The 113307-nt window shown below is 66.6% G+C and carries 101 protein-coding genes (2 of these 101 only partly in view); 47 read left to right on the top strand and 54 right to left on the bottom strand.

Features of this window, described 5'->3' with window-relative positions; all coding sequences use genetic code 11:
- The 6 genes from VSR71_RS06230 to VSR71_RS06205 all read right to left on the bottom strand — a co-directional run.
- Positions 1–801, bottom strand: the 5' portion of a protein-coding gene (locus VSR71_RS06230; protein ID WP_342913037.1) for a LysR substrate-binding domain-containing protein. The gene continues 102 nt to the left of window position 1, outside the view; the window shows 801 of its 903 coding nt (coding positions 1–801); its start codon is at positions 799–801; the stop codon falls past the left edge of the window.
- 261 nt (positions 802–1062) lie between these two features.
- Positions 1063–2307, bottom strand: coding sequence for a CoA transferase (locus VSR71_RS06225; protein ID WP_342913036.1), 1245 nt, complete (start codon positions 2305–2307; stop codon positions 1063–1065).
- 140 nt (positions 2308–2447) lie between these two features.
- Entirely contained in the window at positions 2448–3647 is a 1200-nt protein-coding gene (locus VSR71_RS06220) for a CoA transferase (protein ID WP_342913035.1), read from the bottom strand.
- A 125-nt stretch (positions 3648–3772) separates the two neighbouring features.
- The gene (locus VSR71_RS06215) at positions 3773–4345 is read right to left on the bottom strand and encodes an AraC family transcriptional regulator (protein WP_342913034.1); all 573 of its coding nucleotides are present in this window, start codon (positions 4343–4345) and stop codon (positions 3773–3775) included.
- A 193-nt stretch (positions 4346–4538) separates the two neighbouring features.
- Positions 4539–5369, bottom strand: coding sequence for an enoyl-CoA hydratase/isomerase family protein (locus tag VSR71_RS06210; protein WP_342913033.1), 831 nt, complete (start codon positions 5367–5369; stop codon positions 4539–4541).
- Positions 5370–5444: 75 nt separating this feature from the next.
- On the bottom strand, positions 5445–7385 hold the full coding sequence (locus VSR71_RS06205) for an AMP-binding protein (protein ID WP_342913032.1): 1941 nt from the start codon (positions 7383–7385) through the stop codon (positions 5445–5447).
- A 274-nt stretch (positions 7386–7659) separates the two neighbouring features.
- On the opposite strand from VSR71_RS06205, the gene VSR71_RS06200 reads away from it, so the two are divergent.
- From VSR71_RS06200 to VSR71_RS06190, 3 genes are all read left to right on the top strand, one after another.
- Positions 7660–8748 (top strand): porin, encoded by a 1089-nt coding sequence (locus VSR71_RS06200; RefSeq protein WP_342913031.1) that lies wholly within the window; start codon positions 7660–7662, stop codon positions 8746–8748.
- A 145-nt stretch (positions 8749–8893) separates the two neighbouring features.
- The gene (locus VSR71_RS06195) at positions 8894–9094 is read left to right on the top strand and encodes a hypothetical protein (protein WP_342913030.1); all 201 of its coding nucleotides are present in this window, start codon (positions 8894–8896) and stop codon (positions 9092–9094) included.
- A 134-nt stretch (positions 9095–9228) separates the two neighbouring features.
- Positions 9229–9411 carry a nuclear transport factor 2 family protein gene (locus VSR71_RS06190; RefSeq protein WP_342913029.1) on the top strand — a complete coding sequence of 61 codons (183 nt, stop codon included), beginning with the start codon at positions 9229–9231 and terminating at the stop codon, positions 9409–9411.
- 49 nt (positions 9412–9460) lie between these two features.
- Here the strand turns inward: VSR71_RS06190 and VSR71_RS06185 are convergent, their stop codons facing one another.
- Entirely contained in the window at positions 9461–10114 is a 654-nt protein-coding gene (locus tag VSR71_RS06185) for a hypothetical protein (protein ID WP_342913028.1), read from the bottom strand.
- Positions 10115–10125: 11 nt separating this feature from the next.
- On the bottom strand, positions 10126–11079 hold the full coding sequence (locus VSR71_RS06180) for a 5'/3'-nucleotidase SurE (protein ID WP_342913027.1): 954 nt from the start codon (positions 11077–11079) through the stop codon (positions 10126–10128).
- A gap of 383 nt (positions 11080–11462) precedes the next feature.
- On the opposite strand from VSR71_RS06180, the gene VSR71_RS06175 reads away from it, so the two are divergent.
- Positions 11463–11927 (top strand): NUDIX hydrolase, encoded by a 465-nt coding sequence (locus VSR71_RS06175; protein ID WP_342913026.1) that lies wholly within the window; start codon positions 11463–11465, stop codon positions 11925–11927.
- On the opposite strand, the gene VSR71_RS06170 is transcribed toward VSR71_RS06175, so the two are convergent.
- The 3 genes from VSR71_RS06170 to ilvD form a co-directional block, all read right to left on the bottom strand.
- Entirely contained in the window at positions 11924–12397 is a 474-nt protein-coding gene (locus VSR71_RS06170; RefSeq protein WP_342913025.1) for a DUF3574 domain-containing protein, read from the bottom strand. The two genes, VSR71_RS06175 and VSR71_RS06170, sit on opposite strands and share 4 nt — an antisense overlap.
- A gap of 97 nt (positions 12398–12494) precedes the next feature.
- Positions 12495–13547 carry an alpha/beta hydrolase gene (locus VSR71_RS06165; protein ID WP_342913024.1) on the bottom strand — a complete coding sequence of 351 codons (1053 nt, stop codon included), beginning with the start codon at positions 13545–13547 and terminating at the stop codon, positions 12495–12497.
- A gap of 221 nt (positions 13548–13768) precedes the next feature.
- Positions 13769–15628: a dihydroxy-acid dehydratase gene (gene ilvD, locus VSR71_RS06160; protein ID WP_342913023.1), complete on the bottom strand. Its 1860-nt coding sequence runs from the start codon at positions 15626–15628 to the stop codon at positions 13769–13771.
- A 298-nt stretch (positions 15629–15926) separates the two neighbouring features.
- Between ilvD and ligD the strand changes: the two genes are divergently transcribed.
- From ligD to VSR71_RS06145, 3 genes are read left to right on the top strand one after another with little or no spacing between them, the layout of a single operon-like run.
- The gene (gene ligD, locus VSR71_RS06155) at positions 15927–18452 is read left to right on the top strand and encodes a DNA ligase D (RefSeq protein WP_342913022.1); all 2526 of its coding nucleotides are present in this window, start codon (positions 15927–15929) and stop codon (positions 18450–18452) included.
- 30 nt (positions 18453–18482) lie between these two features.
- Positions 18483–19379, top strand: coding sequence for a Ku protein (locus VSR71_RS06150; protein ID WP_342913021.1), 897 nt, complete (start codon positions 18483–18485; stop codon positions 19377–19379).
- Positions 19376–20194: a tetratricopeptide repeat protein gene (locus tag VSR71_RS06145; RefSeq protein ID WP_342913020.1), complete on the top strand. Its 819-nt coding sequence runs from the start codon at positions 19376–19378 to the stop codon at positions 20192–20194. The genes VSR71_RS06150 and VSR71_RS06145 overlap by 4 nt, the downstream gene beginning before the upstream one ends.
- 65 nt (positions 20195–20259) lie before the next feature.
- Here VSR71_RS06145 and VSR71_RS06140 read toward each other — a convergent pair whose 3' ends face one another.
- Genes VSR71_RS06140 through VSR71_RS06130 form a run of 3 tightly spaced genes read right to left on the bottom strand, consistent with a single transcriptional unit; the run spans position 20260 to position 22938 of the window.
- Positions 20260–20514: an RNA-binding protein gene (locus VSR71_RS06140; RefSeq protein ID WP_342913019.1), complete on the bottom strand. Its 255-nt coding sequence runs from the start codon at positions 20512–20514 to the stop codon at positions 20260–20262.
- Between the two features lie 53 nt (positions 20515–20567).
- Positions 20568–21479, bottom strand: a complete 912-nt coding sequence (locus VSR71_RS06135) for a DUF2950 domain-containing protein (RefSeq protein WP_342913130.1) — start codon at positions 21477–21479, stop codon at positions 20568–20570.
- 16 nt (positions 21480–21495) lie between these two features.
- On the bottom strand, positions 21496–22938 hold the full coding sequence (locus VSR71_RS06130; RefSeq protein ID WP_342913018.1) for a DUF3300 domain-containing protein: 1443 nt from the start codon (positions 22936–22938) through the stop codon (positions 21496–21498).
- 485 nt (positions 22939–23423) lie between these two features.
- Between VSR71_RS06130 and ppk2 the strand changes: the two genes are divergently transcribed.
- Complete coding sequence (gene ppk2, locus VSR71_RS06125) at positions 23424–24191, top strand: polyphosphate kinase 2 (RefSeq protein WP_428979358.1); 768 nt, start codon at positions 23424–23426, stop codon at positions 24189–24191.
- Between the two features lie 24 nt (positions 24192–24215).
- Here the strand turns inward: ppk2 and VSR71_RS06120 are convergent, their stop codons facing one another.
- Positions 24216–24617 (bottom strand): hypothetical protein, encoded by a 402-nt coding sequence (locus VSR71_RS06120; RefSeq protein WP_342913016.1) that lies wholly within the window; start codon positions 24615–24617, stop codon positions 24216–24218.
- A 63-nt stretch (positions 24618–24680) separates the two neighbouring features.
- Positions 24681–26408, bottom strand: a complete 1728-nt coding sequence (locus tag VSR71_RS06115) for a SulP family inorganic anion transporter (protein WP_342913015.1) — start codon at positions 26406–26408, stop codon at positions 24681–24683.
- 278 nt (positions 26409–26686) lie between these two features.
- Here VSR71_RS06115 and VSR71_RS06110 point away from each other — a divergent pair, with 278 nt between their 5' ends.
- The 3 genes from VSR71_RS06110 (at position 26687) to VSR71_RS06100 (ending at position 29865) form a co-directional block, all read left to right on the top strand.
- Positions 26687–28027, top strand: coding sequence for an MFS transporter (locus tag VSR71_RS06110; RefSeq protein ID WP_342913014.1), 1341 nt, complete (start codon positions 26687–26689; stop codon positions 28025–28027).
- Positions 28028–28036: 9 nt separating this feature from the next.
- Complete coding sequence (locus VSR71_RS06105) at positions 28037–28606, top strand: alpha/beta hydrolase (RefSeq protein ID WP_342913013.1); 570 nt, start codon at positions 28037–28039, stop codon at positions 28604–28606.
- 92 nt (positions 28607–28698) lie between these two features.
- Positions 28699–29865, top strand: coding sequence for a porin (locus tag VSR71_RS06100; RefSeq protein WP_342913012.1), 1167 nt, complete (start codon positions 28699–28701; stop codon positions 29863–29865).
- Positions 29866–29999: 134 nt separating this feature from the next.
- On the opposite strand, the gene phaZ is transcribed toward VSR71_RS06100, so the two are convergent.
- From phaZ to VSR71_RS06075, 5 genes are all read right to left on the bottom strand, one after another.
- Positions 30000–30830: a poly(3-hydroxyalkanoate) depolymerase gene (phaZ, locus tag VSR71_RS06095; protein ID WP_342913011.1), complete on the bottom strand. Its 831-nt coding sequence runs from the start codon at positions 30828–30830 to the stop codon at positions 30000–30002.
- A gap of 61 nt (positions 30831–30891) precedes the next feature.
- Positions 30892–31323: a TIGR01841 family phasin gene (phaP, locus tag VSR71_RS06090; RefSeq protein WP_342913010.1), complete on the bottom strand. Its 432-nt coding sequence runs from the start codon at positions 31321–31323 to the stop codon at positions 30892–30894.
- Between the two features lie 86 nt (positions 31324–31409).
- A complete protein-coding gene (locus VSR71_RS06085; protein WP_342913009.1) occupies positions 31410–33080 on the bottom strand; it encodes an alpha/beta fold hydrolase in 1671 nt (556 codons plus the stop codon).
- A gap of 45 nt (positions 33081–33125) precedes the next feature.
- Complete coding sequence (locus VSR71_RS06080) at positions 33126–33590, bottom strand: MaoC family dehydratase (RefSeq protein WP_342913008.1); 465 nt, start codon at positions 33588–33590, stop codon at positions 33126–33128.
- 282 nt (positions 33591–33872) lie between these two features.
- Positions 33873–34751, bottom strand: coding sequence for a LysR substrate-binding domain-containing protein (locus VSR71_RS06075; RefSeq protein WP_342913007.1), 879 nt, complete (start codon positions 34749–34751; stop codon positions 33873–33875).
- A 187-nt stretch (positions 34752–34938) separates the two neighbouring features.
- Between VSR71_RS06075 and VSR71_RS06070 the strand changes: the two genes are divergently transcribed.
- Positions 34939–35781 carry a class II aldolase/adducin family protein gene (locus VSR71_RS06070; RefSeq protein ID WP_342913006.1) on the top strand — a complete coding sequence of 281 codons (843 nt, stop codon included), beginning with the start codon at positions 34939–34941 and terminating at the stop codon, positions 35779–35781.
- 124 nt (positions 35782–35905) lie between these two features.
- Positions 35906–37225, top strand: coding sequence for an MFS transporter (locus tag VSR71_RS06065; RefSeq protein ID WP_342913129.1), 1320 nt, complete (start codon positions 35906–35908; stop codon positions 37223–37225).
- A gap of 18 nt (positions 37226–37243) precedes the next feature.
- Here VSR71_RS06065 and VSR71_RS06060 read toward each other — a convergent pair whose 3' ends face one another.
- Positions 37244–37927, bottom strand: a complete 684-nt coding sequence (locus VSR71_RS06060; protein WP_342913005.1) for a GntR family transcriptional regulator — start codon at positions 37925–37927, stop codon at positions 37244–37246.
- Between the two features lie 177 nt (positions 37928–38104).
- Here VSR71_RS06060 and ilvC point away from each other — a divergent pair, with 177 nt between their 5' ends.
- The 5 genes from ilvC (at position 38105) to VSR71_RS06035 (ending at position 44753) form a co-directional block, all read left to right on the top strand.
- Entirely contained in the window at positions 38105–39121 is a 1017-nt protein-coding gene (gene ilvC / locus VSR71_RS06055) for a ketol-acid reductoisomerase (protein ID WP_342913004.1), read from the top strand.
- Positions 39122–39247: 126 nt separating this feature from the next.
- Positions 39248–40804 (top strand): Rieske 2Fe-2S domain-containing protein, encoded by a 1557-nt coding sequence (locus VSR71_RS06050; RefSeq protein WP_342913003.1) that lies wholly within the window; start codon positions 39248–39250, stop codon positions 40802–40804.
- 73 nt (positions 40805–40877) lie between these two features.
- Positions 40878–41870, top strand: coding sequence for a PDR/VanB family oxidoreductase (locus tag VSR71_RS06045; RefSeq protein WP_342913002.1), 993 nt, complete (start codon positions 40878–40880; stop codon positions 41868–41870).
- Positions 41871–42128: 258 nt separating this feature from the next.
- Positions 42129–43169, top strand: coding sequence for an isocitrate/isopropylmalate dehydrogenase family protein (locus VSR71_RS06040; RefSeq protein ID WP_342913001.1), 1041 nt, complete (start codon positions 42129–42131; stop codon positions 43167–43169).
- Between the two features lie 225 nt (positions 43170–43394).
- Entirely contained in the window at positions 43395–44753 is a 1359-nt protein-coding gene (locus tag VSR71_RS06035) for a CitMHS family transporter (RefSeq protein ID WP_342913000.1), read from the top strand.
- A gap of 77 nt (positions 44754–44830) precedes the next feature.
- On the opposite strand, the gene VSR71_RS06030 is transcribed toward VSR71_RS06035, so the two are convergent.
- The 6 genes from VSR71_RS06030 to VSR71_RS06005 form a co-directional block, all read right to left on the bottom strand.
- Positions 44831–45208: a hypothetical protein gene (locus tag VSR71_RS06030; RefSeq protein ID WP_342912999.1), complete on the bottom strand. Its 378-nt coding sequence runs from the start codon at positions 45206–45208 to the stop codon at positions 44831–44833.
- A 53-nt stretch (positions 45209–45261) separates the two neighbouring features.
- The gene (locus tag VSR71_RS06025; RefSeq protein WP_342912998.1) at positions 45262–48366 is read right to left on the bottom strand and encodes an efflux RND transporter permease subunit; all 3105 of its coding nucleotides are present in this window, start codon (positions 48364–48366) and stop codon (positions 45262–45264) included.
- 12 nt (positions 48367–48378) lie between these two features.
- A complete protein-coding gene (locus VSR71_RS06020) occupies positions 48379–49500 on the bottom strand; it encodes an efflux RND transporter periplasmic adaptor subunit (RefSeq protein WP_342912997.1) in 1122 nt (373 codons plus the stop codon).
- Between the two features lie 8 nt (positions 49501–49508).
- Positions 49509–50063 carry a hypothetical protein gene (locus VSR71_RS06015; RefSeq protein ID WP_342912996.1) on the bottom strand — a complete coding sequence of 185 codons (555 nt, stop codon included), beginning with the start codon at positions 50061–50063 and terminating at the stop codon, positions 49509–49511.
- Positions 50060–51178, bottom strand: a complete 1119-nt coding sequence (locus VSR71_RS06010; RefSeq protein WP_342912995.1) for a TolC family protein — start codon at positions 51176–51178, stop codon at positions 50060–50062. The genes VSR71_RS06015 and VSR71_RS06010 overlap by 4 nt, the downstream gene beginning before the upstream one ends.
- Positions 51179–51361: 183 nt before the next feature.
- Positions 51362–51715: a hypothetical protein gene (locus VSR71_RS06005; protein WP_342912994.1), complete on the bottom strand. Its 354-nt coding sequence runs from the start codon at positions 51713–51715 to the stop codon at positions 51362–51364.
- A gap of 202 nt (positions 51716–51917) precedes the next feature.
- On the opposite strand from VSR71_RS06005, the gene VSR71_RS06000 reads away from it, so the two are divergent.
- From VSR71_RS06000 to VSR71_RS05990, 3 genes are all read left to right on the top strand, one after another.
- Positions 51918–52280: an EF-hand domain-containing protein gene (locus VSR71_RS06000; protein ID WP_342912993.1), complete on the top strand. Its 363-nt coding sequence runs from the start codon at positions 51918–51920 to the stop codon at positions 52278–52280.
- Positions 52281–52534: 254 nt separating this feature from the next.
- Positions 52535–52915, top strand: a complete 381-nt coding sequence (locus VSR71_RS05995) for a hypothetical protein (protein WP_342912992.1) — start codon at positions 52535–52537, stop codon at positions 52913–52915.
- Positions 52916–52924: 9 nt separating this feature from the next.
- Entirely contained in the window at positions 52925–53155 is a 231-nt protein-coding gene (locus tag VSR71_RS05990) for a YMGG-like glycine zipper-containing protein (RefSeq protein ID WP_342912991.1), read from the top strand.
- Between the two features lie 135 nt (positions 53156–53290).
- Here VSR71_RS05990 and VSR71_RS05985 read toward each other — a convergent pair whose 3' ends face one another.
- Complete coding sequence (locus VSR71_RS05985; protein WP_342912990.1) at positions 53291–53509, bottom strand: GDCCVxC domain-containing (seleno)protein; 219 nt, start codon at positions 53507–53509, stop codon at positions 53291–53293.
- Between the two features lie 215 nt (positions 53510–53724).
- Here VSR71_RS05985 and VSR71_RS05980 point away from each other — a divergent pair, with 215 nt between their 5' ends.
- On the top strand, positions 53725–53898 hold the full coding sequence (locus tag VSR71_RS05980) for a hypothetical protein (protein WP_342912989.1): 174 nt from the start codon (positions 53725–53727) through the stop codon (positions 53896–53898).
- Between the two features lie 22 nt (positions 53899–53920).
- Here the strand turns inward: VSR71_RS05980 and VSR71_RS05975 are convergent, their stop codons facing one another.
- On the bottom strand, positions 53921–54919 hold the full coding sequence (locus VSR71_RS05975) for an AraC family transcriptional regulator (RefSeq protein WP_342912988.1): 999 nt from the start codon (positions 54917–54919) through the stop codon (positions 53921–53923).
- Between the two features lie 270 nt (positions 54920–55189).
- Between VSR71_RS05975 and VSR71_RS05970 the strand changes: the two genes are divergently transcribed.
- The 4 genes from VSR71_RS05970 to VSR71_RS05955 all read left to right on the top strand — a co-directional run bounded on the left by VSR71_RS05970 (position 55190) and on the right by VSR71_RS05955 (position 58403).
- Positions 55190–56245 carry a 3-keto-5-aminohexanoate cleavage protein gene (locus VSR71_RS05970; RefSeq protein ID WP_342912987.1) on the top strand — a complete coding sequence of 352 codons (1056 nt, stop codon included), beginning with the start codon at positions 55190–55192 and terminating at the stop codon, positions 56243–56245.
- Positions 56246–56330: 85 nt separating this feature from the next.
- A complete protein-coding gene (locus VSR71_RS05965) occupies positions 56331–56534 on the top strand; it encodes a DUF1289 domain-containing protein (protein ID WP_342912986.1) in 204 nt (67 codons plus the stop codon).
- A gap of 59 nt (positions 56535–56593) precedes the next feature.
- Positions 56594–57292, top strand: a complete 699-nt coding sequence (locus tag VSR71_RS05960) for a DsbA family oxidoreductase (protein WP_342912985.1) — start codon at positions 56594–56596, stop codon at positions 57290–57292.
- 133 nt (positions 57293–57425) lie between these two features.
- On the top strand, positions 57426–58403 hold the full coding sequence (locus tag VSR71_RS05955) for a tripartite tricarboxylate transporter substrate binding protein (protein ID WP_342912984.1): 978 nt from the start codon (positions 57426–57428) through the stop codon (positions 58401–58403).
- A 171-nt stretch (positions 58404–58574) separates the two neighbouring features.
- On the opposite strand, the gene VSR71_RS05950 is transcribed toward VSR71_RS05955, so the two are convergent.
- Positions 58575–59486 carry an NAD(P)-dependent oxidoreductase gene (locus tag VSR71_RS05950; protein ID WP_342912983.1) on the bottom strand — a complete coding sequence of 304 codons (912 nt, stop codon included), beginning with the start codon at positions 59484–59486 and terminating at the stop codon, positions 58575–58577.
- Positions 59487–59674: 188 nt separating this feature from the next.
- A complete protein-coding gene (locus VSR71_RS05945) occupies positions 59675–61090 on the bottom strand; it encodes a PLP-dependent aminotransferase family protein (RefSeq protein WP_342912982.1) in 1416 nt (471 codons plus the stop codon).
- A 101-nt stretch (positions 61091–61191) separates the two neighbouring features.
- Here VSR71_RS05945 and VSR71_RS05940 point away from each other — a divergent pair, with 101 nt between their 5' ends.
- On the top strand, positions 61192–61608 hold the full coding sequence (locus tag VSR71_RS05940; RefSeq protein ID WP_342912981.1) for a cupin domain-containing protein: 417 nt from the start codon (positions 61192–61194) through the stop codon (positions 61606–61608).
- A 9-nt stretch (positions 61609–61617) separates the two neighbouring features.
- Positions 61618–62073 carry a carboxymuconolactone decarboxylase family protein gene (locus tag VSR71_RS05935; RefSeq protein WP_342912980.1) on the top strand — a complete coding sequence of 152 codons (456 nt, stop codon included), beginning with the start codon at positions 61618–61620 and terminating at the stop codon, positions 62071–62073.
- 84 nt (positions 62074–62157) lie between these two features.
- Here the strand turns inward: VSR71_RS05935 and VSR71_RS05930 are convergent, their stop codons facing one another.
- The 3 genes from VSR71_RS05930 to VSR71_RS05920 are packed head-to-tail and all read right to left on the bottom strand — an operon-like array spanning position 62158 to position 65669.
- On the bottom strand, positions 62158–63804 hold the full coding sequence (locus VSR71_RS05930; protein WP_342913128.1) for a fatty acid--CoA ligase: 1647 nt from the start codon (positions 63802–63804) through the stop codon (positions 62158–62160).
- Positions 63805–63827: 23 nt separating this feature from the next.
- A complete protein-coding gene (locus tag VSR71_RS05925) occupies positions 63828–64676 on the bottom strand; it encodes a TauD/TfdA dioxygenase family protein (RefSeq protein WP_342912979.1) in 849 nt (282 codons plus the stop codon).
- Between the two features lie 12 nt (positions 64677–64688).
- Positions 64689–65669: a quinone oxidoreductase gene (locus tag VSR71_RS05920; RefSeq protein ID WP_342912978.1), complete on the bottom strand. Its 981-nt coding sequence runs from the start codon at positions 65667–65669 to the stop codon at positions 64689–64691.
- Between the two features lie 192 nt (positions 65670–65861).
- Between VSR71_RS05920 and VSR71_RS05915 the strand changes: the two genes are divergently transcribed.
- Together VSR71_RS05915 and VSR71_RS05910 are read left to right on the top strand one after the other, a co-directional pair.
- Positions 65862–66908: an AraC family transcriptional regulator gene (locus tag VSR71_RS05915; RefSeq protein WP_342912977.1), complete on the top strand. Its 1047-nt coding sequence runs from the start codon at positions 65862–65864 to the stop codon at positions 66906–66908.
- A gap of 54 nt (positions 66909–66962) precedes the next feature.
- Positions 66963–67970: an AraC family transcriptional regulator gene (locus VSR71_RS05910; RefSeq protein ID WP_342912976.1), complete on the top strand. Its 1008-nt coding sequence runs from the start codon at positions 66963–66965 to the stop codon at positions 67968–67970.
- A 23-nt stretch (positions 67971–67993) separates the two neighbouring features.
- Here the strand turns inward: VSR71_RS05910 and VSR71_RS05905 are convergent, their stop codons facing one another.
- The gene (locus VSR71_RS05905) at positions 67994–68476 is read right to left on the bottom strand and encodes a VOC family protein (RefSeq protein WP_342912975.1); all 483 of its coding nucleotides are present in this window, start codon (positions 68474–68476) and stop codon (positions 67994–67996) included.
- Positions 68477–68630: 154 nt separating this feature from the next.
- Positions 68631–70043, bottom strand: a complete 1413-nt coding sequence (gene mdtD, locus VSR71_RS05900; protein WP_342912974.1) for a multidrug transporter subunit MdtD — start codon at positions 70041–70043, stop codon at positions 68631–68633.
- 127 nt (positions 70044–70170) lie between these two features.
- On the opposite strand from mdtD, the gene VSR71_RS05895 reads away from it, so the two are divergent.
- On the top strand, positions 70171–71028 hold the full coding sequence (locus VSR71_RS05895) for a LysR family transcriptional regulator (protein WP_342913127.1): 858 nt from the start codon (positions 70171–70173) through the stop codon (positions 71026–71028).
- 12 nt (positions 71029–71040) lie between these two features.
- On the opposite strand, the gene VSR71_RS05890 is transcribed toward VSR71_RS05895, so the two are convergent.
- Genes VSR71_RS05890 through VSR71_RS05880 form a run of 3 tightly spaced genes read right to left on the bottom strand, consistent with a single transcriptional unit; the run spans position 71041 to position 74611 of the window.
- The gene (locus tag VSR71_RS05890; RefSeq protein WP_428979353.1) at positions 71041–72489 is read right to left on the bottom strand and encodes an N-acyl-D-amino-acid deacylase family protein; all 1449 of its coding nucleotides are present in this window, start codon (positions 72487–72489) and stop codon (positions 71041–71043) included.
- Positions 72490–72515: 26 nt separating this feature from the next.
- A complete protein-coding gene (locus tag VSR71_RS05885; RefSeq protein WP_342912972.1) occupies positions 72516–73598 on the bottom strand; it encodes an asparaginase in 1083 nt (360 codons plus the stop codon).
- A gap of 29 nt (positions 73599–73627) precedes the next feature.
- Entirely contained in the window at positions 73628–74611 is a 984-nt protein-coding gene (locus VSR71_RS05880; protein ID WP_342912971.1) for a tripartite tricarboxylate transporter substrate binding protein, read from the bottom strand.
- Between the two features lie 177 nt (positions 74612–74788).
- Between VSR71_RS05880 and VSR71_RS05875 the strand changes: the two genes are divergently transcribed.
- From VSR71_RS05875 to VSR71_RS05855, 5 genes are all read left to right on the top strand, one after another.
- A complete protein-coding gene (locus VSR71_RS05875) occupies positions 74789–75688 on the top strand; it encodes a LysR substrate-binding domain-containing protein (protein ID WP_342912970.1) in 900 nt (299 codons plus the stop codon).
- Positions 75689–76098: 410 nt separating this feature from the next.
- Positions 76099–77496 carry a hypothetical protein gene (locus tag VSR71_RS05870; RefSeq protein ID WP_342912969.1) on the top strand — a complete coding sequence of 466 codons (1398 nt, stop codon included), beginning with the start codon at positions 76099–76101 and terminating at the stop codon, positions 77494–77496.
- 24 nt (positions 77497–77520) lie between these two features.
- The gene (locus VSR71_RS05865) at positions 77521–78105 is read left to right on the top strand and encodes a hydrolase (RefSeq protein WP_342912968.1); all 585 of its coding nucleotides are present in this window, start codon (positions 77521–77523) and stop codon (positions 78103–78105) included.
- A 91-nt stretch (positions 78106–78196) separates the two neighbouring features.
- Positions 78197–81652 carry an adenylate/guanylate cyclase domain-containing protein gene (locus VSR71_RS05860; protein WP_342912967.1) on the top strand — a complete coding sequence of 1152 codons (3456 nt, stop codon included), beginning with the start codon at positions 78197–78199 and terminating at the stop codon, positions 81650–81652.
- Between the two features lie 4 nt (positions 81653–81656).
- Positions 81657–82895, top strand: coding sequence for a polysaccharide pyruvyl transferase family protein (locus VSR71_RS05855; RefSeq protein ID WP_342912966.1), 1239 nt, complete (start codon positions 81657–81659; stop codon positions 82893–82895).
- Between the two features lie 75 nt (positions 82896–82970).
- Here the strand turns inward: VSR71_RS05855 and VSR71_RS05850 are convergent, their stop codons facing one another.
- Positions 82971–83681 (bottom strand): SDR family oxidoreductase, encoded by a 711-nt coding sequence (locus tag VSR71_RS05850; protein ID WP_342912965.1) that lies wholly within the window; start codon positions 83679–83681, stop codon positions 82971–82973.
- A 287-nt stretch (positions 83682–83968) separates the two neighbouring features.
- On the opposite strand from VSR71_RS05850, the gene VSR71_RS05845 reads away from it, so the two are divergent.
- The gene (locus VSR71_RS05845) at positions 83969–84880 is read left to right on the top strand and encodes a LysR family transcriptional regulator (protein WP_135702739.1); all 912 of its coding nucleotides are present in this window, start codon (positions 83969–83971) and stop codon (positions 84878–84880) included.
- 27 nt (positions 84881–84907) lie between these two features.
- Here the strand turns inward: VSR71_RS05845 and VSR71_RS05840 are convergent, their stop codons facing one another.
- Together VSR71_RS05840 and VSR71_RS05835 are read right to left on the bottom strand one after the other, a co-directional pair.
- A complete protein-coding gene (locus VSR71_RS05840) occupies positions 84908–85372 on the bottom strand; it encodes a RidA family protein (RefSeq protein WP_342912964.1) in 465 nt (154 codons plus the stop codon).
- A 292-nt stretch (positions 85373–85664) separates the two neighbouring features.
- Positions 85665–87692 (bottom strand): kelch motif-containing protein, encoded by a 2028-nt coding sequence (locus VSR71_RS05835; protein ID WP_342912963.1) that lies wholly within the window; start codon positions 87690–87692, stop codon positions 85665–85667.
- A 706-nt stretch (positions 87693–88398) separates the two neighbouring features.
- Between VSR71_RS05835 and VSR71_RS05830 the strand changes: the two genes are divergently transcribed.
- The gene (locus VSR71_RS05830) at positions 88399–89031 is read left to right on the top strand and encodes a TVP38/TMEM64 family protein (RefSeq protein ID WP_342912962.1); all 633 of its coding nucleotides are present in this window, start codon (positions 88399–88401) and stop codon (positions 89029–89031) included.
- Positions 89032–89111: 80 nt separating this feature from the next.
- Here VSR71_RS05830 and VSR71_RS05825 read toward each other — a convergent pair whose 3' ends face one another.
- The 4 genes from VSR71_RS05825 to VSR71_RS05810 all read right to left on the bottom strand — a co-directional run bounded on the left by VSR71_RS05825 (position 89112) and on the right by VSR71_RS05810 (position 92679).
- Positions 89112–89828 (bottom strand): DUF899 family protein, encoded by a 717-nt coding sequence (locus VSR71_RS05825; protein ID WP_342912961.1) that lies wholly within the window; start codon positions 89826–89828, stop codon positions 89112–89114.
- Positions 89829–89927: 99 nt separating this feature from the next.
- Positions 89928–90488, bottom strand: a complete 561-nt coding sequence (locus VSR71_RS05820; protein WP_342912960.1) for a TetR/AcrR family transcriptional regulator — start codon at positions 90486–90488, stop codon at positions 89928–89930.
- On the bottom strand, positions 90485–91036 hold the full coding sequence (locus VSR71_RS05815) for a dihydrofolate reductase family protein (protein ID WP_342912959.1): 552 nt from the start codon (positions 91034–91036) through the stop codon (positions 90485–90487). The genes VSR71_RS05820 and VSR71_RS05815 overlap by 4 nt, the downstream gene beginning before the upstream one ends.
- A 158-nt stretch (positions 91037–91194) precedes the next feature.
- Positions 91195–92679: a PLP-dependent aminotransferase family protein gene (locus tag VSR71_RS05810; protein WP_342912958.1), complete on the bottom strand. Its 1485-nt coding sequence runs from the start codon at positions 92677–92679 to the stop codon at positions 91195–91197.
- A gap of 80 nt (positions 92680–92759) precedes the next feature.
- Here VSR71_RS05810 and VSR71_RS05805 point away from each other — a divergent pair, with 80 nt between their 5' ends.
- Complete coding sequence (locus VSR71_RS05805; RefSeq protein WP_342912957.1) at positions 92760–93383, top strand: FMN-binding negative transcriptional regulator; 624 nt, start codon at positions 92760–92762, stop codon at positions 93381–93383.
- Between the two features lie 48 nt (positions 93384–93431).
- Here VSR71_RS05805 and VSR71_RS05800 read toward each other — a convergent pair whose 3' ends face one another.
- Complete coding sequence (locus VSR71_RS05800; protein ID WP_342912956.1) at positions 93432–94454, bottom strand: class I fructose-bisphosphate aldolase; 1023 nt, start codon at positions 94452–94454, stop codon at positions 93432–93434.
- A 460-nt stretch (positions 94455–94914) separates the two neighbouring features.
- Between VSR71_RS05800 and VSR71_RS05795 the strand changes: the two genes are divergently transcribed.
- From VSR71_RS05795 to VSR71_RS05770, 6 genes are all read left to right on the top strand, one after another.
- A complete protein-coding gene (locus VSR71_RS05795) occupies positions 94915–95406 on the top strand; it encodes a DNA-binding response regulator (protein WP_342912955.1) in 492 nt (163 codons plus the stop codon).
- Positions 95407–95677: 271 nt separating this feature from the next.
- On the top strand, positions 95678–96631 hold the full coding sequence (locus tag VSR71_RS05790; RefSeq protein WP_342912954.1) for a hypothetical protein: 954 nt from the start codon (positions 95678–95680) through the stop codon (positions 96629–96631).
- Positions 96628–97512, top strand: a complete 885-nt coding sequence (locus tag VSR71_RS05785) for a ThiF family adenylyltransferase (protein ID WP_342912953.1) — start codon at positions 96628–96630, stop codon at positions 97510–97512. Before VSR71_RS05790 ends, VSR71_RS05785 begins: the two co-directional genes overlap by 4 nt.
- Entirely contained in the window at positions 97505–98740 is a 1236-nt protein-coding gene (locus VSR71_RS05780) for a hypothetical protein (RefSeq protein WP_342912952.1), read from the top strand. The genes VSR71_RS05785 and VSR71_RS05780 overlap by 8 nt, the downstream gene beginning before the upstream one ends.
- On the top strand, positions 98737–99900 hold the full coding sequence (locus VSR71_RS05775; RefSeq protein WP_342912951.1) for a GNAT family N-acetyltransferase: 1164 nt from the start codon (positions 98737–98739) through the stop codon (positions 99898–99900). Before VSR71_RS05780 ends, VSR71_RS05775 begins: the two co-directional genes overlap by 4 nt.
- 2 nt (positions 99901–99902) lie before the next feature.
- Complete coding sequence (locus VSR71_RS05770) at positions 99903–100919, top strand: hypothetical protein (RefSeq protein ID WP_342912950.1); 1017 nt, start codon at positions 99903–99905, stop codon at positions 100917–100919.
- Here VSR71_RS05770 and VSR71_RS05765 read toward each other — a convergent pair.
- The 6 genes from VSR71_RS05765 to pgaA form a co-directional block, all read right to left on the bottom strand.
- Complete coding sequence (locus tag VSR71_RS05765; RefSeq protein WP_342912949.1) at positions 100916–102559, bottom strand: hypothetical protein; 1644 nt, start codon at positions 102557–102559, stop codon at positions 100916–100918. The genes VSR71_RS05770 and VSR71_RS05765 overlap by 4 nt on opposite strands.
- 118 nt (positions 102560–102677) lie before the next feature.
- The gene (oxlT, locus tag VSR71_RS05760; protein WP_342912948.1) at positions 102678–103997 is read right to left on the bottom strand and encodes an oxalate/formate MFS antiporter; all 1320 of its coding nucleotides are present in this window, start codon (positions 103995–103997) and stop codon (positions 102678–102680) included.
- Between the two features lie 829 nt (positions 103998–104826).
- Positions 104827–105321 (bottom strand): poly-beta-1,6-N-acetyl-D-glucosamine biosynthesis protein PgaD, encoded by a 495-nt coding sequence (gene pgaD, locus VSR71_RS05755; protein WP_342912947.1) that lies wholly within the window; start codon positions 105319–105321, stop codon positions 104827–104829.
- Positions 105318–106655 (bottom strand): poly-beta-1,6-N-acetyl-D-glucosamine synthase, encoded by a 1338-nt coding sequence (gene pgaC / locus VSR71_RS05750; protein ID WP_342912946.1) that lies wholly within the window; start codon positions 106653–106655, stop codon positions 105318–105320. Before pgaC ends, pgaD begins: the two co-directional genes overlap by 4 nt.
- Positions 106652–108670 carry a poly-beta-1,6-N-acetyl-D-glucosamine N-deacetylase PgaB gene (gene pgaB, locus VSR71_RS05745; protein ID WP_342912945.1) on the bottom strand — a complete coding sequence of 673 codons (2019 nt, stop codon included), beginning with the start codon at positions 108668–108670 and terminating at the stop codon, positions 106652–106654. Before pgaB ends, pgaC begins: the two co-directional genes overlap by 4 nt.
- A gap of 23 nt (positions 108671–108693) precedes the next feature.
- The gene (pgaA, locus tag VSR71_RS05740) at positions 108694–111246 is read right to left on the bottom strand and encodes a poly-beta-1,6 N-acetyl-D-glucosamine export porin PgaA (RefSeq protein WP_342912944.1); all 2553 of its coding nucleotides are present in this window, start codon (positions 111244–111246) and stop codon (positions 108694–108696) included.
- A 912-nt stretch (positions 111247–112158) separates the two neighbouring features.
- Between pgaA and VSR71_RS05735 the strand changes: the two genes are divergently transcribed.
- Both VSR71_RS05735 and VSR71_RS05730 read left to right on the top strand, forming a co-directional pair.
- Positions 112159–112851: a cytochrome c biogenesis CcdA family protein gene (locus VSR71_RS05735; protein ID WP_342912943.1), complete on the top strand. Its 693-nt coding sequence runs from the start codon at positions 112159–112161 to the stop codon at positions 112849–112851.
- A gap of 60 nt (positions 112852–112911) precedes the next feature.
- Positions 112912–113307 carry the 5' portion of a thioredoxin family protein gene (locus tag VSR71_RS05730; RefSeq protein ID WP_342912942.1) on the top strand. Its footprint extends 135 nt past the window's final position, so the window shows 396 of its 531 coding nt (coding positions 1–396); it begins with the start codon at positions 112912–112914; the stop codon falls past the right edge of the window.

The following is a 113307-nucleotide window of genomic DNA, read 5'->3' as shown; positions in this document are numbered from 1 at the left end:
CTCGGCCCATTCGTCGTTGAGCTGGACGATGCGCAGCGCCATCGTGCCGGCGTGCCGCGCGGCCGTGCTCTCGGGCAGCACGCCGACGCCGACATTGGCCTCGATCATGCGGCAGGCAGTCTCGAAATTGCTGACCTGGACGCGCCAGCGCAGCTCGCGCTGCAGGTCGGCGGCGGCGCGCTTGAGGAAGTTGTGGATGGCGCTGGCTTCCGGCAGGCCGATGAAGTCGTAGTCGAGCGTGTCGATGAAATCCACGCTGTCGCGCTCGGCCAGCGGGTGGCTCAGCGCGATCGCAAGCACCAGACGGTCGCGCCGGTAGGGCATGACCTCCAGACCTTCGGTGCGCACATTGCCGGCGATGATGCCGATATCGACCATCCCCTCCTGCACGGCGCGCACGATGTCCGGGCTGAGCCGCTCCTGCATGTCGATGGTCACGTCGGGATTGTTGACGAGGTAGGTGCGCAGCACCGCGGGCAGGAACTCGCTCATCGCCGTGGTGTTGGCAAAGACGCGCACATGGCCCTTCACGCCGGCCACGTATTCCTGCAGATCGCCGCTGAGCTGCTCCAGCTGCCGGATCACGCGGCGCGCATGAGCCAGCAAGGTCTCGCCGGCACCAGTGACCTTCACGCCCTGGCTGCTGCGGCTCAGCAGCTTGACGCCGACATACTCCTCCAGGTTCTTGATGCGGGTACTGGCCGCGGCCAGCGACAGGTGGGAACGCTGCGCGCCGCCGGTCAGGCTCTGGGCCTCGGCAATATGCGTAAACAGTTTCAGATCGACCAGATCAAAGCGCATTACATCGTTCCCTAGCGTGGTACGGGATTATCGCGCAAAGGTGGCGCCCGTACACGATGCCGGTGCGAATGGCGCATCGCCGGGGCGAATATCGCCCAGCGTTGGCGGGGCCGGCAAACATTAGCCAGGAATCCGGGAAGGCGCGGGGAGAGGGCAGGCGCTGCCACAAAGTGCCGCGCTTCGCCACGAGACACGCTGGCCCTCTCCCCCGGCCCCTCTCCCATAAATGGGAGAGGGGAGCAACCAATCGACCGACAGGCGTCAAACCACGCCCTCTTCCCGCAACGCATCGATCTCGTCCTGGCTCAGCTTCAGCAAGCCGCCATAGACCTCTTCGTTGGCCCCGCCCAGCGCCATCGCCGGCTTGTCGAACTGCGACGGCGTGGCCGAGAACCGGATCGGCAGCCCCATGCCGACCGCATCCACCTGCCCGAGTTCGGGATGCGCCAGGCGCATCAGCGCGCCGCTGTCGTGCAGCCGCTGGTCATGCAGCACTTCATCCGGCTTGCGCACCGGCGCGCACGGCACGCCGCGCTTGTCCAGCAGCTCGGACACCACCTCGGCCGTGCTGCGCTGGCGCGTCCATGCCGCGATCGCCTCGTTCAAGGCCGATGCATTGCGCATGCGCGGTCCACGGCTGCTGAAGCGCGGGTCGTCCAGCAGCGCGGCCTGGTCCATGGCTTCGAGCAGGCCGCGCATCCAGTCGGGCTGGAACGCCACCACCGCCACATGACCGTCGCGGGTCGGATAGACGCCGAACGGCGCCAGCCGGTCATGGTAATTGCCGGTGCGGGAGGGATAGCCCGCGCGCCCCATCACGTCGAAATGCTCTTCCGCGACCCACGACGCCAGGCAATCGAGCATCGACACCTGCACGCGCTGTCCCTCGCCGGTGCGGCCGCGGTGCAGCAGCGCGGCGAGGATGCCGTTGACGGCGTACATCGGTGCCACCAGGTCGGCGATCGGCAGGCCGCAGCGCGTCGGCGGCCCGTCGGCGTAGCCGGTCACCTCCATCAGCCCGCTCAGCGCCTGAACGATGATGTCCATGCCCTTCAGCCCGGGAAACGCGCTGGGCTCCCCCATGGCCTTGATCGACGCATAGACGATGCGCGGGTTGCGCTGCCTGACCTGCTCGTAGTCGATGCCGAGCTTGGCCGTGGTGCCTTCGCTGAAGTTCTCCAGCACCACGTCGCAGGTCTCGGCCAGCCGCATGAACAGCTCGCGGCCGTGCCCGGACTTCAGGTCCAGCGTGATGCTCTTCTTGTTGCGCGCCCGGTTCAGCACCGTCAGCGAGACCTCGTGGTCTTCGCGCTGGCCAAAATGGATGCCGCTGCCGCCGACGAACGGCGGGTTGGTGCGGGCGATATCGCCGCCGCCCGGCGCTTCCACGCGGATCACCTCGGCACCCATGCCGCCGAGCAACAGCGAGCCGTACGGCCCGGCCAGTGCCACGGTCAGGTCGAGGACCCGGATGCCTTCGAGGGGCCGCGATTGATTTGCTGCCACGACTGTCTCCTGTTCGCGCCTGACCGCGTGGCCGGCGCCATGTGTGTGGATTCGATGCTAGTGGAGCGGCCCGCTTGCGCTCAAGTCATCACTGGCGAACCGCCGATTCGCATTGCGCGAATCGCCTGGCGCGGCTGCGCTCAGACGATGCCGGCCGCGCGCAAAGCCTGCACCTGCGCGCGGTCATAGCCGACCTCGGCCAGCACTTCTTCGGTGTGTTCGCCAACCGTAGGCGGCCGCCGCGCCACATCCGGGGGCGTGCGCGACAGCATGGCCGGGGGCGCCACGATGGGCGCCTTGCGCGGCAGCCCGGGATAGTCGAGCCAGACATAGGCACCCGAGTCCTGGATCGAGGCGTCGTCCAGCGCCTCGCGCGGGGAATAGACCGGGGCGGCAGGGATCCTGGCCTGCTCCAGCGCCTGCAGCGCTTCGGCGCGGGTGCGGCTGGCGCACCACTTTCCCATCAGCCCGCTGAGGAACTCGCCATGCTCGCCGCGCCCCAGGTCATCGCTGAAGCGCGGATCGTCGGCCAGCTCCGGCATGCCGACCAGGCTGGTCCAGCGCCGGAACAGCGGCTGCCCGATCACCTGGGCGATGATCCAGCCATCGCGCACGCGGAAGATGTCCGAGGGCCCGTACGACGGGCTGCGGTTGCCGATCGGGCGCCGGTCGATGGCCAGCGCCGCTTCCTCGATCAGCGCGCCACTGGACAGGTTCAGCGCGGTCTGCAGCAGCGAGGCCTCGACGCATTGCCCGCGCCCGCTCATGCGGCGTTCGTACAGCGCCATCACCGTGCCGAGCGCGCACGACAGCGCCGTCGAGAAATCGACCACCGGCACCATCGCCTTGGTCGGGCTGTCGGGCGTGCCCGACATGTAGACCGCGCCGCTCATCGCCTGGCCGACGCCGTCGAAGCCAACGCGGTGGCCCGCGCCTTCATGGGAGCCGAAGGCGGTGGAAGCCGTCAGGATGATGCCGGGATGGATCGCGCTGAGCGTGGCATAGTCCAGCCCCAGGTTTGCCAGCGTCCTGGGCGGCATGTTGGCCACCACCACGTCGGCGGTCTCGACCAGCCGGCGCACCACCTCGCGCCCTGCGTCGCTGTCGATGTCGAGCGTGATCGAGCGCTTGTTGCGGTTGCACTGCAGGAACAGCGCGCCCTCGCCCGATTCCGTGACGGGCACGATAAAACGGTCTTCGCTGCCGCCGACCCGGTCGATGCGGATCACGTCGGCGCCATAGTCGGCCAGCAATGCCGCGCAGAACGGCCCGGCGATAAAGCGTCCGAAATCGAGGACGCGGATTCCTTCAAGCACCTTGGACATCTTGTTCGTTTCCATGTTGACTTCACTGCCATGCTGGAAACGATCGTGGCGGGCGCACGCCTGCCAGTCAACGCAGGCGCCCGCGGTGTTCCGTGCTTCGAAAATGGCTCCACGCCAGCCGCGAAAACGCGCCGCGCGGCTCAGGCGACCGAACGCTGCCGTTCTGGGGCGCGATGCAACGCGAGACGGCGCGCCGCATCCATGGACAGGCCAAAGCGGTCATAGAAGGCACAGTGGAGGTCGCTGTTGGCGGGCCAGCCGGCAAAGCGCGCCAGGTCGGCCGTCGCCACATGCCCCGACATGGCTTCGAACAGCACGCGCATCAGCCGCTGCGTGCGGCACAGGTCGGTCAACGCGGTGCCTTGCGCGAACAGCGTGCGGCGCACCTGCGCCGTGGACATGCCGAGCCGTTCGGCAATGAATGCGGCGCTCCAGGCGTATTGCGGCTGCAGGAATACCCGCTTGCAGATGCGGTGATGCAGCGCTGCCTGCGCTGCCGCGGGCATCACGCCGTGCAGTTCGAGACAGCACGCCGCGGGTTGCGCGCCGCTGCCATCGAGATGCAGGTCGGTGGCTTCGAAGGCCGCCACCGCGATCTCCTGGCCCGGCAGCAGCACGCGCTCGTAGCCGCGCCGCCTGACCACCACCCGCCCCTGCGTGGCAGCGACCGACAGCGGGAACGCCAGCAGCAGCCGCTGCAGGCTGAGATGCATGGGGGACTGCAGATGGACGCGCATGATGGCTCGGAAAGCGGTCTGTGACGATGGCTATCATCGCCGCCCGCGGGAATTCCTGCCTCTGCAATTTCCGAACACCGCATTCGCCGCCACCACATGGGTCCGTTCGCGGGAATGCTAATGCGCTCCGCTGCGAGACTCGCCGCGGAGCGCCCGGCGGCACAAGCACTCAGGACGAGGTCGTGGCCGGGAACACCGGCGCGCGCTTTTCGCGGAACGACGCCACGCCCTCTTTGACCTCCGGGCCACCGAACCCGAACATCTCCAGCGCCAGGGACGCATCGAAGGTCGGACCCGCCTGGCGCAGCCAGTTGTTCAGCGAATACTTGGTCCAGCGGATCGCCGAGGGTGCGCCGTTGGCCAGGCGCGTGGCGATCGAGACGGCGGTGTCCTGCAGTTCCGCCTCGTCCACGGCCAGCGACACCAGCCCCATCTGCTCCGCCTTCTCGCCGCTCACCGGCTCGCACAGCAGCAGGTGGTACTTGGCCTTGGCCATGCCGCACAGCAGCGGCCACACGATCGCGGCGTGGTCGCCGGCGGCAACGCCCAGTCGCGTATGGCCGTCGACCAGCCGCGCGCTGCGCGCCGCCACCGAGATATCGGCCAGCAGCGCGGCAACCAGCCCCGCGCCGACGGCGGAACCGTGGATGGCCGAGACGATCGGCTTGGCGCAGTTGATGATGTTGTAGACCAGGTCCTTCGACTCGCGCCAGACGCGCGCGCGGGCCTCGAAGGAATCGATCATCTCCTCGACCATGTCGAAGTCGCCGCCGGCGGAGAAGGCCTTGCCGGCGCCGCACAGCACCACCGCGCGCACGCTCGGATCGGCGTCGATATCACGCCAGACGCGGGCGATTTCGTCATGGCCGCGCGCATCCAGCGCATTGAGCCGCTCGGGACGGTTCAGCGTGATGCGCAGCACGCCATCGCCGGGCCGGTCGAACGCCAGGCTGGAATAGTGCTCGTAGGCCGCGCCCGGCGCGGAGTTGCTCTTCGACATGGAATCTCCTCGAAAAAAATGCGGGACTTGTGCAGCGAACAAGGAAATGCACACGCCCCGCGAGTCGGTACGCGCTCAATGTGCCGCGGCGGCGCGGATCTCCTCGAGCGCAGGCGGGTTGTCCAGCGCGGACAGGTCACCGGCGGGCCGGCCGATATAGACGCTGCGGATGACGCGGCGCATGATCTTCGAGCTGCGCGTCTTGGGCAGTTGCGCCACCACGTGAACCACCGACGGGCGGAACGGACGCCCCAGCCGTCCGTCGACATGCGCGCTGACGGCCGCTGCCAGCGCCTCGTGCGACTGCGTCATGGCCGCGGCCGGCACCAGGAATACGACCAGCTTCTGCCCCTTGACCGGATCATCCACGCCGATCGCGGCGGCCTCGGCAATATCGGGCAGCTCGAGCAGCACGTCTTCGATCTCGGCCGGGCCGAGGCGCTTGCCGGCGAGCTTGATGGTGTCGTCGGAGCGGCCCATCATGAACCAGCTGCCGTCGCCGCGGCGCAGCGCCAGGTCGCCATGCACCCAGAGGCCCGCCACGGTGTGCCAGTAGGTGTCGAGATAGCGTTCGTCGTCCTGCCAGAACGACTGCGTCATGCCGACAAAGGGCCGGCGGATCGCCAGCTCGCCTACCGTCTCGTTCAGTGGCCTGCCATCTGCATCCACCACATCGACCGCCACCGAAGGCGACGCGGTATTGAATCCGGCCGGGCTGATCGGCTTGACGATCACGCTGGACAGCAGCGCCCCGGAGACCTCCGTGCCGCCGGTGTAGTTGATGACCGGGCTGCGGCCAGCGCCGAATGCCTGCTGGAACCACAGGAAATGCTCGGGCGCGATGCTCTCGCCGGCGGTGATCAGCAGCCGGACCGTCGACGTATCGCCTTGCGTGGCAACCGCTTCGTTGGCGGCCAGGCCGCGGATCAGCGTCGGCGCCGAGCCGAAATGCGTCACGCCGTGGCGCTCGACGATGCGCGACATGCGCGACCAGTCCGGGTAATCCGGCGCCCCGTCGTAGCAGACCAGCGTGGCGCCGCGCAGCAGCGCGCACGACATCACCAGCGTGCCGGCAACCCAGCCCATGTCCGCGGGCCAGCAGAAAACATCCTTCGGGCTGAGGTTGAAGTGGATCGCCGCGTCATGCGCGATCTTCATCGGAAAGCTGCCGTGCGTATGGACGGTACCCTTGGGCTTGCCGGTGGTGCCCGAGGTATAGATGATCATGAAGGGATCGTCCGGCGACATGGTTGCCGGCGCGGCATCCGGCTGCGCACCGGCGACCTGCTGCCAGTCAGCCACCTTGCCGCCGAATTCGATGGCCTCGCCTGCGTGCTTCCAGACCGTGGTGCCGAGTTCCGGCAGGCGCGACAGCGCCTCGTCGACCAGGCTGCGCGTATCGACCCACTTGCCGCGGCGCGAGAAGCCGGTGGTGGCCACCAGCGCGCTGGCCGAACACGACTCCAGCCGCGACACGATGGCATCGACGCCGAAGCCGCTGAACAGCGGCACCGCCACCGCGCCGATCCACGCGATGGCCAGCGCCGTCACCGTGGCCTCGACGCCGTTTTCCATCAACAGCCCGACGCGGTCGCCGCGCCGGATGCCGAGCGCCTTCAGGCCGCCGGCAAAGCCGGCCACCTTGCGCGCCAGTTCGGCATAGGTCAGCTGCTCGATCGCGCCGCCCTCTTTTTCCGCCACCACGGCGATCCGCTGCGCCATCCCGGGATCGTCGGCCCAGCGCAGCGCCGACTTGACCCAGTTGAGCTTGCCGCCGGGAAACCACCGGGGAAACGGCTGTCCCCTGGAAGCGTCGACATATTGCTCGTAGGGCACGTCCCAGACCATGCCGCAGTAGTCGATGACGGCGTTCCAGTACGCGTCCGGCTTTTCATTCGAGAAGGCCAGCAGTGCGTCGTAGTCCTTCAGGCCCAGGCGCGCGGCCAGCGCCGATACGTTCGCCGTGGCGATATCGTCGCTTGTCGGGACCCAGTCATTGTGCAGAGAATCACTCATCGGAAATCCAGCGGAGGGGTTGCGCGGTTGCCGCGGCGCGAATGCGGCCGGGCCGGTTCGTGCCGCGTCGGCAGCGCCTCGGGACGCTCGCCATCGCATGGATTCAGCGTGCTCGCCGGGCCGGTGGCAGTCAACCGGCGGGGCCCGCTTGTGCCGTACTTTGAAACGGCGCCGGCGGGATTTTCATTGCACGGAACAGTTGCGGTGTGCGCTTTGACGCGCCCGCATGGCATCTCCAGACTCCGCCCACACAAGACCACAACGGAGGAGATGCATGAAGACCCGGATCTACGCAGCCATGCTGTTATCGGCGGCCGCGCCACTGGCCGCCGCGCAGTCATCCGTCACGCTGTACGGCGTGGCGGATATCGGGCTGGAATACCTGAGCCACGCCAACGCGGCCGGCGACAAGCTGTTCCGCATGACCTCGGGCAACGTATCGGGGTCGCGCTGGGGCCTGCGTGGCGTCGAGGACCTGGGCAGCGGCATGAAGGCGGTGTATGCGCTGGAAAGCGGCTTCGACCTCGACAACGGCGTATCGAGCCAGGGCGGCCGGCTGTTCGGCCGCCAGGCCTTCGTGGGGCTGGACCACAAGTGGGGCCGGCTGACGCTGGGCCGGCAGCAGAATGCGTTGTTCGACCTGCTGATCAACTACGAGCCGATGGTGCTGGCGGCCCGCTACTCGTCGCTTGCGATCGATCCCGTGCTGACGGGCCGTTATGACAACACCGCCAAGTACACCGGCAAGTTCGGTCCCGTCACCGCCACCGCGCTGTACAGCTTTGCCCGCGGCACCAGCATCACCAGCGGCGGCACCACGACGCTGGGCACCGAAGTGCCGGGCGATGTGAAGAGCGACCGTGCCTTCGGTGGCGGGCTCGAATATGCCGGTGGCAATTTCGGCGCCACCGTCATCTACGACCAGCAGCAAGGCACGCGCGGCATCACCGGCCAGAACTCGGGACAGACCGACCGGCGCATCGCTGCCGCGGCAAACTTCAGCTTCGGCAGTTCGACGGTGCTGGCCGGCTATCGCTGGTTCAATGGCGATATCGGCGTCGCGCCCGGTTCGCCGCAGCGCCGCAACGACCTGTTCTGGCTGGGCTACCGCTTTCAGGCGACGCCAGCCCTGACGCTGACCGGTGCCGGCTACTACCTGAACAACAAGCGTAACGGGCAGGATCCGTGGATGCTGGTGGCATCGGCGAACTATGCCCTGTCGAAGCGCACCGATGCGTTCCTTAACGTGGGCTACGTGCGCAACAAGGACAACTCCAATCTGGGCCTGAACGGCTTCGGCAGCACCATCACGCCGGGCGAGAACCAGACCGGGGTGATGGTGAATATCCGGCACAAGTTCTGAGGAGCGCGAGGCAGGAAACAAGCAGAAGGTAAAGGGAAGAAGTAAAGAAGCAGTAAAGGGAAGCAGTAAAGGGAACTGGCGCCTGTTCGCGTGTGATAGCGCGTCCAGGCGCATTTTTTTGCATCGGCCCCGCGTCGCGCATCCGATGTACGGAACACCGTCGACGCTGGCGTTGACCCGCCTCCAGCGAGTTTCCGACCATGAAGGCAATAGTGGCCCGCTGCCGCATGCGCGGGGCGTTATGGCCGACGAACAGGCTTCCAGTGTTGTCGAGGCAGTGCTTGACCTGGAGCCGGTCGCCGACATTGCATCGATCCTGGCCGATATGCGACCGGGCACGCATTGACGGATCCAGCGGCACAAAAAAATACCCCGCGGAGAATCGCGGGGCGGAAGCTCGCCTGGAGGCAAGCATGGAGACAACCGATGCCGTTTCCGGCATGCATGTCGTCACTATGCGGCCTCTCTGGGGGACGGCCAATGGTCCTGGCCCTGGTGTCCCGTACATTGAAACGGCGCTTTAACTTCCGCTTTGTGCTGGCGGATGGCCGCGAGACGGCCGCGCGGCTGCGCACCACCTGGGTGCTGGTCAGGCGCGCGGGCGTGTGGCAGATCCTGCAGCACCACTTTTCGCCAACGCCGGACGCGCCACCGATAGGATAGCCGGCGTGCCGCATTGAAATGCGGCACGCCATGCCGCCGGGTTGTGCGGTCAGTCGCGATAGGCCCACAGGTCGACCACGCGGCTGCCGTCATCCGCCAGCAGGCGGAACGCGGCGGGCGCGTAGTCGCTGTCGACTGCCAGCACGCCGGTGGCACTGGCGGGCAGTCCGCTGCAGGCCGAGGTCGACAGCTTCAGGGCCAGCGTATTCGGCATGGCATGCGCGGCCACCGAGCCCGACAGCTGGCACGCCGACGCGCCGGCAACGATCTTGCCTTCCGCCGTGACCGAGAACGCTGCCGAGCCGCCGGCGGGCAAGGCAGCCGTATAGCTGCCAGCCACCGTGCCGGGTTCGACGGCCGCCGCGGGCACCGGATCGTGCCGCAGCAGCGTGAGGCTGGCGCCGGCCTGCGTGCCAGGCGTGGCCACCCAGCCAGCGCTCTTGTCGCGGCGGTAGATCGCGGTGGCCTTGTCGTCCGTGTCGGCGAGCGCAAGGAAGCGGCTGCCGTCGGCGGCGGCATAGTACTTGCCGACCGTGGGATTGTCGGCATCGCCAACGCTGACCACGTAAGCGCCGGGCTCCAGGTCCGTGACCGACAGGCTGGCGGAGGTGCCCGGGCTGGTCGTGCCCGGCGCATCGTCGCCGCCGCATGCGGCAAGCGCCAGCAGCGCCAGCAGGGGGAAAGCTGAAATATGGCGTTTCATCGCGGCACGCCTCACTGGCCGAACAGTTCGCCGAGACGCAGGCGCAGCCATTGCTGGCCCGCCGTGCGCTGGTCGAAGCCGACCTGCATGGCGGTCACGGCCACCTTGGTCTTGTAGACCACCGATTCGTCCTCGGCCTGTGCGGCCGTCGGCGTACCGCCGCCGGCGCCGATGCCGAGCCCGTACGGCGCGGTGCCGTTGAACTTCAGCGCATAGGCGTCGTAGGTGCCATGCCGCGAGAAGGCGAACGGCGTGGCCGCGGTCGGGGCGTTCGGGAAATTCACGTTCAGCGCCAGGCCCGTCGGCAGCAGCGGGCCGCCGCTTGCCTTCGCGCGCAGCGTGTTGACGAGCTTGATGGTCAGCTGCGCCACCACGCCCGAGACCGGGCTCGCCAGGCCGGCGTTATCGACCGAATCCGTGCCGGCGCTCAGCGCAATGGAGGGGATGCCGCGCGACGCCGCGAACTGCGCATTGCTGACGGTACCCGAGCTGTTCACGATGCGGCCGACGTTCTGCCCTTCGTTGGGCCCGGACAGCACCAGGTCCGGCGCCTTGCCCCAGCGGGCCGGAGCCAGTACATCGAGGCCGTACATCGTCGCCATGACCGGCGTGCCGTGCGCGTAGTTGTAGTCGCCGTTGGTGTAGCCCGCCTTGGTGAAGGGCCCCACCGCCGGTTCGCCGGTGGCCGCGGCACCGTTGTGGCAGCCGCCCTCGGCGTCGACCTGGGTCTTGTCGTTGTCCGGCACGATGACCGTGGTGCTGTACATCACGATGCCGGCACCGCGGCCGCTCTGGCCGGTGCAGGGAACGCTGACGATGACGTTGTGGCCCGCACCCTTGAGGGCGTCGTACAAGGCCTTCAGGTTGCTGGTCAGGCCGTCGTCGTTGGTCAGCAGGATATTCAGGGCGAAAGCAGGGCTCGCCGTGGCGGCCAGCACGGCCGCGGCGATCAGGCGCGTCTTCATGTTCGTGGATTCGAAGCGTTTCAGGGATGCGGACAGGCGTGCCCGCGGCGCAGCCGGTTGGATCGGATGGGACCGTTGCTTCGGCGCAGCCCGATGAGGCTGGCAGGCGTAGGCGCCGTCGGCGCCCTGTGTGGTGGCGCCGGCCGGGCGAAGCGCCCTTTGGTATCCGGTGACGGACGGACGCTACGTTACCGGTGGCTTATTACACTTGCATGAACAACAATGCCGGTGTCCTGGCCAGCCCGCGCTGTATCGATCGGTCAATCGAACAGTGGCCATCGATCGGCGCTGCGTGATGCGGCAGGCGCGCTGCCCGCCAGGCGCCACTGAAGGCCGGATTCTTCCCATCTCCCCGCGGTCCAACCGGAACAGCGCAACCGCGAGTGCTGCTGCAGTTCGCACGAATTCTCTACAAGGACTACCAGATGAAGCCGACCAAAGCCTGTCCAATTGTTTTGAGACGCACGCAGAACGGGCCTGAGATCCTGGCGTTCGAGCATCCGCTCTCCGGATTCCAGATCGTCAAGGGCACGATCGAGCCGGGTGAGCCTCCGGCAGATGCCGCCGTGCGCGAGCTGCGCGAGGAGTCCGGCATTTCTGGCGTGGTGACGGCCGACCTGGGCTTGTGGGAATCCGGTTACGAACAACAGGTATGGTCGCTGCATCTCTGCGAGGCATCGCAGCCGCTGCCGGACAGCTGGGAGCATCAGACCGCCGATGATGACGGCCACGTATTCCGGTTCTTCTGGCACCCCTTGCGCGAGGCTCCATCCGATCGGTGGCATGCGTTGTACCGGGATGCGCTGTCCACCATCGGGATGCGGCTGGCACGGGCAGGAAAGTCCTAGAACGACATACAGGCGTGGCTGCGCACCCTGAGCACCGCCTCCTGCTGAAAGCGGGCCTTGTACTCGCCGGCGATGGCGCGTGCCGCCGCCTCGCTGCGCTGGTCGGGGGGATGTGCCAGGCTGAGCACGCGCGTGGCCTCGCTGACGGTCTTGCCGTCTGCGCCACGCCACCGGCCGGAAGCCGGCCAGGCCGTAAAGCCGTCAGGGAAGCGCGGGGCCACGGAGCCTTGCAAGAAGGCCTCCCATTCCGCCTCGGACACCGTTCCGCCGGGCTTTTCGATGCCGAAGTAGATCAGTTCGGCGATTGCCGCCTGTTCTCCGGCCGCGCATGCGGGAGCCGTGGGAGCCGCGGGAGCCGGTACGGCAGCGCAACCGGAAAGCGCGAATGCCAGCGCCAGCGCCAGCGCGATGACGATGACGATGGCGATGGCATTCCCGGCACGAGATGAAGGCGAGCAGCGAATCCGCATCCGTGCAGAGTAGTGCAGCGCCCGGCCCGCGTAAACGCCAGGGATGCCGGGGCGTAGGGATGCCGGGGCTCCCAGCCTTCCGGCATCTCCTCGGGCATCAGCGGCTGTCGACGTCCAATACCGCCTGCGCAAACGCCACCGGCGCCTCTTGCGGCGGGTTGTGGCCGATCTTGCCGCTCAGCTGGCGGTGCTCGTAGGGCCCGGTGAACTTGCTCGCATACGAACTGGGCGCCGGGTGCGGCGCGCCGTTCGCGTCGGCTTCGATGGTGATGGTGGGCACGCTGATCGTCGGCGCGGTGGCAAGGCGTTTCTCGAACTCGTCGAAGCGCGACTCGCCGGCGGCAAGGCCTTGTCGCCAGCGGTAGTTATGGATGGTGATCGCCACGTGGTCAGGGTTGTCGAGCGCGACGGCGCTGCGCTGGAAGGTAGCATCGTCGAACTCCCACTTCGGCGACGCCAGTTTCCAGATCAGTTTGGCAAACTGGTGCGTGTACTGCTGGTAGCCGGCCTGGCCACGGTCGGTGGCGAAATAGAACTGGTACCACCATTGCAGTTCTGCCTCGGGCGGCAGCGGCTTCTTGCCGGCGGCCTGGTTGCCGATCAGGTAGCCGCTGACCGAGACCAGTGCCCGGCAACGGTCCGGCCACAGCACGGCCATGATGTCGGCGGTGCGCGCGCCCCAGTCGAAACCGGCGACCACGGCGGTCTGGATGCGCAGTGCATCCATCAGCGCGATCATGTCGGCTGCGATCGCCGATGGCTGCCCGTTGCGCATCGTGCCGGCCGACAGGAAGGTGGTCGAACCGAAGCCGCGCAGATAAGGAATGATGACCCGATAGCCGCGTGCCGCCAGCAACGGCGCCACGTCGGCGAAGCTGTAGATGTCATACGGCCAGCCATGCAGCAGCAGCGCGACGGGCCCGTCGGCCGGGCCGGCTTCGGCATAGCCGACGTTGAGCACGCCGGCATTGACCTGGCGGATCGCCGCGAATTTCGTATGGGTGCCTGGCGTGGTCGACGGCAGCGGCGCGGTCTTGGGCAGGCCGGCCTCGGGACGGGCGGCTTGTGCCAGGCCGGTGTGCGCGGCGGCCAGCGTCAGCGCGGCAGCACCGAGGAAGCCGCGGCGCGGCAGGTCGATGGTGTTTGACATCCTTCTCTCCTATCAGGTGATCGAACCAGGCACGAGTCTAGGAGGCGCTCGCAAGCGCAATGTGTCGGGGACCCCGGCGTCTTGTATCGCCATGTATCCGGAGGCGGATGCCAGATATGCCGATACAAAAACAGGGCGAAAAAAAGCCGCCCCGGAGAGCGGCCCTTCCGGCCTTCTCGGCCTTTTCGGCCCTTCCCGCCGGCGCGAACTCCGCGGCGGCGTCAGTCGTCCAGCAGCGACAGGTCGCGCACGGCGCCCTTGTCGGCCGACATGACCAGCTTGGCATAGGCCTTCAGCGCGGCCGACACCTTGCGCGGACGCGCCTTGGCGGGCTTCCAGCCCCGGGCGTCCTGCTCTGCGCGGCGGCGCGCCAGTTCCTCGTCGGACACCAGCACGTCGATGGTGCGGTTGGGGATGTCGATGCGGATCTTGTCACCGTCGCGCACCAGCCCGATCGCACCGCCGGCTGCCGCCTCGGGCGAGCAGTGGCCGATCGACAGGCCCGAAGTGCCGCCCGAGAAGCGGCCGTCGGTCAGCAGCGCGCATTCCTTGCCCAGGCCCTTGGACTTGATGTAGCTGGTCGGGTACAGCATTTCCTGCATGCCGGGGCCGCCCTTGGGGCCTTCGTAGCGCACGATCACCACGTCGCCGGCCTTGACCTTGTCGTTCAGGATGTTCTCGACCGCCTCGTCCTGCGACTCGGTGACATGCGCCGTGCCTTCGAACACCAGGATGCTCTCGTCCACGCCGGCGGTCTTCACCACGCAGCCGTCGAGCGCGATGTTGCCCCGAAGCACCGCCAGGCCGCCTTCCTTGGAGAAAGCATGCTCATAGGAGCGGATGCAGCCCTCGGCGCGGTCCAGATCCAGGCTGGGCCAGCGGGTGTTCTGGCTGAATGCGACCTGCGTCGGGATGCCGGCGGGGCCGGCCATGTAGAAATGGCGGACCGCTTCGTCCCGCGTGCGGCCGATATCCCACTGCTCCAGCGCATGCCCGAGCGAGGGGGCGTGGACCGTCGGCACGTCGGTATGCAGCTTGCCGGCGCGCTCCAGCTCGCCCAGGATCGCCATGATGCCGCCGGCGCGGTGCACATCTTCGATGTGGTACTTGTTGGTGTTGGGCGCGACCTTGCACAGCTGCGGCACGACGCGCGAGAGGCGGTCGATGTCGTCCATGGTGAAGTCGATGCCGGCTTCCTGCGCGATCGCCAGCAGGTGCAGGATGGTGTTGGTGGAGCCGCCCATGGCGATATCCAGCGTCATGGCGTTCTCGAACGCCTTGAAGCCCACCGAGCGCGGCAGCACGCGCGCGTCTTCCTGCTCGTAGTACTGGCGTGCCAGATCCACGATACGGCTGCCGGCGCGCTTGAACAGTTGCTCGCGGTCGGCGTGGGTCGCCACCACCGTGCCGTTGCCCGGCAGCGACAGGCCCAGCGCCTCGGTCAGGCAGTTCATGGAGTTGGCCGTGAACATGCCCGAGCACGAACCGCAGGTGGGGCATGCGGAGCGCTCCACCTCGGCCACGTCGGCGTCGGAGTAGGCGCTGTCGGCGGCGATCACCATGGCGTCGACCAGGTCGAGCTTCTTGAACTCGACGGCCTTGGTGACCGGGTTGGCCAGGCGCGTCTTGCCGGCTTCCATCGGGCCGCCGGAGACGAAAATCACCGGGATGTTGAGGCGCATCGCGGCCATCAGCATGCCCGGGGTGATCTTGTCGCAGTTGGAGATGCACACCATGGCATCGGCGCAGTGCGCGTTGACCATGTACTCGACCGAGTCGGCAATGATGTCGCGGCTGGGCAGCGAGTACAGCATGCCGTCGTGGCCCATGGCGATGCCGTCATCGACCGCGATGGTGTTGAATTCCTTGGCCACGCCGCCGGCCGCCTCGATCTCGCGCGCGACCAGCTGGCCCAGGTCCTTCAGGTGCACGTGCCCGGGCACGAACTGGGTGAACGAATTGACCACCGCGATGATGGGCTTGTTGAAATCTTCGTCTTTCATGCCGGTGGCACGCCACAGCGAGCGGGCCCCCGCCATGTTGCGGCCGGCGGTGGAGGTTTTGGAACGGTATGTGGGCATTGTTTTGCTAAGGAATGTCGCCAGAAAGGTTGCGGGCCACGGGATGAACGGCCTTGCGCGCGCCCGTGCGGTCAACCTCTTGAGCTGCGCCCTGGGCAAACCGGGGATTATCCCATAACAGGTCGTGTCTCAGGTTCCGGCGCGGCGGCCGGTGCGGGGCGTGGATGGAGATGCCGCTGGAGATGCCGGAAACCGCACTTCATCCCGCGTAAGACACCGCCCGATACACCGCTCCGGGGGCACCCCCTAGACTGGAATCGCGGGCGCCCCTGTGGCGCGGCTGAGGCGCGCAAGTCTTATGGCAACGAACCCAAGGGCGACAACGGCCAGGCGCCGCGCTGCGGAGCGGCCGGGCAGCCTTCAGGATTACCAGGAAAAGCGGAATTTCCACATTACCCCCGAGCCCGCCGGCACACGGCGCAGGGGGAAGGCTCGGCCGTTGCGTTTCGTGGTGCAGAAACACTGGGCCCGACGGCTGCACTACGATTTCCGGCTCGAACTGGACGGCGTGCTGCTGAGCTGGGCGGTGCCCAAGGGGCCCAGCTACGATCCTGCCGAAAAGCGCATCGCCATCCATGTCGAGGACCATCCGCTCGACTATGCGGATTTCGAAGGCGAGATTCCGCCGAAACAGTACGGCGCCGGCTCGGTCATTGTCTGGGACCGCGGCACGTGGGCGCCGGTCGGCGACGCGCGTGACGGCATGGCTGCCGGCAAGCTGGTGTTCGACCTGTTCGGCGAGAAGCTGGCCGGCCGCTGGGAGCTGGTCCGCATCGCCAGGCCGGGCGACCAGTCGGAACAGTGGATCCTCTTCAAGAAGCGCGACGCGTGGGCGCGGCCGTTGTCGGAGTTCGACGTGCTGGCCGCGCTGCCGGACAGCGTCATCGCCAGGCCACTGGGCGCCCTGAACGAATCCGGGCAAGGCCCGGTCGCAGATGCGGCCGAGGCCATCCGCCACGCGCCGCGCGTGCCGCTGCCGGCCAGGCTGACCCCGCAGCTTGCGACGCCTGCGCCCACGCTGCCGGACGGCGCCGGCTGGATCATCGAAACCAAGTTCGACGGCTACCGCATCCTGGCAAGGATCGACGATGCGCGGGTGACGCTCTTCACCCGCAACGGACATGACTGGACCCGCAAGCTCGGCTCGCTGGCCGCCGAGATCGAGAAGCTCGATATCTCGCAAGGCTGGCTCGATGGCGAGATCGTCGTGCTGCGCGACGGCATGCCGGACTTCAATGCGCTGCAGAATGCCATCGACGGGCAACGCCACGACGCCATTGTCTTCTTTGCCTTCGACCTGCCCTACTGGGAAGGCCGCGACCTGCGCGACTTGCCGCTGGCGCAGCGCCGGGAAAAGCTGGCCACGCTGGTCGGCACAGGCAGTGACCGGGTCCGCTTCAGCGAGGCCTTCGAAGCGCCTGCCGCGCAGATGTTCCAGGCGGCGTGCCAGCTCGGGCTGGAAGGCCTGATGTTCAAGCGGGCGGATGCCGCCTACGTTTCCGCGCGCACGCAGAGCTGGCTGAAGATCAAATGCAAGCTGCGCCAGGAGTTCGTCATCGGCGGGTTCTCGGATCGCGAAGGGTCGAAGACTGAAATCGGCAGGCTGCACCTGGGTGTCTATGATGAGCGCAATAAGGGCGACCTGCTTTATGTCGGCGGCGTCGGCACCGGCTGGGACAGCGAGATGGCCGCGAAGCTGCACAAGCGTCTGGCGGCATTGCAGGTCGACGACAGCCCGTTCGCCAACGAGGCGCGTGGCAGCGGGCGCTGGGGCGGTCGCCGTCCCGCCGTGCCGCGATGGGTCAAGCCGACGCTGGTGGCGGAGATCGAGTTTTCCGACTGGACGCCGGACGGCCAGGTCCGCCATGCGTCCTTCAAGGGCTTGCGTACCGACCGGCCCGCCAGGTCGATCCGGCGCGAAGCGGTCCAGACCGCCGTGACGCCGCATGGCATGGCCGCCATCAAGGTCACCAACCCCGAACGCGTCATCGACAGCTCCAGGGGCATCACCAAGGTCGAACTGGTGCGCTACTACGAGAGCGTCGCCAGCATGATGCTGCCGCACCTCGCCGAGCGCCCGCTGTCGCTGGTGCGCGCGCCGGAAGGCATCGACGCGCCGACGTTTTTCCAGAAGCATGCGGAAACGGCAATGCCGGGGCTGACCGAGCGCCCCGCGTCGCTCTGGCCCGGCCACGGCGCGCTGCTGACGGCCGATTCGGCCGAAGCCATCGTCGCAGCGGCCCAGATGAATGTGGTCGAGTTCCATACCTGGAACTCCACCGCGCGCCAGATCGACCGCCCCGACCGGGTCATCTTCGATCTCGATCCCGGCGAAGGCGTGCCGTGGGAGTCGATGCTCGAAGCGGCCATGCTGGTGCGCACGCTGCTCGACGAGCTCGCCCTGCAGTCCTGGCTGAAGACCAGCGGCGGCAAGGGCCTGCACGTGGTCGTGCCGCTGGCGCCGCGCCGCTCGTACGATGAAGTCAAGGCATTCTCCCGGGCGGCCGTGCAACTCCTGGCCGCCACCCTGCCCCGGCGCTTCACCGCCCGCCCGGGCGCGACCAACCGCAAGGGGCGGATTTTTGTCGACTACCTGCGCAACGGCTTTTCCCAGACCACCGCCGCAGCCTTCTCGGCGCGGGCCAGGCCGGGGCTCGGGGTCTCGATGCCGGTGTCGTGGGAGCAACTTGGCAAGCTGAAAAGTGGCGCACAGTGGACCATCCGCGATGCGCGCGAGTACCTCAGCTTCCAGGTCGCGGACCCGTGGCAGTCCTATTGGGACACACGCCAGACTTTGACCGCCGCCATCGAGCGCTTAAGCTGATTCCAGCCGTACTGCATTGCGGAGACTTCCATGCCTGCCCGTTCCCTCGCCTCGCTGTCCCTCTCCTTCGGCCTGGTATCGATCCCCGTCAAGCTCTACACGGCCACCGAAACCAGCTCGGCTGTGCGCTTCAACCTGCTGAGCAAGGAGGGCTCGCGCCTGAAGCAGCAGTACATCTCCGAGCAGACTCAGCAGATCGTCGAGCGGGCCGACATGGTGAAGGGCTATGAATTCGAAAAGGGCCGCTTCGTGACCTTCTCGCCCGACGAACTCAAGGCGCTGGAAGAAAGCGCCAGCCACATGGTCGATATCGTCGCGTTCATTCCCGAGCAAAGCGTCGATCCGCTGTACTACGACAAGGCCTATTTCATCGCGCCGGACAAGCGCGGCGGCAAGCCTTACAGCCTGTTGCGCGAAGCCATGGCCAGGACGGGACGCTGCGCCATTGCCAAGTGGGCCGCCAAGGGCAAATCGCATATCGTGCAGATCCGGCCGGTCGAAGGCGGACTGGTGTTCCAGCAGTTGCTGTTCGCCGATGAAGTGCGCAATATCGCGGAACTGAATATCGAAGAGGTGGCGGTCTCGGATGCCGAACTGAAGCTCGCGGTCCAGCTGATCGAGCAGGCATCGGAAGACCAGTACGACCCGACCCAGTACAAGGACGAAGAAAAGGCCAGGGTTCTCGCCGCCATCGACGCCAAGATCGCCGGCAAGCAGATCGTGTCGCCGGAGCCGGCCGAGGTTGCCGCCGGCGGCGAGGTCATCGACCTGATGGATGCGCTGCGCGCCAGCCTGTCGAAGAAGGGAGCGTCGGCGGCCAAGGGCAAGGCCGCCGCCGACACTGCGTCCGCCCGCCGCCCCGGCAAGCGCGCCGCAACCCCGGCAGCGCCCACGCCGATCCGGCGCACCGCGAAGAAATCGGCGTGAACCGCGGCGAAGGCCTGACCACGCGGGCGCTGGAGGCACGCCTGGGCGTGTCGCGCCGGCTGATCGGCAGCCTGGTCAGCGCCGGGCTGGTCACGCCCGCACGCGGCCCGCGCGGCGAGCACGTGTTCTCGTTCCAGGACGTGGTGCTGATCCGCACCGCTGCCTCGCTGCACCAGGCACGCGTGGCGCCGGCGCAGATCCTGCGGGCGCTGCGGCGGCTGGAACGGCTCGCGCCGGACCGGCACCTGTCGGGCGTGCGCATGTCCGCCAGCAGCGGCAAGGTCTCGGTGCGCGACCGGCATGGCGCGTGGCTGGTGGAGAGCGGGCAGCGGCTGATGGAATTCGAGCCGGCGCCGGACGATGTGCGCGTCGTGGAACTGGCGCGTGCCGCCGCCAGCGAAACGGCGGCAGACGATGCCTTTGCGCGCGCGCAGGCGATCGAGCCCGTCGATGCCGTGGCCGCGGAAGCCGGCTACCGGCGCGCGCTGTCGCTGTCGCCCGGCATGCTGGACGCCTACCTGAACCTGGGTTGCCTGCTGTCCGACCAGCAGCGCTTCGACGACGTGATCGCGCTCTATGAAGGCGCGCTGGGCTGGCTGCCGGAGGCACCGCAGCTGCATTACAACCTGGGCGTCGCGCTGGAAGATATCGGGGCGCCGCAGTCGGCGCTGGCGGCGTACGATCGTTGCATCGCGCTTGCGCCCGGCGATGCGGACGCGCATTACAACGCCGCGCGGCTGCATCATGAACTGGGACACTTCCAGAAGGCGGTGCGGCACTTCAACCAGTATCGCAAGCTCAACCGGGCGGATTAGCAGGACGGGCCGATACGGCCTACGGACTAGCGATCCGATTCACCACGGGGAAGCGGCGGGCTGCTTCAGCTGAAGCGCTCGCGCATCACCAGCGCGCTGACTTTGTGGCCATGCCAGAACATCTCGTGGATGCGGCCCTTGAGCTTGTCCAGGGTGTCGTCGTCGAGCGTGTCGAAGGTCAGCCTGACCGCGGGCCGGCTGCCGTCGCCATCCATATGCTCGATGCTGCTGTATTCCGGGAAGCCGTATTTCACCAGGAAGGCACCGATCTCTTCGTCGGTGACGGCGGCATCGATGTTGCTAAGCATGAGAACGGACATGGATCACCTCCCCAATCAGTACAAGCGCGACGGACATTGCGTCGCCCGGGGCGTCATGGCTTGACCTCGGTCCACCCCGGCCCGGGATCGAAGGCCCGGATCGCCCCGGCCCTTGCCGCGCTGTCCGGACCAAGGTCGCGCTCGTAGACGCGCCCGTCATGGCTCACCATGAAGCTCTTGATGCCGGTATCCCCGTACCGCAACGGCCACGCGATCACGGCAAACCCGCCAAAGAGCTTGCCATTGACGAGATAGTCATACTTGCCGCCCGGCGCGTGCGAACCCTGCGACGTCAGCAGTCGGTAGCGATAGCCATGGTAGCCCGCGCCGGGCGCGCTGCGATGCTCGGCGCTGAGAAAGGCGGGGCCAAGCGGGCTTTCCGGTTCGCCGGGGCTCGTTGGCCAGTACAGGCCATCGTGCTTGCCGGGCGAGCTGACCAGCTTCGACGCGTACGCCGTCACGCCGCGGTCCTCGCGCATCAGCTGCGCATATTCCGCCTGCGCGTCGCGCACGGCGAGCAAGGTCTGCATCACCGCCAGTTCGTTGCGGCCGATGCGGCGCAGGCGCATCTCCTCGACGCCGGCGCGCGTGTCGAAATGCCAGCCCTTTGCAGTCTTCACCAGCGGTACCGGCATGGTCCACCCGTCGTTGCCCGCGGCAATGCGGGCGCGGTCGGGCCCGTCGGGGCGAATCGCGTGCGACTGGTGCCAGGCTTCCAGGAACTTGTAGCGGATCTCGGCGCCGATCGGCGGGATCAGGTCGGTATAGCGGGCGCCGAGCAGCGTCTTCATGGCGTCGTCGTCGCTGGTTGCAACCGCTTCGCCGAATGCGTTCATTGCCGCCTCGGGCGTAGCGAAATTCTTTTGCGCGTAAGCCGGCGCCGTCGCCAGGGCGAGCAGCAGCCCCCCGAGGCACAACGCCCTGCGGCAGGGCCAGTCCAGGCCCGATCGTTGCGTGCGCTGCATGTCGACGATCCCCCGCTCAACGCCGTCCGCCACGGCCGCCACCACCACCGCGGCCACCGCCAAAGCCCCCTCCGCCACGGCCACCGCCGCCGCTGAAGCCACCGCCGCCGTGGCCGCCGCCACTGAAGCCGCCACCGCCGCCGCGCTCCCCGCCACCGTCGCGGAACGAAGCCTGCTGCGTGCTGGCACGGCCGCGATCGAAGTCACGCTGCGCGGTCGCACCTCCACCGCCTACGCCCTGGAACGCGTTGTCGCGACCCCCGCCAGCGGCCCGGTCCGAAGCGCGAGCCCGGTCGGACGCTCCGGCGCGATCGCCCGCCCCCCCACGACTGCCACCTCTGTCCGCGACGCCCCCGCGGTCCCCGACGCCGCCGCGATCGCCAACACCGCCGCGATCACCGACGCCTCCACGATCACCAACACCTCCACGATCACCAACACCTCCACGGTCGCCAACACCGCCACGGTCGCCGCGATCCCCGCCCGCCATGCGGTCGGACACGCCGCCTTCGCGGCCGCGGAATTCGTTGCGGCGGTTGGCGGCAGCCGCATCACGCCCGCCAAACCGCTCGCTCGTCGCGTTATCCCGGTACGCCACCCCTTTGCGGTGCGAGGCGTCGTGCTGCCATTTCCCTCCGCCCTGCACCTTGGTGCGGTCGAAATTGCGGTCGATATTGGCGGCCTTGTTGACGTTGATGTTGACGTCGCCCCCGCCCCAGTTGCAGTTGCCGAAAATGGCGCCCGCAGCGGCCAGGCCCACGCCCCAGGCAAAGCCGGTCATCAGCGCGGCACCAGGATAGTACGCGGGGTAAGGCGGCCAGTAATACGGCGGGTAGGAAGGATAGCTCCAGGCACCGTACACCACGGTCGGGTTGTAGGCCGGTACGTAGATGACTTCCGGGTTCGCCGGCTCGATCCGTACGATGGTTTGCGCAGGCGGTGCCGACTGCCCTGCCTGTACCGGCTGCGCCGGCGCAGGTTCGACAATGACCTTCTGCTGCTCGTTCGACTTGAGATTGCCCGATTGCTGCGCGCGCGCCCGCAACCGCTGCACGGCGTCGAGCACTTCCTTCTCCTGGCCGATGAAAGCGTCGCCCAGCTTCTGTGTCCAGTCGAGTTTGTCGCTCATGGGCTCCAGCACCTGCGGGAAAGCCACCAGCGACTTGACGCTGACATCCCAGGACTGGCTCTCGACCGCCTTCAGCGCGGCGTCGCCCTTCACCTTCGGATTGGCCTTGACCCAGCGGGCCGCCTGCACGATCTCGAGCGGATAGGTGGAGGCCATCAGCACCTGCGACAGCACCGAATCGGGATAGAGCGCGATGGGCGCGACCAGCGCCTCCAGTTCCTCCGGCTTGAACGGTGCCGGCTGGGCTGGCGCATTCTGCGCATGGGCATTCAGCGCCAGCCATGCCAGGCCGGCGCACAGGCAGGCGCCGACACGGCGCCAAAGACGCATTCCCCGCCCCTCCATGGCCGTCTCCCTTGCCCCGTCGCCGGGCGCCGTCCGGGGCTCAACATTCTGGCCTGCCGTCCGCGCACTGTCCGCGCCAGGCCAGAAAAGGTAATCAGCGATCACGACGTATTGCCCTGTCAAACTATAGGTGGCGCTGTCGCCTCCAGAGATGAAAAATTTGGGAAAGTGAAATAGGAAAAACTTTCGTCGCCAGCGCGCTGGAGAACGCGTCCAATATCCGTGGTTATTGCTATTGTGAGGATTGTTGGCGCGTACGCCAGCACCAGAAGCCGCATGACACGGGCCGGGCCGCCGCACGCCTTGCCACCTCTCCCGATGCTCGAACCCAATGGAGGAGAACCATGGCCAAGCATAAGGACAAGCGCAACGACAAGGACAGGGAGCAGTCCGAGGCCGATACCGAGCCGCCACGCCCGCGGGATCACGCCGAGGACCGGCAGGACGAAGCGCACGAGCCGCGCGAACGCATGTCCGAGAAGGCTTACCAGAAGGAGCTTCGTCCCCTGCATGGCGAGCTGGTCAAGCTGCAGCAATGGGTGCAGGCCAGCGGCACCAAGGTCTGCGTGGTGTTTGAAGGCCGCGACGGCGCCGGCAAGGGCGGCACCATCAAGGCCATGACCGAGCGCGTGAGCCCGCGCGTTTTCCGCGTAGTCGCGCTCCCGGCCCCGACCGAACGCGAAAAGACCCAGATGTACATGCAGCGATACCTGCCGCACCTGCCGGCGGCCGGCGAGATCGTCATCTTCGACCGCAGCTGGTACAACCGTGCCGGCGTCGAGCGCGTGATGGGGTTCTGCAGCGAGACCCAGGCCGAAGAGTTCCTGCGGGCCGTCCCGCTGGTGGAGCGGGCCATCGTCCATTCCGGCATCATCCTGATCAAGTACTGGCTCGAGGTCAGCCCGGAAGAGCAGACCCGCCGCCTGAAGGGACGCATCCACGACGACCGCAAGACCTGGAAGCTCACCGACATGGATCTGCGTTCGTACAACCGCTGGTACGACTATTCCCGCGCGCGCGACGCCATGTTCGCGGCGTCCGACAGCGACTTCGCGCCGTGGTTCGTGGCCGATTCCAATGACAAGCGCCGGGCCCGGCTGAACATCATCCGGCACATGCTGGACCAGATCCCGTACCAGAAGATCGAGCGCAAGCCGGTCAAGCTGCCCGCCAGGCAAAAGGCGCACGGATACCAGGAGCCCGACTACCCCTACCGGTATGTGGATTCGCGCTACTAGGAGGGCAAGGCAGCCGGCATTGGCCTAGTCCGGCAGCTTGCGCGACTTCCAGTCGCCGCTCTTCTCCCTGCAGTACCAGCCGGTCCAGCTCTCGGACACGCCGGCACGGCGGAATTCGCTGTGCAGCTGCCGGCACCGGTCGCCATGGTCCTGCCGGGAACGCAGTGGCGTGAACGCACCTTCCACCTTGCGTTCGCGGGTGTCCGGCGGCAGCGTGAACGTCACGCGCGCACCATCGGCGCCCTGATCCAGCGTCTTGCGGAAGACGTCGGTCAGCACGTCGAACTGCTTCTGCGTCAGGGTGCCGACAACGGTGCCGGCGAGGTAGTGATCAAAGTAGGCAATGGCCGTCCCTGCCGGTGCAAGCGCGGCAAGACATGCGCCGGCGCATGCCAGCGCGTGCAAGACCCTGAATCGGCGCTTCATTTCGCCTCCTTCTACGCGGTTTGGCATGGGACCCGCAAGCGCTGGCGCCAGCCGCGTCCGGCATCAGTCTTCCTTGCCAAGGTAGTCATCGACCGCGCTGCCCACGGTGGGATGGAACTTGTTGCCGAACTCTTCCATCAGCTCGAAGCGCTTGAGCTTGTCCCGCACCGGGTCCTTCATCTCGGCGAAATGCAGGTCGATGCCGCGCTCGCGCAAACAGCCGCTCAGGTCGCGCAGCATGTCGGCCGACGTGACGTCGACGCTGGTCACCGGCTCGGCGGCGACCACGACGCGGCGCACCGGCGTCGGCGAGGCGTCGATCGCTTCTATCAGCCGTTCCTGGAACAGCTCGGCGTTGGCAAAGAACAGCGGCGCGTCCCAGCGGAACAGCACCAGTCCGTCGATGCGCCTGGCCTCCGGATAGCGCTCGATATCGTGGTACCCGCGCAGCCCGTCCACTTTCCCCAGCACGGCATAGTGCGGCCGCCAGCCATCCCAGAGGAATTCGATCACCGCGATGACCACGGCCAGGAAAATGCCCTGGATGGTGCCGAACACAGCCACCGCGGCGAAGCACACCATCGACAGCCAGAACTCCCACTGCTGGATGCGGTAGATGCGCTTCAGGTCGGCGAACTCGAACAGGCCGATGGCCGCGGCGATCACCACCGCGGCCAGCGCGCTGTTCGGCAGGTACTGCAGCAGGTTGGGCGCGAACATCAGCAGCATGGCCACGGCCAGCGCGCCGACCACGCCGGTGACCTGGGTCTTGGCGCCGGCGGCTTCGGCCACCGGCGTGCGCGAGGCGCTGCTGCTGACCGGAAAGCCCTGGAACAGTCCCGCCGCCAGGTTGGCGGCACCCAGCCCCACCATCTCCTGGTTCGGGTCCACGCGGGTATTGGTGCGTGCGGCATAGGTGCGCGACAGCACGCTGGTGTCCGCGAAGGCGATCAGCGCGACCGCGCATCCCCCAAGCACGATCTTCATCAGGTCGGCGCCGTCCAGCCACGGCAGGACAAAGGCGGGAAGCCCCTGCGGCGTTTTTCCCAGCACTTTCACCCCATGCTGGTCGAGGTCGAACAGGCTGACCGCAAGCGTGGCGAGGACCACCGCGATCAGGATGCCAGGCACGCGCTCGAAGCGCTTCAGCGCCAGGATCAGCGCCAGGCTGCCGGCGCCGACGGCAAAGCTGTACCAGTTGGTCTGCCCGGCCACGATGGCGTTGCCCAGCGCGACCATCTCCCGCAGCGGCCCGGCATCCTCGACGGAGATCGCGAACAGCTTGGGCAACTGGCTGACCAGCACGGTCAGGGCGATGCCGTTCATATAGCCGTAGCGGATCGGCTTGGACAACAGTTCGGCGACGAAGCCGAGACGCAGCAGCCCCATCACGATGCAGACCACGCCCGAAACCACGGCCATCATGCTGGCCACCAGCACGGCGCGCGCCGGATCGCCGCCGGCGACCTGCAGGACCACGGCCAGGATCGGCGCGGCCAATGCCGAGTCCGGACCCAGCACCAGGATCCGGCTCGGCCCGAACAAGGCGTAGACCAGCAGCGGGACCATGGTGGCGTAGAGCCCGTAGACGCCGGGCACGCCGGAGGCCTCGGCATAGGCGATGCCGACCGGCATCAGCATGGTGGTCAGCACCAGCCCTGCCGCCAGGTCGCGCGGCAACCAGTCCGGCCGATAGGACTTCAGCATCCGGACGCCCGGAAGCCAGCGCAGCCACCCGGCAGCCTTGCCGGCGTCTCGTTCTGCGAAGGGCGTCAGTTTCTGGGATTCCATGGGCAACCTTCTCATGCGTCACGCCTCGACTATAGGCGTTGGCGGCACAGTCTTGCCATGCCGCGGGCGTGGCGCATGCAGGCGGCGCCAGGGCGCCCCCTCGTTTTCCCGCACTGTCCCTGAATGCAAAGACGTTGTCCCGGAAAGCCAAACCGGCGGCAGCCAATCTTAGATACTTCGCGGGTCGCAACCAACCTGCGCCCACCGCCCGCAAGAGCACTGTCTTCACTGCTGGCGTTGCCTTGGCTGCAGCCGGTGCACTTACTGGAAGAGCTTTCATGATCGGGCAACCTACTACCCATCGCGCAATTGCAACGCCCTCGGGCAAGGCATCGCAATCCGGACTCTACGGCTGGATCGTCTTTGCCCTGAGCTTTGGCCTGCTGCTGTCGGACTACATGTCCCGCCAGGTACTGAACGCGGTTTTCCCGCTGCTGAAGGCCGAGTGGTCGCTGAGTGACACCGAACTGGGTGCGCTGGGCGGCATCGTGGCGCTGATGGTGGGCTTGCTGACGTTCCCGCTGTCGATCCTGGCGGACCGCTGGGGCCGGGTCAGGAGCCTGGTGCTGATGGCGGCGCTGTGGAGCCTGGCCACGCTGGGCTGCGCGCTTGCGAACAACTTCGGCGAGATGTTTATCGCACGCCTGTGCGTGGGCATCGGCGAGGCGGCCTACGGCAGCGTCGGCATTGCCGTGGTGCTGTCGGTATTCCCGCGCCACCTGCGCGCGAGCCTGAGCTCCGCCTTTATCGCCGGCGGCGCGTTCGGCTCGGTGCTGGGCATGGCGCTTGGCGGTGCGTTGTCGGCCCATTTCGGCTGGCGCTGGGCCTTTGCCGGCATGGCGCTGTTCGGGCTCGTGCTGGTGGCAGTGTTCCGCCTGGTCGTGACCGAACCTCGGCTGCAGGCCCGGCGCAAGGCGCTGGGCGAGGACGCCGAGCTCGCATCGCGCGAGCCCGCCATGGCCCTGCGTCCGCTGCTTGCCGCGCTGTTCTCGGCGCGCTCGATCCTCTGCGCCTATGTCGGCAGCGCCATGCAGCTGCTGGTGATGGGCGCCCTGATCACCTGGATGCCGAGCTACCTGGCGCGCTACTACGGCATGGCGACGGATCGCGCCGGCGCGGCCGCCGCGGGCTTCGTGCTGGCAGGCGGCATCGGCATGGTGCTGTGCGGGGCGATGACCGACTGGATCGCCCGCCAGGCGCCTTGCCGCAAGTGGGCCGTCGCGGTGGCCTACAGTCTGATCTGCTGCGGCCTGCTGCTGGCGGCGTTCCGGCTGCCCGCGGGCAGCCTGCAACTGGCGCTGATCGGCACGGGCATGCTGTTTGTCGGCGGCGCCGCCGGCCCCGCCAGCGCCGCCGTCGCCAACCTGACGCGCCCGGCCATCCACGCCACCGCCTTTGCCACGCTGACGCTGGCCAACAACCTGCTGGGCCTGGCGCCCGGGCCCTTCGTCACCGGCCTGCTTGCCGACCACATCGGCCTGCGCGGCGCATTGCAGTGGGTGCCGCTGGCGTCGCTGGTGGCCGCCGCCGCCTTCCTTGCCGGCCGCCGCTACTACACAGCCGACCTGCGCCGCCTGGAGAGCCGGAATGAAGCCGCCGCTCCCGCAACTTCTCACTGAACTGGAATCATGAGCCTTTCCCCTGACACCACCGTGCTGCTGGTACCCGGCCTGCGCGACCACGTTGCCGAGCACTGGCAAACCCTGCTCCAGGCACAGTTGCCCAACGCGCGCTCGGTGCCGCCGCTGGAGCACGACAAGCTCAGCCGCGATGCCCGCGTCGCCGCGCTGGACGCCGCCCTGGCCGAGATCGACGGACCGGTCGTGCTGGTCGCGCATAGCGCCGGCGTCATGATCACCGCGCACTGGGCCGCACAACACCGCCGCGAGATCCGCGGCGCGCTGCTGGCCACGCCCGCCGACCTGGAATCCCCCATGCCGGCCGGCTACCCGGACATCGCCACGCTGGCGCAGCACGGCTGGCTGCCGATTCCCAGGCGCCCGCTGCCCTTCCCGACCATCCTCGCCGCCAGCCGCAACGATCCGCTGGCGACCTACCAGCGCGCCGCGGAAATGGCCAGCGACTGGGGCAGCAAGCTGGTCGACCTCGGCGAAGTCGGCCACCTCAATCCCGCCGCGGGCTACGGCCCGTGGCCGCGCGCAACCGCATTGATCGATGAGCTGCTGCGCGCCGGCTGATCCAGCGTCTTGATTTGCAGTACCCGGCATTACCAAACCAGACGGAAATATCCGCATCCCAAAAACCAAAGGAAACAAGTGGAGAACAATCCATGAAGATCAGGACCCTGGCTGCAGCCGCAGCGCTAGCCTGCTCGGGCAGCGCCCTCGCGCAGTCATCGACCGTCACGCTGTATGGCGTGGTGGACATCAACGTCGAATACGCCAACCATGTTGGCGCGGTGCCGGTGGCGAGCAACCAGTTCAACCGCGGCCCCGCAAACGACGTTTACCGCATGAACTCGGGCGGCATCTCCGGCTCGCGCTGGGGCATGCGCGGCACCGAGGACCTCGGCGGCGGCCTGAAAGGGCTGTTCGTGCTGGAAAGCGGCTTTAACCTCGATACCGGCACGATGCAGCAAAGCAACCGGCTGTTCGGCCGCCAGGCCTTTGTCGGGTTGCAGAAGGCAGGCATCGGGCAAATCAGCCTGGGCCGCCAGTACACCTCGATGTTCGAGGCGCTGGCGAACTTCTCGCCGGCCGCCTATGCCACCCAGTACGAGCCGGTGGTGCTGCAGTCCGGCCCGAACTTCCGCGCCGACAACACCATCAAGTACACCGGCCAGTTCGGCCCGGTCACGGCGCTGGCGCACTGGTCCTTCGGCACCGGCCTGGCCCTGCCGGCGACCGTGGGTATCGCCACGCCGATCGGCGGCAATGGCGAAGTACCCGGGCAGTTCCGGCGCGACACCGCGTGGGGCGCCGCGTTGGCCTACCAAGGCGGCCCGTTTGGCGTGACCTTCGGCTACGACCAGTGGAACCCGACCATCGGCACGAGCAACGGGGAGGTCAAGAAGGCCGTGGTTGGCGCCAGCTATTCGTACGGTCCGGCAAAGATCATGGGCGGCTATCGCTGGGGCCAGAACAAGAACGCGGCGGACGTGGTGATCCAGCGCGACGACTTCTACTGGATCGGCGGCACCTACCAGGTCACCCCGGCTATCGGCCTGACGCTCGAATACGCCTACGACAACGTCAAGACCCTGTATGGCGATACCCATGTCCCCAACCCGTGGCAGGTCGCCTTCATCGCCAACTACGCCTTCTCCAAGCGTACCGACGTGTACCTGACCACGGCCTACGCCAAGAACGCCGGCCTGATGCTGGAATCGCTGGCCACGGTCTACGCCAACAGCCTGTCGCTGGGCAACAGCTACGCGCTGGCCAACGGCCAGAGCAACATGTTCGGCGCGGCAGTGGGCATCCGCCACAAGTTCTGACAACGCGTCTCGCGGCATCGATCCCTGCAACCGATGCTCTTTGCGGCCGCCCCGTTTCGGGACGGCCGCTTTTTTTTGACAGTGGAAATGCAGCGGACAGTGGAAATGCAGCGCGCGCCTTGCGCGCGCCGCTGTCAGCGCAGGAAGGCGTGGACGATGCCGGCCGCGTGCTCCGGCCCGGTCACCAGGAAGAGGTGGCCATCATCGACCATCCGCAGCGTCGAGTCAGGAATGCGGGCGGCCAGGATCCTGGCGTTGACCGCGGGAACGATCGGATCGTCCGTGCCGTGCATGACCAGCGTAGGCTGCCGCAGCGCGCCCAGCCACGGCAGGCTGCTCCAGCCCCATGCCGCCAGCAGCTGGTAGAGATAGCCGCGGCCGGGCGGCGGCTGCATGTGCCGGCCGTGTTCGTCGAGCAGCGAAGGATCGTGGCGGAAGGCACCGCCGTAGAGGTCGGCGCCGACGCGGCGCAGGTATTGCGGATCGGTATAGCGGCGCACGCCGATCATCCTGGCGAGCACGGACAGGCGGCCCGGCACCATGATCACGCCCGGCGACGTGGCCGCCAGCACCAGGCGCCGGCAGCGCGACGCATAAAGACGGGCGAATTCCTGCGCCAGCGCCCCGCCCCACGACACGCCCAGCGCATCGACCTGGCCCGTATAGCCAAGATGCGACAACAGGCGGTCGGCCAGCACGCAAAGGCTGGAAAAGCGGTACGGCACCATCGGCGCGGGCGAGCCGCCGGCACCGGGAACGTCGAATAAAATGACTTCGATGCCCGGGAGGGCATCGACAAAGGGGGCGAGCAGTTCGAGATTGGCGCCGATGCCGTTGAAGATCAGCAGCGGCGGTCCGGTATCGCTGCCGGGCCGGATGCCGGCCCGCACGACCTGGCCATCCAGGTCCACGGTCAGCACCTGCAGCTTTTGGCCGGCATGGGTGCCGGCGTCTGTTGTTGTCATCAGCTTGTCCTGGAGAGTTTGCGCACGGGCATGGCCGGCGCGCGGCCATGCCCGCTGCAATTTATTGCTTCGGGCGCAGAATCCCCTTCGCCTCCTCAACGTTCTCGGCGATGCGGCGTCCGACCACCGAAATGCTGTCCGCCTGCGCCTTGTACAGCGTGTCGGTCAGGCCGCGCACGCCGGCAACCGCCTTCTGCAGCGAGCGCGGCAGGGCTTCAGCCAGCTTCGCGGGGGCGTTGCCATCGACGGCCTGGCCGCCGCGCGACAGCGCCTGCAGGTCGGCGGCGGCATCGCTCAGCAGTTCGGCCTGCTGGCGCACCAGCGACTGCAGGCCTCCCAGCAGCATGACGTTGACGCTGGCGATCGCCTCGATGTCCTTGCGGCGCGATTCCAGGATCGCGGCAGGGTCCAGGCGGTTGTTCCGCACGAAGTCGAACAGCTTCTTGTGCGGTGCTTGCGCGGCCGATGCGCCAGCGGTGTTGGTCGATTCCATTTTGCATTCTCCTGACAGTTGGGTTGAGGAATTCAGATTGCGTTGTTGCGGTGTTGCGGTGTTGCGCTGTTTCCGGGCCATGCGCGCTACGCCTCGGTCACATAACGGCCTGGCGCTTCGCCGCAGGGGGCGAAACGCAGGCTGCCGGGCGCTGCCGGCGCGTTGCGCTTCGGACCGGAGCGCTTCTTCAGCCACTGGGTCCAGTGCTCCCACCACGAGCCCTGCTCGGCGGTCGCGCCCTCCAGCCAGGTCTCGGGCTGCGCGCCGGGCGTGCCGTTGCAGAAATACCTGGCCTTGGCATTGCCGGGCGGATTGACCAGGCTTTGCACGTGGCCGCTGGAACTCAGCACGAACTCGGTACGCCCGCCGAACGCTTGCGCCGAGCGGTACACCGCCTTCCACGGCGTGATGTGGTCGGTCATGCCGGCCAGCACGTATTTGTCGCAGTCCACGTCCGACAGCGAAATGGCGTGGCCGAGCACCTGCAGCGCGCCCGGCGTGGCGAGCTGGTTCAGCGTCAGCATGTCCAGGAACTGGCCATGCAGGCCGGCCGGCAGGCGCGTCGTGTCGTTGTTCCAGTAGAGCACGTCGAACGCCGGCGGCGCATTGCCGAGCAGGTAGTTGTTGACCCAGTAGTTCCACACCAGGTCGTTGGGCCGCAGCCACGCGAAGACCCGGCCCAGCATCTCGCCGTCAAGCACGCCGCGCGACGCGCTGCCGTGCCGCGCCGCCGTCACCGCCTCGGGCGTGCTGAACAGCCCGAGCTGCGACTCGGCATCGAGGCCGAACACCGCCACCATCAGCGTGACGGCGTGCACCAGCTTCTCGCCGCTGGCAGCGCAATAGCCCAGCAGCGCCGCCATCGTCATCGCACCGGAGCAGGCGCCATGCAGGTTGACATCGGCACTGCCGGTGATATCGCGTATCGCATGGATCGCTTCGACCAGCGCGCCGACATAGCTATCGAGATTCCAGTCGCGCTGCGCCGCCGTGGGGTTGCGCCAGCTGACCACGAACACCTGCAGTCCCTGGCCCAGCATGTACTCCACCAGGCTCTTGCCTGGCGCAAGGTCGAACACGTAGAACTTGTTGACCTGCGGCGGCACGATCAGCTGAGGCCGGGCATGCACTTTGGCGGTGGTCGGCGCGTACTGGATCAGCTCCAGCACCTCGTTGCGGAACACCACCGAGCCCGGCGTGGTAGCCAGGTTCGTGCCGACGCTGAACGCGTCCTTGTCGACCTGCGCGGGCATGCCGCCGTTGGTCAGGACATCGCTGGCCAGGTTGAACATGCCGCTGACCAGGTTCATGCCGCATGACTCGAAGGTCTTGCGCAGCGCTGCCGGGTTGCCCGCCAGCGTGTTGGTCGGCGCCAGCGCGTCGGTCAGCAGCGACATGAAGTATTGCGCGCGATGCTTGCTGCGCGGGTCCATCACCGAACGCCGCACCGTGCCCTCGAGCGCGTCGCGCCAGGCCTGGTAGCCCTGCAGCGACATGCGGAACAGCGGAAGGTCGCGCCAGGCGTCGTCGCTGAACCGGCGGTCGCGTGCCGACGGCATCGGTGCCGAGCCGTCCAGCACGCTGACCAGGTCATGGGTGAGCTGCGCCTGCTGCTCGAGCACCAGCACCGGCTCCTGCACACACTGTGCGCCGATCTGCTGGGCGGCGGTGATGAGATCCTCGGGACGGATCCCGACAAAGGGATTGGGCCCTGCCAGAAAATCGGTTGGCGCCTCCATCTCGGCTGTACTTGTCATACTGCTTCTCCTGTCTCTTTCTTTCCTGCTTCTGCTGTTGCCAACTCACGCCATGACAAGCGCCAGGGCTTCGGCCACCATGGCCGGCTTGGCTTCGCCCTCGATCTCCATCGTGTTTTCCGTGCGCAGCAGCACACGGCCGTCGCCCTTGCTGTCAGCCGACATCAGCCGGACGCGATTACGCACGCGCGCCCCGGCCTTTACCGGCGCGAGGAAGCGCGTCTTCTCCACGCCATAGTTGACGGCGGCGCGCGCATCCGCCGGCACCACGCCCATGTCGACCAGCTTCCCTGCCAGCAGGGACAGCGTCAGATAGCCGTGGGCGATGGTGCCGCCGAACGGGCTTTCCCGGCGCGCGCGCTCCACGTCCACGTGGATCCACTGCTTGTCTCCGGTGCATTGCGCGAATGCATCGATGCGCGCCTGGTCCACTTCCATCCACGCCGAAACACCGAGTTCCTTGCCGACGAATGCGCCGAGCGTGCCCATGCTGTAGCCTTCAATTGCCATATGCTTCCTTGCTTACCCTGGTTTTCCGTGCACACCGACCGTGTCGGACGCACGCTTGTTTGTCTGCCGCATCGTAGTGGTGCAGCGCGCAAAGGCGGCTACCAAAATCGGCCCAATTGCTGACAATGCTTGCCGCTTTGCGGGGCCGTGGCACGGCGCGCGCGCAATGCGCAGCCGCGGTCGCACGGAATGGCAGGATTTGTCAGTCAGGCGGCAGGCATTGGCAGCACGGTGCGACGCTGCACGAAGTGGGATTTGCCGGACCGGGGTACGGCGGAGGCGCTACTTGCGATCTTGCACGCCAAGCTGTTCGAGCAGCCATTGAACGAATGCGCCGACCTTGTGCAGATGCGCTTCGTTCTGCCGGTAAGAAAGGAAATGGGTTTCACGCGCAATGTGCGCGAACTCATTTTCTCCCAGTGCAATCAGATCGCCCTTTGAGAGTTCGCGCTCTGCGAGCCGGATGCTCTCCAAAGCGATGCCCATGCCATCGACCGCGGCCGAGATGGCAAGCGCGCCCCGGTCGAATGACGCCCGCGGTCGCGTCGGGCAGATCATGCCGTTTGCACCGAACCAATCTGCCCAGGTCACCCGGCTCAGTTGCGAATCAATCAGCGGAAGCTTTTCTATCTGAGTGCGCAGGGGCTCGTTTGCATCGATCAGCGAAGGCGAACATAGCGGGAGGATGCGCTCCGTTCCCAAGGGACGAACGACGAGGCCCGCGCGGGAATGCGCCGAACCGTAGGTAATGGCAACGTCCACTTCGCGGGCGTGCGTCAGGTCGATGGCTTCGGCCCCCGACGATAGCCGGATCGTGATGTCGCCATGCGTCTGCATGAACTGCGGCAACCGAGGGCCGAGCCACTTCACGGCAAAACTGGGCGCGCAATAGACCGCAAGCACTTGCGACTGAGGCGCGAGCGCGACCTCATTGCAGGCGGCCTCGATCACATCGAAAACTCGTGACAGGCTTTCCTGCAGGCGCTTGCCTTCCGGTGTCAGCTCAACGCGCCGCGTGCGCCGGTCAAAAAGCCTTCGCCCGAAGTACTCCTCCAACTCCTTGACCTGGTGGCTGATTGCCGATTGCGTCAGGTGAAGTTCCCTGGCGGCGAGCGTGAAGCTCTCCAGGCGCGCCGCTGCCTCGAAGGCGCGCAGCAGCACAAAGTTTGGAACACGTCTCACGGCAAAGTTTTATACATGAGTGTGGTTCATGCTTTCATGAACACCCATCGTTTGTCAACCAACTCCACGACGGCGACTATGAAGGCGTACCGCAGGCCTTCCGCAAACAAAAAGCACGCCCTGCGAACACCAACCAGTCCCTACACATTTCTACCGAGGAGTCGACATGGCAGCAGTAATCGAGCGCGCCCCGCAGGTCTTCAACGACACGGAGCGCACCTCCATCTACCAACCGGAACAGACGGGATTGATCTATCCGTCCGTGCCGAAATTCGCCACGCCCGCCGAAGAGCGGCAGCATCGCAAGGAGCGCCTGGTCGCTGCCTGTCGTGCCTTTGCGCTGGAACGTTTCGACTACGGCTTCGCCGGCCACCTGACGGTGCGCGATCCCGAGCATCCGGAGTTGTACTGGACCAATCCCATGGCGGTTCACTTCGCACAGGTGAATATCTCGAACCTCATCTGTGCCGACCATGAGGGCCGTGTGGTGGAAGGCGACTATGCCATCAATCGCGCCGGCTTTGTGCTGCACGCCGCGGTGCATGAGATGCACCAGGACATCGTTGCCATGTGCCACGCACATACCGAGTACGGCACGGCGTTTGCCTCGCTGGGCAAGGGACTGGACCCGATCACGCAGGATGCGGCGGCCTTCTACGAGGATCACGTGGTGATCGGCGACGAGGCCGGCAAGGTGGCAGTGGAAGTGAAAGGCGGCCACAAGGTGGCGAATGCATTCAAGGGCGTCAAGGCGGCCATTCACCAGAATCACGGCCTGCTTACGGCGAGCCGCCACAGCATTGAAGCGGCGGCCTTCTGGTTCATCGCCCTTGAACGTTGCTGCAAGCAGCAACTGATGATCGAGGCGACGGGCATTACGCCCCGACTGGTAACGCCCGAACGCGCCCGCTACAGCCGCGAGCACGTGGGCAGCGACTACATCGGCTGGCTGCATTTCCAGCCGATCTGGGACCACCTGCGCGTGACCCAGCCAGACATGTTCGATTAAGCACCGGCATCGCACGCCGGGTCCGCGCGGACGCGGACTCGGCTACAGGCCCCAACCCACCGTGGCGCAATGCCAGGGCCGGCCTGCCTCCAGATCGATAAATACAGCCCCAGGGAGACACCCCATGCAAACCACAACCAGCGTGGTGACGCCTTACGTCGCCACCGAATCGGCTACCTATGCGAAGGTCATGTGGCGGTTATTGCCGTTCCTGTTCCTCTGCTATATGTGCGCGTATCTCGACCGCATCAATGTCGGCTACGCCAAGCTGCAGATGATGCAGGACCTTGGCCTGAGCGATGCGATTTATGGACTTGGGGCGGGCATCTTCTTTGTCGGCTACCTTCTGTTCGAAGTGCCCAGCAACCTGATCCTGCTGCGCGTGGGTGCGCGACGCTGGATCGCACGCATCATGGTGACGTGGGGACTGATCTCTGCGGCCATGATGTTTGTGAAAAGCCCCACCAGCTTCTACATCATGCGCTTCCTGCTAGGCGTGGCCGAAGCGGGCTTCATCCCGGCGATTCTGCTTTACCTCACCTACTGGTTTCCGGCCTCGCGCCGAAGCAAGGTCACCGCGCTGTTCCTGACCGGCATTCCGATGTCCGGCGTCATTGGCGGCCCGCTGTCTGGCTGGATCATGAGCGCCATGCACAACTCGCACGGCATGGCCGGATGGCAATGGCTCTTCTTGCTGGAGGGCATTCCTACGGTACTCGTCGGCGTCATGGCCTACTTCTACCTGGATGACAAGGTCGCGGATGCCAAATGGCTCAGTTCCGACCAGCGCGCGATGATCGAGAAGAACCTTGCCGCGGAAAGCAAAGGGCATGCGCTGCATTCCGTCCGGGACGGCCTGACCAATCCCCGCATCCTGCTGCTCAGCCTGATCTACTTCTTCTTCACCATGGGGCTGTATGGGGTGAGCTTCTGGCTGCCGACCATCGTCAAGGCCAGCGGTGTCTCGGATCCTCTCGACATTGGCTTGCTGTCGGCAATTCCCTATGCCGCGGCAACGGCGGCGATGATTCTGGTCGGCCAAAGTTCGGACGCCCGCGGTGAGCGGCGCTGGCATCTGGCCCTGCCCGGGGCAATCGGTGCGCTCGGCCTGTGCGTCAGTGTGGCGTATGCAAACAACACGGCTGTGGCAATGCTGGCGCTGACGATCGGCACGATGGGGATCATGACCACCATCTCGCAGTTCTGGACGCTGCCCCCGGCGATTCTCGGCGGCGCGGCCGCTGCGGCCGGTATCGCGTTGGCGAATTCCGTGGGCAGCATCTCCGGTGTCATCAGCCCCTACCTCATCGGCTGGGTGCAAACGAACACCGGCACGACTGGCAACGGCGTGCTGGTACTGGCTGGAAGCCTGGTGATTGGCGGCCTGCTGGTGTTCACAGTGCCCGCGCGCCTGGTCAATATCGGCAGGCGGGACCACCGGTAATGCCTGATGCGAAGCTGGCTATGCCGTCTGGCGCGAGTCACCAAGGTAATCGTCCAGGCGGCTGGTCAGGTTTTCCCTGGCGCGGGTTGTGTGCAGATCAGTGAGTTCGGCGGCACGGGCAGGATCGCCTGCAGCAATGGCCTCGGCAATCGCTTCGTGCTCGTCCCAGATGGTTTTGCGTTGCTGGGCCGAGGATTGCAGAACGGCCCCCATGGCCCGCCGCAGATGCACCCAGTAGTTCTGTGCGCTCTGCTCCAGGAATGGATTGCCCGCAGCGCGATAGATAGCGTGGTGGAAGGCCATATCGGCGTCGATCATGGCTTTCACATCCTTGCCCTGCGCCGCGCGACGGCCGTTCGCAATGATCTTTGGATCGACCTTGAAATGCTGTTGTGCTGCGAGCCGCGCAGCCAGCGCGTCAAGCGAACCGCGGATTTCATAAAGATGCCCGATCGAGACCGCGTCCAGCGGCGTGACAAGTACACCCCGCCCCGGCGCGTCCTGAACGAAACCATCCTTCTTGAGGATCCTCAGCGCCTGGATGACCGGGGAACGCGACACCTGCATCTGCTCGGCGATTTCCTCCTGCGTGAGGCGGGTTCCCGGGGCCAGCGTGCCATCGCTGATGGCATCAAGAAGCATCTTGTACACCTCATCCACAAAGTCGGGACGGGATTGAATCTTTGGAAAAGTGGTTGCCATGGCACTGCCCTTTGCACTCTGTATTCAGTGCATTTTGGTTGAACGGCTCTCTCCATGCAATGCCATCGTGCTGACGCCTGGCAATGTCCTTGACTTTGCGAAGCACTCGCACCAACAATCTGAACTCTGAATACAGAGTTCAGATTTGAAAGTATAGTAATCGACAGGAACAGACCCATGAAAGTTTTCTACGAGAAAGATGCTGATATGTCACTTCTGCGCGGCCAACAGGTCGCCGTGATCGGATATGGCTCCCAGGGCCATGCCCATGCCCTCAACCTGAAGGACAGCGGCATCAACGTTGTGGTCGGGCTGCGCGAGGGGGGCGAGTCCTGGCGGAAGGCTGCCTCTGCCGGCCTGCAAGTCGCCACGATGGAGAAAGCGGCCGCCGCCGCTGACCTTGTCATTCTTCTCATCCCCGACGAGACCATTGGCAAGGTCTATCGGGAGGTCATCGAACCGGCCATGCGTCCAGGCGCCACACTGGCATTCGCGCACGGCTTCAACATCCACTATGGGCAGGTGATACCGCGCACGGACCTGGATGTCGTCATGATCGCGCCCAAGGCGCCGGGTCACACGGTACGCGCGACGTACGCGGAAGGCGGCGGCGTCCCGGGCCTGATCGCCATCGCGCAAGACCGCTCCGGCCGCGCACGGGATATCGCTCTGGCCTATGCCACGGCCATCGGCTGCGGCCGTTCCGGCGTGATCGAAACCAATTTCCGGGAGGAGACCGAGACCGATCTCTTCGGTGAACAGGCGGTGCTGTGCGGCGGAACGGTGGAGCTTATCAAGGCCGGATTCGATACGCTGGTGGAAGCGGGCTACGCCCCGGAAATGGCCTACTTCGAGTGCCTGCACGAGCTCAAGCTGATCGTCGATCTGATCTACGAGGGCGGCATCGGCACGATGAACTACGGCATCTCCAACAACGCCGAATTTGGCGAATACCTGACCGGCCCGCGCATCGTCACCGATGACACCCGTGCCGCCATGAAGGCCGTGCTCGCATCCATTCAAACGGGTGAGTATGCGAAATCGTTCATTCTCGAGAGCCAGGCCGGAGGCCCGACACTGCAATCCCGCCGGCGCCTGACGGCAGCGCACCCGATCGAGATCGTTGGCGCAAAGCTGCGCGAGATGATGCCGTGGATTCGCAAGTCTGCCCTGGTCGACAAAGCCAGGAACTGATCACTCAATAAGGCCCCGGTTCAACGTATACCCCAACTTACAGGGCGAAATCGCGCCCCTAAACTCTGTATACAGAGTTCAGAACTCAGTAGTCAAAGATAGTCCGACACCCACAGGAGACTTACCATGGCCACCACACCTTTCGAGAAGCATGACGCCGGCAAGACCACCGGAGGCAATGCCGCCAGCACCCCCGTCGTCAAGAAGCTGATCCCCTTCGGCGGCTACTACACCAACCGTGTGCCCGACCACGACCCGGAACTGACCGAGACCGGTCCCGGTACGCCGATGGGTGAATACATGCGCCGCTTCTGGCATCCGGTCTGCATGTCGATGGAGCTGACCGATACGCCCCGCTTCCTGAAGATCCTCAATGAGGAACTGGTCGCATTCCGCGATGGCAGCGGCCGGGTGGGCGTGCTGCATGCGCATTGCTGCCACCGCGGCGCATCGCTCGAATATGGCGCGATCCAGGAACGCGGCATCAAGTGCTGCTACCACGGCATGGTGTTCGATGTCGACGGTGCCTGCCTGCATGTGCCCTTCCCCGAAGGCGAGGAGAAAGAAGCGGAGAAATACGCCTGCTCGATCCGCCAGGGCGCATACAAGGCCATCGAGCGCAACGGGCTGGTGTTCGCTTACATGGGGCCGCCCGAAGAAGAGCCGCCGTTCCCGGAATGGGAGCAGGACTTCACGGTGCTGCCGACCGATGAGCTGGTGGCGTACAGCAACTTCCAGCACTGCAACTGGCTCCAGGTGCAGGACAACGCCGCCGACAACTTCCACCCGACCGCGCTGCACGCCGCGAAAAACGTGGTGGGCGGCAAGTTCCAGAGCACGACCTTCGATGAGGTCGGCGCTGCATCGATGGAAGTCGCGCCCGACATGCAGTTCATTCCCGTCCACGGCGGCCGTGGCCTGGCCTGCGCCGGCGCGCGCCGCGTGGACGAGGACAAGATGTTCCTGCGCATCCAGCACCAGGTGCTGCCCAATCTCAGCCTGCACGCGTACACGTCGGAAGACGGCTCGCAGAAGAAGCTGTTCAGCCGGTTCCACATCATTCGCTGGACGGTGCCCGTGGACGACGAGAGCAGCAAGATGATCGGCTGGCGCGTGATGGGGCCGGGCATCGACACGCGCGGCGTGGGCGACAAGCGCCTGGTCGGCTACGAGAGCATCGACTTCCTCGATGGCCAGGTCGCGATGCGCCGCCCTGAACGCTTCGGCAAGTACTCGCTCGAGGACATGCCGCCGATTCCGTCGAACCATCGTGAACGCGAGAACTACAAGAACGCGCAGTACGCACCGGGTGACTATGAAGCCATCATCAGCCAGCGTCCGATCGCGGTGCATTCCCTGGAAAATCCGACCAAGTTCGACGCCGGTTTGTTTGCCTTCCGCAAGATGCTGCGCGACGCCGTGCGCGGCACCAACGCCGCCGCCGCGGCGCAGGGCTTCGCGGAATGGCTGCGAGAGGTCAACGGTGCCCCGAACAGCTACTGCTCGGGCAACGTCTTCGAGCTGCCTCAGGCCGACACGATGGAGCAAGAAGTCGCCAACCGGCGCCTGCTGGCGCGCAAGGCGGTCGCCATCCTGACCGAGGCCGACAGTCTCAAAGGCGAGGCTCGCGCGGCGTTCGTCAAGGCGAAGTTCGACGAACTGGAGCAAAGCCTCAAGGCTTGAACGAGCCGTTGATCGAAATCGCCGGGCGGCACTGAACCGCCCGGCAGGTGTACCTGGAGACGCGAGGTTCCATATGAACGCCCCCACCAATGAGCGCGAAGCGCTGACTCACCTTGAACTGGTCCTCCGGCAGGTCCGCATGGAAGCCGCCGGGATCAATTCCTTCGAGTTCGTCGATCCCGACGGGAACGAGCTGCCCGCCTTCACACCCGGCGCCCACATCGATGTTCACATCGCCCCAGGTGTCATCCGGCAATACTCGCTGTGCAACAGTCCGGAAGAACGCCATCGCTATGTCGTGGCTGTCCTGCGCGACGAGTCAGGACGCGGCGGATCCCGGGGGATGCACGAAATCCTGCGTGTTCCGAACCGGGTCAGGGTGAGCGTGCCACGCAACAATTTCCTGCTCGCCGAGGGCGCAAGGAAGGTCATCCTGATCGCCGGTGGCATCGGAGTCACGCCGCTTAAAGCCATGGTTCACCAGCTTGAGGCGGAGTGCAGGGATTATGCGTTGCACTATTGCGCCAAAGGCCCCGAGTACGCAGCCTTCGAAGCCGAGCTGCGGGCCATGGCCAGGACCGGAACGGTCCAATGCCACTTTGACGGCGGCAATCCCAAGAACGGTCTGGATATTGCGAAGCTGCTCGAGCAGCCTGAGCCCGATACCCATATCTACTACTGTGGGCCCGGCGGCTTCATGGAAGCCTGCAAGCAGGCTGCGGCGCACTGGCCGCCGGCGTCGGTGCATTGCGAACACTTCAAGGCCCCGGTGCAAAAGGCGCCCGGTGAAGGCAGTCAGCCCACGGAAGGCTATGCAGTCGAACTGGCCAGATCCGGCCTGACGCTGACTGTCGCACCGGACCAGAACCTGGCCGAAGTTCTCCAGCAAGCCGGTGCGCCCGTGGAGACTTCATGCCAGTCCGGACTATGTGGCACTTGCAAGGTCCGGCACCTTTCAGGTGAAGTCGATCACCAGGATTTCATCCTGGATGATGGCGAACGAGAAAGCTTCATGACGCCATGTGTGTCACGGGGTTGTGGTGGCACACTCGTGCTGGATCTGTAGTCAGGTTCGACGGAGTTCGGTCATGCAGAGCGAAAGCTGCACTTTCGCGCTTGTTCTTCTTTTCTGCGGCTTGGCTATGATGGCCATCGCCGCCAGCCGCCCCACGGCTCGTTCCGACCCATCTTCCGCGTTAACCCTGATAAGAAATCCGTGACTTTGACAGTTTGCTGACAGCCTTCCCCTCCTAGAATCTGAGCCCTGATCAGCTGGATCAGGCGATGCCAGCCAGCGACTCTCTCTTTACGACAGGAAAAGCAAATGGAAGACGGTGCACGCGAACAGATCCCGGCCACGCTGATCCCCGGTGACGGGATCGGTCCCGAAGTGGTGGACGCCACCGTCAGGGTGCTGGACGCGCTCGGTGCCCCGTTCGCCTGGGATCTCCGGCGCGCGGGCATGGCCGGCGTCGAATACAGCGGCGAGCCCATGCCGGAAGACACGCTGGACAGCATCCGCCGCACCGGCCTTGCGCTGAAGGGCCCACTGACCACTCCGGTGGGCGGTGGCTTCCGCTCGGTCAATGTGCGCCTGCGCGAAGCCTTCAATCTTTACGCCAATGTGCGCCCGGTGCGAACGATCGTCCCCGGCCGCTTCGACAACATCGACCTGGTGCTGGTGCGCGAAAACATCGGCGGCTTCTACGTGGCGCACGACTACTACATCCCGGTCGGCGACGACCCGCATGCGGTGGCGGTGTCCACGGGCACCAACACGCGCGACGCCTGCCGCCGCATTGCGCGCTTTGCGTTCGAGTATGCCGTCAGGAACGGCCGCAAGAAGATCACGGTGGTGCACAAGGCCAATATCCTGAAGGCGCTCACCGGCATCTTCCTGGAAGCGGCGCGGGAAGTCGCGAGCGACTACGCCGGCCGCGTCGAGATGGACGACATCATCGTGGACGCCTGCGCGATGCAGCTGGTGCTCAACCCGTGGCGCTTCGACATGCTGCTCTGTACCAACCTGTTCGGCGACATCCTGTCGGACCAGATCGCAGGCCTGGTAGGCGGGCTCGGCATGGCACCGGGCGCCAACATCGGCGACCACGCGGCGATTTTCGAAGCGGTGCACGGCTCGGCGCCCGACATTGCCGGCAAGGGCATTGCCAACCCGATCTCGCTGATGCTGGCTGCCGGCCTGATGCTTGACCACGTGGGACGCCAGGACCTCGCCACGCGACTGCGCTCGGCCATCGAGCTCGCCGTCAGCCAGGATCAGGTGAAGACCGGCGACCTGCACGGCACGGCATCGACGCTGCAGTTTGCGGACGCGGTGGTGAAACGCATCGTTTCCGCCGGCTGACCTCCCACCCCGGCAGCACGCGGCATCCGCCGCGGGACGCGACAAGCCGCCAGCGCGGCGGCTCGCGTTCAAGACTGCCATCCTCCGCGGTCATTTCATACCCCGGCTCGCCCTGCCGCGCCGGCGGGATGGCCTCGCCCTGAATCTGGTGCGCCAGACAGACGCGCCCACACACCCGACCAGGACCCGCCACGCGGCCTGGCCGGCAAAGAGATATAGAAGACGATGTTGACCCTGCTCGCCTATTCGATGGTGATCGTGTTCATGGCACTGATCATGACCAAGCGGCTCTCCGCCATGGTGGCGCTGATCCTCGTTCCGATTGCGTTCGGCGCGATCGGTGGCTTCGGCCCGGAGCTCGGGCCGATGATGCTGGATGGAGTCAGGAAGCTGGCCCCGACCGGCGTGATGCTGATGTTCGCCATCCTGTATTTCGGCGTGATGATCGATGCCGGCCTGTTCGATCCGGTGGTGCGCCTCATCCTGAAGGTGGTAGGCGGCGATCCGGTCAAGATCATCATGGGCACCTTCGTGCTGGCCGTGCTGGTGTCGCTCGACGGCGACGGCTCGACCACCTATATGATCACCTGCGCCGCCATGCTGCCGCTCTACAAGCGGCTGGGCATCAGCCGGCTGGTGCTGGCCTGCGTGATCATGATGGCGGGCGGGCTGATGAACATCCTGCCCTGGGGCGGCCCGACCGCGCGTGCCGCCAGCTCGCTGGGCGTGGACGTGGGATCGCTCTTCGTGCCGATGATCCTGCCGATGATTGTCACCGGCATGTGGGGTCTGTTCGTGGCATTCCTGCTCGGCCGCCGCGAACGCGACCGGCTCGGCAGCATCGCGCTGATGAGCGCCGGGACCGCTCCCTCATTTCACTCGGGTACTTCGGTTGGTTCGGGTCCTGCGGGTCATGACATGCAGGAACCCGGCGCCGGCGATCCGCAGATCGCCAGGCCGAAACTGCTGTGGTTCAACTTCGTGCTGACCATCGGCCTGATGGTGCTGCTGATCCTCGGCACCTTTCCGCTGCCTGCGCTGTTCATCGTCGCCAGCGCCATCGCGCTGATGGTCAACTACCCGAGCCTGCACGAACAGAAGGAGCGGATCAGCGCGCATGCGGCCAACGTCGTGCCGGTGGTATCGCTGATCTTCGCCGCCGGCATCTTCGTCGGCATCCTGTCGGGCACGAAGATGGTCGACGCGATCGCAAACAGCGTCATCAGCGCGGTGCCGGACTGGATGGGCCCGTACATGGCCGTCGTGACCGGCGTGCTGAGCATTCCGTTCACGTTCTTTATCTCGAACGACGCCTTTTACTTCGGCATCCTGCCGATCCTGGCCAAGGCCGCCGCCGTCTATGGCATCAGTGCCGCCGAGATCGGCCGCGCATCGCTGATCGGCCAGCAGGTCCACCTGTTGAGCCCGCTGGTCGCATCGACCTATTTGCTGGTCGGCCTGGCCGAGGTCGAGTTTGGCGATCACCAGCGCTACACCCTGCTCTGGGCGCTGTCGGCAGCGGCGGTCATGATGCTGGCCACCGTTGCCTTCGGCGTGATCCCCATCATCGGCCAGGCTGCCTGAGACAAAGCGCGCATGCACAAAACCATCCGCACCATGCGCTGAGCCGCTGGCCTTGACGATGGCCACGAGCGCCAATCTCACTTCAAGGCAAAGCGCACTGTGGCAGTCTTGCCGTCGGCGAACCTGATCGCTGCAACTGCCTTGGACCCGGCAGCAAGCGCCAGCTTGTCGGCCGCCACCAGCGCATTGCCCGCGCCCGGGACCAGCGCGGTTTCGGCTTTCTGCGTTCCGGTCAGCACGGTCAGCTTGCCGCTGGCCCCCGCCACCGGCAGCTTCTTGTCGTGGTCGTCGACATAGATGGTAATGCTGCCGTCGTTGTTGACCAGCTCGAACTGCAGGTCGCTTGCGGTCTGCACGGCGCCGCCGTATTGCGCCGGCTTGGCGCCATGGGCCATCGCCAGGCCAGACAGGCCCAGGCTCGCTGCGAACAACACTGCGGAAAGCTGCTTTTTCATCGTGTACTCCGTGTCTGCGGCGACTCTGGGGCGTCGCCGCCATGGCCCTTGGTTCAGTAGGCGTCGTTGCCTTGTTGCGCAAGGATGCGCGCCAGTGGCTGGCGACCGAACAACCAGAATGCGAGCGGTGTCAGCAAGGTATCGAGGAGGGTCGAACTCATCAGCCCGCCGAAGATGACGACGGCAACCGGGTGCAGGATTTCCTTGCCGGGTGCGTCGGCCGCCACCAGCAGCGGCACCAGCGCAAACGCGGCGACCAGTGCCGTCATCAGCACGGGTGTGAGCCGTTCCAGCGAGCCCCGCACGATCATGGGCATGCCAAACGCCTCGCCCTCCAAGCGGCACAGGTTGATGTAATGGCTGACCTTGAGGATGCCATTGCGCGTGGCGATGCCGGTCAGCGTGATGAAGCCGACCATGGACGCCACCGACAGCGTCAGGCCGCCGACCCACATCGCGATCACGCTGCCGATCAGCGCAAAGGGGATATTCGCCATGATGATGAGCGCCAGCGTCGCCGAGCGGTAGCGCGAGTACAGCACCAGGTAGATCAGCACCAGCGACAGCAGCGCAAGCAGCACGATCCGTTGCGTTGCCTGCTCTTGCGCCTGGAACTGCCCCTCGATGCTGACGAAATACCCGCCCGGCAGGCCCGCCTGCCCGACCGCACTGCGAACCTTGCCGATGATGGTGCCCATGTCGGAGCCGTCGGTGTTGGCATAGACCACGATGCGCCGGCGGCCGTTCTCGCGCCCGATCTGGTTCGGCCCGTCGCCTTCCACGACGGTGGCGATCGCCGACAAGGGCACGGGACCGCGCGGGGAATCCAGCATCACGCGCGCGAGGTCCTGGGGCGCGCGGCCGGCGTCGGGCAGGCGCACCACCAGGTCGTAGCGCCGCACGCCATCGATGACCTGCGTCACGCGGGTGCCGTCCGACAGCGTCTGCAGCGCCTTCAGCGCCTCGCCGGCGGGAATGCCATATTGCGAGGCCTTGCGGTAGTCCAGGTGCACGTTGACCTGGGGAATCAGTACCTGCCGCTCCACGGTGATGTCGACCAGCCCGGGAATGCCCGCGAGGCCGCCACGCACCCGCTCGGCCAGGCCCCGCAGCGTATCCAGGTCATCGCCATAGATCTTCAGCGCAATCTGCGCCCGTACGCCGGAAAGCAGATGGTCGAGCCGGTGCGAGATCGGCTGGCCGATCGCGATGGCCGCGGGCAGGCTGGCCAGTTGCGCGCGAATGGCGGCCATGACCTCCTCGCGGCTGCGGCCGGAGCGCTTCAGGTCAACGTCGATCTCGGAAGAATGCACCCCTTCGGCATGCTCGTCGAGTTCGGCGCGCCCGGTGCGCCGCCCGACCTGTGTCACTTCGGGAACCTGGCGAATCAGGGCCTCGGACAATGAACCCATCCGGTTCGCCTCCGCCAGCGATGTGCCCGGGTTGAACATCAGGGACATCACCAGCGATCCCTCGTTGAAGGGCGGCAGGAAGGCGCGTGGAAGCAGCGGCACCGTGGCGGCAGCCAGCACGACTGCGGCCGCGGCTCCCAGCAGGATCGGCCTGGCGCGCGGAAAGCACCAGTCGAGAATCCGCGTGTCGACCCGCTTGAGCCATGCCACCAACGCGCTGTCCGCATGGCCGAGCCGCGTCATGCCGGGCAGCAGGTAGTACGACAGTACCGGCGTGACGGTCATCGACACCAGCATCGAGGCAAGGATCGACACGATATAGGCGATGCCCAACGGCGCGAACAGCCGCCCTTCGATGCCCGGCAGCGCGAACAGCGGCACGAACACCAGCACGACGATCAGCGTGGCATAGACGATCCCGGAACGCACCTCGACCGAGGCTCGCCAGATCACCTCCAGGACCGACGGTGGATCTTCCATGGTCCTGCGCTGCTTGAGCCGGCGCAGTATGTTCTCAACGTCGACCACGGCATCGTCAACGAGTTCGCCGATGGCGATCGCCAGGCCGCCCAGCGTCATGACGTTGATCGACTGGCCGAGCCAGTGAAACGCCAGGGCCGTGACCGCGAGCGACAGCGGGATGGCGACCAGCGAAATGGCGGTGGTGCGGGCGCTTAGCAGGAAGACGAACAGGATGACGGTCACCATGATGGCGCCGTCGCGCAGTGCCTCGACAACGTTGCCGATCGAGGCCTCGATGAAGTCCGCCTGCCGGAACAGTACCTGTGGCGCCGACAAGCCCGCCGGCAATCCTTGCTTGAGTTCCCCGAGCGCGCGCTCGAGATCCTGCGTCAGCCGCACCGTATCCGCGGCGGGCTGCTTCTGCACGCTGACGATCACCGCCGGCTTGCCGTTGAAGCCGGCATCGCCGCGCTTGAGCGCCGCCGCGTAGCGCACGCCGGCGACCTGCTCCAGCATGACAGGCATGCCGTCCTTGTAGGCGACAGCCAGGCCCTTCAAGTCGTCCAGCCGGTTGGTCCGGCCCAGATTGCGGATCAGGTACTCGCGGCCGTTCAGGTCAATGAAGCCGCCGCTGGTATTGGCCGCGAACTCGCGCAGGGCGCCTTCGACCTGTGCCAGCGCGACCCCGAATTGCGCCATCCTGGCCGTATCAGGCTCGACCCGCAACTGCCGCACCTCACCGCCGATCGGGATCACCTGGGAGACGCCGGGCACGGACAACAGGCGCGGGCGCAGCACGAAGTCCGCGTACTCGCGGGCCTGCATGGGACTGGCCCTGGCCGGATCGATCGGCAAGGCGATCAACATGATCTCGCCCATGATCGACGACACTGGCCCAAGGATGGGCGTCAGCCCGCCCGGCAACTGCTCCTTGACCAGCGTCAGCCGCTCCGACACGAGCTGCCGGTTGCGATAGACATCGCTGCCCCAGTCGAACTCGGCGTAGACGATCGACAGGCCCACGCCCGACACGGACCTGACCCGCGTGACGCCGGGCATGCCATTCAGGGCGGTCTCGATGGGGAACGACACCAGCAGCTCCACCTCCTGCGGCGCCATGCCACCAGCCTCGGTCAAGACCGTCACCAGGGGCTTGTTGAGGTCCGGGAACACATCCACCGGTGTGCGCCACGCCGTCAGCGCACCATACGCCATCAGCAGGAATGCGAAGGCCAGCACCAGCAGCCGGTTGCCAAGGCTGGCGCGAACGATCCAGTTGAACATGCGCGCCGCCCCCTAGCGAATCTGGTTGATCAGCGCGGCGCCGGAGACGACCACGCGGTTCTCGGGCGACAGGCCCTTGATGACGACCACGGTGCGCGCATCGAGCGTGCGGAACTCGACCGGCTGTGCGATGAAGCGCTGCGTGCCGGACTTGATCCACACCACCGGAAGGTTGCTGGCATTGCGCACCAGCGCTTCGCCGGGCAGCGCGATGCCCTTGACGCTGTCGCTCAGGCGGGCGACCACGGTCACAGGCTGGCCCACGGCCAGCGGCGCGGTATTGGCCGTCAGCCGGAACATCAGCGGCACGGCGCCGTTCTTCAGGCTGCGGCCCGCGCCGATGAAATCCAGCTTGCCGCCCCCGGACACACCTGTCCCGGCCAGCGTGCCATCCTGGATGCGCGTGGCCAGGGACGCATCCGCGGTATTGGCCTCAATCAGCATCCGGGCCGGATCCACCACCTCGTACAGGACATCGCCAGCGGCAACGACCTGCCCGGCCAGGACATTGGCCGTGGCGATGACGCCGGACGCCGGAGAACGCAACGCGTCGGTCTGGTGCAAGCTCTTGCCGACGGCGTCACGCTGACCCGTCAGGCTTTGCACCTCCGCACGGGCCGCTTCGATTTCCTTGCGGGGGATGCTGTCCTGCAGCGACTCCAGCCGCTCCAGCCGCTGCCGCGCCAGCTTGAGGCTGGCACTGAGGTTGGCAAGCTGGGCCTGCTGGTTGCCGATATCGAATGGCTCGTTCTTGTGCCGCAGCAGCGCCAGCACCTGCCCTTTGCCGACGCGCTGACCGAGCACGGGAAAGCCACCGTCGGGCGGCTCGATCCAGCCGGCATGCCCCGCCTGCAAGCGCCCGCCCGCATTCGGGTCGATGGAGACCACGGCGTTCAGCTCGACGGTCACCGGGTGTGCCGCTTCCTGCGGCATCAGTGTCCGGATGCCCATGCGGCGCTGGGCGAGCTTGGGCACCTGGACGCTGCCATCGGGCAGGCGGGCCAGGCCACTGCCCGTGGCCGCGGCCGGCGCATCGAGGTGCTCGCCACTCGGCCCATGTGCGCCCGGACCGGCCCATGCCTGAGCTGCCAGGCCCACGATCGAGATCGCCGCCACCTTCGTCATCTTGTTCATATCGGTTCTCATGCTTTCTTCCCGGCGTGGCGACGGCGCAGCAGCGCCGTGCCGGCAATGGCCAGCGCCACGGCTGCCGCACCCCAGAGCCACCACGACCGCGTCCAGCCGGAGTCACCGTGCGCATCCTGGTCCGAGGCAACGTTCAGCGTGCCCTCGATCAGGTCGGCGTCGTTTCCGGCGACCAGCGTGAAAACCAGCGCGTGATTGCCAGGCTGTCGCAGCGCCTTGAGCAGCTTCTCGTCGGTAAAGGCGTAGTCGCCGATATCGGCATGCAGCGTGCCTGCTGCCTTGAGGCCGCCGAACTCGACTTCCAGCGTCCCGTTCAGGACCGGCTCGTTGGTTTCGTAGCGGTCCACCAGGACTGACAGCTCGTCTGCCGAGAGCGTGCCGACCAGCTCGAAGGCCTCCGTGCTGGCTTCAACGACGGGCTGCGCCGCTGCCATGGCGGCGGACGTTGCCGGTGCATCGAGGTGCTCGCCGTTGGGGCCATGGGCGCCCGGTCCGGCCTGTGCCGCGCAAGCCAGCAGGAACAGAAGGACGAGACAGAAGGGACGGATCATGGGAGAACTCCGAATGCCTGGTTGAGGGCGGCAACGGCAAGTCCGCGCCGCGCACGCTGGCGAACAAGGTCGGCTTCGGCTTCGAGCGCCTGGTTTTGTGCCCGCAGCACTTCCGGCAAGCCGATCTCGCCGAGGTTGAAGGTCTTGCGCAACAAGGCCGCACGCTCCGACAGCGTGGCGCTGCGCTCTTCTGTCAGGGCGAGCTGCTGCTCGGCCAGCGCCAGTGCGGCCTTGGCGGTGTCGATATCGGAATGGAGGTTCCGTTCCGCCCGCTCCAGTTCGGCTCTTGCGGTCATCAGCTCGGTCTGCGCGGCGGTCTCGCGCGGCAGGTTGCGCGCGTCGGTCGCAAACGGAATCTTCACGAACAGGCCAATGGTCTGGTCGCTCGGCATGCCGCCGCCCGCACGGTCATTGCGGTACAGCACGCCGACCTCCGGAGCATCGCGGCGCGATTTGCGCAGGTATCCAAGCTGGCGCTCGTTTCGGTCCACTGTCCGCTGTGCGGCTGCGAGCCTGGGGTGGACAGCCGGGTCGACGACCACGGCGGGCGCTTCGTCGTACCGGGCCGGCAGCGCCGAAGTACCCGTCGACTGCAGCAGCCGCGCGCGTGCGTCGACCAGGCGCGCCTCACTTTCGGCAACCAGCCCCTGAGCGGCCAGGTAGTCCTGCTGCGCCAGCAACAGGTCAGTACGCGCCAGGTCACCCGCCGCGACACGTCGCCTGACGTCGTCGCGCAAAGAAGCGGCGACCTCGGCACGGCGTGCCAGGACGTCGCGCTCCCCATGCGCCGCGGCAAGGTGCCAGACTCGCTCGCGGACCTCCGCCGCGACGTTGAGCTGCGCCAGCGTGGCGCCGGCCTCGGCTTCGGCTATCTGGGCATCGGCAAGGTCGCCGCGCGCACCACGCTGGCCAGGCATCCAGATGGGAACACCAAGCTGAACCTCACTCTCGCGCAGCCCGCGCTTCTCGGTCCACCGGTCATCCCGGTGCAGCAGGCCCAGCGTGGGCGGGCCGGCGATCAGGGAATCCGCCTGGATGCGGCCGGCAGCGGCCTCCTGGCGCCGGCCCTCGGTGGTCCGGGAGGCCACGGATCGCTCCCAGGCGAGATGAAACAATGCGTGCAGGTCGGCCGGCGGTGTCTGACCATAGGCCACAGACGCAAGCAACGTGGACGCGACAAAGGCAATAAGTGATTTCTGCATGGAATCCCCAGCGCAACGCAATGACGAGCGAATGCGGCGGGGCGCGGCGCTACAGGCTGCGCCGCGATCAGAAATCCAATGGATAGCGCCCCGCCGTCAGGCGGGCGCGTGAGGAGGTCGTAAAGGCGGACTGCCGTCGGGATGCGGGATGGCGCCACCGAGAAACAGTGGCTCCGACTGCGTATGTGGCAGCAGTGGCGGCAACACCGGAACCGTCAGTGCCGCCTGGAAGTTCATGCCGTAGTCGAAGTCGAGCTGATGCGAAGCCGAGGCCGCGGAATCATCGAACTCGATATCGCCGTCGTCATCGTGGTGATGGGGAACATGTTCGGCGTGCTCAAGCATGTGCTCCAGCACCGAACCGGCCGGGTGCGCGAGCTGACGCTCCACTGCGGCAAAGGCCTGCAGCGGCATGAGCAGCATCAGGAGGATAGCAATCACGCGCGACATGGGGTGCAATTCTACATGAGCCGTGGGTCGTCGTTCGCAATGGGCGAGAAAGGGATTCACGTCCATACCCTGACGTCATCGTGGCTCAAATCCGTGCGCGGTCCCGGCGCCGAGCGCCTAGAATGCTGAGTGAGCCAAGGCTCACAGAAGGCGGCTGCATTGTCTTCCTGTCCAAAGAACATCACGACTTGAGGAGAGCGAGATGACCGTACGCAAATTGCCCGCAGTTTTCGCAGTGCTGATCGCATTCACTTCTCTGGGTGCGACTGCGCAATCAGCACCGGGAGCCCAACCGGGAGCAATGCCAGCAGGCGAGGTTCCGAAAGCCCCCCCGACGACGGCACAGGCCAAGGCCATGATCACCGAGCGATTCAAGGCGGCCGATGCCAATCATGACGGCAAGTTGACCCGTGACGAAGCGCAGGCGGGCATGCCGCAGGTCTACCAGAATTTCGACAAGATCGACGTCAAGAAGCAGGGCTCCGTCACGGAACGCCAGATCGGCGCGTATTGGATGAAGAAAACGAAGGATCAGATGCAGAAGGAAGATCCAATCTGGAACTGAGGACGCCGAAGCGCTCCAAACCCGCCAACGTACTCACGCGGACCAGCCCCGCGCCCTGCCGCCAGGCACGCCCCCCCCTGTTGCTGAGCATGCCAATGGCCGGGCGCGGCAGTCGCTTGACGGTCGGCCTGGAGGGATCCTGTGGCTCGCTGTGCTCCCGCAGCCTGCACGGTGGCCCTGCCGACACCGGATAGAGACTAATATGAAGAACGCACCCGCCCCGTGGGCAACAGTAACCACCGAGGGAGACCGCAATGGCGAGAAGACTGAGCCGGCTCGCAGTAACGACTGCGGCACTGATGGCATTGACATTGGCGCCTGGCTCCCGCGCCGATGAAGTCCCGCTGATCACCGGCAAGCAGTGGACGGATTCCTCCGAGCAGACAAAAAAAGCCTACCTCGTAGGCCTTGCCAACCTGGTCCAGGTTGATATTGCCTATCACGAAGGCAAGCCGCCGCCTGACTCGCAAAGCATCGTTCCGCGCTTTGCGAGAGGGCTCAAGGGCCATTCGCTCGACTCGGTGCGCCAGGGCGTGGATCGCTGGTACGCGGCACATCCTGACCAGTTGCAGCGGCCGGTCATTGAAACGATCTGGTTCGAAATGGTTGTTCCCGGTCTGCAGACCAAGAAGTAAGGTGACGCCATGAAACGACTCCAACTGATTGGCGTAGTGCTGGTCGTCGCCAGCGCTGCCGGATGCACGAATATGACACCGCAGCAGCAAGGCACGGTGACCGGCGCCGGCATCGGCGCCGCGGCGGGTGCTGGCATCGCGGCCATCGCGGGAGGCAGCGGCTGGACTGGCGCGGCGATTGGCGCCGTGGCCGGCGGCGTAGCGGGCAACATCAAGGGCAGCAAGCAGCAGCAGTGGTAAGCCGCCCTGGCGCCCATGGCGCAGGCATGCCCTTCCCCACGGGAACTTGTCGTCGCCTGGCCGTCCGCGCGCAGTGGATCGGGCCCGCATGGCCTGCACGGGCCCCTTGGCTCGTTCTGCGGGAGACGTTTCACATCAGACCTTGCGCTCACAGCAGTGTCCTTGCTGCACCGGCGGACATCCGACCGTCCCGAACGAGCAAAACACGCAACACTCGCCAGGAGCGGGCTTCAGCAGCGCCTTGCAGTTTGCGCACTCATAGAAGAACACGCAGGCATCCGTCGGCATCGTCTCCCGCTGTGCCCAACCGCAATGCGGACAAGTCAGAACGGATTCAAGTATGACGTCTCGCATCGCCCCTCCGTTGCAAGAAACGGCACACCGCCACGCGGTCCGCACGGGTCAATGGCCCGCGAGTTCATCTGTGAAGCCCAACTCTCTCATGGTATCGCGGGTAGCGATGAACGAACGCAACGGAGTCCGTTATGTCGCAGACATTGCGACCTTCTCCCGCTACGTTTCTTCAATGAAACTTAGAACAGTGCTGTACTGAACTGTGAGGGAAGGCCGTGTACGATCGTGACTTGCTCTTTGCCGCACTTGGGTTGGCTTTGTTCCTGGGCTACTTGTATTTCGGTGGTGTGCCGCTCTACGAGAAGGTGACGGCCGGCCTCAATGCCATCAGTGCCGTCATCCAGACCGCCAGTCAGGCAGGCGAGGACCGAGCCGGACGCGTGCGCTAGTCCCGGATGCTGGCGCAGGGTTCTACGGCGTGCGTCGGTAGGCGTTGGGCGTACTGCCGGTCCAGTGCCGGAAGGCCCGGTGGAAGGCCGTGGGATTGTCGAAGCCCACGTCGAAGGCAATGGCGGTGATCGCGTCATTGGAGCGCGTCAGGCGCTGGATGGCGATGTCGCGCCGCACGCTGTCCTTGATCGCCTGGAAGGTGGTGCCTTCCGCGGACAGCCGGCGGCATAGCGTGCGCACGGAGCAGTGCAGCGCCGCGGCCACGTCTTCGATGGTCGGCGCTACGGGCAGGCAGTCCGCCACGTACTGCCTGACGCGATGGCAGGTCATGGGTTCGGCGAACGTGACGAAGATCCAGTCCTCGGGCGCGCGGGCGAGGAATTTTTCCAGGTCGGCCTTGCGCTGCCGCACCGGCATGTCGAGGAATGCCGCGTCGAAGACTATGCCGCCGCGCTCGCAGCCGAAATGTACCGGGCCGGGAAACAGGTAGAGGTGGTCGCTTGCCTGCGCGGGCCGCCCTGACGGCAGTTGCACCGCCTGCAGCGGGATCTTGTGGCGGATCAGCCATGACGCCACGCCATGCACCAGCTTCAGCATCAGCTCGCGCGCCATCGGGTTCACGGCCGGCCCCGCCGCGGCCTCCACCAGTTCCACATGCGCGGCATTGCCTTCGCGCCGCGACTCCACGCGGAATTCGTCCAGCAGCAGGCGGAAGAATTGCCCGAAGCGATGCAGCGCCACTTCGAGCCGTGGCGCATCCAGTAAGCTCAGGCACAGGTACTTGAGCGTGCCGTTGCGCAGCGGACGGCTGAAGATGCCGGGCATCTCGTCGTCGAGCTCGTGCGCCAGCAGCCGGTACAAGGTCGAGAACTGCTCCTGCGTCACGCGCGCCGCGGGCTCGACCATCAGTTCCGCGGCAATGCCCGAGCGCTCCGCCAGCTGCGCGATCAACGCGGGATCGGCACCTGGCAGAAAGCCGTGGACGAAGGAAACCGGGACGGTAGGGGACAGGCAATTCACTTGAAAGCCGGCATCTGCTGCCGCGGGTGAGAACGAAAATACGGCGCGTCTGCGCCATCGCTCCGACACTGTGCAACGTTGCCCGGGCCACGCACATCGTGTTTTCCCTGACTGTCCCGAAATGTCAAACGATCGTCCCGGATCGTCAAATTGCTTCATGCCGTTGACCGATACTTCGGTTCATCCGAATGACGATGAAAACAGGCTGACGGACCGCGAACCAGCAAGTTCTGGCCGGACCGCTTGCCAATTACACCCAGGAGCAACAGCATGCAATTCCTCGACGATTCCCTGCACCCCGAGAACATGGACAAGGTCGTCATCACCGTGGCCCCCTATGGCCCGGAGTGGATGCCCGAGGATTTCCCTGAAGATATTCCGGTCACCATGGAAGAACAGGTGCAAAAAGCCGTGGACTGCTACAACGCCGGCGCCACCGTGCTGCACCTGCACGTGCGCGAACTGGACGGCAAGGGCTCCAAGCGCCTGTCGAAGTTCAACGAACTGATCGCCGGCGTGCGCGCAGCCGTGCCCGACATGATCATCCAGGTCGGCGGCTCGATCTCGTTCGCGCCGGAAAGCGATGGCGAAGCCGCCAAGTGGCTGTCGGACGACACCCGCCACATGCTGGCCGAACTGACGCCGAAGCCCGACCAGGTGACCGTGGCGATCAACACCACGCAGATGAACATCATGGAGCTGCTGTACCCCGAATACCTGAAGGGTACGTCGCTCGAGAACCCGGCCTACCAGGCAGCCTACAGCGAGATGACGGTGCCGGCCGGCCCGCAATGGGTGGCCGAGCACCTGCGCCGCCTGTCGGCCGCCGGCATCCAGCCGCACTTCCAGCTCACCGGCATTCACGCCCTGGAAACGCTGGAGCGTCTGGTCCGCAACGGTACCTACATGGGCCCGCTGAACCTGACCTGGATCGGCATCGGCGGCGGCTTCGACGGCCCCAACCCGTTCAACTTCTTCAACTTCATCCACCGCGCGCCGGATGGCTGCACGCTGACCGCGGAATCGCTGCTGAAGAACGTGCTGCCGTTCAACATGATGGCCATGTCCATGGGCCTGCACCCGCGCTGCGGCATCGAGGACACCATCATCGACCAGCACGGCAACCGCATGACGTCGGTGCAGCAGATCGAGCAATGCGTGCGCGTGGCCAAGGAACTGGGCCGCGAGATCGCCTCGGGCAAGGAAGCGCGCGAGATCTACCGCATTGGCACCTGGTACGACAGCGCCGAGGAAACCCTTGCGGCGCACGGCATGGCGCCCAACCGCAAGGCCGGGCAGAAGAACCTGCCGCAGCGCGCGGCCTGACGCGCATCGCCTGGCCGCGGGCGCCCCGCTCCGGCCGGGCGTTCGCCGCCTTGCGCCCCTGACAAACCACGACACCGCTGAAGTCATGAGCCCTGCCCCCGCCGTCGCCAATCCGTGCCTCAACATCTGCCGCCTGGACGTGGCCGGCAAGTATTGCCAGGGCTGCGGCAGGACTCCGCTGGAAATCGGCACCTGGGACCGCATGACCGAGGCCCGGCGCGCCGAGGTGCTGGCCGAGCTGCCAGCCCGCCAGCCCTGGCGCCGCGCGCAAGCCGCGTCCGCGCCCTGATTCCCCCTCGCCCGCCGCCAGGCACGCTTGCGTCCGGCGGGCGTCATCAAGCTGCTGCCATGAACTACCCCACGACGCTTACGGTCGATGCCTACTTCGACCTGATCTGCCCCTGGTGCATGATCGGCAAGAAGCACCTGGAAACCGCCATCGAATGGCTCGCCCGGGAGCACCCGAACGTTGCGGTCCGGGTCGCCTGGCACTCCTACCCGCTGATCCCGACCACGCCACCGGAGGGCAGGCCCTACCGCGAGTTCTACCTGGCACGGCTGGGAGGCCCCGAGGCGCTGGCAGCGCGCCAGGCGCAAGTCTGCGCCGCGGCGCGCGAAGCCGGCATCACGCTGGCGCTGGATCGCATCGAGACCTTTCCCAGCACGCTGCTGGCCCACCGGCTGGTCCGCCACGCCGTCAGGCAAGCCGGCCCCGATGCCGCTTCGCCGCTGCTGGACGAGCTGTTCAAGCGCTACTTCGTCGGCGCCGAGAACATTGGCGACCCGCAGGTCCTGCGGCGCGCGGCGGCAGCGTGCGGCATCGAATTGCCTGACGCAGGCGCCAACGACGGCCCGTCCGACCTGGACTGGCTGCCCCCGCTGCACGACCCGGAGCAGCGGCAGCTGCGCGCCGGCTTCGGCGTGCCGCATGTGGTTTTCAACGGCACGCACAGCGTGTCGGGCGCCCGGCCGCCCGCGGTGCTGGTCGAGGCCATGCAACGGGCCCTTGCGCGCGCAAAGCAGCGCGCCACGCTGGCTGCCGGCTGAATCTGCCCGCTGAACCTGCTCGCACCGGCACGAAGCGGCGCGCGCCCGATCTCTTCAACCTGATCCCATGACCATCCCGTCCAGAAGGCTGGCATGGGCCAGTTCCATCTCATATCTTTAAACGGAGACAACCATGCCAACCCGCCCCACCCTGTTCCGTCCCCGCCACGCGGCGGTTGCCGCCATGCTGGCACTGGCGATGCCGGCCGCGATGGCCTGGACCAGCAAGCCCGTGCGCATGCTGGTGCCGGCGCCTGCCGGCGGCACCATGGACGTGATCGCACGCCTGCTGGCCGACCAGCTTTCGGTCGACCTCGGCACGCCCGTGGTGGTCGACAACAAGCCGGGCGCCGGCGGCGGCATCGCGATCAGCGCGATGCTGGCCGCGCCGCCCGACGGCCAGACCATCATGGTGACCGCGACCAACGTGCTGACCGAAGTGCCGCACGTGCTGAAGACCCCCTACAACACCATGAAGGACATCCGGCCGCTGGCCGCGGTGGCGCGGTCGCGGCTGCTGCTGGTGGGCTCGCCCACGCTGCCGGCCAAGGACTTCACCGGCCTGGTGAACTACGCGCGTGCCAATCCCGGCAAGCTCAGCTTCGCGTCCTACAGCGCCGGCACGGCGTCGCACTACGCGGGCGTGATCGTGAACCAGAAGGCCGGCATGGACCTGCAGCACGTGCCGTTCGCCGGCTCGGCGCCGGCGCTGGCCCAGGTGATGGGCGGCCAGATCGCGGTGATGTACGACGGCATGGTGACATCGCTGCCGATGATCAAGGCTGGCAAGCTGCAGCCGTACGCCGTGGCGTCGAAGAACCGCTCGCCGCTGCTGCCGCAGGTGCCGACCTTCGCGGAACTGGGCTATCCGGATGTGGAATTCAGCAACTGGGTTGGCGTGATCGCATCCGCGCGCGTGCCGGTAGAGCTGGCGCAGAAGATCCAGACCGCGACCTACAAGGCCGCGGCGACGCCGAAGGTGCAGGAGCGGATGCAGGCGCTGAGCTATGAGCCGATGCCGGCGCAGTCGTTGCAGCAGCTCGGGCAGTCGCTGCACGAGGAGTTCGAGCGCAATGGCGCGATTGTGAAGGCGTTCAATATCCAGCCTTGATGGGATTTCCGGTCGGGACCATGCCGCCGGTTTTCTCCCCTCACGCCTCCTTCGGGAGGCGTTCTTCATTGTGTCTCGCAAGGCCTTCAAAGTGCGGCGCGGACCAGCCCCATTCTTTCGTGCCATTCTTGCACGCGACTCGTCCGCGGACATCCCGCAGGGAAGCCAGGCTCAGGCATCCTTCCAGAGCAATGGCCGCGGGACGAAACCGAGTTTCGCCTTCGCTGCGCTGTTCGAGGCCCCTGTCAGGCGGGTGTGATAGTAGACCGCTTCTTCCCCGGCAGCCTGCCGTGCTGCCTCGACGCTTACGCGAGACGGCTCCGGGGCATCGACCCAGCGCGCGAATGCTGGCATCCACCTGGCAACGGGAAGCGGGTCATCATCGACCACGTTGTACACGCCGGGTGCAGCCGTGAGCGCAGCAACCGTCGCCGCGACCGCATCATCGATATGGACGAACGACCAGACTGCATTGCCATCGCCGATGATCGACATTTCTCCTTTCCGTGCCTGCTCCGCAATGGCCCCGTCCGGTCTGTACCAGGTGCCGGGACCATAGAAGAAACCATAGCGCAGCACCACGCCTTCCAGCGAGGCCGAGTCCATGACCGCATTCTCATAGGCTCCGATGACCCGCGCGCTTTCCCCGATTTCGCCGGGAGCGTCGCAGCGAAGCCCGGCCATTTCGTCGGCAAGCTTTCCCGGTGGGGCAGTTAGGTAAAAGCCGCGCGACTGCACGATGTAGCGTTTCACGCCCAGCGCCTCGGCAGCGGCCAGCAAATTGCCACCTCCCTCCCGATGGAGGCGCGTATCGTCGGGCATTGACTTGATGATGTCCGCCGGATTCGCAGGAAGCCACGTGAGCTGGTCGATAACCACGTCGGGCGACGCGGTCCGGATGGCGTCCTGAACGGACTGTGGGTGAAACGCATCCGCGAAGGACACTCTGGCGCCGAGCTCGCGCAGCCTGTCGGCACCTGCGCCGGCGCGGGTCATCCCTGTCACTTCATGGTTCAGCGCGCGAAGTACGCGCACAAGCGGCAATCCGATAGCGCCCGTGGCGCCCGCGACAAAAATCTTCATGAGCTTTCTCCTTGATGCTGCGCAGCCAGGCAGTGCAGCGATGAGTCAACGACACAGCGGAGCCGAAGGCGACGCTCCGTTTGGGTTCGATGAGCCGCATTGTGTCTGTTCGCCGGACGCTGAAAAAGCACCAAAAACCGGGAGAAACTCTGTACCACCTATCCCACGACGCTACCCGCGACGCTGCGCTAGGAAAACTTGCGGATCAGCTGTTGCAAGCGATCGCAGGCAGCCGGTACCTGATGTTCGATCGCCGTCGCGACGCCAAGAAGCAGGCCAGACCGCTGCGTGGAGGCAGAGCAGTACCAGCCCGATAACGGCGCGGGCGCCAGCCCATAGGCATAGGCTTCCCGGGCGATACGCTTGTCGTCGGCGCCGTCCGGCAGCCTCGCCACTACGGCAAGGCCTGCCGGATAGGCGTGAAATCCCCTGGCACTGAGTGCCGCCAGGACCGCATCGCTGCGGGCTGCGTAAATGCGTTTCATGCGACGCAGGTGCCGCATATAGTGCCCATCCCGCATGAATTCGGCCGTCGCCATCTGCACCGCCGGCCCGGGCGCGGAAGCGAGGCAGGCGACGACTTCATCGAAGCGCGACACCAGGCCGGGCGGCGCGACGACGAAGCCCAGCCGCAGCGTCGGACTGAGCGTCTTGCTGAACGACCCGATGTGGATGACCCGTCCCGCTCGATCCTGCGATGCCAGTGCGGGAGCCGCCCGGCGCCTGAGCTGGAGTTCGCCAAGGTAGTCGTCCTCGATGATCCAGGCTCCCGCGCGGCTTGCCCATTCGAGGAGCTGCAGGCGACGACCGAGCGATAGTGTCGGGCCCAGTGGCGCCTGTTGCCCTGCGGTGACCAGGGCCACCGCGGCATCCGGTGCATGCGCTTCGCCATAGCTGACGTCGATGCCATCTTCGTCGACCGGGACGGGAACCGTCGTGAGCTGGGAAAGTGCCATGGCCCTGCGACTGGGCATAAATCCCGGGTTCTCGACCCAGGCTTTTCGGCCTTCCGCCTGGATCACCCGCAGCGCGACACCGAGCGCCCCCGAAAAGCCGGCGGTAATGAAGACCTGCGAGAGCTGACATTCAATCCCTCGCGACAAGGCCAGGTGCGCCGCGATTTCGCGCCGCAGTTCATGCTCGCCGCGCGGATCCGGGTAGGCCGCCGGCGCCTCCACCTCATCACGTGCCGCACGCGATCGCAGTCGCGCGAACAAGGTGGCCGGGAAGCAGTCCGATGCCGGCACGCCCATCTGAAAGACTGCGGGGCCGGGCAGGAAGTGCTGGTACAGCTCTGAGCGCAGATCCGTCTCGACCGAGCGCGCCTGTACCGCGACGGGCCTTGCGACCGCGGTACGGTCGGAAACCCTGGTTCCGCCGGCACGCGACGAAACGACCAGTTGCGCATCGGTCAGCCGCTCGTACGCTGTCTTGACGGTGCCTCGCGCCACGCCAAGCTGGGCAGCAAGGTCTATCCACGACGGCAACCGGGCGCCGGCAACGAGTACGCCACTTTCGATAGCGCCGGTGATGCCAAGCCGTATCTGTTCTGCCAGTGAAGTCTTGGACGCACGGTCCAGCTTCAGACCCAGGATCTTCGTCATCGCCTCTGGTGCATTGCCTCTGGTGCATTCAGAAATTGCGTTTTTGGTTCTTTTTTGTGAACCACGTGGAGCGCATGATTCTAGCCTCCAAGGAGCCAAACATGAAACTGCAACGCATTCTTCTCTCCCTGCTGACAGCTTCCGGGATGGCCTTCACCGGGGTCGCTGCGGCCCACGGTGCCGGCGACACGGTCAAGCCGAATTTCTCAAGGGAAATTCCCAATATCCCGGGCAAGTCGCTCATTGCCGTGGAGGTTCTCTATCCGCCTGGCGGTGCCTCGCTGCCGCATACCCATGCCAGGTCGTCGTTCATCTATGCATACGTTGTCTCGGGCAGTATCGCGAGCAAGGTCAATGACGAGCCGGAACGTGTGTACAAGGCGGGGGAAAGCTTTTTTGAAGCGCCCGGCTCCCGCCACCCGGTGAGCCGCAATGCGAGCAAGACAAAGCCGGCAAAGCTGCTGGCCGTGTTCGTAGTCGACTCGGCCGACAAGGAACTGACGATCAACGACAAATAGGAGTTTGAAATGAGACTGGATTACACCAAGGCATCGCCGGGCGGTGTCAAGGCATTTGGCGCCGTGTACGGCTATGTCATGCAATCGGGCCTTGAAGACGTCCTCGTAGAACTGGTCTATCTGCGCGTGAGCCAGATCAATGGGTGCGCGTATTGCCTCGACATGCATACGCGTGACCTCGTCAAGAAGGGCATCACGCCTGCAAAGCTCGCGCTCGTGCAAGCCTGGCATGAAGCGGGGCCGTTGTTCAGCGAGCGCGAGAAGGCCGCACTCGCATGGGCTGAGTCGGTCACCCTGGTGGCGGATACACATGTGCCCGAGGAGGACTTCAAAGCCGCGGCCGCGGTATTCAGCGAGAAGGAACTTGCCGACCTCACCATGGCGATCAGCCTGATGAACGCCTACAACCGGCTTGCCATCAGCTTTCGCCGCGCACCGGATTCGGCGTTGGCTTCGAAAGACTGAGGCCTGTCGTCCTTCTGGCATTGAACCAAAAAAATAGCGCCAGTCCCCGCCTAAGGACTGGCGCCAAGCTCCTTACCTTCCCTCTCAGGCTACGTTTTCGCGCAGCTGCTTCTTGTTGATCTTGCCAACGCTCGTCTTCGGGATCGCCTCGACGAACGTGATGCGGTCAGCTTCGGGCACCGCGTACTTGCTGATGCGCTGCGAGTCGACGTGCCCCAGCAGATGCCCGCGGACCTGCTCCGCACCCACTTCCACGCCCGGCTTGCGCACCACGAACGCCATCGGCCGTTCACCCCACCGCGCATCGGGCACGCCGATCACCGCGCACTCCAGCACGCCGGGCACTTCGGTGATCAGGTTCTCCACCTCGATCGACGACACCCACTCGCCGCCGGTCTTGATCACGTCCTTGATGCGGTCGACGATCTGCACGAAGCCGTCCTGGCCCATCACCGCGACGTCCTGCGTGTGCAGGTAGCCGCCGGCCCACAGCTCTTCAGATGCCGCCGGCTTGCCGAAGTACGCCTTGGTCAGGAACGGCGCGCGCAGCACGATCTCGCCGCGGCTCTTGCCGTCGCGCGGCAGGTCCTGCATGTCTTCGCTGACGATGCGGTAGTCCACCAGCGTCACCGGACGGCCGGTGGAGCAGCGCATGCGGACTTCCTCGGCACGGTCCTTCGGCACGCAACCGGGAGGCAGCTGCGCCAGCGACACGATCGGGCCGGTCTCCGACATGCCGTAGCCGGCGAAGATGTCGATGCCGCGCGCCAGGGCCGCCTCGCACAGCGCGGGCGGCAGCGCCGAGCCACCGATGATGATCTTCCACCCGGACAGGTCAGGCTTGCCGTCGGCGGAGGCCTGCAGCAGCATCTGCAGGATGGTCGGCACGCAGTGCGAGAACGTGACCTTCTCGGTTTCGCGCAGCTTCAGCAGCTGATCGGGCACGTAGCGGCCCGGCAGCACCGTGCGCAGCCCCAGCATCACGGCGACGTACGGAATGCCCCACGCCAGCACATGGAACATTGGCGTGATCGGCATGTAGACATCTTCGCGATGCATGCGCTGCCCTTCGCGCGGCGAGCACAGGCTCGTCGCCGACGCCAGCGTGTGCAGCACGATCTCGCGGTGGCTGTAGCAGACGCCCTTCGGATCGCCGGTGGTGCCGGTCGTGTAGAAGGTCGCCGCCTTGGTGTTCTCGTCGAAGTCCGCAAACTCGAAGTCCGCCGGCGCCTGCGCCAGCAGCGCCTCGTACTCGCCGGCAAACGGCACGCTGGTCTTGGGCACGTCCTGGCCATCGGCCAGCAGCACGAAGCGCGGGTTGCCGGTGAGCTGCGGCCGGATCTGCTCGATCACCGGCAGGAAGTCCGGGTGCACCAGCACGATCGCGGCGCCCGCATCGTTGAGCGTGTACAGGATCTGCTGGGGCGACAGCCGCACATTGACGGTGAACAGCGTGGCTCCCATCATCGGCACGCCGAAATAGCATTCCAGGTAGCGGTGGCTGTCCCAGTCCATCACGGCCACGGTGCTGCCGTGGCGGACGTCCAGCGCGGCCAGCGCGGAGGCCAGCTTGCCGATACGGTGGCGGAAATCGCGGAAGGTGTAGCGCATCTCGCCGCGATAGCTGATCTCCTGGTCGCCGTAAAGGCTCAGGGCATTGGTCAGCAGCTGCTTGACCAGCAGCGGATAGGCGTAGGCCGACTTGGCCGGTGTGATCAGGTTGTCTTGCATGTTCATTTGCTCGAATCCAGCGCTCAGTACGGCCTGCTGCCGATGATGCCGGCCCGCTCCATCTTGCGGTGGCACGGCGGATAATCCATCACCGCGTAGTGCTGCGTCGCGGTGTTGTCCCAGATCGCCACGCTGTCGGGCGCCCAGCGCCAGCGCACCTGGTACTCGGGGACATAGGCCTGGCTCACCAGGTAGCGCAGCAGGTCGGCGGCGCCCGGATTGGCGTCCTGCCCGAAGCGCACGCGCGCGGCGGTGTGGTAGTTGGTGAAGTGCGTGGTGAAGGCGTTGACGTAGAGCACCTTCTCGCCGGTGTCCGGGTGCGTGCGCACGACCGGATGCTCGGCATCGGGATACTGCGCCTTCAGCGCCAGGCGCTTCTCGATCGGCATCGCGGCGCCGAAGCTGGCTTCGATGCTGTGGCGCGCGCGCAGGTCGGCGATCTGCGCCTTGATGTGGTCGGGCAGCCGTTCGTAGGCCAGCGCCATGTTCGCCCACATGGTGTCGCCGCCCACCGGCGGGCATTCCACGCAGCGCAGCACCGCGCCGAACTGGGGCGCCTCGCGCCACGTGGTGTCGGAATGCCAGGCGTTCTCGTAGCGGTCGTTCGGCTGGTCGGGGGTCTTGTAGATGCGCACCAGGCCCGGGTGTTCCGGATCGCTGCCGGCCACCGGGTGGTCTTCCAGTTCGCCGAAGCGGCTGGCGAAGGCGACATGCTCGGCACGGCTGAACTTCTGGTCGCGCAGGAACAGCACGCGGTGCTGCAGCAGCAGCGCGCGGATCTCGGCGAACAGGCCGTCGTCGCGCACGGCATCGGCCAGGTTGACGCCGCTCAGTTCGGCGCCCAGCGCGCAAGTGAGTTGTTGGACTCGCATGGCATCGGCTCCTCAGATGACAAAGATCGACGAACCGGTGGTCTTGCGCGACTCCAGGTCGTGGTGCGCCTGCACCGCGTCTTCCAGCGCGTAGCGCTGGTTGATCTCGATCCGGATGCGGCCGGAGCCGACATGATCGAACAGTTCCCCGGCCAGCTGCGCCTTCTCGGCCGGATCGAAGATGTAGTCGGCCAGCGCCGGGCGGGTGAGGAACAGCGAGCCCTTCATGGCCAGCAGCACCGGGTCGAACGGCGGGATCGGGCCGGAGGCGGTGCCGACGCAGACCATGGTGCCGCGGCGCCGCAGCGAATCCAGCGATGCCGCGAAGGTGCTCTTGCCGACGCTGTCGAACACCACCGCCACGCCGACGCCGTCGGTCAGTTCACGCACGCGCTTGGCGACATCTTCATGGCTGTAGTTGATGATGTGGTCGCAGCCGTGGGCGCGCGCCACTTCGGCCTTGGCCTCGCTCGACACCGTGCCGATCACGGTGAGGCCCAGCAGCTTGGCCCATTGCGAGACGATCAGTCCGACGCCGCCGGCCGCTGCATGCAGCAGGATGGCGTCGCCGGCCTTGAACGCATGGATGCGGCGCATCAGGTAGGCCGAGGTCAGGCCGCGCATGGTCATGGCCGCCGCGGTCTCGAAGCCGATGGTGTCCGGCAGGCGGATAAGCGGCGCCGCCGGCACCAGGCGCTCGGTGCTGTAGGCGCCCAGCGTGTTGATGAAGCCCGTATACGTGACGCGATCCCCCACGGCAACGTTGGTCACGCCCGGGCCGATGGCCTGCACCACGCCCGCGGCCTCGACGCCCATGCCGGACGGCAGCGGTACCGGGTAGGTGCCATTGCGGAAGTAGGTGTCGGCATAGTTCAGGCCCACCGCCACGTGGCGGATACGCACCTGCCCTGCGCCGGGCTCTCCCACCGGGGCGTCTTCGTAACGCAATACTTCGGGGCCGCCAGTCTCATACATGCGGACGATCTTTGCCATGCACTTGTCTCCTTGAATCACTGCGGCACAGGTGTGTGCCGCGCATGCATGCAATGTAGGCCGCCGCGGCCCGCGCGGCTTTGCAATAGGCTCCAGCGGCTTTGCATTTCATGCCAAGCCCGCCTATCATGCCGCTGCAAAGACAATGCGGCGGCCTTACCGAAGGCCAGCCGCCATAAGCGGGAGACAACCTTGGACACCCTGGTACGTGCGGCTGCACTGACCAATTTCTTTGAAGTGGCCGGCGCGCTCGGCCTCAATACGCAGCCCTTGCTGCGCACCGCCAGGCTCAGCCGGACGCTGCTGGCGGAGCCGGACCAGCGCATCCCGGTAGGCGCCTGCGCCACGCTGCTGGAAGCCGCCGCCAAGGCCGCGGACTGCCCGACCTTCGGCCTGCGCATGGCGGAATCCCGGCAGCTGTCGGACTTTGGCGTGATGAGCCTGCTGATCAGCCAGCAGCCCACGCTGCGCGCCGCGCTCGCCACGATCATCCGCTACCGGCACCTGGTCAACGAATCGGTGTCGATCCTGCTGGAAGAGGCCGGCGGCGCGGTCATCATCCGCCAGGAAATCGTGCTCGACCAGCCTTCTCGCCAGGGCACCGAACTGGCGCTGGGCGTGGTGTTCCGCCTGTGCCGGGCCTTGCTCGGCTCGCACTGGCGCCCGCTCAGCATCAACTTCACGCACCCGGCGCCAGACGACCTGCGGGTCCACCGGCGCATCTTCGGCTGCCCGCTCGAGTTCGACAGCGAATTCAACGGCATCGTGTGCCGGGCAGCCGACCTCGACGCGCCCAACCCGACCGGCGATCCGGCGATGGCGCGCTATGCCCAGCGCTTTGTCGACACGCTGCCGCGCTTCAACGCGCCCAGCATCGGCCGGGACGTTCGCAACGCCGTCTACCTGATGCTGCCGATGGGCCGCGCCACCTCCGAAGGCGTGGCCCAGGGACTGGGACTAAGCCTGCGCACCATGCAGCGCCAGCTCGACGAAGCCGGCGAAACCTTCACCGACATCCTCAATGAGGTGCGGCGCGAACTGGCGCTGCGCTATGTGGAGAACCCGCAATACGCGATGTTGCGGGTGGCGGAGCTGCTGGGCTACAGCTCGGCCAGCACGTTCACGCGCTGGTTCTCGGTCCAGTTCGGTGAACCGCCGCTGACGTGGCGCCGGCGCCACGCAAGCGGCAACACAGACGGCAACGCAAGCGCCGCGGGCGCTGCATCCATGCAACGATGAGCGCGAGCCCTTCGGACGCCCTCGGCTTGCATTTCGCGACACTTGGATAACGCGATGTCTTACTACCTTCGCAGCGCCAGCCTCACCAACTATGTCGAAGTGGCTCGTGCCGTTGGCCTGGACCCACACCAGCAAATGCGCGCGGCCAAGATCAGCCGCGACGTGCTGCTCGATCCCGATATCCGCATTCCCGCCGCGCTGGTCGGACGCCTGCTGGATTCCTCCGCACGCGCCGCGCAGGTCGACGACTTCGGCCTGCGCATGGCGGAGCTGCGCCAGTTCTCGAACCTCGGGCCGCTGGCCTTCGTGGTGCGCGAGCAGCCCACGCTGCGCCGCGCGCTGGAGTCCATGGTGCGATACATGGGCCTGCAGAACGAATCGCTGGCCATGCGCCTGGAGGAAGCCGAAGGACTGGTCATCATCCGGCTCCATGTCCTGAGCGAGGAGTCCGGCGTGCTGCGCCAGGCCACCGACCTCGCCGTGGGCGTGATGTTCCGCATGCTGAGCCTGTTCCTGGGCACCTCGTGGCGCCCGCGCAGCATCTGCTTCACGCACCCCGCACCCGCGAGCGTGGCGACCTGTACGCGCGTGTTCGGCATCGACCCGCTGTTCAACCAGGACTTCGACGGCATCGTCTGCGTCGCCGCTGACCTGGAGGCCCCGCTGCCCTCCTATGACCCGGTGATGGCAAGCCAGGTCAAGCGCTACCTCGGCAGCCTGCTGGCCCAGGCCAATGCCACCGCGCCGGACAAGGTGCGCAAGCTGGTCTACGTGCTGCTGCCCACCGGCATGTGCTCGGTGGACCGGGTGGCGCAGCACCTGGGCGTGGACCGGCGCACCATCCACCGCCGCCTGGCGCGCGATCAGACCAGCTATTCCGAGATCCTGAACCAGGTGCGCGCGGGGCTGGTGGTCGGCTATATCGAGAACCCCGACAGGCCGTTGTCAGAGGTGGCGACGCTGCTGGGATTTACTTCACTGAGCACGTTTTCGCGCTGGTTCAGCGGCGAGTTTGGCTGCAGCGTGTCGAAGTGGCGCTCGCTGCAGGCCCAGCGTGCATAGGCGCGGGAACGCCGGCAACCGGATCATGCGCCACGCCGGGCCGCCTCGATCTTGGCGATATCGATTTTCCGCATCGTCATCATCGCGTCGAAGGCACGCTTGGCTGCCGCGCGATCAGGATCGGTGTACGCCGCGGTTAGCGCGCGCGGGGTGATCTGCCACGACACTCCCCACCGGTCCTTGCACCAGCCGCACTCGCTTTCCTGGCCGCCGTTGCCGACGATCGCATCCCACAAGCGGTCGGTCTCGGCCTGGTCATCCGTCGCGATCTGAAATGAGAAGGCCTCGCTGTGCTTGAAATGGGGGCCGCCGTTCAGGCCAATGCAGGGAATGCCGGCGACGGTGAACTCGACTGTCAGGACATCGCCCTGCTTGCCGTCGGGATAATCGCCGGGGGCGCGATGCACGGCCGTGACAGCGCTGTCGGGGAAGGTCTCGGCATAGAAGTTCGCAGCGTCAAGGGCGTCGCGGTCGTACCACAAACAGATCGTATTCTTGCTCGGCATGTTGTGTCTCCTAAAAAGGTGAGCACGGGGCATCCGTGGTCATCGAACACTAAAGAACGCCGGCCGGAAACGGTGTCCCGGTCGTCGGCTCAGGCGTCGATATTAGACCTTTCCCGCCGCATCCCCAATATGCCGTGAACGCCATAAACACACACTAGCGTGCCTGCACCGCCTCGCGCTTTACGCTTTCCGGATTGATCTGCCTGGCATCAAGGCGACGGAAAACCAGTCCCGACAGCACGGTAACCAGGCCCATGCTGAAGAAGGCGAGCTGGTAAGCCGGCGCCGCCACCCCCAGTTTGGCCGAGAACAGGCTGACGAGCCCGCCGCCGACCGTCACGCCAAGTCCGATCGCCAGCATCTGCACCATCGAGAACAGGCTGTTGCCGCTGCCGGCGTCCTCGCGCGACAGGCCCTTCAGCGTGACGCTGTTCATCGCGGCGAACTGCATCGAATTGGCGCACCCGAAGACCGACAGTTGCAGGATCGACAGCGCCAGCGGCCAGCCCGGCGACATGGCCGCGAACGATGCAATGGACGCGCCGACGATCCACGTGTTGACCAGCAGGAACATGTCGTACCCGAAGCGGTTCACCAGCGGCACGATCCAGCGCTTGGAAAGCGTACCGGCGATGGCGATCGGCAGCAGCATCAGGCCAGAATGAAACGGCGAATAGCCGAGCTGCAGCTGGAACAGCAGCGGCAGCAGGAACGGTACCGCGCCCGAGCCGATCCGGCATACCAGGTTGCCGGCCAGGCCGACGCTGAAGTTCGGTTCGCGGAACAGCGCCAGCCGGAACAGCGGCGTGGCGTGCCGCCTGGCATGCGGGATATAGAGCAGTCCGCTGCCGATGCTGACAGCGGCCAGCAACGCGCTCCACGGGCCATGCCCGCCGTGCTCGAGCGCCAGCGAAAACGTGACCATGCACAGCGACAGCAGGCCGCAACCGATCCAGTCGAACGGCGGCGCCGTGCCTGCCTCTCCCCGCGGCAGATAGCGGCGCACCGCGAACAGGCCCACCATCCCCACCGGCACGTTGATCAGGAAGATCCAGTGCCACGAGGCGCTCTGCACCAGCCATCCGCCCAAAACCGGCCCGAAGATCGGCCCGACCTGGCCGGCGATCGAGACGAAGGCCAGCGCCGCGATGTACTGCTCGCCCGGGACATTGCGCAACACGGCCAGCCGGCCGATCGGCAGCAGCATCGATCCGCCGATACCCTGCAGCACGCGCGCCACCACCAGTTGCGGCAGCGTCCACGCGGCGGCACAGAACACCGAGCCAAGCACGAAGATGAGGATGGCGCTGAAATAGACGCGCCGCGTGCCGAATCTGTCCGCCAGCCAGCCCGAGGCCGGCGTCAGCATCGCCATGGTCAGCGTATAGGCCACCACCACCGGTTTCAGGTCGAGCGGGCTTTCGCCGAGACTGCGCGCCATCGACGGCAGCGCGGTATTGACGATCGTCGTGTCCAGCGTCTGCATGAAGAAACCGGCAAAGACGATCCATAGCATGGCCTGGCGGGAAAAATCCTGGCCGGCGGCGGGGGCTGAAGCGGTATGCATGAGGGTCTTCGGTGAGGCGTGGCCGGAGAACTCCGGACAGCTGCCTGCATGCTACGCATGGGCCGCCCCATCGGGAACCCCTCTGGTCTTGTTGACTGTCATCGGAAAGTCCGATGACAATGCCGCGATGCTCAATCCCGTATGGATCCAGACCTTCGCCACGGCTGCCGCGGCGCGCAGCTTCACTGAAGCGGGGCGCCAGCTCGGCCTGTCGCAATCATCGGTCAGCGACCACATCCGCCGGCTGGAACAGAGCGTGAACCGGCGGCTGTTCGTGCGCGACACGCACTCCCTGTCACTGACGCCCGATGGCGAGGCGCTGCTGGTCCATGCGCGGCTGATCCTCGAATCGCTGGCGCGCGCCGAATCGCAGTTCAGCGGTCCGCGGCTGCAGGGCCGGGTCCGGCTGGGTACCTCCGAAGACCTCGCGCAGGGGCCGCTCCCCAACCTGCTGGCGGCGTTCCGCGCCACGCATCCGGATGTCGAGCTCGAGATCACGATCGCAATGACCAGCAAGCTGTACGAGGGCATCGAGGCCGGCACGCTGGACCTGATCGTCGGCAAGCGCCGCGAAGGCGAGCGCCGCGGCGTGCCGCTGTTCCTGGGCCAGCTTGAATGGCTGGCGCGGCCCGGCACCGTGGTCGACGTGGGCCAGCCGCTGCCGCTGATCCTCGTCAACGAGCCCAGCGTGACCCGCTCGGTGGTGCTGGACACGCTGGCCAAGGCCGGCTGGCGCTGGCGGGTGGCCTGCACCAGCAGCAGTCATTCGGGCTGCATTGCGGCGGCGCGCGGGGGACTCGGGATAACGGTACGGGCGCAGAACCTGACCGGCGGCGGGCTGGTGCCCCCGGTCAACGTCGATGCCCTGCCGCCGCTGCCCGGCATCGAATTCATCACGCTGGCGGCGCGGCGCCTGACGCGCCCTGCCGAGACGCTGCAGCAGCTGATCCGCAAGAGCGACCTGCGCGCGGGGCGGGTGGACTGAACGCGATGGCGCTCAATCCGATCGACCATGCCGCAGCACCCTGCCGGCGTGCGCATCGACCGTCCCGCCGTCCCGGCAGGCCAGCCTGCCATTGACGAACACCGCGAGAATGCCGGTACTGACCGCAGTCGGGTTCTCGTAAGTCGCCGCGCCGCTGACGGTCTCTTCATCGAATACGACTATGTCGGCATGCGCGTCCTCAGCGAGCACGCCCCGCCCTGCCAGGCCAAAGCGCCTTGCGCTCAGACCGGTCATCTTGTGGACCGCCAGTTCCAGCGAAAAGATGCGCCTTTCGCGCACATAGTGCCCCAGCACCCTGGGAAACGTGCCCCACAGACGCGGGTGCGGGCTCACGTCATGCGCCAGCCCGTCGGACCCGACCATGGTCAGCGGATGCTGCAGGATGCGGCTGACGTCGTCCTCGCTCATGGCAAAGTAGATCGCGCCGGCCGGCTGCAGCGTTTGCGCCAGCTCTTCGGGCGTCACGCCGCGCTCGCGCGCCAGGGCAAACAATGAGCGCCCGGCCGCGCCTGGATCCGCCTTCGACCAGGTTACCCGCACATCGTCCGACTGCGCCACGCGTCCGGGCAGCAGCATGGTGGACGAGGCATTGTAGGGATAGCAGTCCAGGCAAACCGGCTGGCTGCGGGATGCGTCTTCGATCAGCGCCAGCGTCTCCACCGAACGCCCATGGTTGGCCTTGCCGACCAGCTTGTGGTGCGACAGCACGGTGTCGATACCAAGGGCGCGTCCGATCAGCAGCGCCTCGCGCAGGGCGGAGTCGATGGCATCGCCCTCGTCGCGGATATGCATGGTGATGATGCCCCTGGCATTCGTCAGCGGCGCACCCACCGCGATGACCTCGTCAGTGCTGGCGGCCTGTGCCGGCGGGTAATAGAGCCCGGTAGACATACCGATGGCGCCGGCCTCCAGCGCCATGGACAGGTCCAGGGCCATCAACCTCTCTTCATCCGCGCTCGCGGCGCGGTCCAGACGGTCCATGCGCCGCACGCGCAGCGTCGTGTGGCCCACCAGGCAGGCGGCATTCACCGCCGGGCCGGACTGCTCCAGCGCGTCCAGGTAAGCGCCGAAGCGGCCGTAGCGCCAGGCGTCGGCTCCCAGCAGATCGAGGGGCGCCGGCGGCGCGGCCACGGCCTGCAGCGGAGCCAGGCTGATGCCGCAATTGCCTGTGATGACCGTCGTCACGCCTTGCGACAGCTTGGGATGCGCGCCGGCTGGGGCATCGAGCAACAGGCGGTCGTCATGCGTATGGACATCGATGAAGCCGGGGGCAACGATGCGGCCCCGCGCATCGAAGCGCTCTCTGGCAGGTACACCCGAAAGGTTTCCGAGCCCGGCGATGCGGCCCTGGCCAATGCCGACATCCGCCTGCCGGCGCGGTGCGCCGGTGCCGTCGATCACCGTGCCGCCTTCGATGATAAGATCTAGCATGGTGTTCATTCACTCGTCTCGCTTGTCATTGGCATTCATTGCTGCGCGAAGAAGTCGGAGATCTGCCTGATATCCTTTGTCCTGGTCAATGCCAGCATCAGCAGGATCCGCGCCTTGGCCGCCGTCAGCGCGCCGGCCGCCATGCTTCCCGAAACCTTCGGCGTCACGATGCCGCTCACCACGCGCGAGCCACGCACGATCGGGATACCCTTGCCGCCGAACTCACGGATCAGTGCTTCGTGATCCGGGCTGGCATTGCCGTTGCCGGTGAAGCCGATGACCACCCCCTGCGCGCCCTCGTTCACCGCGTCGCGCACCAGTTGCATCTCCTGCCCCTGGTAGCGGTACACCAGCTCGACATGCGGAAGTCTGGTGACACCCGAGACGTCGAAGTACAACTCGCCCTTGGCGCGCGCCGGCTCGTAGTAGTAGATCACCCGCTCCCCCGCCACGGCACCGAGGTAGCCTTGCTCGACGGAGCCCATGGCATCGACATTGAGCGTGTTCATCTTGGTGACGTACCGCGCCGCACTGATGCGGTCGTTCATCACCACCATGACGCCACGGTCGCGCGAAGCCGGGTCGGCGGCCACCATGACGGCATCGAGAAGGTTCACCGGCCCGTCCGCGCCGAGCGACGTCGCGGGGCGCATCGAACCGGTCACGACGATGGGCTTGCTGGACCGCGTGGCCAGGCTCAGGAAATAGGCGGTTTCCTCCATCGTGTCGGTGCCGTGCGTGACCACGACACCGGCGACGTCCGGCTCCGCCAGCACCGCGTTGACCCGCTTCGCCAGGTTGAGGATGTTCTCGCTGGTGATGACGTTGCTGCCGACATTGACGATCTGCTCGGCCCGCACGTTGGCGTAGTTGTGGATCTGGGGCACTGCCTTCAGCAGGCTGTCGACGCCAGCCAGCGGGCCGCTGTAGTTGGCCATGTCGGTGGGCGAGCGTGTCGAACTCACAATGGTGCCGCCTGTGGCAAGGATGACCACGCCGGGCCTGGGCGCGGCGCCGGCCGGCTGCGGCGATTCCTTTGCCGGCTGGGCGGCGGCGGGAAGAATGAACATGTTTGTCACGGCGAACCACGCCAGCAGTGCGCGAAATGAGGTCTTCATGATTTCCAGTCGGTTGGGAGGTTCGATGCTCAGTCCACTTGCGCGCCGGAGCGCTGCACTACGCTGGCCCAGAGCGGGGTTTCGCGCGCGACACGTTCGGTAAGCCGCTCGGGCGCGCCGGTCAGCGTCTCGAATCCGATGGCGGCATACCTGTCACGGACTGACGGCTTCGCCAGCACGGTGTTGATGACGCTGTTCAGCTGCGCAACGATCGCCCTTGGCGTTTGGGCGGGTGCGACAATGCCGCCCCAGGCCACGATGTCGTAGCCCGGCACGCCTGACTCGGCGATCGTCGGCGTCTCCGGAAACAGGCGGCTGCGTTGCGCGCCAGTCACGGCCAGCACCGTGAGGCGCCCTGCCTTGATATGCGGCGAGATTGAACTGAGGTTGTCGAACATCAGGTCCACCTGGCCGCCCATCAGGTCCTGGATCGCTTGCGGGCTGCCGCGATACGGCACATGGGTCATCGAGGTGCCGGTCATGGCCTTGAACAGTTCCCCGCCCAGGTGTCCGGTCGTACCGTTGCCGGCGGAGCCCATGGTGAGCACGCCCGGCTTCGACTTCGCCAGTGCGATGAGTCCCTTGACATTGCTCACGCCAAGATCCTTGCGCACCACCAGCGCGTTCTGGACATAGCCGAGCAGCGCGACCGGCACGAGCTGCCGGTCCGGGTCATAGGGCAGCTTCCTGAACAGCGCCTTGTTGATGGCCAGCGTGCCCACGTTGCCATAGCCAATGGTGTAGCCGTCCGGCGCGGCATTGACCAGGTCGACCATGCCCACGTTGCCCGCGCCGCCAGGCTTGTTGTCCACGATGAAAGACTGGCCCAGTGAAACGGACAGTTCTTCCGTCAGCAGACGGCAAATGGCATCGGGCGATCCGCCCGCCGCCGACGGCAGCACCAGCCTGACCGGGCGACCGGGCCAGCCGGCGGCACGCGGCAGCCCGGATATGCCAAGGGATGCCGCCGCGATGCCGAGCTTCAGCACCTCGCGGCGGGTTAGTTGTCTCATGTGCATCGACTCACCTCTCCTCGTTGGAATCACTGGGTGTGTTCAGCCGGATGGTAGAAGGGGCGTAGAGGTTGGACAAACCACATTTACTGCGGGCGGCATGAGAAATCCTCATGGTCGGTCAGGTAATTCCCCTGTATCCTGCGCTTCCATCACGACTTTGCCTCCGCTTTCCTCATGAACCTTCACGTACGCGCTCCGTCGACGATGTCGCTGCTGTGCCTGGAGGCCAGTGCGCGCCTGCATTCCTTCACGGCGGCCGCGAAGGAGCTGCAGCTGACGCAGGGAGCCGTGAGCCGGCAGATCCAGACGCTGGAAGACCGGCTCGGCGTGAGGCTCTTCACGCGCACGCGGGAAGCGCTGGTCTTGACGGATGCCGGGCGCTACTACCTGGGGGAGATCGGGCCGCTGCTGCAGAAGCTCGAGCGTGCCACCGCCAACGTGATGGCGCTCAAGGGCCGGGGGGGTGCCCTTTCGTTGTCGGTCGGGGCCTCGGTGGGCACGTATTGGCTGATTCCGCGTTTGCCCGCCTTTACGCGGGCGCATGGCGAAATCACGCTCAACCTCGGAACGCGCGTGGGCCCGGTCGATTTCCGCACCACGGCTGTCGACGCCTCCCTGGAATTCGGCGATGGCCAGCGCGCGGGCCTGCACAACGAGTTTGTCTTGCCGCTGATGCTTTCGCCTTATGCCGCGCCGGCGTGGATCGCCAGCAACGGCAAGGCGGTCGACGCCGATACGCCCCGCGCGTCACTGATCCACCATCAGACCTTGCCCGATGCATGGGACGAGTGGTTCCGGCTGGATGGCATCGCCGGCGAAGCCGGCCGGGAAGGCCCCCGCTATGAAATCATGTCGATGGCGCTGAATGCCGCCGTGGCCGGCATGGGCGTGGCGCTGCTGCCGCCGTACATGGCGGACGACATGGTGGCACTGGGGCGGCTGAGGCGCCTGTCGCGCCGCAAATGGCGCTATGCCAAAGGCTATTACCTGGTCTATCCGGAAGACTCCGCGGCGCTGCAATCGCTGCAGGTGTTCAGGGAGTGGCTGCAGGAACAGGCATCGGAGAGCGCCTAGGCTGCCCGTTCCGCGGCGTTGCCGGCTTGAGATGCCAGGTCTATCCCCGCCACTGTGGCCGACGCTTTTCCACGAACGCCGCAATCCCTCCTTCGCGTCGTCGATCGCGGCCGCCCTTGCCCCGTTCGGGCTATGGGGCACGCGTCACATTTCTCATCGTGAAAGCGTCGCTTGCTGGCCATTGCGGGGATCCATCACCGTCGCCTATCCTGTCCTAACCGGCAGAGCGAACCTGTTAGGAACAAGACGTACCTGAACAAGGCCGGACAATAACAAGGGGAAATTCCCCAAATGCGGGCTGATGCGAGAGGCATGCGCCGTCCGCGCGATCGGCTTGGCTGGAATCACGGGGTGAAACCATCGCACGCGGTGCCGTACCGGCCGTGGGCGGGACACTCCGTTGACAAAACATGGCCGATGCATTCCTGTTCAGCAAGCCTTTCACGTTTCTCGCCTGTCCCGGCATGTCGGAAGTCAGGGCCGGCGTGGATGCTCTTGAATCCCTGCCCGGACATATGTTCTGGCTCGAGAATGAGGACTTCATACGCCGCGTCCACGTGCCCGGCTTCCTCGCGCAGAGCCGTGCCGCGCTCGAGGCGGTGATGCCCGGCGGGGCCGCGCTGGTCGACGCGAAGGCCGACGAGATCCGGCGCAGCACGCATCTCGTCCCGGCCCTGCAGCGGCTCAGCCCGGAAGCGGCCGCCGCCGCCCACTCGTACTGCTACTGGCGCTATTGCGCCGACGTACTCGGACGCTCGCAAGGCATTCCGCGCAGCGCGATCGAGCGCCAGTTCGACCGCGCGGTCGCGCCGCGCGACGGTGCGCACAAGCTGGAATGGATCTGCCCATGCTGCGATGGCCAGGCGCACTACCAGGTCGACGGACTGCTCGCGTCGCAACGCGCGGCACGGCAGGGCGGCTTTTCGGTGGAATGCCCGCATTGCGGGCATCGGGAGAGTTTGTATGCCGGCTTCCTGCACGCCGGCCGGCTGGAGTGTGGCTGCAGCGTCTGCACCGGCTTCATCCAGACCCTGGCAGGCCAGCTTGCCAGGCCCGCGCGCAAGCTGGCGGGCGGGCTGGAAGCGTTCGCCTGGAAGCATGCCGTCGATACCGTCGCCGAGATCCACGAACTGAAGGAGTCCGCCTTGCAGCGGCTGGCACGCGGCGACACGCCCTCGGACAACGCGCTGGCCTTCGCGCATGCCGTGCAGGCGGACGGCGATCGCCCCCTGCCGGACATCCTTTGCCAGATCGATCCCACGCTCGAAGGCCGGCTCGACAAGAACCCGCGGGTGTGGGCACTGCTGTGCGAGCTGCTGCAGGAAGGCGTGCTTGACTGCCAGTGCACGATCTACGACCAGGACAAGTGCCAGCAGGTCGCGCTGGAGCTTTCCTTGCTTGACGACGACCCGGCCGCGGCCAACCCCGAGGCCCACGATCAGCTCGATACACTGCTGAAGGGCTATGAGCCATCGGCGCGCGACGCCTTCATTGGCTGGCTGCAGGCGCTGAAGCGCTTGCGGCTGTGCGCGGCGCGATTCAATGTCGCCGTCGACGTGGCATGGCGGCCCAGCGTGGAGCATTGCCGCATCCTGACCGCGCGGCGGCAGGACGGCGCGGGCGCGGCCAGCCCCCAAGCCAGCGCGCTGCCGCGCTGGCAGCCAGTGTCGCGCATGCGGCGACCGGACCGGCCGGTTTACCTCGATGCCGAACTGGAAGCGGTGCAGCTGCTGAAGGCGCTCGGGTATATCGTGTTCAGTCCGGAGGATATCCGCTCGCAACAGGACAACCTGGAAGACATTGCGTAACGCGTTTTCTTGCTGAGGCACGATATGACCTCCGCTGAACTGAAACTCGATCCCGCCACGGCGGCGCTCGTACTGATCGACCTGCAATACGGCATCGTCGCCATGGACGTGCAGCCGCAGCCGGCCAGCGAGATCGTCGCCAGGGCGAGGCAACTCGCGGCGGCATTCCGCCGCGCGCAGGCGCCCGTCGTGCTTGTCACCGTTGGCAATGCCCCCGACGGCAAGGATGCGCTGGCGCCTGCGCTCGACACACCCTTTCCTCCGGGCCACCGCGGCCCCGACTGGTCGACCCCGGTTGCCGAGCTGGACGCCCAGCCGTCCGACCTGCGCGTCATGAAGCGCCAGTGGGGAGCCTTCTATGGCACCGACCTGGACCTGCAGTTGCGCCGCCGTGGCATCCGCACCCTGGTGCTGGCCGGAATTTCCACCAACGTCGGTGTGGAGTCGACCGCCCGCGACGCCTTCGAACGTGGCTATGACCAGGTATTCGTGACCGACGCAATGGGCTCGCCGTCCGCGGAAGCGCACGCCAACACGCTGAAATACACTTTTCCCCGGATCGGCCGCCTGCGGACCACCGACGAAGTCATCGCCGCGCTGCGGACCTGACCACGGCCGCTGGCACGTTTCCTGGAGACGCCGCTTGCGATGGAAGGCTTTGGGCACTAATCCTATGAAGGAAGCGTCCCGAGGAGGCCCCATGGCGCAATGCACAAAGTGCGGATGCGATAACCCCGCGGGCGCCAACTTTTGCCAGCAGTGCGGCAGCGCCCTCGCCCGCCGGTGCCGCCGCTGCGGCCAGGCCCTGGCGCCGGCGGCGCGCTTCTGCAGTGCATGCGGCGAACCTTGCGGCGACCAGGCGCCCTCTGCACACGCCGAGCACGCCGAGCCCACCGAGCACGCCGCGCACACCGCGCCGGCCTCTCCGCTCTCGCCCGTGTCTTATACGCCGCCCCACCTGGCCGAGCGCATTCGCAGCGAGCAGGCGGCGCTGGAGGCCCGTGGCGAGGCCGCCGGCGAGCGCAAGACGATCACCGTCCTGTTCGCTGACATGGCTGGCTCGACCGCGCTGATCCACGACCTTGACCCCGAGGACGCCCACCGGCTGATCACGCCGGTGATCGACCTGATGATGGAGGCGGTGCACTACTACGAGGGCTACGTTGCCAAGTCACTGGGAGACGGCATCCTGGCGCTGTTCGGCGCACCGATCGCGCATGAGGACCACCCCCAGCGTGCGCTCTACGCCGCGCTGCGCATGCAGAAGGCGATGCAGCGGCACAGCGACCGGCTCAGGCTGGAGCAAGGCATCTCGCTGCAGATCCGGGTCGGCATCCACACCGGCGAAGTGGTGGTGCGCTCGATCCGCAAGGACGATCTGCACACCGACTACGATCCGGTCGGCCACACCATCCACATCGCGTCGCGGATGGAGACCATGGCGGCGCTCTCGTCGATCTTCGTCAGCGAATCCACACAGCGGCTGGCCGAAGGCTATTTCGCCTTCAAGCCGCTGGGCGTTGCGCAGGTCAAGGGCATTCCCATGCCGCTGGCCGTCTACGAGCTGACCGGCATCGGGCCGCTGCGCACGCGCTTGCAGGTGTCGGCGCATCGGGGCCTGGCGTGCTTCGTCGGGCGCGACCGGGAACTGGAGACGCTGCAGCAGGCGCTGGAGCGGTCCGCGGCGGGACAGGGGCAGATCGTTGCGGTGGTCGGCGAGGCCGGGGTCGGCAAATCGCGGCTGTTCCATGAATTCAAGGCGCGTTCGCCCGGCAGCTGCCTGAAGCTGGAGACGTTCTCGGTATCCCATGGCAAGGCCTTTGCCTACCTCCCGCTGATCGAGCTGGTGAAGAACTATTTCCAGATCGAGGCCCACGACGACGAACGGAAGTCCCGCGAGAAGGTAGCGGGCCGCGTGGTGATGCTCGACCGGGGACTGGAAGACGTGCTGCCGTACCTGTTGCACCTGCTCGGCATCAGCGAGCCCGGCTCGGCGTTGCCGAACATGGATCCGCTGATCCGGCGCCAGCGCACGTTCGAGGCAATCACCAGCCTGCTGGCGCGCGAGAGCCGCAACCAGCCGCTGGTGCTGTTGTTCGAGGACCTGCAATGGCTGGACAGCGAGACCGAAGCCTTCCTGGATGTTCTTGTCGACCGGCTTGCCGACGCCAGGATCCTGCTGCTGCTGAACTACCGGCCCGAGTACCAGCATGGCTGGAGCCATCTGGGCTGCTATACGCCGCTGCGGCTCGACCCGCTGGGCCTGGCGGAAGCCGGGCAACTGCTCACGGCGCTCCTTGGCGACGATCCGGCGCTGGCGGACCTCAAGCGCCTGATCCTGGCCAAGACCGAGGGCAATCCCTTCTTCATGGAAGAAGTGGTGCAGACCTTGTGCGAGGAGAAGGCGCTGCTTGGCGAGCCCGGCCACTACCGCATCGAGAAGACGCCCACGGCGCTGCATATCCCGACGACGGTACAGGGGGTGCTTGCCGCCCGCATCGACCGGCTGTCCCGTGCCGAGAAGGACCTGCTGCAAACCCTGGCCGTGATCGGGAAAGAGTTTTCGCTCAGCCTGATCCAGCGGGTGGTCGCGCAATCCGATGAGCAGTTGCGCCCGCTGCTCGCCCAGCTCGAGTCGGGCGAATTCATCTACGAACGGCCTGCGTTCCCCGACACCGAATACACCTTCAAGCACGCGCTGACCCAGGAAGTGGCCGGCAACAGCCTGCTCTCGGAGCAGCGCACCGCGCTGCACCAGCGCACGGCCCAGGCGATCGAAGCGCTGTTCCAGAACCAGCTGAAGGACCACTACGGCGAACTGGCCCGGCACTACAGCCTCAGCGGCAACGACCCCAAGGCAGTGGAATACCTGCAGTACACGGGGCAGCAGGCGATCCAGCGCTCGGCCTACCACGAGGCGATCAGCCACCTGAATGCCGCGCTGGAATTGCTCGCCCGCCAGCCGGATACCCCGGAACGCGCACACCAGGAGCTCGCGCTGCGGCTGGCCATCGGGCCGGCGCTGACCGCCGCCCGGGGCTTTGCCGCAGCCGAGGTCGAGACCACCTACAGCCGCGCGCTCGCCCTGTGCGGCCAGGGCGGCCAGGGCGACGACACGCTGCAGCTGTTCCCGACGCTGGTCGGGCTGCGTACCTATTTCTCGCTGCGCGCGGAACACGCGAAGGCCTACCGGCTGGGCAAGCAGCTGCTGCGGCTGGCCGGGCAGACGAACGATCCGGAGCTGTCGGGAGAAGCGCATGTCGCGCTCGGGATGACCGCGTACTACCTGGGCAGGTTCGGCATCGCGCGAGTCCATCTGGGCGATGCCCTCGCGCTCTATGGCGCAGGACCCCATCTCACTCATCTGAACGTCCATGGCGTGGATCCTGAGGTGCGCGCCCTGTCGATGTCAGCGCTCGTGCTCTGGGTGCTTGGCTATCCGGACCAGGCCCTGCAGCGGGCGCAGGACGGGCTTGCGCTGGCGCGGCAGCTGTCCCACCCCTTCAGCCTGGCGCATGCCCTGTGCCAGGCCGCGGAACTGCACCAGTTCCGCGGCGAGCCCCGACTCACGCAGGAACATGCCGACGCCACCATCACGCTGTCGACCGAGCAGGGTTTCCCGCTCTGGCGCGCGTGGACGACCATCCTTCGCGGCTGGGCGCTGGCGGAACAGGGGCAGCAACAGGCAGGCATCGCGCTGATGCATGAAGGGCTGGACGCCTATCATGCGACGGGTGCGGTCCTGGGGAATTCGCACTTCCAGTGCCTGCTGGCACACGCCTACGGACGCCAGGGACAATGGCAGGCGGGGCTGGACGCGCTTGCCATGGCGAAAAACGCGGTGGATCAGACCGGTGAGCACTATTGCGAAGCGGAATGGCACCGTCTCAACGGCGTGTTGCTACGGCAACGCTCGGCTGCCGGGGAGCGGCCTGAAGACGAGGCGCAAGCGCAGGCGTGTTTCCACAAGGCGATCGAAGTGGCCCGCCACCAGCATGCCAGGTCGCTGGAACTTCGGGCTGCCCTGGATCTGGCGCAGCTATGGCGGCAGCAAGGCAAGGAGCAGGCCGCCATCCAGCTGCTGGCGGGCGTCCGGGCCGGGTTGACGGAAGGCCTCGACAGCACGGACATGCAGGACGTGCCCGCGTATCGTTGATGCCATGCAAGCGTCCGGATTGCAGCAGCAGCCAGGCGCAGCGACCTTCACGATCCTGTTCGGGGCCTTCGACCGCCACAACTTCGGCGACCTGCTGCTTGCACATGTGGTGCGGCGCATGATCGGCCAGCGCAGCCCCGCTGACCAGCTCCGTTACGGCGGTCTTGCCGAGCGCGACCTGAGGCGCCATGGCGGCCATCGGGTCCACGCGCTGGCGCGGCTGTCCGCCACCGTGGGCGACGCCGCCGTCGATGTCATCCACGTGGGCGGCGAAATCCTGACGTGCTCGCTGTGGGAAGCCGCCGTGATGCTGCTGCCTCCCGCGCAGGCCGGCGCAGTGGTGGCGCGGCTCGACAGCCGGCCGCGCGAGCGCGCGGCGTGGGCGCAGCAGCAACTGGGCGTGCCGGACCTTGTTCCCTACCTGTTGCCTGCCGGCCTGTTTGCCAATGTCAGGCGTGTGATCGTCAACGCCGCCGGGGGCATCGGGCTTGGATCGGTCGAGCCCGGCATGCGGGCCGAGGTGGTGGCCAAGCTCGGTGCCGCTACCAGCGTCGGCGTAAGAGACCGGCAAACCCGGTCCGTGCTCGCCGACAATGGCATCGACTGCCGCCTGGAGCCGGATCCGGCGATGCTGGTGGCCGAGCTGTTCGGCGATCGCATCCGCCGGCGCGCCGGCCACGGCGAATGCGCCCGTATCGGGTCGGCTTTCCCGGGCGGATACCTGGCGGTGCAGTGCAGCGCCGATTTTGGCGACGACGCCACCCTGTCGGAGCTGGCGTCCCAACTCGAATGCGTCGCCCGGGACAGGCACCTCGGCGTGGTGCTGTTCCGCGCCGGCGCCGCGCCATGGCATGACGACCTGGCTTGCTACCGGCGCCTTGCCGCGCGCTTGCGCGGCGCGCCCGTCGCGATCTTTGGCTCGCTTGACCTGTGGGACATCTGCGCGTTGATCGCGCACAGCCAGGGCTTCATCGGCAGCAGCCTGCACGGCGGCATTGTCGCGGGCGCCTTTGCCTTGCCGAGGCTGGGCCTGCTGCGGCCCGGCCAAGCGCCCGGCGCCAGCAAGCAGGTTGCGTTCGCCGCGGCCTGGGACACGGCCGGCGCGCCAGCGGCCGTCCCCGTAGAGACGCTTGCCGCGGGCATGGACACGGTGTTGGCAATCCGGCCTGCACAGCGCCGGGACTTGGCGCGCGCATGGGCCGCCGCATGCCGGGCTGCATTCAGGCTGGTCCAGGCGCGCTGACCGCGCCGGCCCAACGCAAGACGGCGCGACAGGGCATCTGCCCCATCGCGCCGTCGACCCTTGCGGGCAGAAGACTCAGTGCCCGGCGCTCTGGCCGCCGTCGACATGCAGGATCTCTCCCGTCACGAACGGCGCGCCGTCAAGGTACAGCACGGCATCGACGATATCGCGCATTTCCCCCATATGCCCCACCGGATGCAGCGCGCCCAGCGCCTCATGCGTTTCCGGCGCATGCATCGGCGACTTGATGATGCCGGGCGACACCGCGTTGGCGCGGATGCCGGTCTTCGCATACTCGATCGCCAGCGACTTCGTCGCCGCGTTCAGCCCGCCCTTGGTCAGCGAGGCCAGCACCGATGGCACGCCGCTGATCGCATGGTCGACCAGGCTGGTCGTGATGCTGACCACATGGCCGCTGCGCTGCTTCTCCATTTCGGCAATGGCCAGCTGCGTGATATGGAAGAAGCCCGTCAGGTTGATGCCCGTGACGTTGGCATAGTCCTCGTCGGTATAGCTGGTGAACGGCTTGGCGACGAAGATCCCGGCATTGTTGACCAGCGTATCGACGCGGCCGAACCTTGCCACGGCCTCCGCGATGACGCGGCGCGCGGTGGACGGGTCGGCGATATCGCCGGCGACCGCCAGGATGTCCTGGTCGTCGGACGGCTTGATGCTGCGGGCGGTGGCGACCACGCGGTGTCCGCGTTCGCGGAATGCCTTGACCAGTTCCGCGCCGATGCCTTGCGATGCGCCGGTGATGACGACAACCTTCTGTGCTGCACTCATTCTGTAACCTCGATGTCAGTTGATTCGGCTTTCGGGCCGATCGGGCCGACGGCTCCGATGGGCTCAAATCTAGGAGAACCGTCCCGTGATTCGAAGACCTCCACGGAACAAACAGTTGTGCTCGCGCGGAACAAATGGCGCCGGAAGCACCGTTGCCGAAGCGGCGAGACATCGACTTCCGGCCGCTTTTCCGCCCGCGAGACGGCCGCCATCGACTTCTGGCAAAGGCGCACATATGATGGCGACACCGCTTCCCGCCACCCGCATGCGCCGCCTGACCCGACCCGATGAAACGGCAATTCGATGATCTCCAGCTTGGCAGCATCGAGCTGTTTTGCCTGGCTGCCGAACTGGGCAGCTTCACTGCCGCCGCGGTCGCGGCCGGCGTGACGCCGCCGGCGGTCAGCCGCACCGTGCAGCGGCTGGAAGAACGGCTGGGGGTACGCCTGTTCGTGCGCACCACGCGGCAGATCCGCCTGACCGATGAAGGACGGCTGTATTTCGAGCAAAGCCGGGGTGCGCTGGCGCAGCTGCTGGATGCGGAGCGGCAGGTCAGCGGCCAGCGCGCGGCGCCCGCGGGCCGGCTGCGGATCAGCTTGCCGACGCCTTATGCCCACTACCGCGTGCTGCCGGTCCTGCCGGCGTTCCGGGCGCAATACCCGGAAGTCGAGGTCGACGTGCATATCAGCAACCGCAACGTCGATTTCGCTGACGACACCTATGACCTGTCGGTGCGCGGCCGCGCGCCGGACGATTCGAACCTGATTGCGCGCAAGCTGGAGGATGCCGAGCTGGTGGTCGTGGCCACGCCCGCCTACCTGCAGCGCGCCGGCACGCCCAGGTCACTGGAAGACCTGCTCAGGCACGAATGCATCCAGTTCGAACGCCCCAGCAGCGGCCGGCGCATTCCCTGGACCTTCCGCGTCAATGGCGAAGACACCGATATCGTCACCACCGGCGGGTATGCGGCGACCGAAGATATCCTCGGCGGAGCCACGCTGGTGCGCGCCGGGGCGGGCCTGTTCCAGACCTATCGCTTCGTGGTGGAACAAGACCTGCGCGACGGCACGCTGGTGGAAGTCTTGCAGGAATTCAGCGGCAGCACGCGGCCGTTCGTGCTGCTTTACCCGTCGGCCCGGCACGTGACGCGCCGCGTGCGGGTCTTCGTCGACTTCCTGGTCGAGAAATTTTCCGCGTAAATTTCCACCTCGGCGGGCGCGCCGCGCTCATGCAGGCTTGACCTGCGCAATGACCACGAGAATCACCGCTGCATTGGCGGGCTGCTGGAAGTGCGAGGAAATGGTCCGTGCATGGCCGGCCTTGTCTCCCAGCACGTCGCGGAACAGGTCGGACGCGCCGTCGAGAACCGCAGGCTGGTCGAACCAGCCCGGCGCACCGGCAATATGGCCGTCGACGCGGACGATATGGTCCAGGCGCCCGAAGCCACCCAGGTGGGCATCGATCTGCGCCAGCACGTTGAGCGCAGCGAGTTCGGCGGCAAGCTTGCCCTGCTCGACCGTCAGGTCCTTGCCGATCTGGCCTTGCCAGGCCACCTTGCCGTCCTGCAACGGCAACTGGCCGGAGATGAAAAGCAGGTCTCCCGCCTGGCTGACGGCGGTATAGCTTCCCAGCGGTTGCGGGGGCCGCGGCAACGCCAGGCCGCGCGCCGAAAGTCGTTCATGAACGGACATCGTGTGCTCCAGTCAGGTCGGGTGTGCTGTCAACGGGCGGGAGTGCGTGCGGCTGGCCTGGCTTGCGCCAGCGCAGTCTTCGGCTTCCTCCTGTCAGGCTCACTTTAGGTGCGGGTTGTCCGGAGATACAGGCACTGGCAGGAACAGGAATAGAAACGCCACGGAACAAATCCGCCGGGCCCTGGCCCTGGCTCGTCAGGTTCCATGGGTGTGCAGCAGCGCAATCAGGCCCGTCCGGCCGCTTCGCGAACGAAGGGTCCGGGCGGGCTCGGTGGGCGACCTCTGACAGTGTCTAATCGTTCGCAGGTTCACCCTTGGACTTCAGCAACACATGCCGCCCTTCGCTGACGGTCCCGTTCTTGCCAACGGCGTAGAGCACGTAGTCGCCGGCAATCGCAAGCCCTGGAAGCGGCGGAGCGGTGACGTCCAGTTTGCCGTCGTTGTGAACCCGGACCGGCAGCTTCACGTAACGGTTTCCCCAGGTCCAGTTGTGCGTGATCGGACCGGTCCGGACCAGCGTCACCGACTCGACCTCGGCGCCGGAGACGTCAAGCTTGAAGCTGCTCCCATAGTGGATGCTGTTCGGGCTCTTGGTGATGACCGGCTTCGCGCCCTTGAAGAAATACGGGGGCTTGTAGAACTCGATGACCGGTACGGCGGCATCACGCTGCGCCTGCGTCTGCGGTGATCCGGGTATCAGGTTGACCCGGTTGCCTCCCATCACCCATACACCGCCATTTGGCATCAGCAGCGCTGTGGAATGGTCATGCCGGGGCACCGGCGAAGTGGCCACGTCGGTCCTGCTGCCGTCGGCCGGATTGAACAACTGATAGACAAGGCTGTTCACGCCGTCATCGGCACCACCAACGACCAGCAGTTTCCCGTCCGGCAGCGCGACCACATTATTCTGCGAGACCGGCAGGGCCAGGTTGGCGAGGGACTTCCACTTTGGCGCGGCACTGGAGAAATTGATGGTTTCCGCAACGGCTGAACCCGGTGTGTTGCCACCATTCGATCCGCCGAACAGGAACACATCCTGCGACCACGTGCCATCCGCGTTGATCGTCACCATGATGGCCCCGGCGCCACTATCGTGGGCATTCTGCGCCGTGTCCACATATTGCCAATGGTTTTGCGCCGGCGTGGCGATCAGCGGATCGGCCAGCGCGGCCTGGACATCGAACAGGTAGGTCTTGCCGCTGTAGAAGAACGGGTCATATCCGCGGATACTGAGCCCGCCCGGTTCCCCAGGCAGGGGCGGCACGACTTCGGATGTCACCGCGACCTTCCAGTCCTTCTCGCCAGGGCCGGTCTGGACCACGAAGGCGCGCGGATACATTGGCAGCAGCTTGCGCGCGCTCTCGAGCGCAACCGTCGTGTCCGTCTTGGGGTCGTACACCTCCGGCACCGCCTGCCGCACCTTGGTGGCGCTCGCATTGGCCGACCCTACGCTGGTATCCTGGTCCGAACCGGACAGGACCAGGATCTTCCCGTCGGGCAGGGTCACGGCGGTCGGGTACCACCGTTGGTACTTCAGGTCCGAGGAAATCGGCGGGTCGGTGTTGTCCTCATTGAGCGGATCGCAATGTGACAGGACGCCGGTCGGGTCCGATTCAAAGCCTGACCTGACGCAGGGCGTAGGCCTGTATACCCATTGCTCGGTCTTGGGGTCGAATATGTTGACTTTCCTGCCGCCATTGTTGCCGCCCTTGTCATGCAGCCCGACGACGTAGATGCGGCCATCGATGCCGGCCACGTGGCCATTGCAGAACAGGTTATAGCCCAGTCCCCTGGAGAAGCCGGCGTCCGAAAAGAACGGGTCGGTATAGCTGATGTCCGCGCTGGTCAGGTCGGCAATAGCAGTCTTGGTGAATACGCCGGTATCGATCAGGGACTGTAATCCGCAGACATCGACGATCTGCGTGTTTTCGCGCTCAAGGTCGGAGCTGTAGCGCGACCAGCCGCTTTCGTCGAGTTGCCCGAGCCCGAAGCCGCCCTGTACCAGATCTATGTACTTCTGGTTGAATCCAGGGAAGCCACCGCCCTGCACCGGCGGATTGAGATAGTGTTTCGGCTTGTACTCCGATGGCCGCATCCAGATCAGCATCTTCGGACATTCCGCGTATTTCTTGTTCCAAATAAGGGAGGTGTGAATAAAGTCCTTGTGGACCGGAATCAGTCCGCTGTTTACCCCGCATACCGCCGCACCCGCGGCAGGACATGCATCCGCCGCCGAAGCGGTGCCGACCGGCGCGGCGATAAGCCAGAACGAGCATGTGCCTGTCACCGCCAGTGACAGGGCCTTACGACGATTTGCCATACGACCACCTATGAGGCCATCTATTCAGGAATGGAGCCTGGAGGCCTGCAGCCAGCACGGCCCCCCAGCCTCAAGAAGCTGTTTCATGCAAGGTACGCGGTGCCCTCCTTCACTGAGATCTGTGGCGCATTTGGCTATGCCCCTGGACGGGCGGAACATGCCGCAGGGTCGCGAGACCGGGGCGCGCGCGGGGCGATATCCCTGGTCTCGGCCGGCCCCCTCCAATACTTCCTTCGGGCGTTAGCTTCGCTGCCAACTTGGGCGCGCACCGGTGTCGCCGGCGCACGCCCGGCATCTCCCCGGAATATCGAATTGACTTGAATGGCGAAGCGAGATCGGTGCCAACCACGCTAGCTTCTTGATTCTGTTCGGAAATGTCGCGGCGGAAGGATTGCCGGCCAGCGCAGGCCGGAAGGATCGTTTCAGGAAGGAGACAACTACGCGGGAGTTCGCATGTCCCTAGCGGGGCAATGAGCCGTCAACCTCTTGCCGTTTGTGCCGCGAGGCAGGACTCGCGCCGCCAACGGTGGAACGCACGGTGATCCACTGGTGATCCACTGCGCAGCCGCATCGAAACTTCGGCCACGTCGGCGGTTCTAATTTTTTGTATGCCGGGCAAAGTGTCGGCCAAGGTGTCTTCCCAAATTGTCTTCCTAAATTGTCTTCCAAGCGGCGCACCATCTGGTTCTGGGCTGCGGTCGGCACCGTGGCGGTGCTGATCGCCCTGATCGTCCTGTCGCCGCCCGTCAAGAGCTTCGCCGACCAGGCCATCGACTGGGCCCACGCAACAATGGAACAGCATCCCGGGGCGGGCGCGCTGGTCTTCTTCCTGTTCTCGGCCGTATCTGCCATGCTCGCCTTCGCCTCGAGCGTGGTGCTGGTGCCGCCGGCCAGCGCGGTATGGGGCAAGCCCCTCACCGTCCTTTTGCTCTGGGGTGGCTGGGTGCTGGGCGCCGTTGCCGCCTACGGCATCGGCCGGCTCGCCTATCCATTGCTTGCCCGCAGCGGTTACGCGGACAAGCTGGCGAAGTACCAGGACTACGTGTCGCAGCGCATGAAATTCTGGGCCGTGCTGTTGTTCTGTATCGCCGTGCCGTCGGAAATCCCCGGCTATCTCTTCGGCACGATGCGCTACCCCTTCCCGAAGTTCCTCGCCGCCATCGCCATCGCCGAAGCTGGCTATGCGATCGGCATCGTCGTCGCGGGCGAGAGCCTGGCAATCGACCGGCCCCTGCCCTTCTTCATCGCCGTCAGCATCCTGGCGGTCGTCGCGGTGCTGGCGGGCCTGGCGCTGCGTACGGCCAGGAAGCACAAGTCTGGCGGCCTGCGCCGGCGCTGAGGCCGCATGTTGCCTGGTCTGAAGGGGGGCGCTCCGGCTGGGTCGGGCCAGGCGATGAAGAGCAGCTCGCGCGTGGGGCGCTAATAGGCAAGCTTAGGCATGAACTGCCCGCGCCCCTCCGGGGTCATGTCGAGCAGGCCCCAGAGCGCACTGACGGCATCGCCGGAGCGGTGGTCCGTGCCAGGTTCCGATGGCGCCCAGGTAAGATCGCTGCCCCAGAAATGGCGGACCTTGCCATGATCGAGACGGAATACGTTGAATGCGGTATCGTCCCACTCCTCGCCGGGCTTCCCGCCGCGCAACGTCCTTATCTCCTCAGGCAGTTTCGTCGAGTCTCCGAAATAGTCGGCGTCGTAGCTGTTGCCTGCGGTCGAGACGAACTGAAGATGCGCCCACCCCCGCTCGCGCGCCCACGCGACCAGCCGGGCAATGGGCGACTTGGCGACGATATAGAGCGCGGCGCGCTGGCCGACATGCCTGGCCGCGCCGTTGACGCAGTCGAGCAACAGCGTGCACATCGGGCACGGCGTGTCGCGGTCCGGGCCGTACATGAAGCTGTACAGGATCAGGGTGCGATGCGGGCCGAACAGCCCGGACATTGCGACCTGTTCGGGCATGCCGTTGGCGCCGATCCGCTCGAACAGGTAGTCCTGCGGCACCTCGCCGCCTGGAGGCAGGGCCCTGCGTTGGGTTGCGACGGCCTCGATATGCCTTCGCAACGCGATTTCCTCGTCAACCAGTGCGTTTCGCGCCTTGCGGTATTCGGCGCTTTCGTTGGGATAAGTGACGTGCGACATGCTCATCTCCTGCGGTTGCTCCCCGTTAGTCTTGCCAACGCCGGGATCGGTTCTCCGCAGATCGATGCCCCATCGCACTGCACTTGCGCGCGCCTGGCCTCAGCACGCCGCCAAATGATCCAGCAGGCGGGCCAGCGCTTCCCGGTATTGTTTCTTCATCAGCCTGGCCTGTCTCTGGTTTCCCGCAGCGGAGGCCAGTGCCAGCCCACTGCCATGGGCATGGTCGATGAGGATATCCCGCCATGGCAGCGGCTCGGCTGTGATCTCTCCCAGCAGCGTGGTGAGGCGGTCGGTTACGTCGCGGCTCACGCCCGCGAAGGCTAGCGGTTCGGCAAAGATCGCCAGCGTCAGTTGCGGATGCGATCCCACGGCGTCGTGATAGCGGGTCAGGATCCGCTGGATCTCTGCCCGATGGTCCGCTGGCCTGCCCACGCCTTGCAGCACCTTGGCATAGACGCGGTCCGACAGCGCGCGCAGCAAGCCCGCCAGGTCTTCCACATGGTGATAGAGACTCATCGGCGTCACGCCCAGCCTGGCTGCAAGGGCACGCATTGTCAGCCCTTGCCCGCCACCTTCATCCAGCAGCGTCAGCGCGGCATCCAGGATGTCGTCGCGCGTGACGCCCTTGCCTTGCGCCGGACGACCGCGGGGCCGGTTCATTGCTTCACCCGGTCTTTGTTCACCCGGTAGGTGGATTGCACCAGCCCCGACGGGAAGCTGCGGCTGGCGACCAGGGTCAGGTCAATGTCATGCGGCAATTCGCCGAACAGCGTCCTGCCGGATCCGAGCAGGACCGGGACTGTGGTCAGCACCATGTCCGCGACCAGCCCGGAGCGCAGGAAGGCATGGACCAGGCGCCCGCCGTCGACATACACCCGGCGCACCCCTTGCGCCGCCAGCGCTTCCATCGCCTGCCGCGGGGCGAGATCGGAAAAAGAAACCTTTCCCTGCAACGCCTCGGGCACGGCTGCGTCGGCCAGTTGTCCGGACAGCACCAGGACCGGCAACTCATAGGGCCATGTATCGATGGCAAGGATCTTTTCATAGCTGCCTCGGCCCATCACGATCATGTCCTTGTCGGCGATGAAGTCTGCATAGCCGTGATCCTCGGTCGGATCGTCGCGCTGCAGCAGCCAGGAGATGTCTCCGTCCGGGCGGGCGATATAGCCATCGACACTGACGGCGAGAAAGACGTGTGCGGTGATCATTGCATGCCCTTATTTATACGCCGTATATTTTTATCGATGTCAGGCATAAGCGCAAGGCGGTACCCAGGCGCATGGGCCAGGTAGCGTTTTCCGAAGCAACGATTCGGAGAGATCGAAATGGGCGAGCTACGGAATGACAGGGCCCGGCAACATGAAATTCACGCGGCAGTCGCCGCAATGATCGTGCCCAGGATGCGCATGCCTTCCAGGATCTGCGCGGTCGTCAGGCTGGCATAACCCAGCACCAGCCCGGGCGGCCGCGGCCGGTCCTGCGACCGCTGCATGGCAAACAGCGGCGACAACGGATAAACGCCCACGTCCTTCTTGCGCGCGGCAGCCGCCAGCGCCGCTTCGTCCCGCGGGCGCAGCGACGGCAGCCACAGCACCACATGGAGGCCGGCCGCCGTGCCGCTGACCTGCGCATCCGCCGGAAGGAAGCGGGCGATGCCATCCAGCAGCGCCGCACGGCGGCGCTCGTTCTCCCGGCGCATGCGCCGCACATGGCGTTCGTAGGCGCCGCTCTCGATCAGCGAGGCCAGCACGCGCTGCTCCAGCACCGGCGCATGGCGGTCGGCCAGCCGCTTGGCCTGCCTGAACACCGGCACCAGTTCGGCGGGCAGCACCAGGTAGCCGAGCCGCAGCTGCGGCGACAGTGCCTTGGAGAGGGTGCCGACGTAGATCACGCGCCCGTCGGTGTCGATCGACTGCAGCGTGTCGATCGGGCGCTGGCCGTAGCGGAACTCGCCGTCGTAGTCGTCTTCGACGATCCAGGCATCGTGGCGCTGCGCCCATTGCAGCAATTCCATGCGCCGGCCGACGGGCAGCACGCCGCCCAGCGGGAACTGGTGCGATGGCGTCACGTATGCCAGGCGGACACGCTCATCCTGCGGCAGGCGGGCGGTATCCAGGCCGTGCTCGTCAACGGGCGTGGGCAGGCACGTGGCACCGGTCGCCTCGAAGCAGCACCGGGCCATCAGGTAGCCGGGATCTTCAAGGGCGAAGGCATCGCCGGCATCGAGAAGCAGCCGCGCGCACAGGTCGATGGCCTGTTGCGAGCCATTCACCACCACGATCTGCCCGGGTTCGCAGGCAAGCCCGCGGGCTCGTCGCAGATAGCCCTGGAGAGCGCGGCGCAGCGCAGGGTCGCCTTCCGGCGCCGCATAGCAGAGGCCGTCCTGCTGGCGCAGCAGTTCGGCCTGGTATGCGCGCCGCCATGCCAGCGTGGGGAAATCCCGGGACGCCACCGCGCCATAGCGGAAGTCGAAACGAAGCGGTTCCGCGTCGGAGAATGCCGGCATGCCGATGTCTGCCAGCCGGCGTCCGAAGCGGGACAGCGGCAGGCAGGAGGCAAGGCGCGGCGTCCCGGCCGCAGTGGCAGGCGCCGGCGCCGACAGCGCGCTGGCAACCCGCGCCGCGCGCCCCGCCGACGTGACGAGAAAGCCTTCGGCCGCAAGCTGCTCGTAGGCGGCGGTGACCGTGGTGCGGGATACCGCCAGCTCGGCCGCCAGCGCCCGCGTGGACGGTGCGGGCGCGCCCGGCGGCAGCGTGCCGTCCGCGATCTGGCCGCGCAGCAGGTCGTAGATGCGGCGCCCCGCGCCGGTTGCGCCTGCTCGCGTGCCGATCGGCTGCCGAAACTGGTCCATAAAGAATCCTCAGAACTGGACCTTCCGATTGTGCCAGTTACAGGCGACAGTAGCTACGACGCCAAGCCCCCATTCGCACCATGTATATCCCCGCCCACTTCGCCGAAACCCGCCCCGAGGAACTTGCGCGCATCATCCGCGCGCACCCGCTTGGCATGCTGGTCACCCAGGCAGACGGCACGCTGGATGCCGACCACATTCCGTTCGAGTTCGACACCGACGCGGGATCGCACGGCGTGCTCAGCGCCCACGTGGCGCGCGCCAACCCCATGTGGCAGCGCTGCCCCGCCGGCACTCCGGTCATGGTCGTCTTTCGCGGCGCCGAGGCCTATATCTCGCCAAACTGGTACCCGAGCAAGCACGAGACGCACCGCCTGGTGCCGACCTGGAACTACGAGGTGGTACACGCGCACGGCACGCTCACCGTGCATGATGACGAACGCTTCGTCCGGCGCATCGTCGCGCGCCTGACGCGCCGGCATGAAGCGGACGAACCCCGGCCGTGGAAGATGGGCGATTCCACGCCCGAATTCATCGACGGCATGCTGCGCAATATCATCGGCATCGAGATCGCCGTCACGTCGCTGCAGGGCAAGGTCAAGCTGAGCCAGAACCGGGAAGCGCGCGACCGGCTCGGTGCCGCGGAATCGCTCGAAGCGCGGGGACACGCAGACCTCGCGCAGTCCATGCGTCGTGCCGGCTAAGGCAAGCGCATCGGACATGCCGTGTGCCGTGCCGGCGCGTCGCAGCGATCAGGCCACAGCGCTCTCCATCGCCGCCTCGTATTGCCCCAGGCACGCCATGGCATTGAGCCGCGAGCGCTGCAGCAGCGCCCGTTGCGCCAGCGCGGCATTGGCTGGCTCGCCGCGCCACGCCAGCAATGGCGGCTCCTGCAAGGCGCGTCCATAGGAGAAGCTCAGCCGCCAGGGCAGCGGGCCCAGCCGGTTCATCGCGTCGAGATTGGCGGTGGCCTCGGCAGGCGTCTGGCCGCCGGACAGGAAAAAAATACCTGGCACCGCGGCGGGCACGGTGCGCCTGAGGACCTGTACGGTCTGCACGGCAACCTCTGCAGGCGCCGCCTGCCCGGCATCCTTGCCGGGAAGCACCATGCTGGGTTTCAGCAGCATGTGCTCGAACACCACCGCATGCCGCTGCAAGGCGTCGAACACCTCATGCAGCACGGCTTCGGTGACTTCCGCGCAGCGCCCCATGGTGTGCGCGCCGTCCATCAGCACCTCGGGTTCGACGATGGGCACGATCCCCGCCTCCTGGCAGATCGCGGCATAGCGCGCCAGCGCTTCGGCATTGGCGTGAATGGCAAGCCGGCCGGGCAGCTTGTCGGACACGTTGTAGACGGCGCGCCATTTGGCAAAGCGCGCGCCCTGCTGGCGATAGCCGGCAAGCCGTTTTGCCAGTCCGTCGAGGCCCTCGGTGATTTCATCCCCGGGAGCGTGCGCCAGCGCGAGCTTGCCCTTGTCCACCTTGATGCCGGGCACGATGCCCTGGCGGGCGGCCAGGTCCGACAGCGGCGTGCCATCGTCGGCCCGCTGGCCGAGTGTTTCCTCGTACAGGATCACGCCGCTGATGAACTCGGCAAGGCCCGGCGCGGACAGGAGCAGGTTGCGCCACGCCCGGCGGCTCTCCTCGCTGGAGGCCACGCCGATGCGGTCGAACCGCTTGGCGATGGTCGGCCCGCTTTCGTCGGCGGCCAGCAGGCCTTTGGCGCCCTGCACCATGGCGTCGACGGTGGCTTGCAGATCGCTTCGTGTGTCCATGACGTTGCTCCGCGAGGTGGGTATAGCAACAGCATTGGCGCGTGGGTGCGAATTCGCAAGCGCCGGGCGTGCGGGTCGTCGCGGAAGGGGAACGGGACAATGCGATGGCACTACGGGCGCTTCCGGATCGCTTCGGTGACACCAGCGCAAGCCGGCAAGCTGGCGTCGGACATGTACACAGGACAGGATGTACCGTCTTGCGCCCGAGCGGCCGGCGCCCCGGAACACGTTACGTAACGCGTAACGCCGCCCGGTCCTGCGCAGCCGCCCGCCAGCACCTCCTGCTCGGCCGGCTCGTCCCCGCAAACTCTTGTCCCGCCCCGTTCTCCGCGCGATTCAACGCGGCCCGGCATGCCATCCGCTGCGCTGGCACCGGACTTGCTGATCACTTTCCGGAGCGCTGGTCACGATGCCTGCGCCGGCGGACGGGGAAGCAGAACGAGACCGGGGAGAAGCAACGATGTGGACAACGCGCGGAGCGTCAGCCTGGGACCAGGCAATTGGGCGCAGCCCTGAAGCGAATGCCGTGGTGATCGACGACATGCCGGTCTACCGGCACGGCGTCATGCACTTGCTGGGCGGCATGCCCGGCGTCGGCCGCGTTGAACTGGTCGAACCGCAGGCGCTCGCCACCCGCGGCGCGCGCCTGCCCGCGCCGGCCCTGCTGGTGTTCGGCATGCCGCAGGAACTGGCCGAGGGCTGGCACCTGCTGCGGCAGGCCAGCGTTGTGCTCAAGCCCCGGCGCCTGCTGCTGGTCACCGAGAACATGTGGCTGCGCCTGCCGCCGGGACTGGACGGACGCTTTGCGCGCTGCCTGCCGCGCTCGGCGTCGCTGGTCACCGTCGAACAGGAAGTCCGTGCACTGCTGGGGCTGGCCAGCTGCGCCGAAGCGCCGCCGTTGCAGGACGGTGCGCCGGTGGGGTTCCGGCGGCCGTTTCACGCCATGGCGTGAGACTGGCGGCCGGCGAGTGGCGAACGTCCGTGCCGGCCGCCTTGCCTGAAGTCCTCGGCTGACAGGCCGGGTTCGGCCCGGCGCCGGTCAGACGGGATGCCGAACGGCTGTGCTGCGAGGCAGGCGGCATCGCGCCCTCCCCCTCATGTGGCTCTGCGGCGCGCCGGCGAATTGCGTACCGGCCCCGATCTTGTATATGCTGCGCCCTGCACCTCCATTTCCGGGAATTTCCTGGACCGCTTACCTCAGCACAAGGATCGGGCAGGCCTGCATGTTCCAAGTCATCCGTCGAATCCGCCAGCGGCTGCGCTACCTGGACCTGACCCTGAACGCCAGCCGCAGCGTGCGCATCCGGGTGGTCGAGCGGCCCGGGCTGTGGATGGACAGTGCCCGCCTCGACGCCATGCTGGCCGAGATGCGCGGCGTGGTGCAGCGGGGCATCGGCAAGGATCTCGACTACGGCGTGCTGTCCGGCGATCCCGAGCGGCTGCGCCGCGCCGTGGTCACGCTGCTCTACGACCGCGACAGCGGCCATCCCATCGCCTTCAACGCGCTGTCGATCATGCCGATCGAGGTCAGGGGGCGGCCGGTCGACGCCATCCACCTCGGGCTGGTGATGGTCGACCCCGGCTATCGCACGCAGGGGCTTTCGTGGGTGCTGTACGGGCTGACCTGCATCCTGCTGTTCTTCCGCCGCGGCCTGCGCCCGATCTGGATCAGCAACGTGACCCAGGTGCCGGCGATCATCGGCAAGGTGGCCGAAGTCTTCGTCACGGCGTATCCCAATCCGTTCGCGCCGTCGCGGCGCAGCTTCGAGCACCTGAGCGTGGCGCGCGAAATCATGAAATCGCACCGCCATGTCTTCGGCGTCGACAAGGATGCGGGCTTCGACGAGGCCCGCTTTGTCATCACCGATGCCTACCGCGGCGGCTCGGACAACCTCAAGAAGACCTTCGACGCGGCGCCCAAGCACCGCGACGAGCGCGTCAACGCGCTGTGCCGGCGCGAACTCGACTACCAGCGCGGCGACGACTTCCTGCAGGTCGCGCGGCTGGACCTGGCCAGCGCGCGCAAGTACCTGCTGCGCGAAGTCCCGCGCGACTCGCTGCCGGCGATCCTGTCGCAGGTGGCATTCCTGGCGCTGGGCCGCATCGTCCTGCCGCTGGTGCACTGGCTGAATCCGCGCGAGCCGATGGGAGACCTGCGCGCAAGGAACCACGCATGACCGCATCCCCTGCCTTTTCCTACGAAGAATTCACCACCCGCAATATCGGCTTCGTGACCGAGGGCGAGCAGCAGCGGCTGCGCGACGCGCGCATCCTGGTCTGCGGCGTCGGCGGCATGGGCGGCGCCTGCCTGCAGGCGCTGGCGCGCATGGGCATCGGCGGCTTCGCGCTGGCCGACTTCGACGTGTTCGAAGTGTCCAACATGAACCGGCAGGTGTTTGCGAGCCTGGCCACGGTCGGCGTCGGCAAGGTCGAGGCCACCGTCGCGCAGCTGCGCCAGGTCAACCCGTCGCTGCATATCGAGACGCTGGGCCAGGACTGGCCGGGGCGGCTCGACGACCTGCTGGCGCGCTACCCGATCGTGGTCAACGGCATGGACGACATGGCCGCCGGCATCGCGCTCTACCGCAAGGCGCGCGAGCATGGCGCCACCGTCATCGATGCCTATACCGCGCCGCTGCCCTCGGTCACCGTGGTGCGGCCGCACGACCCGCGCCCGGAAACGCGCCTGGGTTACCCGACCGCCGGCATGGACTGGCAGGCGCTGACCCCGGAGATCCGGCAGGCCTGCCTGGGCAAGGAGCTGGAGTACGTCATGGTTCATTCCAGCTCGGCCCGGCATGTCGATCTTTCGATTGCGAAGGACCTGCTTTCCGGCAAGCGCAAGCGCATGTCGTTCGCGCCGATGGTGATCACCACCGGCAACCTGATGGCCTTCGAGGCAGCCAAGCTGGTGCTGGACCGGCCGCGGCTGGCGGATGCGCGCGGCTATTTCTTCAACCCGTGGACCATGCGCGTCGAAACGCCGCGCAACGCGCTGGCCGCGTGGCTGATGCGCGCCGCGGTCCGGCGCTTCATGGCGAGGCTGCTCCGTGATTAACGCGCTGGCCAGCGATGTCACCGTAACCTGGCTGGGCGCGCTGGGCTGCGGCCTCTACCTGCATTTCCTGTGGACGCGCCGCGAAGCCGGCACCGGCACCGGGCTGTTCCTGTTCGGCGTACTGACGGCATTGCTGGCGGTGCGGGGCTTTGCCTGGCTGCTCGGCGGACCGCTGCTCGGCCGGCTGGTGTTCGCCGCGGCCACGCTGCTGCCGATCGCGACCACGCTGTTCGCCGAACAGCTGCTGCGGCGCCATCATCCGCTGTGGCTGAAACTGCTGGCGCTCGGTGTATCGGTGATGTTCTTCGCCATCAACCTCGTTGCCGACCTGTCCACCAACGTGCCGCTGCTGCTCGCCTTCCTGGCCTGCTATGCGCTCGTTACCGCGAGCAATGGCTGGTTCCTGCTCTGGCTGCGCGATGCCGACCTGTCCAGCAATGAAGAGCGGCTGGCGCGCGCGGTGGTCGTGGTGGTGGCGCTGGCCGTGCCGCTGGCGGCAACGGATTTCCGCGAGGAACTCGGGCATGTGCCGGTCCGGCTGGGCGCGCTCGGGGCGCTGGCCTTCGTCTACGTGCTGCTGAACCTGTCGGATTCTCAGCGCGTGGTGCGCGGGTTGCTGGCGCATATTGCCGCGGCACTGGTCTTTGCGGTGGTCCTTGCCGGGGCCATGGCGCTGGCTTCGCACGGCCCGGGCCAGGGATTCGTGCAAGCCTGCCTGCGTGGCATGCCGGTGGCGCTGGCGTGGGTGTTGCTGACCGCCATCTTTGTCCGCATCCGCGCCGTGTCGCTGGCGGGCGATGGCAACGCCTTCCTGCGCTGGCTGCTCCATGCCCGGCTCGATACCCCGGACGGCTTCCTCCATTCGCTGCGGCGCCTGCCGCAGACGGCCGACCACGTGGTGCTGGGCGACGCCGAGCTGGCTGGCTATGCGCTGGGCGAGCTGTTCGCGCTGGCCGGCAAGCGGCGCGAGCCGGTGTCGATCGGCGATGCCAGGGCGTGGGCCCGGCAGCCCCAAGGCGGCGGCACTGGCAGCGGCATTGAAGCCGCGGAGCAACTGATCGACCTGATGGAGCGCCACGAAATGACCCACGCCCTGCTGATCGCACGGCAACCCGCCATGGTGGTGTTGCTGAACCTGCCGCAGGGCGCCAATGCCGCCATCGGCGAGCTGCGCGCCGCCGTCATCCTGCGGCTGGCGCGGCACCTGCGCCGGCAGGAGGCCGCATGACCGAGGACATGACCGAGGACATGACCGCCGGCGTGACCGTGGAATTGCGCGAAGGCGATTTCGATGCCTTTTTCGCCGCGCCGTTTGCCTGCTATGGCGACGCTACCCATTTTGTCTCGCCGATGAAGGGCGACCTGGCGCGCGCACTGGATGCGTCGAAGAACCCCTTGTTCCGGCAGTTTGCGCGCCGCACCTGGTACACCGCGCACCGCGACGGCCAAATCGTGGGACGCATCCTGGCCCATGTGCACGATGCCTCGAACCGGCTGTACGGGCAGAAGCGCGGGTATTTCGGCCTGTTCGACTGCATCGACGACATTGCCGTCGCGCGTGCGCTGCTCGATGCCGCCGCCGGGTGGGCCAGCCGGCACGGCTGCGACGAGCTGGCGGGCAGCTTCAACCTGACCATCACGCAGATGATCGGCATCGTCACCGATGGCTTCGGGCACGCGCCGTACACCTACCAGGAATACACGCCGCCGCACATTGCCCGGCTGCTCGAAGCCTGCGGCTTTGAGCGCTTCTTCCCGATGCGCACCTTCGAGATGGACGTGCGCGGCTACGATGCCGAACAGTTGCTCGGCGAGCGGCAGCGTGCGCTGGCCAGCGATCCGGACTGGCAATTCAAGCCGATCCGCCGCCGCGGCTTTGAAGGTCGCCTGCGCGAGGCGTGCGCCGTGCTGAACGATGGCTTTGCCGCCAACCCGATGTTCGTGCCGCTGACGGATGCGGAATTCCTCTACCCCTGCGACGGCATGATGTGGATCATCGACGAGCGGCTGTCGTACACCGCGTACTACCGCGGCGAGCCGGCCGGCGTGCTGCTGTGCGTGCCGGACCTCAACCCCTTCCTGCGCGCCACCGGCTTCCGGCTGAAATGGTCGACGCTGTGGCACTTGCTGCGGTTCCGCGCCAGCCGCAAGCGCGCGGCGGTCATCTTTTTCTCGGTACGCCAGGCGTTTCACGGCCAGGGCGTCAACGGCGTGCTGCTGCATCGCCTGCTGACGGCGATGCGCGGTGCCGGCTATTCGCACCTGGGCATCAGCTGGGTGTCCGATACGAATGGCGCAAGCCTGCGGCAGATGGAAAAGCTCGGCGCCACCGAACTGCACCGCCTGCACCTGTTCCGCAGGGCGCTGGCGCCGGAAAACGGCAACTGACGATGCTGACACCAGACCAGCAACTGGCCATGATCGCGCAGGCCGCGCGCGCCCCGAGCGCCCACAATATCCAGCCTGCCCGCTGGCACTTTGCCGGCGAGCGCATCCTGCTGCTGGAGGATCCCGCGCGCTGGCTATCCGTGGGCGACCCGACCGGCCGGGATAACCGGATCGCACTGGGCATGGCGTGGGAGGGCATGGCGCTGGCCTTGTCGACCATCGGCTTTTCGCTTTCGTCGCCGGAGGTCGCGGTACTGCCCTACCCGCCCGCGGCTGCCGGCTCGCGGATTGCGGCCACAGGCCGGCTCCGGGCAGGTGCCAGCGCAGACCCGCTGGCTGCTGCGCCCGAGCAACGCCGCGCCTGGCGCGGCCCGTTCGCCCGCGCCGACGCCGCGCAGCTCGCGGCCATGGACCAGTGCATCGCCGCGCATGCCCCGGTTGCCATGGCGGCGGAGCCAGCCAGCACGGCGCAGATCGCCAGCTGGCATGACGATGCCGCCGCAGCCGCCTTCCACGACCCCGCCTTCGCACGCGAGCTTTACCACTGGATGCGGCTGTCCCCTCGCGCCGCTGGCTGGACCCGCGACGGACTGTCCGCCGAGTGCATGGCGCTGTCGCGCTGGGAAGCGATGGCAGCGTCGGTCGCGCTGCGACCGACGGTGGTGCGCATGCTGGCGGCGCTGTCGCTGACCGGCTTGCTGGCCGCGGAAGCCGCCAAGGTCAACAGCGCCGCCCGGATCGTGCTGATCCACGCCGAGCGCGACGTGACAGATTTCGAGGTCGGGCGCCGCTGGTACCGGTTCTGGCTGGACATGGCCGCCCGCGGCTGCGCCGGCGTGCCGATGTCGGCCCTGTCCGATTCGCCGCGCCACGCCGCATTGCTGACGGGCCGCCAGGCGCTTCCGGCGGGCCACCGGCTGGTCAACGTGATGCGTTTCGGCCCGATGCCGGACGCAGCGATTCCCCGCAGCGCGAGGCTGCCGGCGGCGGAGCTGCTGCACGCGGACGCCCCGCGCTAGAGCAGCTTCAGGAATTCCAGCAGCGCATCCCTGTCGCTGTCCGACAGGGCGGTGAACTCCCGCTCATGGCCCCGGTTGTCCCGCCCCGGCGTCGCGGTGTCATAGAGCACCGGGCTCGACCACGGCCGGTAGTCCGGCGGATAAACCCACGTTCCTTGCGCATCGGGCCGCCCGGCGATCCCCACCCTGGCGTAGTCCAGCGCATGGCCGCCCACCCAGAACCGGCGCGGCCGCGCCTCCGGATGCATCAGGTGCCACAGCGTGGGCACCGAGCCGTTGTGCAGGTAAGGCGCCGTCGCCCATAGGCCCGACAGCACCGGCGCCACATAGCCGCCGGTGTTGGCCGCATCGATATGCTTGCCCAGCGCAGAACGCCCGATGGCCTGCAGCAGGCTGGCATCGATCGCCTGCCAGCGCGTGGCATCGGTGCCGAGCTCCGCCTGCGCCACCAGTCGGTTGGGATAGCTGACCAGCCGGGGCCGCGCCGTGTCCTGGCTGTAGCTGCCATGGCACTGCGCGCATTGCGCCGCGTAGACGCCGGCGCCGCGCGCCGCGCGGACCCGGTCGACCGGACCGGGAAACGGCGGTGGCGTGTAGCCCGCCATGAACCGCATCACGTCCTCCACCTGCGGAATGGCGCGGCTGGCGCGATCCGGCGGCATCCCCATGGTCGGCACGGTAAAGAAGGCCACGATATGCGCCAGCCGCCCGGGATCACTGGCGGCATCCGAGACCACCGGCGCGAAGCGCGCCGCGCCCTTGTTGGTATAGACCCCGTCATAGAGCAGCGACGAACGCAAGCGCCGGTCGCCCAGTTCCGGGATCGAGGTCGAGCCGCTCGCGCCCGCCCCGGCAGAGAGCAGATGGAACTGGAACTTCAGCGCCGCCACGCCATTGGTGCTGCCGGCCGCGCCATTGCTGAACGGCAGCGGCGCATCGCCGCTGGCCGCGAGTTCGTCGATCCGCCTGACCAGCCGCGGCCAGACGAACTTGCGGATGGTCGCCAGCTCGTCCGTTGAGGTATCGGGATACAGCCGCGGAATGGCCGCCAGCAGCCTGTCGGGGTCGGACTTGAGCCGCTTGACCGCGTGGTACACCGCGTTGACGAAGCCATCGAGATTGAGCGAGGTATTGGGCAAGCCCAGCCACACCTTGCCGCTCGGCTGGCCGTCCTTGCCGTAGGTCACGCCCGCATGGCACGCCGCGCACCCGAGGTTCGAGACTTCCAGCCGGATCCTGGGCAGGTCACGGCCGACAGTGCCGCTGACGATGCCGAGCGGCTTGTCGAAGCGCGGCTGCTGCGCATGCGGCCAGTTCAGGATGCCGTCGGGGTAGATAAACCCGAACTCCCGCAGCGCGCGCCGCAATGCCTCCGGCGCGGGGGCCGCATCCGGCGCGTTGGCCAGTACCAGCGCGGTGGTGGCCAGCTTCCATGGCAGTGCGTTGGTTTCGAGCGTATCAGTGCTCAGGCCGCCGAAGTCGTCGAATACGAAGCGGGCCGCGCCGATCTGCGCTGGCGTGCCACTGCCGGCAAACTCCCGCATGGCCGAGGACTCGCCATCGGCATAGCCGCGCAGGAAATCGCAGCCAGCGAGTGTGGACAGCAGCAGCCCTGTGGTGATTGCGCGTGCGAGAGGCATCGTCGTTGCCCGAGGATCGAGCCTCGCATTCTAGTCCGTCGGAACAAAAAAAGCGGGCTTCCTAAGAAGCCCGCCCAGTCTGCTACCAGTGGATCGGTCTATCTGATTCGCTGCACGGTTACGCTGCCACCTGCGCGCCGGCTGCGGCAGATTCCTTCGCGAACTGCTGCCTCGAGGTCGCGACGTGCGAGGCCAGCACCGGCCGCAGCACCGCGATTGCCAGGCACGCCGCGGTCAGGTCCATCACCGCTACCGTGTAGAGCACCGTCGACCACGTGCCGGTGGCTTCCATCAGCAGGTTGCCGATCGGCACGAACAGTGCGCCGATGCCCTTGGCGGTGTACAGCACGCCGTAGATCTTGCCGATGTGCTTGGTGCCGAAGGCATCGCCCGCCAGTGCCGAGAACAGCGAGTAGACTTCGCCCCAGGCCAGGAACACCACGCCGGACAGGATCAGGAAGGCGTAGGGGTTGCTGCCGAAGTAGCCCAGCGCGATGATGCCCAGGCCTTCCAGCGTGAAGGCGATCACCATCGTCTTCTCGCGGCCGATGTTGTCCGAGATCCAGCCGAACAGCGGACGCGAGATACCGTTCATGATGCGGTCAAGCATCAGGGCGAGCGGCAATGCAGCCATCACGAAGAAGTGCAGGTCAACCTTGAACTCCTTCACGCCAAGGTCCTTGGCGATGACGCCGAGCTGGGCCACGGCCATCATACCGCCGGTAACCACCAGCACGAACATCACCAGCATCAGCCAGAACAGCTTGGTGCACAGCGCTTCCTTGAGGGTGTAGTCGCGCGTGGCCTGGGCCAGCTTCTTCGAGCCACGCACCTCGCCGGTCTTGGGCGAGCGCAGGAACCACGCCGCGACAAAGGCCAGCGACCCTTGCAGCAGGCCGAAGAACAGGAAGGTGTGCTGGAAGCCCTGCGACTCGATCATCGCCGCGATCGGCAGGATGGTCGCCGCCGAGCCCGCGCCGTAGCCGCCGGCGGTCAGGCCGACCGCGAGGCCGCGGCGGTCCGGGAACCACTTGAGCGCGTTGTTGATGCAAGTCGCGTAGATGGAGCCTACGCCCAGGCCACCGACCGCGGCGCCGACATAGAAGCCCATCAGCGTGGTCGCCTGCGAGTTGATGCACCACGCCGCGCCGATAAAGAGCGCGCCGAAGGCCACCATCATGCGCGGCCCGAACTTGTCGATGAAGTAGCCCTCGATCGGCGCCAGCCAGGTCTGCACCAGCACGAACACGGTAAAGGCAATCTGGATGCTGGCGCGTGACCAGCCGTAAGTTTCCTGGATTTCCGGCACGAACAGCGTCCAGGCGTACTGGATGTTCGCGGTGGCGATCATGCAGACCACACCGACGATCAACTGGATCCAGCGCTTGGACTCCGAAGACTGATTGGGGTGCAGGGCCCCTGCCGTTGCGTTACTCATAGCGCGCTCCTTGAACCGTGTGTTTCGGGAAATCCGTGGGGATGGACGAAGGTGGGGACGCCATGCGCGTCAGCTTGCAGGTGGCTCCTGGCATTATGTGTCTCCTGTGTCGTGGGCATTAACTGCCTTTTATTGCGACGCCGTATCGACGTCTCCCGCACTCACCTGTTTTCAAAACTACGAGATGCGATGGGATACACAGTATGTGATATATCAAGGAAGTACAAGACGAACCAGCGGCAGGGTTTTCACTAGCCCGTCGATTAATGAGGAATATGGCTGGAAGACCGGATTCAGGATATTCACGCATCAGTGAGGAAGACGCATGAATAAGTGCGTCATATTCCTTAAATCCAATGCTGGCGCGGCTTTGAGGGAAGTGTTGACGACTTGGACAAAAGCATGTCAAATGCTGACCAATCCCGAAACATTGCGATTTTGTAATGTTCCGGGAAAAATCAGGGTTTTCACCGAACAAAATCAGAAGGCGGTGAAATAAGACTCCCGATTAATATCGATCAAGAATAATCAAGAATAAAAAAAAGCCCGCAGGCGTCCCGGCGGGCGGAGTCATGCTGCGGGACATCAGCCGCAGCATGTCCCGTATTTATAAGCGATTATCCGGAGCAAATAAACAAGGCCGCGACTAGTGGATTACCCGTTGTGCGTGTCCGATGGCACGAAGCCGTCCCCCGCTGCCCCGAAGCCAGGTCCGCGCCGCCGGGCGCAGCATGCCACTGGCAAGCGGTGCCGCTACCGCCCCCCAAAGCAGCGCGGCGGCCGAGTGTGGGCCTTTGGCGCCCCCGGACAAGCGCTACCAGCTACCCGATCACGCCGGACAAGCTCCTGCCGAAGCTGCCACGGCAGCCTTGACCGGCGCGACAGTCCATTCGTAACCCAGCAGCACGCCGGCGATGCCGCCGTCGTGGTCGTGATCGATAACCGCCACCTTGGCCCGCTGCAGCGCATCGACGCGCTGTCCCGGCAGGCCGAAGCTGGCAACCAGCTCGCCGTCGCCCAGCGGCGGCAGCGGCTTGCGGCGGTCCATGCCGGCGAAGCGGATCTGGTTGTACAGCGCCCACAGCAGCAGCACCACGCCGTTGAACACGCCCACCAGCACGTACACCGACAGCGTCCCCATGGTTGGCAACATCGCGGACCAGAACGGCACGTCGGGGCCGGCCGGCGCTTCCAGCAGGATGTCGCGGATGCCGCCGGCGAACAGGTAGAAGAAGCCGATCCACGCCAGCGCGGTCAGCACCGCGTCGAACGCCCGGCGCAGCGGTGCGCGCCGGGTGCGGATGATCATGTTGTCGGGATTCATGACGATTTCATCGATTGGATGCCGCGATCGGGGCTGTCCCAGCGCGCACGCTTGCGCCGGGTCTTGAGCATGACCTTGGGAAAGGCCAGCAGCGTGGTGAACATGCCGACCAGCCAGTACGCCAGCGGGTACCAGATGATCCAGTACAGCGTGCGCCCCAGGCGCGGCTCGTAGCGCCGGTCGATCGCCACGCTGATCATGAACTGCAGGATGCAGACGGCCGCCAGCACCATGCCGGTAAAGCCAGGCGGCATCAGCTTCTGGATGCGGATATGCTCCGGCAGTTCGATGAAATGCCCCAGCGCCCACAGCACGATCGACATGGCAAAGGCGAAGGCCCAGCTCGCCGACAGGCAGTACTCCGCCATCAGCGGCCACAGCCGGCGGTGGCGCCAGATCCAGATCGAGCGCACGTTCTTCATGAACACTTCGGCGCCGCCCTGGGCCCAGCGCAGCCGCTGCTTGAACAGGCCGCGCACGGTCTCGGGCATCAGGATCCAGCACAGCGCGCGCGGCTCGTAGAAGATCGACCAGTGGTCGCGCTGCAGCTTCCAGCTGATGTCGATGTCCTCGGTAATCATGTCGAGGCTCCAGTAGCCGACGCGATCCAGCGCGCGGCGGCGGAACGCGGCGACCACGCCGGACACGGTAAAGACCTGGCCATAGACGCGCTGGGTGCGCTTGATCAGCCCGATGATCGACGAGAACTCGCCGACCTGGATGCGCCCCACCAGCGTCGAGCGCGTGCGGATGCGCGGATTGCCGGTGACCGCGCCCACGCGCGGGTTGGCCACCATTGGCGCGACCAGGTAGGCGGCAGCGTCGGGATCCAGCGCCGCGTCGCCGTCGATGCAGACCAGGTATTCGCCGCGCGCGGCCAGCGCGCCCATGCGCAGTGCCATCGCCTTGCCCTGGTTCTGCGCCAGGTGCACCACGCGCAGCCGTTCATGGCGCTGCGCCAGCGCTTCCAGCACCGCGCCAGTGCCGTCGCGCGAGCCGTCATTGATGGCGATCACCTCGAACTCGGGATAGCGCTGGCCCAGCGCGGCCAGCAGCGTCTCTTCGCCGTTCTGCTCTTCGTTGTAGCAAGGGACCAGGATCGAGATGAACGGTGTGCCGGGCACCTCGGGCGGCATCCGGTTCTCGCCCCACTGCCACTTGCGCTCCCAGTGCAGCCAGAAGTACACGCCGCCGGCCATCCACAAGCCGGACATGAACAGCGGATAGAAGAACACGAAGGCCAGCAGCAGGTCGCCGGTAGCAAGGGCGGCCAGCGCGAACGGCAGCGCCAGCGCGAGGCACAGGATGACCAGGGCAAACAGTCTTTCGATCATGGTGCGGGGTACCAGGCGTTAGACAGCGCCGGGCGGATCACGTCGAGCCGGGGCTGGTTGTTCAGGAAGTCGTCGGGGTAGTAGCCGAAGCTGCGCGCGCCGCGCCGCTGCAGGCGCTGCATCCAGCCGGCCAGCACCTTGCTGTCGACCGGCGTCTCTGGCTTGCGCCAGTCGCGCGCCTGCAGTTCGAACACCGTGCGCCGGAGCGCGCCGGGACGCTGCGCCACCGCGTCGACGATGCGGTCGAGCCACTGGTTCTCCTGGCCGCGCGGCACCTGCTCCATGTACGGCATTGCCATCGGCGCGGTCCAGTCGTACGCGGCCAGGAAGTCGTCGAGGTTCTGCGCGAACCACGCTTCGCTCTCCGGCTGCAGAATGGGCATGGCGAAGATGTTGCGCGCGGTCTTGATCGCCGGCCCGCGGATGGCGCGCACGCGCTGCGTCAGCGCCTGAGTGAAATCGACCAGCGCACGGCTCTTCATGCGGGTCCAGCGCTGCATGGTTTCCGGATCGGCGCGCAGCGCGGCAATGTTGTCCGGCAGCCCGGCCTTGCGGTACGCGGCCAGTGCCGGCGCGCTGGCGTCCTCGAAGTCGCCGAGGATGGCATCGTCGTGGAACAGGATGCCCTCGAAGAACGCGTGGCGCGCCAGGTCTTCATAGACTTCGGTGATGCGCTGGCGCGCCACCGGGTCGAACGGCGACAGGCGGCGGTATTGCCTGGCGTCGACCTCGGCGCGGTTGGCGGCCGGGTCCCAGCGCGCCACGCGCGGCAGCGACGGATCCATGTCGAAGCTCAGCACCGGCATCCAGGCATAGACCTTGACGTTGGTGCGGTTGTCGAGCTGCCATGCCACGCGGTTGAACAGGTCGGCGCGCATTGGCAGCCAGCGGTTCGGGAAGTACACCGACCTGACCAGGCCGTCGCCGTCTTCGTCGGAGAAGGCCTGCAGAAATACCGTGTTGATCTTCAGGTCGTGGATGCGCTGCACCAGCTGGTCGAGGTTGCGGTTGATCTGGGCCGGGTCCGGGTCGTAGACGTAATCCAGGTCGACGTGCGCGACGCGCATGGCGCTGGGCTCTTCCATCGTCGCCACCGACTGCGCGAAGGCGCGCAGGCCGGGATCGTCGGCGAGCAGCATGCGCGCGCCGGACATCAGCCTGTCGACCCTGGCCAGGCCGTCTTCCAGCGTCAGCGCCATCTCGTAGCCGTTCTCGCCGATGATGCGCAGCGCGGTGCCGCCTTCGGCGCCGTACGGCCAGATCCATACGCGCACCGGCTTGCCGGTGACGGCATGGATCTTCCTGGTGATGCGCTGCACGTCGGTGCGCACGCGCGCCTCGTAGGCGGCGTCGGTCTCATAGCGGCCGGTGCCGGCGTCGAAGCCGCGCACCGCAGCGGCCGGCTCGGTATTGCCTTGCGGGTTGGCGTTGATGCCGTAGTGCAAGGCATCCGTGTGCGCGCCGATCTCGACCAGCCCGGAGGCGGAGATCTCACGCAGTTGCTGCCAGGTCAGCAGGCGGTCCCGCGCGGTCGGCGTGCCGCCGAAGTCGACCGGCTGGTCCGCAGGCGTATCGAGCCACGCCCCGACCGGCGCCAGCACCGCGGGCCAGCGATACGCCTTCAGGATCGGCAGCACGCGCGCATGAAAGCTGCGGTAGCCATCATCGAAGGTCAGCAGCACCGCGCGCGCCGGCAAGGGCTTGCCGCCGCCGCGGGCGGCCAATACCTGGTCGACCGAGACCGCCTGGTAGCCGTTCTCGCGCAGCCACGCCAGCTGGCCGATCAGGTGGTCGGTACGCACGCTCAGGTAGGCCTGGTCGGGGTCCTTGTCTTCGACGTCGTGGTAGGCCAGCACCACCAGGTGGTTGTCCGGCCAGGGCTGTTCGGCGGCGGCGAGCGGGCGCTGCGCCGGCGGCGTGAACACCGGGATGTCCTTGGCGCAGCCGGCCAGCAGGCATGCGGCGAGCAGCAGCCAGAGCAGGCGGCGCCAGGCGCGCTGCGGGAATCGTGTCATGGCGGGTTCCGGGTCAGAATCGGTCAGAATCGATAGGTCAGGTCGAACACGATGCGCAGTTCGCGCTCGCGCTGGCCGTCATAGGGCCGGCTGGTGGCGGTGACGGTCGCGCCCACGTCGAACACGTCGTTGGTGCGGTAGCGCTGGCCGTAGCCGAGCAGCAGGATCGCGCCGGTGCCGAAGCCTTGCTGGCTGTACGTGCCGGCGCCGGCCAGGAACTGCTGCTCCCAGGCGGTCTCGTAGCGGCGGTACAGCGTATGCGTGAGCCGGGCCGACGGCAGCACCGTCAGGTCGGCGCGCGGGCTGTAGTACGACACGTCGGTGCGGCTGTTGCGCGAACTCCAAAGGTCCACCAGCAGGTCGGCCTTCAGGTGCGGCGCGGTGTAGACCCGCTGCACGCCGGAGATGCCGCCTTCGAGCCGGTCATTGCCATCGCTGAAGTGCGATGGCGCCACCGTCAGCATCCATTCGCTGGCCTCGCTGGCGCGCCAGCGGCCGTAGACCTGCACGTTGTTGGCATAGACACCGTTGAGCAGCGCCTGCAGCGGCGTGGCGGTTGAGCGCATCGCGGCAGAGGCGCCGATGCGCCAGCGATCGTTCAGGTCATAGTCCACCGCCACCCGGCCGCCCTGGCGCGCGCCATAGCCATACCCGTGCGTGGACAACTCGGCCTCGACGGTCAGGTCGCGCACGCGCCGCTGCACGCCGGCACGGGCCCAGCGGTAGTCGACACGTCCTTCGTCGAAACGGCCGGTGGCAAAGCCCACGCCGCCGAAAGCGCGCCAGTCGTAGTGGATCGGCGGCGTGTACAGCACCGACTCGATGCCGAAATTGCCGTCGCCCACCACCGGGCTGTCGTTGGCCAGGCCGCGATAGCCTTCGATGCGCAGCTCGGCCTTGTTGTGCACGGCCCACTCGCGCGCCAGGCGGCGGGCGGTCAGGTCTTCCGGGAAGCGCGCCAGCGTATCGTCACGCAGCATTTCCGCCTGGCGCCATTCCTGCAGGTCGAGCGCGGCGTGGCCCTGCTGCACTTCCACCGCGAGCGCGCGCGGCGCCAGCGTTTCGGCGGCCTTCAGTTCCTGCTCGGCGGCGCGCGGCCAGCCGCGCGCCAGGTACACATTGGCCAGGCCCGCGCGCAGGCCGGAATGGCCGGGCGCGTTGCGCACCAGGTCTTCCGTGCGCTGCTGGGCCTGCGGAGTGTCGTCGGCCTGCAGGCGCGCGCGCGTGGCGGTCTGCTCGGCGGACAGCCACAGGTCGTTGGGCTGGCGCGTCGGCTGGCCGCGCACCCAGCGCCACTGCGACTGCTCGGCGCGAGCCTCGCTCACGACTTCGCCCGCCGGATCGAAGGCTTCGGCTTCGGCGTTCGCGTAGTACAGGCCGGTCTGGGCCTTCAGGCGCGTTTCAGGGTCAAGGCCGGGCGGGTTGGCTTCGCGTACCTGGCGGAACAGTCCGGCGGCCTGCTCGGGATGGCGCAGGTAGAGATAGGCCGAGGCGACGTCGCCCAGCGCATAGACGGGCACGGCGACACCCTCGGCGCACAGCGCCTCGTAGCCGTCGACCACGTCCTGCATGCGGAAGCGCGCATGCAGCGCGCCGAGGCGGTCGATGCGGGCGCGGCGGTACAGTGCCTGGCTTTGGCCATCCCTGGCGTCCCTGGCGTCCCTGGCGTCTTTCGCGCCCTGCGCCTGCAGCGCGGGCAGCAGCGCGTCGTATCGCGCCAGCGCGCGGTCGGCGATGGCAAAGCGCTCGGCCTCCATCCGCGTGGGCATGTCGGCAAGCCGCACCAGTTCGGCGATGGCGTCCAGTTCCAGCGTCTGGCGGGCCGCGGTGTCGAACAGCGCCGGATGCTCGCCGGCAACGCGCAACGCCGCATCGGGCAGCCGGGCGCGCTGCAGCGCGGCCACGTAGGCGCGCACGGCGTCGGCGCGCCCCGGTGCGCGGGTATAGGCCTGGTCGGCCTCGAACAAGGCCTCGTGCGGTTCGCCTGCGCGGGCCTGCGCATAGGCCAGCGCGAGGCGGCTGTCGACATCGTCCGGCTGCCTGCGCACCAGTGCCTGGCCAGCAGCGACGGCTTCCGCGTGCTGGCCGCTGTCGGCCAGCACGCCGACCTCGCCCAGCGCGAACACCGGCTCGGCGGGGAAACGCTGGCGTCCTTCGCGGTAGCGTGCCAGCGCCTCGTCCCAGCGCTTCTGGTCGCGCAGCGCGCCCGCCGCCGCGGCCAGCACCTGCGGCGGCGCCGTGCGTGCGGCGCCCGCGTGTTCCAGTTCGCCGTAGGCGGCCAGCAATTCGTCGGAACGACCGGCCCAGCCGGCGATGATGATCCGGTCAAACGCCGCGCGCCGGTCCGAGGGAGCGCTGGCCACGCGCTCGCGCAGCATAGCCAGGGCACTGCTGTAGTCGCCGGCGCGGGCGCGCTGGATCAGGGCATCGTATTTGGCGTCAGCGGCATCAGCCTGCGCGGAAGCCGGCAAGCAGCAAAGTGCCGCCGCCAGGCCGGCCGCGAGCCCGGCTGGCATGCGCCGGCGCAAGGCCTTGCGCCGGGCGGGTCCGGTGCCGGCGCACGAAGGTTGCGTCATCAGTGAATCCATGGGATCCGCAGCCTGTCTCTTCTATGCCCGAGCGCCGGCCCGCCTGCTGGAAGCGTGCGCGCGCCTGGGGTCCGTTATCGGCAGATGACATGCGGCACGGAGACACGGAACCCGATCGGGCCTGGCCGCAGGAGAGAGACGGCAGGACAGGCCTACGGGATCCGGCGGGTACCGAGGAACCACGCCGGATGGCCAGCCCGCGATGGGCATGGCGTCGTGCAGACGCTACCGCCGCGGGTGGCGGGGTGCGTTGCCGCAAATCGGGAGAAAGTGTAAGCGCGTTGCCAAAATCAAATCGTGAACATTCGCAAACACATTTACAACTTGCATCGAATTCCCGGTGCGAATTCTGGCGGCCCTCCGCGACTCGGGACATTACCCGTTCGGGGGAAACATTGCACAGCGCACTGGCCGGAGCGCCCCGCCTGGCTTGGCGCTGCGCGGGCCGGCGGACAAAGGCGAGATTCCGTGGCGGCTTTTGTAGGCATATTGGGTAATGTCCTGCATTGACCCTTGCGCGCGAATCTCTTGATTATCTCGGCGGCGCGTACATGCCCCCGATTCCTTAAATCAACCAAATGGCGGATTCAGGGTCGATGAATGCTGCCTTGGCGGCAAACCATTTGCCCGTGCTGACCACTTAGTCGTCGGGGGCCCATTATCAGATTCGGGACGGGACAGCCAATGCTGCGGCCCACCCGCCACTTTGTATCGCACTGTATCTGGCGCGGCACCGGACATGAAATCTTGCATTACGGCCGCTGCACGGAAACAAGCGGGATACGCGCGGGCGATTCAATGCAGCCATCGACCCAACCGGAGCCCGACGATGCCCGCCTGCCTTGCACTGCCTGCCCCCGCCGCGCGGCGCGCCGCGCCACTCCGCCGCAGGAGCCGCCCATGATCGACGCACTGCTTGCCTTCCTCGCCGGCGTTCTGACGATCGCTTCGCCGTGCGTACTGCCGGTGCTGCCGATGCTGCTCGGCGCTTCCCTGGGCAAATCGGACCGCCTGCGTCCGCTGGCGATCGCGCTCGGGTTCGTCACCGCGTTCTCGGCTTTTGGCATTGCCTTCGGCGCGCTGTCCAGCGCCTTTGCCGACGCCCATGGGGTGGTGCGCAACGCCGCCATCCTGTTCCTGCTGGTGACCGGACTGGCGCGGCTGTGGCCCGCCGGGTTCGCGCGGCTGGCCGGGCCGTTCGGCGGCATTGCCGAACGCCTGGCGGACCGGCTCGGCAGCGTGGGCGGCAGCGGCATGGCTGGCGGCTTTGTGCTGGGCATGTCGCTGGGCGTGGTCTGGACCCCTTGCGCGGGGCCGGTGCTGGCGTCAATCCTGGCGCTGGTGGCCAAGGCCCAGGATCTGCAACGCGCCGCCGCGCTGATGGGGATGTATGCCGCGGGCGCGGCCATCCCGATGCTGCTGATCGCCTATGGCGGCCAGTTCGCCACCACCCGTGTGCGCCGGCTGGCGCGCCACACCGAGCGGCTGCAGCAAGGCTTCGGTGCGCTGGTGGTGGTCACGGCGGTCGCCATGTACTTCCAGTACGACACCCTCGCCATCGCGTGGCTGACGTCGCTGGCCCCGCTAACCTGAATTCACTGGCGGAATCTTTTCGCTGAATTTACCCGACTGTCTGACACCGGAGACTGCACCATGCACCGCATCCTGCGCACCCTGCTTGCCGCCACCACCATCTTCGCCGCCACCCACGGCGCTCCCGCTGCCGCCGCGGCGGCGGATTTCGGCAAGGCGCCGGAATTCACCGGCATCGAGAAATGGCTCAACTCCGAACCGCTGACCCTTGCCGGATTGCGCGGCAAGGTCGTGCTGGTCGATTTCTGGACCTTTGACTGCATCAACTGCATCCGCACCCTGCCCCATGTGCGCCAGTGGTACGACAAATACCGCGACAAGGGGCTGGTGGTGGTCGGCGTGCATACGCCCGAGTTCGGCTATGAAAAGTCCACTGCCAACGTCCAGGCCGCGATCAAGCGCTTCGATATCCGCTACCCTGTGGCGCAGGACAACATGTATGCCACCTGGAACGCC

The organism is Cupriavidus oxalaticus, from assembly GCF_038900635.1.
Classification (GTDB): domain Bacteria; phylum Pseudomonadota; class Gammaproteobacteria; order Burkholderiales; family Burkholderiaceae; genus Cupriavidus; species Cupriavidus oxalaticus_B.
The sequence above is the reverse complement of the archived record's forward strand: the minus strand, read 5'-3'. Positions and strand labels throughout refer to the sequence as shown.

Excerpts from the sequence above, each read along its gene's own strand:
- VSR71_RS05950 (WP_342912983.1), bottom strand. The coding sequence starts at position 59,486 with ATGAAGATTTTTGTCGCGGGCGCCACGGGCGCTATCGGATTGCCGCTT.
- VSR71_RS05970 (WP_342912987.1), top strand. The coding sequence starts at position 55,190 with ATGCAATTCCTCGACGATTCCCTGCACCCCGAGAACATGGACAAGGTC.
- VSR71_RS06020 (WP_342912997.1), bottom strand. The coding sequence starts at position 49,500 with ATGAACAAGATGACGAAGGTGGCGGCGATCTCGATCGTGGGCCTGGCA.
- VSR71_RS05995 (WP_342912992.1), top strand. The coding sequence starts at position 52,535 with ATGGCGAGAAGACTGAGCCGGCTCGCAGTAACGACTGCGGCACTGATG.
- VSR71_RS05860 (WP_342912967.1), top strand. The coding sequence starts at position 78,197 with ATGGCGCAATGCACAAAGTGCGGATGCGATAACCCCGCGGGCGCCAAC.
- VSR71_RS05895 (WP_342913127.1), top strand. The coding sequence starts at position 70,171 with ATGCTCAATCCCGTATGGATCCAGACCTTCGCCACGGCTGCCGCGGCG.
- VSR71_RS06065 (WP_342913129.1), top strand. The coding sequence starts at position 35,906 with ATGCAAACCACAACCAGCGTGGTGACGCCTTACGTCGCCACCGAATCG.
- VSR71_RS05940 (WP_342912981.1), top strand. The coding sequence starts at position 61,192 with ATGAAACTGCAACGCATTCTTCTCTCCCTGCTGACAGCTTCCGGGATG.
- VSR71_RS06080 (WP_342913008.1), bottom strand. The coding sequence starts at position 33,590 with ATGGCAATTGAAGGCTACAGCATGGGCACGCTCGGCGCATTCGTCGGC.
- VSR71_RS06200 (WP_342913031.1), top strand. The coding sequence starts at position 7,660 with ATGAAGACCCGGATCTACGCAGCCATGCTGTTATCGGCGGCCGCGCCA.
- ilvC (WP_342913004.1), top strand. The coding sequence starts at position 38,105 with ATGAAAGTTTTCTACGAGAAAGATGCTGATATGTCACTTCTGCGCGGC.
- pgaA (WP_342912944.1), bottom strand. The coding sequence starts at position 111,246 with ATGACGCAACCTTCGTGCGCCGGCACCGGACCCGCCCGGCGCAAGGCC.
- VSR71_RS05735 (WP_342912943.1), top strand. The coding sequence starts at position 112,159 with ATGATCGACGCACTGCTTGCCTTCCTCGCCGGCGTTCTGACGATCGCT.
- oxlT (WP_342912948.1), bottom strand. The coding sequence starts at position 103,997 with ATGAGTAACGCAACGGCAGGGGCCCTGCACCCCAATCAGTCTTCGGAG.
- VSR71_RS05835 (WP_342912963.1), bottom strand. The coding sequence starts at position 87,692 with ATGGCAAATCGTCGTAAGGCCCTGTCACTGGCGGTGACAGGCACATGC.
- VSR71_RS06150 (WP_342913021.1), top strand. The coding sequence starts at position 18,483 with ATGCCTGCCCGTTCCCTCGCCTCGCTGTCCCTCTCCTTCGGCCTGGTA.
- VSR71_RS05955 (WP_342912984.1), top strand. The coding sequence starts at position 57,426 with ATGCCAACCCGCCCCACCCTGTTCCGTCCCCGCCACGCGGCGGTTGCC.
- VSR71_RS05765 (WP_342912949.1), bottom strand. The coding sequence starts at position 102,559 with ATGCCTCTCGCACGCGCAATCACCACAGGGCTGCTGCTGTCCACACTC.
- VSR71_RS05815 (WP_342912959.1), bottom strand. The coding sequence starts at position 91,036 with ATGATCACCGCACACGTCTTTCTCGCCGTCAGTGTCGATGGCTATATC.
- VSR71_RS05930 (WP_342913128.1), bottom strand. The coding sequence starts at position 63,804 with ATGCAAGACAACCTGATCACACCGGCCAAGTCGGCCTACGCCTATCCG.
- phaP (WP_342913010.1), bottom strand. The coding sequence starts at position 31,323 with ATGGAATCGACCAACACCGCTGGCGCATCGGCCGCGCAAGCACCGCAC.
- VSR71_RS05785 (WP_342912953.1), top strand. The coding sequence starts at position 96,628 with ATGACCGCATCCCCTGCCTTTTCCTACGAAGAATTCACCACCCGCAAT.
- VSR71_RS05800 (WP_342912956.1), bottom strand. The coding sequence starts at position 94,454 with ATGGACACACGAAGCGATCTGCAAGCCACCGTCGACGCCATGGTGCAG.
- VSR71_RS06180 (WP_342913027.1), bottom strand. The coding sequence starts at position 11,079 with ATGAAGACGCGCCTGATCGCCGCGGCCGTGCTGGCCGCCACGGCGAGC.
- VSR71_RS06000 (WP_342912993.1), top strand. The coding sequence starts at position 51,918 with ATGACCGTACGCAAATTGCCCGCAGTTTTCGCAGTGCTGATCGCATTC.
- VSR71_RS06205 (WP_342913032.1), bottom strand. The coding sequence starts at position 7,385 with ATGAGTGATTCTCTGCACAATGACTGGGTCCCGACAAGCGACGATATC.
- VSR71_RS05880 (WP_342912971.1), bottom strand. The coding sequence starts at position 74,611 with ATGAGACAACTAACCCGCCGCGAGGTGCTGAAGCTCGGCATCGCGGCG.
- VSR71_RS05795 (WP_342912955.1), top strand. The coding sequence starts at position 94,915 with ATGTGGACAACGCGCGGAGCGTCAGCCTGGGACCAGGCAATTGGGCGC.
- VSR71_RS05935 (WP_342912980.1), top strand. The coding sequence starts at position 61,618 with ATGAGACTGGATTACACCAAGGCATCGCCGGGCGGTGTCAAGGCATTT.
- VSR71_RS06215 (WP_342913034.1), bottom strand. The coding sequence starts at position 4,345 with ATGCATCTCAGCCTGCAGCGGCTGCTGCTGGCGTTCCCGCTGTCGGTC.
- VSR71_RS05865 (WP_342912968.1), top strand. The coding sequence starts at position 77,521 with ATGACCTCCGCTGAACTGAAACTCGATCCCGCCACGGCGGCGCTCGTA.
- pgaC (WP_342912946.1), bottom strand. The coding sequence starts at position 106,655 with ATGATCGAAAGACTGTTTGCCCTGGTCATCCTGTGCCTCGCGCTGGCG.
- phaZ (WP_342913011.1), bottom strand. The coding sequence starts at position 30,830 with ATGACAACAACAGACGCCGGCACCCATGCCGGCCAAAAGCTGCAGGTG.
- VSR71_RS05960 (WP_342912985.1), top strand. The coding sequence starts at position 56,594 with ATGAACTACCCCACGACGCTTACGGTCGATGCCTACTTCGACCTGATC.
- VSR71_RS05990 (WP_342912991.1), top strand. The coding sequence starts at position 52,925 with ATGAAACGACTCCAACTGATTGGCGTAGTGCTGGTCGTCGCCAGCGCT.
- VSR71_RS05925 (WP_342912979.1), bottom strand. The coding sequence starts at position 64,676 with ATGCGAGTCCAACAACTCACTTGCGCGCTGGGCGCCGAACTGAGCGGC.
- VSR71_RS06030 (WP_342912999.1), bottom strand. The coding sequence starts at position 45,208 with ATGAAAAAGCAGCTTTCCGCAGTGTTGTTCGCAGCGAGCCTGGGCCTG.
- VSR71_RS06085 (WP_342913009.1), bottom strand. The coding sequence starts at position 33,080 with ATGACAAGTACAGCCGAGATGGAGGCGCCAACCGATTTTCTGGCAGGG.
- VSR71_RS05885 (WP_342912972.1), bottom strand. The coding sequence starts at position 73,598 with ATGAAGACCTCATTTCGCGCACTGCTGGCGTGGTTCGCCGTGACAAAC.
- VSR71_RS06120 (WP_342913016.1), bottom strand. The coding sequence starts at position 24,617 with ATGAAGCGCCGATTCAGGGTCTTGCACGCGCTGGCATGCGCCGGCGCA.
- VSR71_RS06045 (WP_342913002.1), top strand. The coding sequence starts at position 40,878 with ATGAACGCCCCCACCAATGAGCGCGAAGCGCTGACTCACCTTGAACTG.
- ppk2 (WP_428979358.1), top strand. The coding sequence starts at position 23,424 with ATGTCCGAGAAGGCTTACCAGAAGGAGCTTCGTCCCCTGCATGGCGAG.
- VSR71_RS06100 (WP_342913012.1), top strand. The coding sequence starts at position 28,699 with ATGAAGATCAGGACCCTGGCTGCAGCCGCAGCGCTAGCCTGCTCGGGC.
- VSR71_RS06070 (WP_342913006.1), top strand. The coding sequence starts at position 34,939 with ATGGCAGCAGTAATCGAGCGCGCCCCGCAGGTCTTCAACGACACGGAG.
- VSR71_RS05775 (WP_342912951.1), top strand. The coding sequence starts at position 98,737 with ATGACCGAGGACATGACCGAGGACATGACCGCCGGCGTGACCGTGGAA.
- VSR71_RS06185 (WP_342913028.1), bottom strand. The coding sequence starts at position 10,114 with ATGAAACGCCATATTTCAGCTTTCCCCCTGCTGGCGCTGCTGGCGCTT.
- VSR71_RS06110 (WP_342913014.1), top strand. The coding sequence starts at position 26,687 with ATGATCGGGCAACCTACTACCCATCGCGCAATTGCAACGCCCTCGGGC.
- VSR71_RS06060 (WP_342913005.1), bottom strand. The coding sequence starts at position 37,927 with ATGGCAACCACTTTTCCAAAGATTCAATCCCGTCCCGACTTTGTGGAT.
- VSR71_RS05805 (WP_342912957.1), top strand. The coding sequence starts at position 92,760 with ATGTATATCCCCGCCCACTTCGCCGAAACCCGCCCCGAGGAACTTGCG.
- VSR71_RS05845 (WP_135702739.1), top strand. The coding sequence starts at position 83,969 with ATGAAACGGCAATTCGATGATCTCCAGCTTGGCAGCATCGAGCTGTTT.
- VSR71_RS05790 (WP_342912954.1), top strand. The coding sequence starts at position 95,678 with ATGTTCCAAGTCATCCGTCGAATCCGCCAGCGGCTGCGCTACCTGGAC.
- VSR71_RS06040 (WP_342913001.1), top strand. The coding sequence starts at position 42,129 with ATGGAAGACGGTGCACGCGAACAGATCCCGGCCACGCTGATCCCCGGT.
- VSR71_RS05905 (WP_342912975.1), bottom strand. The coding sequence starts at position 68,476 with ATGCCGAGCAAGAATACGATCTGTTTGTGGTACGACCGCGACGCCCTT.
- VSR71_RS06170 (WP_342913025.1), bottom strand. The coding sequence starts at position 12,397 with ATGCGGATTCGCTGCTCGCCTTCATCTCGTGCCGGGAATGCCATCGCC.
- pgaB (WP_342912945.1), bottom strand. The coding sequence starts at position 108,670 with ATGACACGATTCCCGCAGCGCGCCTGGCGCCGCCTGCTCTGGCTGCTG.
- pgaD (WP_342912947.1), bottom strand. The coding sequence starts at position 105,321 with ATGAATCCCGACAACATGATCATCCGCACCCGGCGCGCACCGCTGCGC.
- VSR71_RS06165 (WP_342913024.1), bottom strand. The coding sequence starts at position 13,547 with ATGTCAAACACCATCGACCTGCCGCGCCGCGGCTTCCTCGGTGCTGCC.
- VSR71_RS05985 (WP_342912990.1), bottom strand. The coding sequence starts at position 53,509 with ATGCGAGACGTCATACTTGAATCCGTTCTGACTTGTCCGCATTGCGGT.
- VSR71_RS06210 (WP_342913033.1), bottom strand. The coding sequence starts at position 5,369 with ATGTCGAAGAGCAACTCCGCGCCGGGCGCGGCCTACGAGCACTATTCC.
- VSR71_RS05770 (WP_342912950.1), top strand. The coding sequence starts at position 99,903 with ATGCTGACACCAGACCAGCAACTGGCCATGATCGCGCAGGCCGCGCGC.
- ilvD (WP_342913023.1), bottom strand. The coding sequence starts at position 15,628 with ATGCCCACATACCGTTCCAAAACCTCCACCGCCGGCCGCAACATGGCG.
- VSR71_RS05870 (WP_342912969.1), top strand. The coding sequence starts at position 76,099 with ATGGCCGATGCATTCCTGTTCAGCAAGCCTTTCACGTTTCTCGCCTGT.
- VSR71_RS05855 (WP_342912966.1), top strand. The coding sequence starts at position 81,657 with ATGCAAGCGTCCGGATTGCAGCAGCAGCCAGGCGCAGCGACCTTCACG.
- VSR71_RS05910 (WP_342912976.1), top strand. The coding sequence starts at position 66,963 with ATGTCTTACTACCTTCGCAGCGCCAGCCTCACCAACTATGTCGAAGTG.
- VSR71_RS06220 (WP_342913035.1), bottom strand. The coding sequence starts at position 3,647 with ATGGAAACGAACAAGATGTCCAAGGTGCTTGAAGGAATCCGCGTCCTC.
- VSR71_RS05945 (WP_342912982.1), bottom strand. The coding sequence starts at position 61,090 with ATGACGAAGATCCTGGGTCTGAAGCTGGACCGTGCGTCCAAGACTTCA.
- VSR71_RS05965 (WP_342912986.1), top strand. The coding sequence starts at position 56,331 with ATGAGCCCTGCCCCCGCCGTCGCCAATCCGTGCCTCAACATCTGCCGC.
- VSR71_RS05820 (WP_342912960.1), bottom strand. The coding sequence starts at position 90,488 with ATGAACCGGCCCCGCGGTCGTCCGGCGCAAGGCAAGGGCGTCACGCGC.
- VSR71_RS06135 (WP_342913130.1), bottom strand. The coding sequence starts at position 21,479 with ATGCAGCGCACGCAACGATCGGGCCTGGACTGGCCCTGCCGCAGGGCG.
- VSR71_RS06195 (WP_342913030.1), top strand. The coding sequence starts at position 8,894 with ATGTACGGAACACCGTCGACGCTGGCGTTGACCCGCCTCCAGCGAGTT.
- VSR71_RS05825 (WP_342912961.1), bottom strand. The coding sequence starts at position 89,828 with ATGTCGCACGTCACTTATCCCAACGAAAGCGCCGAATACCGCAAGGCG.
- VSR71_RS06005 (WP_342912994.1), bottom strand. The coding sequence starts at position 51,715 with ATGTCGCGCGTGATTGCTATCCTCCTGATGCTGCTCATGCCGCTGCAG.
- VSR71_RS06025 (WP_342912998.1), bottom strand. The coding sequence starts at position 48,366 with ATGTTCAACTGGATCGTTCGCGCCAGCCTTGGCAACCGGCTGCTGGTG.
- VSR71_RS05920 (WP_342912978.1), bottom strand. The coding sequence starts at position 65,669 with ATGGCAAAGATCGTCCGCATGTATGAGACTGGCGGCCCCGAAGTATTG.
- VSR71_RS06050 (WP_342913003.1), top strand. The coding sequence starts at position 39,248 with ATGGCCACCACACCTTTCGAGAAGCATGACGCCGGCAAGACCACCGGA.
- VSR71_RS06105 (WP_342913013.1), top strand. The coding sequence starts at position 28,037 with ATGAGCCTTTCCCCTGACACCACCGTGCTGCTGGTACCCGGCCTGCGC.
- ligD (WP_342913022.1), top strand. The coding sequence starts at position 15,927 with ATGGCAACGAACCCAAGGGCGACAACGGCCAGGCGCCGCGCTGCGGAG.
- VSR71_RS05840 (WP_342912964.1), bottom strand. The coding sequence starts at position 85,372 with ATGTCCGTTCATGAACGACTTTCGGCGCGCGGCCTGGCGTTGCCGCGG.
- VSR71_RS06115 (WP_342913015.1), bottom strand. The coding sequence starts at position 26,408 with ATGGAATCCCAGAAACTGACGCCCTTCGCAGAACGAGACGCCGGCAAG.
- VSR71_RS05810 (WP_342912958.1), bottom strand. The coding sequence starts at position 92,679 with ATGGACCAGTTTCGGCAGCCGATCGGCACGCGAGCAGGCGCAACCGGC.
- VSR71_RS05875 (WP_342912970.1), top strand. The coding sequence starts at position 74,789 with ATGAACCTTCACGTACGCGCTCCGTCGACGATGTCGCTGCTGTGCCTG.
- VSR71_RS06015 (WP_342912996.1), bottom strand. The coding sequence starts at position 50,063 with ATGATCCGTCCCTTCTGTCTCGTCCTTCTGTTCCTGCTGGCTTGCGCG.
- mdtD (WP_342912974.1), bottom strand. The coding sequence starts at position 70,043 with ATGCATACCGCTTCAGCCCCCGCCGCCGGCCAGGATTTTTCCCGCCAG.
- VSR71_RS06130 (WP_342913018.1), bottom strand. The coding sequence starts at position 22,938 with ATGCGTCTTTGGCGCCGTGTCGGCGCCTGCCTGTGCGCCGGCCTGGCA.
- VSR71_RS05850 (WP_342912965.1), bottom strand. The coding sequence starts at position 83,681 with ATGAGTGCAGCACAGAAGGTTGTCGTCATCACCGGCGCATCGCAAGGC.
- VSR71_RS06035 (WP_342913000.1), top strand. The coding sequence starts at position 43,395 with ATGTTGACCCTGCTCGCCTATTCGATGGTGATCGTGTTCATGGCACTG.
- VSR71_RS06140 (WP_342913019.1), bottom strand. The coding sequence starts at position 20,514 with ATGTCCGTTCTCATGCTTAGCAACATCGATGCCGCCGTCACCGACGAA.
- VSR71_RS05890 (WP_428979353.1), bottom strand. The coding sequence starts at position 72,489 with ATGAACACCATGCTAGATCTTATCATCGAAGGCGGCACGGTGATCGAC.
- VSR71_RS06190 (WP_342913029.1), top strand. The coding sequence starts at position 9,229 with ATGGTCCTGGCCCTGGTGTCCCGTACATTGAAACGGCGCTTTAACTTC.